Annotated in this window: 112 protein-coding genes and 1 tRNA gene (2 of these 113 cut by a window edge); 50 read left to right on the forward strand and 63 right to left on the reverse strand. The window is 58.1% G+C overall.

Going from position 1 to position 115,343, the window contains the following annotated elements:
- The 3 genes in view from J7382_RS11955 to J7382_RS11965 are tightly spaced (each overlapping or abutting the next) and all read left to right on the forward strand, a layout consistent with a single transcriptional unit that may run on beyond the window.
- Positions 1–356, forward strand: partial view of a hypothetical protein gene (locus J7382_RS11955; RefSeq protein ID WP_209069258.1) — the 3' portion only. The gene continues 715 nt to the left of window position 1, outside the view; only the last 356 of its 1,071 coding nucleotides appear in the window; its start codon lies beyond the left edge, outside the window; its stop codon occupies positions 354–356.
- Positions 353–733 (forward strand): hypothetical protein, encoded by a 381-nt coding sequence (locus J7382_RS11960; RefSeq protein ID WP_209069259.1) that lies wholly within the window; start codon positions 353–355, stop codon positions 731–733. The genes J7382_RS11955 and J7382_RS11960 overlap by 4 nt, the downstream gene beginning before the upstream one ends.
- Positions 730–969 (forward strand): hypothetical protein, encoded by a 240-nt coding sequence (locus J7382_RS11965; protein ID WP_209069260.1) that lies wholly within the window; start codon positions 730–732, stop codon positions 967–969. The genes J7382_RS11960 and J7382_RS11965 overlap by 4 nt, the downstream gene beginning before the upstream one ends.
- A gap of 44 nt (positions 970–1,013) precedes the next feature.
- On the opposite strand, the gene J7382_RS11970 is transcribed toward J7382_RS11965, so the two are convergent.
- The 5 genes from J7382_RS11970 to pdxH all read right to left on the reverse strand — a co-directional run bounded on the left by J7382_RS11970 (position 1,014) and on the right by pdxH (position 3,383).
- Positions 1,014–1,322 (reverse strand): hypothetical protein, encoded by a 309-nt coding sequence (locus tag J7382_RS11970; protein ID WP_209069261.1) that lies wholly within the window; start codon positions 1,320–1,322, stop codon positions 1,014–1,016.
- Between the two features lie 188 nt (positions 1,323–1,510).
- Positions 1,511–1,587 (reverse strand) — tRNA-Pro (locus J7382_RS11975).
- Between the two features lie 45 nt (positions 1,588–1,632).
- Positions 1,633–2,154 (reverse strand): DUF192 domain-containing protein, encoded by a 522-nt coding sequence (locus J7382_RS11980; protein WP_348540025.1) that lies wholly within the window; start codon positions 2,152–2,154, stop codon positions 1,633–1,635.
- Positions 2,124–2,681 (reverse strand): cold shock domain-containing protein, encoded by a 558-nt coding sequence (locus tag J7382_RS11985; protein ID WP_058241581.1) that lies wholly within the window; start codon positions 2,679–2,681, stop codon positions 2,124–2,126. The genes J7382_RS11980 and J7382_RS11985 overlap by 31 nt, the downstream gene beginning before the upstream one ends.
- Before the next feature lie 96 nt (positions 2,682–2,777).
- A complete protein-coding gene (gene pdxH / locus J7382_RS11990) occupies positions 2,778–3,383 on the reverse strand; it encodes a pyridoxamine 5'-phosphate oxidase (RefSeq protein WP_209069262.1) in 606 nt (201 codons plus the stop codon).
- A 125-nt stretch (positions 3,384–3,508) separates the two neighbouring features.
- Between pdxH and fabI the strand changes: the two genes are divergently transcribed.
- The 8 genes from fabI (at position 3,509) to J7382_RS12030 (ending at position 11,572) form a co-directional block, all read left to right on the forward strand.
- A complete protein-coding gene (gene fabI / locus J7382_RS11995) occupies positions 3,509–4,327 on the forward strand; it encodes an enoyl-ACP reductase FabI (protein ID WP_209069263.1) in 819 nt (272 codons plus the stop codon).
- Positions 4,324–4,938 carry a LysE family translocator gene (locus J7382_RS12000; protein ID WP_209069264.1) on the forward strand — a complete coding sequence of 205 codons (615 nt, stop codon included), beginning with the start codon at positions 4,324–4,326 and terminating at the stop codon, positions 4,936–4,938. The genes fabI and J7382_RS12000 overlap by 4 nt, the downstream gene beginning before the upstream one ends.
- The gene (locus J7382_RS12005; RefSeq protein WP_247744981.1) at positions 4,938–5,681 is read left to right on the forward strand and encodes a murein L,D-transpeptidase family protein; all 744 of its coding nucleotides are present in this window, start codon (positions 4,938–4,940) and stop codon (positions 5,679–5,681) included. The genes J7382_RS12000 and J7382_RS12005 overlap by 1 nt, the downstream gene beginning before the upstream one ends.
- 79 nt (positions 5,682–5,760) lie before the next feature.
- Positions 5,761–6,279, forward strand: coding sequence for a xanthine phosphoribosyltransferase (gene gpt, locus J7382_RS12010; protein WP_209069265.1), 519 nt, complete (start codon positions 5,761–5,763; stop codon positions 6,277–6,279).
- A gap of 248 nt (positions 6,280–6,527) precedes the next feature.
- Positions 6,528–7,715, forward strand: coding sequence for an aminotransferase (locus J7382_RS12015; RefSeq protein ID WP_209069266.1), 1,188 nt, complete (start codon positions 6,528–6,530; stop codon positions 7,713–7,715).
- A gap of 106 nt (positions 7,716–7,821) precedes the next feature.
- The gene (locus tag J7382_RS12020) at positions 7,822–9,663 is read left to right on the forward strand and encodes a peptidyl-prolyl cis-trans isomerase (RefSeq protein WP_209069267.1); all 1,842 of its coding nucleotides are present in this window, start codon (positions 7,822–7,824) and stop codon (positions 9,661–9,663) included.
- Between the two features lie 14 nt (positions 9,664–9,677).
- Positions 9,678–11,189: an anthranilate synthase component I gene (trpE, locus tag J7382_RS12025; protein WP_209069268.1), complete on the forward strand. Its 1,512-nt coding sequence runs from the start codon at positions 9,678–9,680 to the stop codon at positions 11,187–11,189.
- The gene (locus J7382_RS12030) at positions 11,186–11,572 is read left to right on the forward strand and encodes a VOC family protein (protein ID WP_209069269.1); all 387 of its coding nucleotides are present in this window, start codon (positions 11,186–11,188) and stop codon (positions 11,570–11,572) included. Before trpE ends, J7382_RS12030 begins: the two co-directional genes overlap by 4 nt.
- A 268-nt stretch (positions 11,573–11,840) precedes the next feature.
- On the opposite strand, the gene J7382_RS12035 is transcribed toward J7382_RS12030, so the two are convergent.
- From J7382_RS12035 to rlmJ, 18 genes are all read right to left on the reverse strand, one after another.
- Entirely contained in the window at positions 11,841–14,978 is a 3,138-nt protein-coding gene (locus J7382_RS12035; RefSeq protein WP_209069270.1) for a multidrug efflux RND transporter permease subunit, read from the reverse strand.
- A 3-nt stretch (positions 14,979–14,981) separates the two neighbouring features.
- Positions 14,982–16,118, reverse strand: a complete 1,137-nt coding sequence (locus tag J7382_RS12040) for an efflux RND transporter periplasmic adaptor subunit (RefSeq protein ID WP_247744982.1) — start codon at positions 16,116–16,118, stop codon at positions 14,982–14,984.
- A 206-nt stretch (positions 16,119–16,324) separates the two neighbouring features.
- Positions 16,325–16,699: a Na+/H+ antiporter subunit G gene (locus J7382_RS12045; protein ID WP_209069271.1), complete on the reverse strand. Its 375-nt coding sequence runs from the start codon at positions 16,697–16,699 to the stop codon at positions 16,325–16,327.
- A 6-nt stretch (positions 16,700–16,705) separates the two neighbouring features.
- Positions 16,706–16,975, reverse strand: coding sequence for a K+/H+ antiporter subunit F (locus J7382_RS12050; protein WP_058241497.1), 270 nt, complete (start codon positions 16,973–16,975; stop codon positions 16,706–16,708).
- Positions 16,972–17,463: a Na+/H+ antiporter subunit E gene (locus J7382_RS12055; protein ID WP_209069272.1), complete on the reverse strand. Its 492-nt coding sequence runs from the start codon at positions 17,461–17,463 to the stop codon at positions 16,972–16,974. Before J7382_RS12055 ends, J7382_RS12050 begins: the two co-directional genes overlap by 4 nt.
- Positions 17,460–19,013, reverse strand: a complete 1,554-nt coding sequence (locus J7382_RS12060; protein WP_209069273.1) for a monovalent cation/H+ antiporter subunit D — start codon at positions 19,011–19,013, stop codon at positions 17,460–17,462. The genes J7382_RS12055 and J7382_RS12060 overlap by 4 nt, the downstream gene beginning before the upstream one ends.
- Complete coding sequence (locus J7382_RS12065) at positions 19,010–19,378, reverse strand: Na+/H+ antiporter subunit C (RefSeq protein ID WP_209069274.1); 369 nt, start codon at positions 19,376–19,378, stop codon at positions 19,010–19,012. The genes J7382_RS12060 and J7382_RS12065 overlap by 4 nt, the downstream gene beginning before the upstream one ends.
- 1 nt (position 19,379) lies before the next feature.
- A complete protein-coding gene (locus J7382_RS12070) occupies positions 19,380–22,259 on the reverse strand; it encodes a monovalent cation/H+ antiporter subunit A (protein ID WP_209069275.1) in 2,880 nt (959 codons plus the stop codon).
- Positions 22,260–22,383: 124 nt separating this feature from the next.
- Entirely contained in the window at positions 22,384–24,342 is a 1,959-nt protein-coding gene (locus J7382_RS12075) for a multiheme c-type cytochrome (RefSeq protein WP_209069276.1), read from the reverse strand.
- A gap of 10 nt (positions 24,343–24,352) precedes the next feature.
- Positions 24,353–25,675 (reverse strand): BatD family protein, encoded by a 1,323-nt coding sequence (locus tag J7382_RS12080; RefSeq protein WP_209069277.1) that lies wholly within the window; start codon positions 25,673–25,675, stop codon positions 24,353–24,355.
- Positions 25,672–27,300: a VWA domain-containing protein gene (locus tag J7382_RS12085; protein ID WP_247744983.1), complete on the reverse strand. Its 1,629-nt coding sequence runs from the start codon at positions 27,298–27,300 to the stop codon at positions 25,672–25,674. The genes J7382_RS12080 and J7382_RS12085 overlap by 4 nt, the downstream gene beginning before the upstream one ends.
- Positions 27,297–28,280, reverse strand: coding sequence for a VWA domain-containing protein (locus tag J7382_RS12090; protein WP_209069278.1), 984 nt, complete (start codon positions 28,278–28,280; stop codon positions 27,297–27,299). Before J7382_RS12090 ends, J7382_RS12085 begins: the two co-directional genes overlap by 4 nt.
- Positions 28,273–28,815, reverse strand: a complete 543-nt coding sequence (locus J7382_RS12095; protein WP_209069279.1) for a DUF4381 domain-containing protein — start codon at positions 28,813–28,815, stop codon at positions 28,273–28,275. Before J7382_RS12095 ends, J7382_RS12090 begins: the two co-directional genes overlap by 8 nt.
- The gene (locus J7382_RS12100; RefSeq protein WP_247744984.1) at positions 28,812–29,798 is read right to left on the reverse strand and encodes a DUF58 domain-containing protein; all 987 of its coding nucleotides are present in this window, start codon (positions 29,796–29,798) and stop codon (positions 28,812–28,814) included. Before J7382_RS12100 ends, J7382_RS12095 begins: the two co-directional genes overlap by 4 nt.
- A gap of 36 nt (positions 29,799–29,834) precedes the next feature.
- Positions 29,835–30,827: a MoxR family ATPase gene (locus tag J7382_RS12105; protein WP_209069280.1), complete on the reverse strand. Its 993-nt coding sequence runs from the start codon at positions 30,825–30,827 to the stop codon at positions 29,835–29,837.
- A gap of 2 nt (positions 30,828–30,829) precedes the next feature.
- Positions 30,830–31,810, reverse strand: a complete 981-nt coding sequence (locus J7382_RS12110; RefSeq protein WP_209069281.1) for an HAD family hydrolase — start codon at positions 31,808–31,810, stop codon at positions 30,830–30,832.
- An 84-nt stretch (positions 31,811–31,894) separates the two neighbouring features.
- A complete protein-coding gene (locus J7382_RS12115) occupies positions 31,895–33,484 on the reverse strand; it encodes an arylsulfatase (protein ID WP_209069282.1) in 1,590 nt (529 codons plus the stop codon).
- Between the two features lie 192 nt (positions 33,485–33,676).
- Positions 33,677–34,471, reverse strand: coding sequence for a 23S rRNA (adenine(2030)-N(6))-methyltransferase RlmJ (gene rlmJ / locus J7382_RS12120; protein WP_209069283.1), 795 nt, complete (start codon positions 34,469–34,471; stop codon positions 33,677–33,679).
- A gap of 232 nt (positions 34,472–34,703) precedes the next feature.
- Between rlmJ and J7382_RS12125 the strand changes: the two genes are divergently transcribed.
- From J7382_RS12125 to rodA, 5 genes are all read left to right on the forward strand, one after another.
- The gene (locus J7382_RS12125; RefSeq protein WP_058241485.1) at positions 34,704–35,744 is read left to right on the forward strand and encodes a rod shape-determining protein; all 1,041 of its coding nucleotides are present in this window, start codon (positions 34,704–34,706) and stop codon (positions 35,742–35,744) included.
- 79 nt (positions 35,745–35,823) lie between these two features.
- Positions 35,824–36,717: a rod shape-determining protein MreC gene (mreC, locus tag J7382_RS12130; protein WP_058241484.1), complete on the forward strand. Its 894-nt coding sequence runs from the start codon at positions 35,824–35,826 to the stop codon at positions 36,715–36,717.
- Positions 36,710–37,243, forward strand: a complete 534-nt coding sequence (locus tag J7382_RS12135) for a rod shape-determining protein MreD (protein ID WP_209069284.1) — start codon at positions 36,710–36,712, stop codon at positions 37,241–37,243. Before mreC ends, J7382_RS12135 begins: the two co-directional genes overlap by 8 nt.
- On the forward strand, positions 37,243–39,183 hold the full coding sequence (mrdA, locus tag J7382_RS12140) for a penicillin-binding protein 2 (protein WP_209069285.1): 1,941 nt from the start codon (positions 37,243–37,245) through the stop codon (positions 39,181–39,183). The genes J7382_RS12135 and mrdA overlap by 1 nt, the downstream gene beginning before the upstream one ends.
- 9 nt (positions 39,184–39,192) lie before the next feature.
- Positions 39,193–40,332 (forward strand): rod shape-determining protein RodA, encoded by a 1,140-nt coding sequence (gene rodA, locus J7382_RS12145; RefSeq protein ID WP_209069286.1) that lies wholly within the window; start codon positions 39,193–39,195, stop codon positions 40,330–40,332.
- Between the two features lie 192 nt (positions 40,333–40,524).
- On the opposite strand, the gene J7382_RS12150 is transcribed toward rodA, so the two are convergent.
- Positions 40,525–41,388 carry a LysR family transcriptional regulator gene (locus tag J7382_RS12150; RefSeq protein WP_209069287.1) on the reverse strand — a complete coding sequence of 288 codons (864 nt, stop codon included), beginning with the start codon at positions 41,386–41,388 and terminating at the stop codon, positions 40,525–40,527.
- Between the two features lie 103 nt (positions 41,389–41,491).
- On the opposite strand from J7382_RS12150, the gene J7382_RS12155 reads away from it, so the two are divergent.
- Positions 41,492–41,902, forward strand: a complete 411-nt coding sequence (locus J7382_RS12155) for a VOC family protein (protein ID WP_209069288.1) — start codon at positions 41,492–41,494, stop codon at positions 41,900–41,902.
- Positions 41,899–42,828: a glyoxylate/hydroxypyruvate reductase A gene (locus J7382_RS12160; RefSeq protein ID WP_209069289.1), complete on the forward strand. Its 930-nt coding sequence runs from the start codon at positions 41,899–41,901 to the stop codon at positions 42,826–42,828. Before J7382_RS12155 ends, J7382_RS12160 begins: the two co-directional genes overlap by 4 nt.
- 113 nt (positions 42,829–42,941) lie before the next feature.
- Here J7382_RS12160 and J7382_RS12165 read toward each other — a convergent pair whose 3' ends face one another.
- Positions 42,942–43,733: an SseB family protein gene (locus J7382_RS12165; RefSeq protein WP_209069290.1), complete on the reverse strand. Its 792-nt coding sequence runs from the start codon at positions 43,731–43,733 to the stop codon at positions 42,942–42,944.
- Positions 43,730–44,311 (reverse strand): uracil-DNA glycosylase family protein, encoded by a 582-nt coding sequence (locus tag J7382_RS12170; RefSeq protein WP_209069291.1) that lies wholly within the window; start codon positions 44,309–44,311, stop codon positions 43,730–43,732. Before J7382_RS12170 ends, J7382_RS12165 begins: the two co-directional genes overlap by 4 nt.
- Before the next feature lie 86 nt (positions 44,312–44,397).
- Between J7382_RS12170 and J7382_RS12175 the strand changes: the two genes are divergently transcribed.
- The 6 genes from J7382_RS12175 (at position 44,398) to J7382_RS12200 (ending at position 50,806) form a co-directional block, all read left to right on the forward strand.
- A complete protein-coding gene (locus J7382_RS12175; RefSeq protein WP_209069292.1) occupies positions 44,398–44,742 on the forward strand; it encodes a metalloregulator ArsR/SmtB family transcription factor in 345 nt (114 codons plus the stop codon).
- Positions 44,735–45,775: a permease gene (locus J7382_RS12180; protein WP_209069293.1), complete on the forward strand. Its 1,041-nt coding sequence runs from the start codon at positions 44,735–44,737 to the stop codon at positions 45,773–45,775. Before J7382_RS12175 ends, J7382_RS12180 begins: the two co-directional genes overlap by 8 nt.
- 305 nt (positions 45,776–46,080) lie before the next feature.
- Positions 46,081–46,740 (forward strand): ATP-binding cassette domain-containing protein, encoded by a 660-nt coding sequence (locus tag J7382_RS12185; RefSeq protein WP_209069294.1) that lies wholly within the window; start codon positions 46,081–46,083, stop codon positions 46,738–46,740.
- Positions 46,718–48,412 (forward strand): capsule biosynthesis protein, encoded by a 1,695-nt coding sequence (locus J7382_RS12190; protein WP_209069295.1) that lies wholly within the window; start codon positions 46,718–46,720, stop codon positions 48,410–48,412. The genes J7382_RS12185 and J7382_RS12190 overlap by 23 nt, the downstream gene beginning before the upstream one ends.
- On the forward strand, positions 48,412–49,245 hold the full coding sequence (kdsA, locus tag J7382_RS12195; RefSeq protein ID WP_058241472.1) for a 3-deoxy-8-phosphooctulonate synthase: 834 nt from the start codon (positions 48,412–48,414) through the stop codon (positions 49,243–49,245). Before J7382_RS12190 ends, kdsA begins: the two co-directional genes overlap by 1 nt.
- Before the next feature lie 64 nt (positions 49,246–49,309).
- Entirely contained in the window at positions 49,310–50,806 is a 1,497-nt protein-coding gene (locus J7382_RS12200) for a phosphomannomutase/phosphoglucomutase (RefSeq protein WP_209069296.1), read from the forward strand.
- Between the two features lie 194 nt (positions 50,807–51,000).
- Here the strand turns inward: J7382_RS12200 and J7382_RS12205 are convergent, their stop codons facing one another.
- Entirely contained in the window at positions 51,001–51,213 is a 213-nt protein-coding gene (locus J7382_RS12205; RefSeq protein ID WP_058241470.1) for a helix-turn-helix transcriptional regulator, read from the reverse strand.
- An 8-nt stretch (positions 51,214–51,221) separates the two neighbouring features.
- Positions 51,222–51,731 (reverse strand): hypothetical protein, encoded by a 510-nt coding sequence (locus J7382_RS12210; RefSeq protein WP_209069297.1) that lies wholly within the window; start codon positions 51,729–51,731, stop codon positions 51,222–51,224.
- A gap of 152 nt (positions 51,732–51,883) precedes the next feature.
- Here J7382_RS12210 and J7382_RS12215 point away from each other — a divergent pair, with 152 nt between their 5' ends.
- Positions 51,884–52,252, forward strand: a complete 369-nt coding sequence (locus tag J7382_RS12215; RefSeq protein WP_209069298.1) for a glycine zipper family protein — start codon at positions 51,884–51,886, stop codon at positions 52,250–52,252.
- A gap of 163 nt (positions 52,253–52,415) precedes the next feature.
- On the opposite strand, the gene J7382_RS12220 is transcribed toward J7382_RS12215, so the two are convergent.
- From J7382_RS12220 to J7382_RS12240, 5 genes are all read right to left on the reverse strand, one after another.
- Positions 52,416–54,431, reverse strand: coding sequence for a M3 family metallopeptidase (locus J7382_RS12220; protein ID WP_209069299.1), 2,016 nt, complete (start codon positions 54,429–54,431; stop codon positions 52,416–52,418).
- A 98-nt stretch (positions 54,432–54,529) separates the two neighbouring features.
- Positions 54,530–55,585: a HesA/MoeB/ThiF family protein gene (locus J7382_RS12225; protein ID WP_209069300.1), complete on the reverse strand. Its 1,056-nt coding sequence runs from the start codon at positions 55,583–55,585 to the stop codon at positions 54,530–54,532.
- Complete coding sequence (gene dut / locus J7382_RS12230; protein ID WP_209069301.1) at positions 55,585–56,052, reverse strand: dUTP diphosphatase; 468 nt, start codon at positions 56,050–56,052, stop codon at positions 55,585–55,587. The genes J7382_RS12225 and dut overlap by 1 nt, the downstream gene beginning before the upstream one ends.
- Positions 56,053–56,115: 63 nt before the next feature.
- Positions 56,116–57,312 (reverse strand): bifunctional phosphopantothenoylcysteine decarboxylase/phosphopantothenate--cysteine ligase CoaBC, encoded by a 1,197-nt coding sequence (gene coaBC, locus J7382_RS12235; protein ID WP_209069302.1) that lies wholly within the window; start codon positions 57,310–57,312, stop codon positions 56,116–56,118.
- 72 nt (positions 57,313–57,384) lie between these two features.
- Positions 57,385–58,182 carry a ChaN family lipoprotein gene (locus tag J7382_RS12240; RefSeq protein ID WP_209069303.1) on the reverse strand — a complete coding sequence of 266 codons (798 nt, stop codon included), beginning with the start codon at positions 58,180–58,182 and terminating at the stop codon, positions 57,385–57,387.
- Between the two features lie 123 nt (positions 58,183–58,305).
- Between J7382_RS12240 and cobU the strand changes: the two genes are divergently transcribed.
- The 4 genes from cobU to J7382_RS12260 all read left to right on the forward strand — a co-directional run bounded on the left by cobU (position 58,306) and on the right by J7382_RS12260 (position 61,926).
- Positions 58,306–58,827, forward strand: coding sequence for a bifunctional adenosylcobinamide kinase/adenosylcobinamide-phosphate guanylyltransferase (gene cobU, locus J7382_RS12245; protein WP_209069304.1), 522 nt, complete (start codon positions 58,306–58,308; stop codon positions 58,825–58,827).
- Positions 58,824–59,402 carry a histidine phosphatase family protein gene (locus J7382_RS12250; protein ID WP_058241463.1) on the forward strand — a complete coding sequence of 193 codons (579 nt, stop codon included), beginning with the start codon at positions 58,824–58,826 and terminating at the stop codon, positions 59,400–59,402. The genes cobU and J7382_RS12250 overlap by 4 nt, the downstream gene beginning before the upstream one ends.
- Positions 59,403–59,460: 58 nt before the next feature.
- Positions 59,461–60,333, forward strand: a complete 873-nt coding sequence (locus J7382_RS12255; RefSeq protein WP_209069305.1) for a glutathione S-transferase — start codon at positions 59,461–59,463, stop codon at positions 60,331–60,333.
- A 78-nt stretch (positions 60,334–60,411) separates the two neighbouring features.
- Positions 60,412–61,926 carry a YifB family Mg chelatase-like AAA ATPase gene (locus J7382_RS12260; protein WP_209069306.1) on the forward strand — a complete coding sequence of 505 codons (1,515 nt, stop codon included), beginning with the start codon at positions 60,412–60,414 and terminating at the stop codon, positions 61,924–61,926.
- 103 nt (positions 61,927–62,029) lie between these two features.
- On the opposite strand, the gene gshB is transcribed toward J7382_RS12260, so the two are convergent.
- The 3 genes from gshB to rsmI all read right to left on the reverse strand — a co-directional run bounded on the left by gshB (position 62,030) and on the right by rsmI (position 64,309).
- Complete coding sequence (gene gshB / locus J7382_RS12265; protein WP_209069307.1) at positions 62,030–62,971, reverse strand: glutathione synthase; 942 nt, start codon at positions 62,969–62,971, stop codon at positions 62,030–62,032.
- A gap of 68 nt (positions 62,972–63,039) precedes the next feature.
- The gene (locus tag J7382_RS12270; protein ID WP_209069308.1) at positions 63,040–63,414 is read right to left on the reverse strand and encodes a YraN family protein; all 375 of its coding nucleotides are present in this window, start codon (positions 63,412–63,414) and stop codon (positions 63,040–63,042) included.
- A gap of 34 nt (positions 63,415–63,448) precedes the next feature.
- Positions 63,449–64,309, reverse strand: a complete 861-nt coding sequence (gene rsmI, locus J7382_RS12275; protein ID WP_209069309.1) for a 16S rRNA (cytidine(1402)-2'-O)-methyltransferase — start codon at positions 64,307–64,309, stop codon at positions 63,449–63,451.
- A 122-nt stretch (positions 64,310–64,431) separates the two neighbouring features.
- Here rsmI and J7382_RS12280 point away from each other — a divergent pair, with 122 nt between their 5' ends.
- From J7382_RS12280 to J7382_RS12295, 4 genes are all read left to right on the forward strand, one after another.
- Positions 64,432–65,601, forward strand: a complete 1,170-nt coding sequence (locus J7382_RS12280) for a penicillin-binding protein activator (protein WP_209069478.1) — start codon at positions 64,432–64,434, stop codon at positions 65,599–65,601.
- Positions 65,582–68,371, forward strand: coding sequence for a [protein-PII] uridylyltransferase (locus J7382_RS12285; RefSeq protein ID WP_247745003.1), 2,790 nt, complete (start codon positions 65,582–65,584; stop codon positions 68,369–68,371). The genes J7382_RS12280 and J7382_RS12285 overlap by 20 nt, the downstream gene beginning before the upstream one ends.
- Entirely contained in the window at positions 68,368–69,915 is a 1,548-nt protein-coding gene (gene murJ, locus J7382_RS12290) for a murein biosynthesis integral membrane protein MurJ (RefSeq protein ID WP_209069310.1), read from the forward strand. Before J7382_RS12285 ends, murJ begins: the two co-directional genes overlap by 4 nt.
- A 135-nt stretch (positions 69,916–70,050) precedes the next feature.
- Complete coding sequence (locus J7382_RS12295; RefSeq protein ID WP_209069311.1) at positions 70,051–70,596, forward strand: DUF308 domain-containing protein; 546 nt, start codon at positions 70,051–70,053, stop codon at positions 70,594–70,596.
- A gap of 15 nt (positions 70,597–70,611) precedes the next feature.
- Here the strand turns inward: J7382_RS12295 and J7382_RS12300 are convergent, their stop codons facing one another.
- A complete protein-coding gene (locus J7382_RS12300; RefSeq protein WP_209069312.1) occupies positions 70,612–71,298 on the reverse strand; it encodes a rhomboid family intramembrane serine protease in 687 nt (228 codons plus the stop codon).
- Positions 71,299–71,372: 74 nt separating this feature from the next.
- On the opposite strand from J7382_RS12300, the gene trpS reads away from it, so the two are divergent.
- A complete protein-coding gene (gene trpS / locus J7382_RS12305; protein ID WP_058241453.1) occupies positions 71,373–72,413 on the forward strand; it encodes a tryptophan--tRNA ligase in 1,041 nt (346 codons plus the stop codon).
- A 59-nt stretch (positions 72,414–72,472) separates the two neighbouring features.
- Here trpS and J7382_RS12310 read toward each other — a convergent pair whose 3' ends face one another.
- Positions 72,473–73,411, reverse strand: coding sequence for an alpha/beta hydrolase (locus J7382_RS12310; protein ID WP_209069313.1), 939 nt, complete (start codon positions 73,409–73,411; stop codon positions 72,473–72,475).
- 205 nt (positions 73,412–73,616) lie between these two features.
- Between J7382_RS12310 and J7382_RS12315 the strand changes: the two genes are divergently transcribed.
- Positions 73,617–74,102 carry a VOC family protein gene (locus J7382_RS12315; protein ID WP_209069314.1) on the forward strand — a complete coding sequence of 162 codons (486 nt, stop codon included), beginning with the start codon at positions 73,617–73,619 and terminating at the stop codon, positions 74,100–74,102.
- A 299-nt stretch (positions 74,103–74,401) separates the two neighbouring features.
- Positions 74,402–76,315 carry a PhoX family phosphatase gene (locus J7382_RS12320; protein ID WP_209069315.1) on the forward strand — a complete coding sequence of 638 codons (1,914 nt, stop codon included), beginning with the start codon at positions 74,402–74,404 and terminating at the stop codon, positions 76,313–76,315.
- Between the two features lie 222 nt (positions 76,316–76,537).
- On the opposite strand, the gene J7382_RS12325 is transcribed toward J7382_RS12320, so the two are convergent.
- From J7382_RS12325 to J7382_RS12360, 8 genes are all read right to left on the reverse strand, one after another.
- Positions 76,538–77,077: a hypothetical protein gene (locus J7382_RS12325; protein ID WP_209069316.1), complete on the reverse strand. Its 540-nt coding sequence runs from the start codon at positions 77,075–77,077 to the stop codon at positions 76,538–76,540.
- Positions 77,078–77,088: 11 nt separating this feature from the next.
- Positions 77,089–77,823, reverse strand: a complete 735-nt coding sequence (locus J7382_RS12330) for an SDR family oxidoreductase (protein ID WP_209069317.1) — start codon at positions 77,821–77,823, stop codon at positions 77,089–77,091.
- Entirely contained in the window at positions 77,820–79,352 is a 1,533-nt protein-coding gene (locus J7382_RS12335) for an AAA family ATPase (protein WP_209069318.1), read from the reverse strand. Before J7382_RS12335 ends, J7382_RS12330 begins: the two co-directional genes overlap by 4 nt.
- 284 nt (positions 79,353–79,636) lie before the next feature.
- Positions 79,637–80,389, reverse strand: coding sequence for a hypothetical protein (locus J7382_RS12340; protein WP_209069319.1), 753 nt, complete (start codon positions 80,387–80,389; stop codon positions 79,637–79,639).
- Positions 80,390–80,574: 185 nt separating this feature from the next.
- Positions 80,575–81,102 carry a hypothetical protein gene (locus J7382_RS12345; protein ID WP_209069320.1) on the reverse strand — a complete coding sequence of 176 codons (528 nt, stop codon included), beginning with the start codon at positions 81,100–81,102 and terminating at the stop codon, positions 80,575–80,577.
- A 111-nt stretch (positions 81,103–81,213) separates the two neighbouring features.
- Positions 81,214–81,912 (reverse strand): transporter substrate-binding domain-containing protein, encoded by a 699-nt coding sequence (locus J7382_RS12350; protein ID WP_058241445.1) that lies wholly within the window; start codon positions 81,910–81,912, stop codon positions 81,214–81,216.
- A gap of 170 nt (positions 81,913–82,082) precedes the next feature.
- Positions 82,083–83,369: a crotonyl-CoA carboxylase/reductase gene (gene ccrA / locus J7382_RS12355; RefSeq protein ID WP_209069321.1), complete on the reverse strand. Its 1,287-nt coding sequence runs from the start codon at positions 83,367–83,369 to the stop codon at positions 82,083–82,085.
- Positions 83,370–83,519: 150 nt separating this feature from the next.
- Positions 83,520–84,878, reverse strand: a complete 1,359-nt coding sequence (locus J7382_RS12360) for a 1-acyl-sn-glycerol-3-phosphate acyltransferase (RefSeq protein ID WP_209069322.1) — start codon at positions 84,876–84,878, stop codon at positions 83,520–83,522.
- A gap of 190 nt (positions 84,879–85,068) precedes the next feature.
- Here J7382_RS12360 and J7382_RS12365 point away from each other — a divergent pair, with 190 nt between their 5' ends.
- The 6 genes from J7382_RS12365 (at position 85,069) to J7382_RS12390 (ending at position 91,890) form a co-directional block, all read left to right on the forward strand.
- Positions 85,069–87,063 (forward strand): protein meaA, encoded by a 1,995-nt coding sequence (locus tag J7382_RS12365; protein ID WP_209069323.1) that lies wholly within the window; start codon positions 85,069–85,071, stop codon positions 87,061–87,063.
- A 175-nt stretch (positions 87,064–87,238) separates the two neighbouring features.
- Entirely contained in the window at positions 87,239–87,553 is a 315-nt protein-coding gene (locus tag J7382_RS12370; RefSeq protein WP_209069324.1) for an H-NS histone family protein, read from the forward strand.
- Positions 87,554–87,753: 200 nt separating this feature from the next.
- Positions 87,754–88,458 carry a purine-nucleoside phosphorylase gene (gene deoD / locus J7382_RS12375; protein ID WP_209069325.1) on the forward strand — a complete coding sequence of 235 codons (705 nt, stop codon included), beginning with the start codon at positions 87,754–87,756 and terminating at the stop codon, positions 88,456–88,458.
- A gap of 121 nt (positions 88,459–88,579) precedes the next feature.
- Positions 88,580–89,245: an alpha/beta fold hydrolase gene (locus J7382_RS12380; protein ID WP_209069326.1), complete on the forward strand. Its 666-nt coding sequence runs from the start codon at positions 88,580–88,582 to the stop codon at positions 89,243–89,245.
- Positions 89,246–89,357: 112 nt separating this feature from the next.
- Positions 89,358–91,079 carry a DUF1302 family protein gene (locus J7382_RS12385; RefSeq protein WP_209069327.1) on the forward strand — a complete coding sequence of 574 codons (1,722 nt, stop codon included), beginning with the start codon at positions 89,358–89,360 and terminating at the stop codon, positions 91,077–91,079.
- 223 nt (positions 91,080–91,302) lie between these two features.
- A complete protein-coding gene (locus J7382_RS12390) occupies positions 91,303–91,890 on the forward strand; it encodes an HNH endonuclease (protein ID WP_209069328.1) in 588 nt (195 codons plus the stop codon).
- A gap of 189 nt (positions 91,891–92,079) precedes the next feature.
- On the opposite strand, the gene J7382_RS12395 is transcribed toward J7382_RS12390, so the two are convergent.
- From J7382_RS12395 to J7382_RS12465, 15 genes are all read right to left on the reverse strand, one after another.
- A complete protein-coding gene (locus tag J7382_RS12395; protein ID WP_209069329.1) occupies positions 92,080–92,940 on the reverse strand; it encodes a DUF1989 domain-containing protein in 861 nt (286 codons plus the stop codon).
- A gap of 90 nt (positions 92,941–93,030) precedes the next feature.
- Entirely contained in the window at positions 93,031–94,671 is a 1,641-nt protein-coding gene (locus tag J7382_RS12400) for an FAD-binding dehydrogenase (protein WP_247744986.1), read from the reverse strand.
- 134 nt (positions 94,672–94,805) lie between these two features.
- Positions 94,806–94,967 (reverse strand): hypothetical protein, encoded by a 162-nt coding sequence (locus tag J7382_RS12405; protein ID WP_209069331.1) that lies wholly within the window; start codon positions 94,965–94,967, stop codon positions 94,806–94,808.
- Positions 94,968–95,143: 176 nt separating this feature from the next.
- Positions 95,144–95,923 carry a succinate dehydrogenase iron-sulfur subunit gene (locus tag J7382_RS12410; protein ID WP_209069332.1) on the reverse strand — a complete coding sequence of 260 codons (780 nt, stop codon included), beginning with the start codon at positions 95,921–95,923 and terminating at the stop codon, positions 95,144–95,146.
- Positions 95,924–95,976: 53 nt separating this feature from the next.
- Complete coding sequence (locus J7382_RS12415; protein ID WP_209069333.1) at positions 95,977–96,807, reverse strand: hypothetical protein; 831 nt, start codon at positions 96,805–96,807, stop codon at positions 95,977–95,979.
- A gap of 46 nt (positions 96,808–96,853) precedes the next feature.
- Positions 96,854–97,489, reverse strand: a complete 636-nt coding sequence (locus J7382_RS12420; RefSeq protein WP_058241432.1) for a hypothetical protein — start codon at positions 97,487–97,489, stop codon at positions 96,854–96,856.
- The gene (sdhA, locus tag J7382_RS12425) at positions 97,489–99,303 is read right to left on the reverse strand and encodes a succinate dehydrogenase flavoprotein subunit (protein WP_058241431.1); all 1,815 of its coding nucleotides are present in this window, start codon (positions 99,301–99,303) and stop codon (positions 97,489–97,491) included. Before sdhA ends, J7382_RS12420 begins: the two co-directional genes overlap by 1 nt.
- A gap of 21 nt (positions 99,304–99,324) precedes the next feature.
- Positions 99,325–99,696, reverse strand: coding sequence for a succinate dehydrogenase, hydrophobic membrane anchor protein (gene sdhD / locus J7382_RS12430; RefSeq protein WP_058241430.1), 372 nt, complete (start codon positions 99,694–99,696; stop codon positions 99,325–99,327).
- A gap of 12 nt (positions 99,697–99,708) precedes the next feature.
- Positions 99,709–100,092 (reverse strand): succinate dehydrogenase, cytochrome b556 subunit, encoded by a 384-nt coding sequence (sdhC, locus tag J7382_RS12435; RefSeq protein ID WP_209069334.1) that lies wholly within the window; start codon positions 100,090–100,092, stop codon positions 99,709–99,711.
- A gap of 256 nt (positions 100,093–100,348) precedes the next feature.
- Positions 100,349–100,993, reverse strand: a complete 645-nt coding sequence (locus J7382_RS12440) for a DUF1194 domain-containing protein (protein ID WP_247744987.1) — start codon at positions 100,991–100,993, stop codon at positions 100,349–100,351.
- Between the two features lie 77 nt (positions 100,994–101,070).
- Positions 101,071–101,823 (reverse strand): DUF4344 domain-containing metallopeptidase, encoded by a 753-nt coding sequence (locus J7382_RS12445; RefSeq protein ID WP_209069336.1) that lies wholly within the window; start codon positions 101,821–101,823, stop codon positions 101,071–101,073.
- A 7-nt stretch (positions 101,824–101,830) separates the two neighbouring features.
- A complete protein-coding gene (locus J7382_RS12450; RefSeq protein WP_209069337.1) occupies positions 101,831–102,862 on the reverse strand; it encodes a MaoC family dehydratase in 1,032 nt (343 codons plus the stop codon).
- Positions 102,862–103,065: a DUF1737 domain-containing protein gene (locus tag J7382_RS12455; protein ID WP_058241425.1), complete on the reverse strand. Its 204-nt coding sequence runs from the start codon at positions 103,063–103,065 to the stop codon at positions 102,862–102,864. The genes J7382_RS12450 and J7382_RS12455 overlap by 1 nt, the downstream gene beginning before the upstream one ends.
- A 4-nt stretch (positions 103,066–103,069) precedes the next feature.
- Positions 103,070–103,621, reverse strand: coding sequence for an NnrU family protein (locus tag J7382_RS12460; RefSeq protein WP_209069338.1), 552 nt, complete (start codon positions 103,619–103,621; stop codon positions 103,070–103,072).
- Between the two features lie 78 nt (positions 103,622–103,699).
- Positions 103,700–104,554 carry a CoA ester lyase gene (locus tag J7382_RS12465; protein ID WP_209069339.1) on the reverse strand — a complete coding sequence of 285 codons (855 nt, stop codon included), beginning with the start codon at positions 104,552–104,554 and terminating at the stop codon, positions 103,700–103,702.
- Positions 104,555–104,862: 308 nt separating this feature from the next.
- Here J7382_RS12465 and J7382_RS12470 point away from each other — a divergent pair, with 308 nt between their 5' ends.
- Positions 104,863–105,180, forward strand: coding sequence for a hypothetical protein (locus tag J7382_RS12470; RefSeq protein WP_209069340.1), 318 nt, complete (start codon positions 104,863–104,865; stop codon positions 105,178–105,180).
- Positions 105,181–105,189: 9 nt separating this feature from the next.
- Here J7382_RS12470 and J7382_RS12475 read toward each other — a convergent pair whose 3' ends face one another.
- Together J7382_RS12475 and J7382_RS12480 are read right to left on the reverse strand one after the other, a co-directional pair.
- Entirely contained in the window at positions 105,190–105,885 is a 696-nt protein-coding gene (locus J7382_RS12475) for a sulfite exporter TauE/SafE family protein (protein WP_058241570.1), read from the reverse strand.
- Positions 105,886–105,969: 84 nt separating this feature from the next.
- Entirely contained in the window at positions 105,970–106,176 is a 207-nt protein-coding gene (locus tag J7382_RS12480) for an SHOCT domain-containing protein (RefSeq protein ID WP_058241422.1), read from the reverse strand.
- Between the two features lie 221 nt (positions 106,177–106,397).
- Between J7382_RS12480 and mdh the strand changes: the two genes are divergently transcribed.
- From mdh to odhB, 7 genes are all read left to right on the forward strand, one after another.
- On the forward strand, positions 106,398–107,360 hold the full coding sequence (mdh, locus tag J7382_RS12485; RefSeq protein WP_058241421.1) for a malate dehydrogenase: 963 nt from the start codon (positions 106,398–106,400) through the stop codon (positions 107,358–107,360).
- A gap of 167 nt (positions 107,361–107,527) precedes the next feature.
- Entirely contained in the window at positions 107,528–108,184 is a 657-nt protein-coding gene (locus J7382_RS12490; RefSeq protein WP_209069341.1) for a hypothetical protein, read from the forward strand.
- Between the two features lie 343 nt (positions 108,185–108,527).
- Positions 108,528–109,721, forward strand: coding sequence for an ADP-forming succinate--CoA ligase subunit beta (gene sucC, locus J7382_RS12495; protein WP_209069342.1), 1,194 nt, complete (start codon positions 108,528–108,530; stop codon positions 109,719–109,721).
- A gap of 5 nt (positions 109,722–109,726) precedes the next feature.
- On the forward strand, positions 109,727–110,260 hold the full coding sequence (locus tag J7382_RS12500; protein WP_209069343.1) for a hypothetical protein: 534 nt from the start codon (positions 109,727–109,729) through the stop codon (positions 110,258–110,260).
- A gap of 13 nt (positions 110,261–110,273) precedes the next feature.
- Entirely contained in the window at positions 110,274–111,161 is an 888-nt protein-coding gene (gene sucD, locus J7382_RS12505; RefSeq protein WP_209069344.1) for a succinate--CoA ligase subunit alpha, read from the forward strand.
- 230 nt (positions 111,162–111,391) lie between these two features.
- Positions 111,392–114,352, forward strand: a complete 2,961-nt coding sequence (locus J7382_RS12510) for a 2-oxoglutarate dehydrogenase E1 component (protein ID WP_209069345.1) — start codon at positions 111,392–111,394, stop codon at positions 114,350–114,352.
- A 3-nt stretch (positions 114,353–114,355) separates the two neighbouring features.
- Positions 114,356–115,343, forward strand: the 5' portion of a protein-coding gene (odhB, locus tag J7382_RS12515) for a 2-oxoglutarate dehydrogenase complex dihydrolipoyllysine-residue succinyltransferase (RefSeq protein ID WP_209069346.1). The gene runs 506 nt beyond the window's last position; 988 of the gene's 1,494 nt are visible here — the first part of the coding sequence; it begins with the start codon at positions 114,356–114,358; its stop codon lies beyond the right edge, outside the window.

Below are 115,343 nucleotides of genomic sequence, written 5' to 3' on the forward strand. Positions count from 1 at the left end.
ACAGCTTGCACAATCGCGTTCTGAGTGCTTGCGGCATTCCCCCGGCTCTGGCGACAGCATCGGGCAACGCTGGGGCCATGCGGGAAGCTTACCGCCTGTTTGCGATCCAGACCTTGGAACCGCTGGGGCGTCAGCTACTGCCAGAACTCAAAACCAAGCTGAACGTGGCCACCCTGAACAGCGATGACATGATGAGCGCGGACACAGCGGGCCGTGCTCGATCTGTCGGCACACTGGTCAAAGCTGGTGTTCCTGTTCAGACCGCTATGGAACTTGTGGGCTGGAAGGGCGTGAACATCCCCGAGGCAAGGCCGCAACCTGAACCCAAGCCCCAAGAGCAAGGCGCAGAAAAATGAGCTACGCCGCCACCCTGAAACGCGCCGTCAAGCATAACCCCACGTGGGTGAATGCCCGCATCTACGAATATGCTTTGGACGATGAGAGCCACCCGCTGCTGGCCAATGGCGAATATCGCTTTGACTTGAGAGAAATCACATACGGTTTCCGCGACTTGAGACCCGAGACAAACTTTACCATCTCGCAAGCGTATCAGGGCAGCACCGTGGTGACAGTGATCACCGAAAACCCGCCTGACACTTCGCACCTGATCCAGATGGGCGCGACATGGTATTCGCTACAAGAGGTGCGGGCCTCTGACGCCTTAGGGGCAACCGTGTCCTATATTGCCGGAGCAATGGACATCATCCCGGACATTCGGAACGACACGCTATGACCCCTGATCTCCAGATGCCTCCAACGCCCCACGCCACCGCCACAGATGCCGAATGGCGAGCTTATCTGGGCGAACTGCTCGAACTTGTGAGCAAACAAGGGGTGCCGGCCTTGAAACTTCAAGGCTTTACAGAACCCGAACTATTCCAACTTCGTAGACTGGCCAGCGTGTTTCGCAACGGCCAAGGTACTGCAAAAGACCTCAGGCTGTTGCGCGCCATCGCTGAAAAGCTGTGAGCCAAGTTCAGAACTCACTCTCAAACTTCTTCAAGGCACAGCTTCTAGTCGTAGCAATACATTGGTGGGCACAAACCACTGCCGCTTTCGAACCCTAAGAAACTGAGTACAGCCCCAAAACAAAGCAGAGCGACCAATATGTAAAAGCCTGTGAGTACTTTGTTGAGCACACCAACCCGAGCTGACTTTTTGGCGAACTGATTGTTCTTCCTTTGCCATTCAATGAGTAAAGAACGCTCTTCTTCACTCAATGCTGCCCTCCACTCTTCATAGCTTTGTGTGCTGTCTGCATCCGGAAAATCTGGAACACCTTCAGGGTGCCGAGGAGGTTTCGCCGGACGTGAAAAAAACATGCCTGCCCCTAAATCAGAAGAACACCCAGGTAAAACTTACGCCAACTGCCATCCAACTCACAAAGCAAATCATTAGGTTTCAGAAGCAACTGCGACAAAAACTTGCCTACTATGTGGATGCTAGAAAAAAATCAGGGGTGAAGCGACAAAACTGTCAATCTTCACCCCATTGATTTACTTGGGTAATTTGGTCGGGACGGCAAGATTCGAACTTGCGACCCCCTGTACCCAAAACAGGTGCGCTACCAGACTGCGCTACGCCCCGATCCGTGGAGCACCGTTTACCCCCACTGTTCGGGAATGAAAACCCCTAACATGGCCAATTTGCAATTTCTTGCAAAAAACTTGGATGGCGCATGGCGCTACCCTCAGTAATTCCTAGGGATTTTGCCATTCCACCATTGATCTCAAGAACATAGCGGATGGCGTCACCACCTGGAATCGGGGTCTCATCAAGGGGAATCGCCTCATGATGAATGCGCTGAATCACCCCATGTTCGTCTGCAAACAGCATATCGAGGGGAATCAACGTATTGCGCATCCAGAAAGACACGGGACCCGTACGTTCATAAACAAAGATCATCCCAGCGCTCGCCGGCATGGCGCTGCGATGCATCAGCCCCTCAGCCCGCGCGCTGCGTGTGTCAGCCACTTCTACGGTGAATCGCGCCTGCCCCCAGTCCCCTTTAAGCCAAAGGGTGTCTTCCCGACAGGCGCCCTGTGCGTGCCCCGCACGCGGCAACGCGCCAATCAGCGCAGCTGCCAGAATGACGCCGATCCCACGACCGGCGCCGCCAAATTTTAGGAGTTGTCCAAAACTGCGTTTTCCCACGCCAATACCTCAGTTGCCATGCGACCACGTTTACCGTCGATCACACGCAGCGCCAAGGCTTCGCCGGGTTGAAGGTCGCTCAGGCCAGAGCGACGCAGCACTTCAATATGCAGGAAAATGTCTTCCGGGCGACCAAACACGTTGGCAAAGCCAAAACCCTTGCCCTTGTCAAACCACTTCACCCGTGCAGGCTCCAGAGGCGTGGCACGGATGTCATCCAGATCCATACCTTCAAAATCGGACAGGGCCACCGGGCTCTCTGTCTCAGGCGCATCAATGCGGTGCACTTCAACGGCCTGCGAGCCTCGATCCGTCACCTGAACCGACACATCAATCGCGGATCCATCCGCAACAGAGCTCTGACCGAAATTGCGCAGCACGTTGGCATGCAAAAGAATGTCCGGCCCACCTGCATCCGAAACAATGAATCCGAAACCTTTGACCGGATCGAACCACTTCACCACGCCTGCAACGCGGGTGGTGTCTTTCTCTAGAGTACTCAATGCCTCAACCTTAGTTTGTATCATCCCCATGATGAACTAAACTGTGCGGCATTCCGCACAAATCAGCAAGCGCAAAAATTCCATGCATTTCATGCGCTTGCTCGTTGATTTCTGCCCCACTCAGGGGTTAAGGCGAAGGATTTCCCACTGTTTTTCAGGTGTTTCGCGGGTCCAGCGGAACCGATCATGCAAGCGAAACGCCCCATCGGCCCAGAACTCAATCTCCGTAGGAATTATACGAAATCCGCCCCAAAAATCAGGGCGTTTGGGGTGAGTGCCGTGCTGTGTTGTCATTTTTGCCACTTTTGCCATCAATTCCGCCCGAGAATTGAGCGGTTTTGATTGCTCAGAGGCCCAAGCGCCCAATTTGCTCTTAAGACTGCGCGACTCAAAATAGGCATCGGCCTGCGGCCCCTCTTCGCGCATAACGTGTCCGCGCACCCGGATCTGACGCCGCAGTGACTTCCAGTGCATTACAAAGGCCGCCGCCCCGCTGGCATCGATTTCCTGCGCCTTCACGCTGCCGTAATTCGTATAGAAAACAAAGGCCGCCTCCTCGATATCCTTGAGCAGCACCATGCGCGCATTGGGCATGCCCGCTCTGTCCACCGTCGAAAGCGCGATGGCATTGGGATCATTCGGTTCGCTTTTCTCCGCCTCTTTCAGCCAAGCACGCGCAATTTCAAAAGGATCATCGCCCGCAAATATACCGCCGCGTTCAGTCATTTCTGCCTCCGGAATTCTGAATCACGGGCCACCCTTGCCCGTCTCCTCACCAATGTGAAGCCCTTGATGCGTCAAGAGCAATCGCCTAAACGTCTGCCATAACGAAGTGGGACGGAGTGGACCGGATGTCAAATCACCTCATGACCGGCAAACGCGGCGTGATCATGGGCCTTGCCAACGACAAGTCTATCGCTTGGGGCATCGCCAAAGCCTGTGCCGATGCTGGCGCCGAACTGGCCTTCACCTACATGGGCGATGCGTTCAAAAAGCGCGTGGTTCCGCTTGCCGAAAAACTGGGTGTCGACACGTTGATTGACTGCGACGTATCCGACCCGGCCTCAATTGATGCGGCCTTTGCCGCAATCGAAGCCAAATGGGGCAAAATTGACTTCATCGTTCATGCCATTGGCTTCTCTGACAAAAACGAGCTACGCGGCCGTTATGTCGATACTTCCAAAGACAACTTCCTGATGACCATGGACGTCTCTGTATATTCCTTCACCGCCGTGATGCAGCGCGCGGAAAAGCTTATGAAAGACGGCGGCTCTGCCCTGACACTCACCTACTATGGGGCTGAGCAGGTCATGCCGCACTACAACGTGATGGGCGTCGCCAAAGCCGCGCTGGAAGCCTCCGTGAAATACCTCGCCGAAGATCTCGGCAAAGACGGCATCCGCGTCAACGCGATTTCCGCAGGCCCGATCAAAACCCTCGCCGCCGCAGGCATTGGCGACTTCCGCTATATTCTGAAATGGAATGAGCTGAACTCGCCCCTACGCCGCAACGTCACCATTGATGACGTGGGCAACTCTGCCCTTTACCTGCTGTCCGATCTGAGCAGCGGCGTCACTGGCGAAAACCTGCATGTGGATTCCGGCTATCATATTGTCGGCATGAAGGCGGTGGATGCACCGGACATCGACACAGAAGTGGGTCGCAAATGAGCGTCGCAGCTTTTGTTGCGACCGTCTCGCTCTGCCTCATGGCCGCCATCAGCCCCGGCCCCGCCGTCTTGATGGCGGCGCGCGTGGGTCTGCGCGACGGGCTCAAAACGGGCGCAGCACTGGCCGCAGGCATCGGTTTGGGGGCCGTTTTCTGGGCCGGTGCCGCACTCTTTGGTCTGGCGCTTCTGTTTGAATACGCCCCCTTCCTCCTGACGGCGCTGAAAATTGGCGGCGCAGGCTTCCTGATCTGGACCGCCATCAAAATGTGGCGCGCCGCAGATGTGCCGCTGGAAGACGGTGAAGACGCCGCCGCCCTGCCCTCGCTCTGGTCTGCCTTGCGTCTTGGCATCTGGACACAGCTCGCCAATCCCAAACCAGCAGTTTTCTTTGGTGCGGTTTTTGTGGGCACCGTCCCCACAGATGCAACACCTCTGGCTCTGGTCCTGGTGCTCCTGTGCATTTTTCTGGGTGAGTTCCTCTGGAACACGGCCGTGGCGCGTCTGTTCTCACTCAGCAAAACCCGCGAAGTCTACATTGGTCTCAAACACTGGATTGACCGCATCTTCGGCGGGCTGCTCGCAGCCCTTGGCGTGAAAATCGCCGCGCTGTGATGCGCCGCCTTCTCGCACTCTTTGTGGCATGCGGCGCATTTGCGTGGCTTGCACTCCAATACCCTCCTCAGATCCCGGCTCCAAAGCCTGATCTGCGCTCCCCGCGCACAGGCATCGGTGAGATCCGCGCCTATCAAACGCCCAAGCTCCGCGCAGCCATGGCCGAGGCCGATCTCCACCTGGGGGCTCCAACCTACATCCGCATCTTCAAAGAAGAGAAAATCCTCGAACTTTGGCTGCAATCAGAGGCAGGGCCTTATGAGCTGTTCAGGACCTATCCGATCTGCAACCACTCCGGTGCGCTCGGTCCCAAACTGAAGGAAGGCGATCGCCAGTCGCCCGAAGGCTTCTACCGCGTGGACAAAGCCGCGCTCAATCCAAACAGCAGCTATCACCTGTCCTTCAATCTGGGCTTCCCCAATGCCTACGACCGCGCGAAGGGGCGCACCGGCAGCTACCTGATGGTGCACGGCGATTGTGTCTCTGTGGGGTGCTACGCCATGACCGATCCGATGATCGAAGAGATCTATGTCACTGTTGAGTCCGCGCTGAACGCCGGGCAATCCTTTGTGCCGGTCCACGCCTTCCCTTTTCGCCCCACCGAGGCGCGCATGGCCCGTGCAGCTGGGCACCCATGGGAAAGCTACTGGCAAAACCTCGCCCCCGCCTACCACAGCTTTGCTTCCAACCATCAACCACCAGCCATTTCTATGCAAGATGGCCGCTATGTCGCCACGCCATAACCCGAGAAATCAAACGGTTTGCGCAACAATGTGCTTCTGATAGAAGAGCCAAAATCTGCCACAAAGGGGTGAGTCCACCATGAGCGAGCGTCTGCCACACGAAAAAGGCTTCCACATCAGTTGGGATCAAATCCACCGCGATAGCCGGGCTTTGGCGTGGCGTCTGGACGGCAAAGGCCCGGACGATGGCGCATGGCGCGCGATTGTTGCCATCACCCGCGGCGGCATGGCGCCTGCGATGATCGTGGCCCGCGAGCTCGACATCCGCGTGGTCGACACCATTTCCGTGAAATCCTACCACTCCGGCGGCGGCAAGGCCGATCAGCGTCGCGAAGCGCAGATCCTCAAAGCACCTGATGCCGATCTGATGGGCGACGGCGAAGGCGTGCTGATCATCGACGATCTGGTGGATTCCGGCAAAACCCTGGAGCTGGTGCGCGACACCTACCCGAAGGCGCATTTTGCAACGGTCTATGCCAAACCACAGGGCGAGCCGCAGGTGGACACATTCATCACCGGCGTCAGCCAAGACACATGGATTTTCTTCCCATGGGACATGGCCCTGCAATATGTCGAGCCCTACCGCGGCAACGACTGATCCTTGGCGATCTTGAGGTGAGCGCACTCTATTTCGGCTCAGGCTGTCTTAGGGGCGCTGCCCCTGCCGCATCTGCGATGCGGCCACCCCGGGATATTTCTTTCAAGAGGAAGACCGGGAGATATAGACGCAAGAGCAAACAATCGCTTGCACATCACTGAATTGGCGGCTTTTCTGCGCGAAAGCCGCTGACCATCGCGCAACCCGCGCATAGGGGGCGGCCCAACCTCAGACGCCAGGAAGCCGCCATGACCCTCTCTCGCACCAACGCCACATTCGCGCCACCTGTGATGGAGGCCCGTCGCTGGCTTGAAGGGGTGCGTTTCACCGCCGAAAAACCTCTGATCAATGTCAGCCAGGCCGCTCCAGTGGCCCCACCCCCAGAAGGGCTGCGCCGCCACATTGCTGAGATTGCGGTGAGCAATCCTGAAACACATCTCTATGGTCCGGTGCTTGGGCTGCCCGAGCTGCGCGCGGAAGTTGCAGATCACTGGTGCGCCGCTTATGGCGGCAGGATCACGGCGGCGCAGGTTGGCATCACCTCCGGCTGCAATCAGGCCTTTAGCGCAGCTCTTGCCGCCATCGCTAGTGAGGGAGATGAGGTTATCCTCCCAACACCTTGGTACTTCAATCATAAAATGTGGCTGGACATGCAAGGTGTCACCGCTGTTCCCTTGTCCACCGGCGCGGATCTTTTGCCTGATCCAGACCAGATCCTGCGCCTGATGACGCACCGCACCCGCGCCATTGTGCTGGTCACCCCCAACAACCCGGGCGGTGTCGAATACCCGGCAGAGCTGGTGCGCGCCATCTATTCCCATGCCCGGAGCAAAGGCGTCAAACTGATCGTGGATGAAACCTACCGCGATTTTGATTCTCGCAGCGGCGCGCCCCATGATCTCTTCAGCGATCCCGATTGGGACCAAACCCTGATCCAGCTCTACTCTTTTTCCAAAGCCTACCGCCTCACCGGTCACCGTGTCGGCGCCATGGTCTGCAACACAGAGACGCTGGCTGAGGCCGAAAAGTTTCTGGACACCGTCGCCATCTGCCCCAATCAACTGGGCCAGCACGCCGCGCTCTGGGGCATGAAAAACCTGTCCGACTGGCTCGCTCAGGAGCGATTGGAGATACTGGATCGCCGTCAGGCCATCACAGACAACCTTCACAAAATCGACAAGAATGGCTGGAAACTGCTTGGCGCAGGCGCCTATTTTGCCTATTTCGAACACCCCTTCGAAATGGACAGCGATGCGCTGGCCAAAATGCTGGTGCGCGAGCACGCGGTGCTCACTTTGCCCGGCACAATGTTTACACCAGATGAAGATCCCTTGGGAAAACGCTCCCTGCGCATCGCCTTTGCCAATGTGGATCGCGAAGAAATTAGCGTTCTCTTTGATCGCCTCGCAGCGGTGGATGCCCCGCACGCAAAATAACGCCACTGCGCAGATCGGGGGCACGGCAATCACGCTTGCCCCCCTTGCCCCAACCGCGTAGACCTTCTGCCGAGAAACTCGAACAAACACAGGGCGGAACGCAGAGATGGCGCAGGGCAAAACCTCAAAAACGATGGTCTGGATCCTCATGGCCTTGCTCATTCTTGGGCTTGGCGGCTTTGGCGTGACCAATTTGTCCGGCACCATCCATTCGGTGGGCTCCGTTGGCGAAAAAGATATATCTGTCAATGACTACAGCCGCGCTCTTCAAGAAGAGCTGCGTGCTCTGGAAGCCCAAACAGGCCAGTCTCTGCCCTTTGCACAGGCGCAGGCCTTCGGCATCGACCGCCTCGTGCTGGCCCGCCTGACCACCACCCGTTCGATGGATGCGGAAAACGCGCGCCTCGGCATTTCCATTGGCGATGAAAACCTGCGTCAGGAACTGATGGCCATCCCCTCCTTTCAGGGGCTGGATGGCTCCTTTGATCGCGACGCTTACAGCTTTGCCATTGAGCAGGCGGGCATGAGCGAAGCCGATTTTGAAGACACCGTCCGCGAAGATACCGCCCGCAGCCTGCTGCAAGGCGCCGTAATTTCCGGTCTGCAAATGCCAGCCGCCTATGCGGATACGGTCATCACCTATGTGGGCGAAGAGCGGGATTTCACATGGGCCCCCCTCACTGCAGAGAACCTGATCCGCCCGGTCACCGCACCAAGCGAAGAGGACATCGCCGCTTTCTATGAGGACAATCAAGCCCGCTTCATGCTGCCCGCCAGCCGTCAGATCACCTACGTCTGGCTGAGCCCGGACATGATCCTTGACCAGGTAGAGATCGACGAAACCGCGCTGGAACAGCTCTACAAAGATCGTGATGCCGAATTCAACCGCGCAGAACGCCGTCTGGTTGAGCGTCTGGCCTTTGCCGACGAAGCCGCTGCGCAAAAGGCGCTGGATGACATTGCCGCTGGCACCACAACCTTCGAAGCGCTGGTAGAGGCCCGTGGTCTGGCGCTCTCGGATGTGGATCTGGGCGATGTGACCGAGGCCGAACTGGGCGCCGCAGGCCCCGCTGTCTTCCTCACCCCAGCAGGCGCCGTCGCAGGCCCGGCTGAAACCTCTCTTGGCCCGGCCATCTTCCGCGTGAACGGCATTTTGCCTGCACAAAACACTTCTTTTGAAGAGGCGCGCGACCTGCTGCGCGAAGAGCTTGCCGCTGATCGCGCCCGTCGCCTGATCGACACACAGATTGGCGATATTGACGATCTGCTGGCCGGTGGTGCCACGCTTGAGGAAGTGGCCGATGAAACCGACATGACCCTTGGCACACTGGAGTGGCATCCCACCGCGACCCATCCGCTGGCAGGCTATGAAGGCTTCCGCGCGGTCGCTGCGGCGGTCACCGAAGAGGACTTCCCGCAGGTGGACGTGCTGGATGATGGCGGCATCTTTGCGCTGCGTCTGGAAGGCGAGACAGAGGCCCGCCCGGCCCCCTTGGAGGATGTGCGCGAAGAGGCGATCGCTGCGATCACCGCAGAGCGCGCCACCGAAGCCCTTGAAAAAATGGTGGAAAGCCTGCGCCCGCGCCTGAACGATGGCACCAGCTTCACCTCCTTTGGTTTCACCGCCAATGAGGAAACCGGCATCGACCGCGGCGCTTTCATTCCAAGCACGCCACGCGCCCTGCTCACCACGGTCTTTGAAATGACCCCCGGGGAGCTGCGCACCGTGCCCAGCGCCGAGGGTCTGATCCTTGTGCGTCTGAATGCCATCTCTGCACCAGACACCGAAGATCCTGAAGTGGCCCGCCTCAAAGAGGGCATCACCGCGCAACTGTCTTCCAGCATCGCGCAGGATGTGTTTCAGGCCTATGCCGAAGCGCTGCAGGCCATGTATCCGGCAGAAATCAATCAGCAGGCACTCAACGCAGTGCATGCGCAGTTCCAATAAGAAAGGCCGCCAAGGTGGACCTGACCCCGTCATATGAAGATTTTGCCAAAGCCTATGAGGCTGGCCAAAATCAGGTTGTCTACACCCGGCTTGCCGCCGATCTCGACACACCTGTGTCACTCATGCTCAAGCTGACAGGCGCCCATAAGGACGCCTTCATGCTGGAGTCTGTCACCGGCGGCGAAGTGCGCGGGCGCTATTCCATCATTGGCATGAAGCCTGACCTGATCTGGCAAACCCATGGCACAGAAAGCCGCATCAACCGCTCTGCGCGGTTTGATCCCGATGGCTTCACCCCACAGGAGGGTGACCCGCTCACCAACCTGCGCGCCCTGATCGCCGAAAGCCGCATCGACCTGCCCGAAGACCTGCCACAGGCTTCTGCCGGTCTCTTTGGCTATCTCGGCTATGATATGATCCGTCTGGTAGAGCATCTGCCCAACATCAATCCAGATCCCCTTGGCTTGCCCGACGCCTGCATGCTGCGCCCCTCTGTGGTTGCCGTGCTGGATGGTGTGAAAGGTGAGGTCACCGTGGTCTCCCCCGCTTGGGTAAGCGACGGCCAATCCGCAAAAGCCGCCTACGCGCAGGCCGCCGAGCGTGTGATGGATGCGGTGCGTGACCTGGAACGCGCCATGCCACAGGCTGCGCGTGATCTGGGCGACGCCCGTGAGGTGTCTCCACCGGTCTCCAACTTCACCAAAGAGGGCTACATGGCCGCGGTGGAGAAGGCCAAAGAGTACATCAAGGCAGGCGACATCTTTCAGGTGGTCCCGGCACAGCGCTGGACACAGGAATTTCCACAGCCGCCCTTTGCGCTCTATCGCTCTCTGCGCCGCACAAACCCCTCGCCGTTCATGTTCTATTTCAACTTCGGTGGCTTTCAGGTGGTCGGCGCAAGCCCGGAAATCCTCGTGCGGGTGTTTGGCGACGAAGTCACCATCCGCCCCATCGCAGGCACCCGCCCCCGTGGCGCAACACTCGAAGAGGACAAGGCGCTGGAGGAAGATCTGCTGGCGGATCAGAAAGAGCTGGCCGAGCACCTCATGCTGCTCGATCTGGGCCGCAACGACACCGGCCGCGTGGCCAAGGTCGGCACCGTACGCCCCACCGAGAAATTCATCATCGAGCGCTACAGCCACGTGATGCACATCGTCTCCAACGTCGTCGGTGAACTGGCCGATGACAAAGACGCGCTTGATGCCTTCTTTGCTGGCATGCCCGCGGGCACTGTTTCCGGCGCGCCCAAAGTGCGCGCCATGGAAATCATCGACGAGCTGGAGCCAGAGAAACGCGGCATCTATGGCGGCGGCGTGGGCTACTTCAGCTCCGGCGGCGACATGGACATCTGTATCGCGCTGCGCACCGCGATTGTAAAAGATCAGAAGCTCTACATTCAGGCCGGTGGCGGCGTTGTCTATGACAGCGACCCGGAGGCCGAATATATGGAGACCGTCCACAAATCCAACGCCATCCGCCGCGCCGCCGCAGACGCCGCGCGCTTCACCGGCAATGGCAATACGTGAGCAACCCGACGAACCCATCCCAAGGTCTTAGCACCGTGACCCCCTATTTCACGGTGCCAGACGCGGATGGGTTTATCACTTTCCTACGTGATCTCTTTGACGCAGAGCTGATCAAAGAAACCCGCTATGGCGATGGCACGGTCCAACACGCCCGCCTGCGGATCGGCACTTCGGTTCTAATGCTCAATCAAGCCACCCCGGACTCCCCCGCAAACATCTCCCAGATGCACATTCAGGTGTCTGATGCGGCGGAGGCCCATGCCAAGGCTCTGGAACTGGGGGCCATCTCTCTGATGCCTCCAAACCTGCGCCCACACGGAGAGCATATGGCCGGGATCGCCGATCCCTTTGGCAACATCTGGTGGCTCGCCAGCCGGGCATAAAACCACCGCGCCGCAGGCCCCTCAAGCGCCTTGAAAGCTCATAAGCTGTTGCGTATGGCCCATATGCACCGCGCGCCTGATCAACCCTGTCTGTCACCAAAATGCACTGCCACTTTACGGATGCGATACCGACGCAATACCGACGGTGTTTCAGACCTCTCAGCAAAGATTAATCCGGCAACATCCGCAGTGTATCTCCTCGCCAGCAAAACGAGGTCGGGAAAATGGGGGATGGAGGCCAACACTCAGGTCAGCCTCCAATAGAAGTTTATCCAGCTTCTGTGGACGTTGTCGTCTTGTGGATTCCCTTAATCCGTTCACGCATCCCTTGCAGGAGCACATAGAGGATCGGGACCAGCACCACACCAATGACAGTCGCCGCCAGCATGCCACCAAACACGGCAATACCGATGGCTTTCTGGCTCGCCGCACCTGCACCATTGGCCGCCAGCAGAGGCACAACGCCCAGCAGGAAGGACAGGGCCGTCATCATCACCGCACGGAAACGCTGAGTGGCTGCCTCGATGGCTGCCTCCTTGATCGACAATCCAGCAGCGCGGCGCTCCATCGCGAACTCCACGATCAGAATGGCGTTTTTGGACGCCAGTCCAATCAGCATGATCATCCCGATCTGCGTGTAGAGATTCACATCTCCGCCAGAGACCGCCACAGCTGCCAACGCCCCAAAGAGCGCCACTGTAACAGACAACAGAATCCCCACCGGCATGGTCCAGCTTTCATATTGCGCCACAAGGAACAGATAGCCGAAGATCACCGCCATGATCAGAATGATCACCACAAGCCCCCCGGCTGCCTGCTGCTGCTGTGCGGTTCCGGTCCACTCAAAGGCATAGCCCGGTGGCAGCGCCGTCGCGGCCTCCTCCTCAAGCACACGGATCGCATCCCCGGTTGAGAGCCCTTCTTTTGGCACCCCCGTCACGGTGGCAGAACGGAACATGTTGTAGCGGTTCAGCGCCACGGGCCCCAGCTCATTCTTGATATCCACCAAAGTGCCCATCGGCACCATCTCACCGTCCTTGGAACGGACATAGAGCCCATTGATGTCTTCCACCTGAGAGCGATAGTCGCCATCCGCTTGGATCATCACGCGATACACCCGACCAAAGAGGTTGAAATCATTGACGTAAATTGACCCCATATAGCCCTGAAGCGTTGTGAAAATATCCGCGATAGAAACGTTAAGAGATTTGGCTTTTTCACGATCCAGATCCACATAAACCTTGGGAACATTGGCCCGGAAAGTCGAGTAGCTCTGCGCCATCTCCTCACGCTGATTGGCGGCATACACAAGAGAGCCCACAGCCGCGGCGAGATCTTGCGCGGTGCCGCCTCCGGTCTGCTGCACCTTCATTTCCACACCTGCACTCAGACCAAGGCCCGAAATCGGCGGCGGGTTGAAGGCGATCACACTGGCAGAAATCTCCTGATTGGCGATGCCATAGACTTTGGCCAGAATGCCATCGGCGCTGAGTTCATCGGTTGTGCGATCATCCCAAGGCTCAAGGTTCAGAATGATCAGCGCCACGTTGGAGCCCGCCCCATTGAGCAGGCTGAAGCCATTCACCTGAACGGAGCCAGCGACGCCCGGAATTTCCGCCAATTGTGCATTCAACCGCTCTGTCACGGTCTCGGTGCGTTCCAGCGAGGCCGCATCCGGCAGCTGCACATCGACAAACAGCGTGCCGTTGTCTTCCAGCGGGATAAAGCCGGCAGGCAGAGATTTCAGCAGCGTCCCGGAGCCCAGCATCAGAGCCCCCAGAATGACCAGCGCCAGAATAGGCACACGCACCATGCGCTTAACAATGCCCACATAGCCAGAACGCGCACCGTCCACGCCCTTTTCAAACACCGCCATCAGCCCCTTGGGCCCAGCTGGATCACGGGGTTTAAGGATCAGAGAGCACAGGGCTGGAGACAGGGTCAACGCGTTTATCGAAGAAATAACAACCGCGGTCGAAATGGTCACGGCAAACTGCGTATAAAGCCGTCCCGTGATCCCCGGCATGAAGGTAACGGGGACAAACACTGCCAACAGAACCAACGTCGTGGCGATCACCGGCCCGGTGATCTGCCCCATCGCCTTCCGGGTCGCCTCCGCCGCCGGAAGCCCTTCTTCTGCGATAATCCGCTCCACGTTTTCAACAACAACAATGGCGTCATCCACCACGATCCCAATCGCCAGAACCAGCGCAAACAGCGAGATGGTGTTCAGCGACATGCCAAACAGCAGCAGGAAGGCAAATGCCCCAATCAGCGAGACAGGAATGGCCACAGCCGGAATGGCTGTTGCACGCAGGTTGCCCAAGAAAATAAACACCACAGAAATCACAAGAATGAAGGTCAGGATCAGTGTCGAGACCACATCATTGAGAGACTGTTCCACAAACAACGTGCTGTCATAGGGAATTGCATAGGTCACATCATCGGGAAAGGCACGCGACAGACGCTCCATCTCCGACTTGACCTTTTCCGCCACCGCAAGCGCGTTCTCTCCCGGTGCCTGATAGATCGCCAGAACCGTCGCAGGGTTGCCATCCGCCCGACCAGAAGCGTTGTAGTAGTTTGCCCCCAGTTCAACACGGGCGACGTCTTTCATGCGCACAATGCTGCCGGCTTCTCCGGTGCGCAAAACGATGTTTTCAAACTCATCCACCGTGGTCAAACGACCTTTGGATTTGATGGTATATTGAAACTGCTGACCGGATTTGATCGGCGGGGTCCCAATCTGACCTGCTGAAACCTCAAGGTTCTGCTCGCGGATCGCCGCCACCAGATCAGCCGGGGTCAGACCCAAACTCGCCATGCGATCCGGATCCATCCACATCCGCATGGAGTACTCAAAATTGGTCATGACGTCGGCTTTGCCAACGCCCTTCACCCGCGCCAGAGCATCCCGAATATTGATCGAGGCATAGTTGGACAGGAACACTTCGTCATAGGTGCCATTGGGAGACGCTAGGGTCACGATCAACAACATGTTGGTCGAGGATTTTTGCGTCACAACACCATTGTTGGTCACCTCGGTCGGCAACTGTGAGGTCGCCTGTGCCACACGGTTCTGCACGTTCACCGAGGCAATATCCGGATCCGTACCAACCTCAAAGGTCACAGACAGGCTGTATGAGCCCGTGTCGGTGCTGTCAGAGGACATGTAAATCATGTCATCCACACCGTTCACCTGGGCCTCAATCGGTGCCGCAACCGTGTTTTCCACGGTTTCCGAGCTAGCGCCTGTGTAGTTCGTCGAGACTGTCACAACCGGTGGCGTGATGTCAGGGAACTGTTCCACAGGCAGTGCGTTGTATCCGATGAACCCCATGATGGAGAGCACCAGTGAAATCACAAACGCCGTTTTCGGGCGTCGGATAAAGATCGCTGAAAACACGGCTTATTGCTCCTCTGTCGGCTGGCCGGCCAGAACCGCATCCACAGTCACACCGGGGCGCACCCGCTGCAGCCCCTCAACAATCACCGTCTCCCCTTCGCGCATGCCATCTTCGACAACCACAGCAGTCTCCACCTGACGGCCCAGCGTAACATACCGCTGTTCCACCGTCTGTTGCTGACCTACGACCAAAACAAAATCACCGCGCTGGTCCCGTTGCACCGCAGCCTGAGGGATCATCAGAACCTTGGAGGGCTCTGCGCTGGCAATCCGCAGATTCAGGAAGGCGCCGTCCAACAACAGCCCGCGTTCATTCGCAAATTCCGCACGCAGTGTGATGGTACCCGTCGCAGGGTTGATGCGGTTGTCGGCAAACACAACTTGCCCCGCCTCTTCCAGTTCTTCGCCATTTGGCAAAATCGCAAAGACCTCTGGCGCGGCACCTCGTTTCGTCAAATCGTCAATTGAGGCCTCATACTGCTCCATCACATTCACCAGTTGGCGCTCGGTGAGCGAAAACTCGGCATAGATCGGCGCGGTGCTGACAATGTTGATCAGCGTGGCGCTGTTGGGGCCAACCAATTCGCCAACGCTCACATTGGCGCGCCCCACCCTGCCATCAAAAGGAGCATGCACATGTGTGTAGTCCAGATCGAGCTGCGCCTGCTCAATGGCGGCTTTGGCCATTGCAACCTGCGCCTTGGCCACCTCATTATTAGCCAGCGCCACATCCCGATCGGCCTCAGTGCCGACATCACGCTCAAACAGCTCTGTCTTGCGCACAAGTTCCACTTCGCTCAGCCGCAGATTGGCTTCCGCCTGCGCCAAATCGGCCTGACGCGCTGTCAATGTAGCCTGATAAACCTCAGGCTCAATTTCAAACAGCAGATCCCCAGCGGATACGTCATCGCCATCCTGCACGAGGATATCTTCCACAAAGCCGCTGACCCGCGCCACAAGGTCAACCTTATTCACCGCCTCGCCTTTGCCGATGAAAATCGCTTCATCCACCAATTCATCTGTATAGGCCGCAGCCACAGACACTTTGGGGGCCGGCACATCCTGTGCGAGAGCGATTGGTGCAGTCAAACTCGCCGAAATCAAAGCGGCTGCAAAAGGGGTGAAATGAACAAGTTTCATGGTATTTGTTCCCACATTCTCTAGGTGCCGATGCCATGAGTGCTCCACTTGGGGACTCAACTCGGGTAACAATCGCTTTATAGAAACACGCGGTGCGCCATGCGGCAAGCTTGAACGCCACTCGAAAGCGATTTGGGAAAAAAATAACGCACGCAAAATAGCTTGCGTGCGTTTCTTAAGGCAAAAACTGACCCAAGGTCACCCATTCAGTCCCTGTCGTAGTAGGTTGGCGGATCATCATAAATTGCCCAGCCATAGTCGCTTTCTGATCCCGGCAACTCCTCTGGCTTCATCTTGGCCTGAATGAAGGTCTTGGCGATGAAATGAGCACTTACAGGCGCCGTCAGGAACAAAAACAGGGTGATCAGCAGTTCATGAAACGACAGGGTTCCCTTAACGAGAAGGAAATACACCATCGAAGCAATCAACACCCCACCAACGCCCACTGTTGTCGCCTTGGTTGGCGCATGGAGCCGCTGCATGGTGTCCTTTAACTTGACCATGCCAAAGCTGCCGACAAGCCCAAAGATACCTGCCACCACAAGGAAGAAAGAAATGACAATCTCTACAAACATGTTCATACGCCTTCACTCAATGATGTCGCCGCGCAGCACAAAGCGGCAGTAGGCAACCGTAGAAACAAAGCCAACCATCGCCACCAGCATGGAAGCCTCATAGTAAATCGCCGTGCCTTTGAGGATGCCATATAGGATCAAGAGCGCGATGACGTTGATGACCATCGTGTCCAACGCCAGAATGCGATCCGCAGCTGTTGGCCCCATGGCGATACGATAGACACACAGCAAAAGCCCCAAACCAAAACAGGCAAATGCGAAAAACAAGGCGACGCTGATCATGGGAAAATCTCCTTCAAACGGCGCTCGTAGCGGGTCTTGATCTCTTCAATGATCGCATCCGGATCATCATCATGCAGATAATGCACCAGAATGCTTGTGCCATCGGCCGACAACATGGCCGAAACCGTGCCCGGCGTCATCGTGATGGTTCCCGCCAACAGCGTGATGGCTTCTGGTGAGGTGATCTCAAGCGGCACGCAGACCCAGCCGGACTGAATATCTTCATTGCGTTTGAACAGAATGATGCGCGCAACCTGAAAGTTGGCGACCACAATGTCCCAAATCACCACAAGAACATATTCCACCACTTTGAACGGCTTTTTGATATGTGGTTGCCCCGGCCAATAAGGTGCCGTCAACATCGGCACAAACACCCCAAGGATTGCTCCCAAAAGGACATTGCCCGGCGTGACCTTATTCACAAGCATCAGCCAAACCACGAGAAGTGACAGGCTGAAAAGCGGGTGTGGCAGCAAACGACGCCTCATTTCAACACCTCCCCATTGCCGCCCAGAACGGCAGATACATAATGCTCAACATCGAACAACTGCGCCGCTGCGCCGTCGAAATAGCCCACCAACGGCCCCGCCAACGCGGCCAGAAGCCCCAGCAATACCAATGACAGTGCCACAGGCGCAAATTGCAACACCGTCGCTGGTGCAGCCTCCTGCGCCTTGGGGGGAACCATGTCAGAGCTACCATCCTCGGCGACAACCAGCGAGGTCGCCTTCCAGAACAAAACGCTGCCGCCCCGCGCAAAACCAACAATCGTGATCAATGACCCAATCAGAATGGCGCTCCAAGCCGCTGTCATCCAGCTCATGCCCTGCGCGGCATCCAGAACCAACAGCTTGCCCAGAAACCCGCTCAAAGGCGGCATGCCTGTCATTGCGATAGCCGCCACAAAGAACAGCGCTGCGAACTGCCCATTCTGCACAACCGGTGGCTGTTGATGCAATGCGTCATCCCGCCGTCGGCTGACCACCAAATCCGCCAACAGAAACAGCGCCGCTGCGGCAAAGGTGGAATGCACAAGATAATAGATCGCTGTGGCAATGGCCTCCGGCGTGAAGGCCGCCACAGCCAGCATCAACGTACCCATTGAGCCTACAACAGCAAAAGACAGCATCGGCATAAGTCGCTTTGCCGCCAGAACCCCAAAGGCCCCTACCGCCAGTGTTATAATCGCGCCCGGCACCAGCCAGCTGCCCGCAAGCCCCTGTGTGGCCACCACATCCGGCCCAAATACCAACGTGTAAAAGCGGATGATGGCATAGGCACCGACCTTGGTCATGATGGCAAAAAGCGCCGCCACCGGCGCTGGCGCATTGGCATAGGTGCCCGGCAACCAGAATTGCACCGGAAACAGCGCGGCTTTGATGGCAAACACCATCAGCAAAAGCACCGCCGCCACACGCAAAAGCGCCGCATCCTCAACGGGCAACAGGCGCACTTTTTCCGCCAGGTCGGCAAGGTTGAGCGTTCCGGTCGCCGCATAAAGCGTCCCAAGCGCAAACAAAAACAGCGTGGAGCCGGCAAGGTTCATCACAACATACTGCAGACCAGCCTTCAGCCGCACCTTGCCGCCGCCATGGATCATCAGACCATAAGAGGCAATCAAAAGCACTTCGAAGAACACAAACAGGTTGAACGCATCCCCGGTCAAAAAGGCCCCGCAGACGCCCATCAGCTGAAACTGAAACAACGCGTGGAAATGCCGCCCACGATTGTCCCATCCCGTGGCCATCGCATGCCAGAGCACAATCAACGCAAGCACAGAGGTCAGCAACACCATGATCGCCGACAGCTGGTCCAACACAAGCACAATCCCGAATGGAGCAGTCCAATTGCCAAGATAGTAGACATGGGTGGCCCCATCAGAGGCCAGCACAGCAAGGCCAAGCGCAATGGCCGCGAGGGCAACAGTGCCCGCTGTCGAAGCCCAGCGCGCCAAGACAATGTCGTGGCGCATCACATAGGCAATGATCGGCGCGAGAAGCGCCGGAAGCACAACCGGTGCAATAATCCAGTGGTTCATGCGCCCCGCCCTTTCTGCTCCGACGCATTTTCAGGCGCATCGTCTGTCATATCGATCTTGTCATTGTCTGCTTCGAGATAGGCGCCCAGCGCAATCATCACCAAAACCGCCGTCATGCCAAAACTGATCACAATCGCTGTCAGAACCAGCGCTTGTGGCAGAGGGTCGGAATAGGCCACATCCGCGTATTTGTTGAGGATCGGTGGCGCATTGACAGCCAGCCGCCCTGTCGCAAACAGAAAGACGTTCACGGCATAAGACAGCATCGCCATTCCAAGGATCACCGGGAAGGCCCGCAAGCGCAGGATCAGGTAGATCCCGCTGGCGGTCAAAACACCAATGGCACTGGCCACAATCATTTCCATGTCACTGGCCCTCCTTCTGTGTCTGCGGCGCCTCTGACGCCTCCTCTGCTTGCGTGGACGGATCATAATCCATCGGCTCCACGTTCACCGTCTCCCCCGCAAACCGAGCAATCCGCGACAGACTGTAAAGCATCAGCATCACCGCCCCCAGAACCGCAAGGAACACACCCAGATCAAAGGCAATCGCCGTGGCCCATTCAAATTCCTCGATAGGCGGGAAGTGCAGATATCCAAACGCGCTTGTCAGGAAAGGCTTGCCTGCCAGCCAGGCCCCCACACCGGTCAGCCCGGCAATCAAAACGCCCCAGCCAATCATCGTGTGATACTCCATACGCTGGCGCAGCTGTGTCCAGGCAAAACCAGAAGCCATATACTGCATCAACAGTGCAATAGAGACCACGAGACCAGCCACAAAGCCACCGCCGGGCTGATTGTGACCGCGCAGGAAGATATAGACCCCAACCATCAGCGCAATCGGCAGCATGGCACGTGTGGCCACCACCATCATCAACGGGTGGCGATCCCGCGAACGGTCAGGTGAGAAGGTTCTGTCGCGCAGCCGTTTGGCCGCAGGTCCACGCAACAGCGCGTCCATCAGCGCATAAATGGTCAGACCCGCGATACCCAAAACGATGATCTCGCCATAGGTGTCATAGCCCCGGAAATCCACCAAGATGACGTTGACCACATTGGTGCCCCCGCCCCCTTTGTAGGAATTGGCAAGGTGATAAGCCGAAATGCTCTCGCCATCGCGCAATAGAAACGCCATCGCCAAAGCTGCCACAGCCACGCCCGCTGTCACGGCAATCGCCCCATCACGCAGCCGCTTGCTTGTGCTGCTTTCCGCGGGTGTTTCCTTGGGCAAGAAGTAAAGCGCCAACAGCAAAAGCAGAATGGTCACGGTTTCCACGGAGATTTGCGTGAGCGCCAGATCGGGCGCAGATAGATAGACAAAGCCACCGGAAATCATCAAACCGATAATGGAAATAAAGATCAGGGAGCGGAAGCGATTGCGATGCTGGCTCACCACAAGCCAGGCCGCCGCAATCATCGCCACCCATCCGACCCAGACAAGAGGCGGCACAGGCAGAAGCGCGCGTGTCACAGGCCCAAGTCCACCGGTTGCATAGGCGTGGTAGCCTAGCCCAACGGTAAACACCACAAAGACAGCGAGATAGCGGCTCATCACCCCATTGTGGGTGCCCTCCGTGATCCTGCGCGCCGTCGCAAGCGCCGCCGTCATGACGCGGTCAAACATGTCTTTGGCTTCTGGGCGGGGCATGCGATTCCAGATCTTGTCCAAGCCGCCATGCAGCAACAAGAGCACAGCACCCAAAACCACGGCCACAGCAGACATGAACAGCGCTGTGTTCAGACCATGCCAAATTTTCAGGTACGGCTTGGTTTCCGCCCCTACCACGGCACTGGAGGCCACCTTCACCAAAGGTTCCGCGAGATGTGGCAACAGACCAATCACCACAACCAGAACGCTCAAAATCGCAGGCGCGGCGTAAAGACCAAAGGGCGGATCATGCGGCTTGGCCGGGTAATCATCGCGCACCGGGCCGCCAAACACATGGAAAATGAACCGGAAGGAGTAAGCTACAGAAAAGCTCGCCCCCAGCGTCGCCAGAACCGGCACAAGCCAGGGGTTATGATACCATGTGGTATGCAGCGTCTCTTCCAGCATCATCTCTTTGGAAATAAAGCCATTGAGCGGAATAATCCCCGCCATGGACAAGGCCGTGATCGTGCCAATGATGGCGGTGATCGGCATCAGCTTTGCCAGACCGCCCAAACGCTTGATGTCGCGTGTGTGCGCCTCGTGATCAACAATCCCTGCCGTCATAAACAACGCGGCTTTGAAGGTCAGATGGTTGATGATGTGAAACACAGCTGCAATCGCCGCAGCTTTGGTGCCAAAGCCCAGCAACATGGTCAGCAAACCCAAGTGGCTGACCGTTGAGAACGCCAGAAGCCCCTTCAAGTCATCCTTGAACAAAGCGATCACAGCGCCCAGCACCATCGTGATCAGACCTATGGTTGCCACGAGATAAAACCACGCGTCGGTGCCAGCGAGGGCGGGCCACATCCGAGCCATCAGGAAGACACCGGCTTTCACCATCGTCGCACTGTGCAGATAGGCCGAAACCGGCGTCGGCGCGGCCATGGCATGTGGCAACCAGAAATGGAAAGGGAACTGCGCAGATTTCGTGAACGCCCCCAACAGGATCAGAATGAGCGCAGGCAGATACCACTCACTCGCCTTGATCACATCGCCCTGTGCCAGAATGTCAGTGAGATTGTAGCTGCCCACAATATTGCCAAGGATCAGCATGCCCCCGATCATCGCGAGCCCCCCGGCCCCCGTCACTGTCAGCGCCATGCGTGCGCCTTGCCGCCCTTCCGGCAGATGTTTCCAATAGCCAATCAGGAGGAAAGAGGAAAGAGAGGTCATCTCCCAGAAGATAAGCAAAAGCAGGATGTTGTCAGACAGGACAATGCCCAGCATCGCGCCCTGGAACAGCAACAGATACGTGTAAAACTGCCCCATCGGATCTTTGGCGGATAGGTAGAAACGCGCGTAAAGGATGACCAAAAGCCCAACGCCGAGGATCATCCCCGCAAACAAGAGCCCCAAACCATCCAGAAAGAAACTCGCAGACAGGCCAAGTTGCGGCAGCCAGTCGATTGTTGTGGACAGGACTTCGCCGCGCATCACCGCAGGCGCCTGTGTCAGCAACAAGAGTAAGGCAAGCACCGTAGGCACGGCCGTGAACGATGCACAGGCATTGCGCCCCGCCCGTATCATGATCCCCGGCATCAAAGCACCCAAAAAGGGCAATATGGCAATGAATGCCAGAATACTGCCGTCGCGCATCAACGCTCTCCCCCTATTTGTTTTCCGATAGATAGACTTGCAACCTAGCTAAAACAACCGACTCCGTCGAAAGGTTGTAGCAAAACCTAAGGGTTAAGCGGCTCAGGGGTGCCTGTGCTGCTACCTATAGCTGATCTGCCATTTGCTGCAACACCTGATCTTCCGGGTTGTAGCGCAATGCTCTTCGCAGATGACGCGCAGCGGCGGCCCGCCCCTCAGTTTGCGCAGAAAGGCGCACAAGTGACTGCCATGCCTGAACATTTTGAGGGTTGATACGGACAGCTTCCCTCAAAGAGGCAATGGCTGCCGGGATATTGCCAGCCACCATCGAATAGCCCGCCACCTGCAAATGCGCCTCTGCGAAGTCCAACTGGTTGCGCACCATGGCGCCAAATTCCTGATAGGCCTGCCCAACATATGGGCGCAGGCTGTCTGGCATCCGCGAGGCAGGTTGCCCCATGATCGCCCGCGCTGCGGCGATCCGCACCGCACGCACTTCATCATTGAGCCCTTTGATCAGATAGGGAGCCGAGGCCACGGCGGCCCGTTCCTTCAAAGCATCCAGCGCGCCAACCCGCACCTGTGGGTCAGGATCCTCTAAAAAGGCCCCCAGCTCTGCCAAATCCAGCGCATTGGCGCCCGGCCCCAACAGCCAAAGCGCTGTCGCTCTGACCATATCCGCCTGACTGGCGTCCTGCGCAAGCGCCATCAGCTCACCAGCTGCGGCTTGCGAGTTGCCGCGCCCTCGCGCCAGAACATCCCCATAATGCGGGGTGCGCCAGCGTCCTTGAGGAAACCATGCCGCCACCTGCGCCGCCGCCCAGTCACTGTCCTCATCGCTGTGACATCGGGTGCAGGCATCCGGAGTATTCAATCTTGCGGAGACATCCGGGCGCGGCACGCGGAAATTGTGATCGCGACGCCAATCGTTGCCCATATAGACCTGATCCATCATGTGGCAGCTCACGCATTGCCCACCTTCGCTGTCTTCCGCGTGTTTCGTGTGGGCAACACTGTCATATTCTGCCAGTCGCAACGTGGGAAAATCAGGATTTCCAGCCTCAGAGTGACACTGTGTGCAGATCGCATTGCCCTCTGCGACCAGGGCGCTGCTGTGGGGTTCGTGGCAATTGGCACAGGTGACACCTGCATCGTGCATTTTGGATTGTTTGAACGACCCATAAACATAGACTTCATCAAGGATCTGGCCATCCGCGTGATACAAACCCGGCCGCAGCATTGCGAGGTTATACGCCTCCGCAAAAGCTGTCCCCGGCAGCGGATTGCCCTCTCCAAAGGCTTCGCGCCGGGAATGGCAGCCCGCACATTGCTCCATGGCCTTTTGCGGGTCTCCCATCTCCGCCGAAAAGCCCCAGTCATTTAAGGCAATCGCATAGCGCCCCGGCGGTGTCGTCCCCTCTTGTACGATTTCCAGATGCGCAGCCCCCGGTCCATGACAGGCCTCGCAGCCCACGCCAATCTCCACCTGCGTGGAGGCGTAGCGTTTGGTGCGAAAATCGTAGTTTTTCTCAAACCCCGTAGCATGGCATTCCGCGCAGCGCGCGTTCCAGTTCTTATAAGCTCCACTCCAGTGATAGGCGTCCTGCGGTGGCAGGTCCTGATCGGGATACAGATGGAACCACGCCTTCTGCTCAACATCCCAGACCACATCAAAACTCTGCATCCGGCCTTTGCCAGTCTCAAGGATCAGATGTTCAAGTGGCGTCACCCCACCAACAGAATGCACGGTATAGCGGCGCTCGATGCCGTCTTTTTCCAACACGGTGACAATCCGCGCATCGCCCTCTGTGGTGAAGGTCGCCTGCATCCCATCATGTTCAAAGACCTCCCCTTCAAACGCCCCCACCAACATGTCTGGCCCCGGCATCCGCCAGGCCTGTGCATGATGGGACATCTCCCAGTTTTCTGCGGCATCTTCGTGACAGGACACACAGGCCTGAGAGCCAACATACTCCGGCACCTCCTGCGCGGCTTGCGATGTATCTTGCGCAGATGCAGAGGTGGCGGCGGCAACAGCGGCAAAAGCCCCCGCGCACAGCAGGCTACCGATCATTCGGAACATTCGGGGTCTTTCACTTTAGCTGTGTCGCCACAGGGTTTAGAGCCATCAAAGCGGCTGTCTCATTTCTTAAAGGATAGCGCGCCGTTCCGTGCAGTCCATGTAATTTCTGCGCCAAAGCCTTCCAATCCGCGACGACCTGCGATGATGTCTCTCGCCCATAGCGACCACGCCCAAGGGCAAAAAACGCCTCCGTGACTGCGGCCTCCGCTGCCGGGTCTACCCCCACAACACGCGCACGCCAGAGCGCAAAGGCCTCCTGCGTCTGCAGCAGGTCCTGCTGTTTCACAGCGCCTTGCAAACGTTTCCACGCATAGCGCGCGCTTGCCACATGTCTTTGGCGGCGCGCAGTCAGATAGGCCGCCAAAGGCTCCGCCAGCCAAATCCGCGCCGCAAAGGCCAGCACAATAAGCAAAGCCGCCACGCCAACCAAAGGTATCAGACGTGTGTAGTCTCTCCCCTCAGGCCCAACCGCAACCAAAGGTGCCGACGCTTTGACAGCGATCTCAGGCAGGGTGGCCTCCTCAAGGCTTTGGGTCTTCAGGTTGTACCACCTCAGCGTGATCTCAGGCAGAACCCCATCCACGCCCCCTTCGGCAACATAGACAACGGTTTCTGTGCGCAGCCCTGTCAGAAGACCACGATCTTCTTTCTCCTCCACCTGCGGTGTCTCAGGATAGGCACGCAGCCCACCGGGTACTTCCTCAGATACCAAAGATGGCAAAAACATCGGCGTTACGCCGTCAATCTCTGCCGTCACAACTCGCGTAAAACTGTCCCCAGCCTTCAGATCTTCGGGCGTGCCTTCCACCTTTTGAGACAGCTTCAAATCATTGGCCGCAATAAAGGGATCAAGGCCTTCGGCCCCTTCGGGCATCACCCCAGTGAGTGTGATCTCAGGCACCGCAAGGCTTTCTTCGATCACATCGCTGCCGCTTTCGGCCTGATAACGCACCTGAACATCGCTGGCAGGCAAGGTAAACGTCCCCGGCACCAAAGGGGTGATCTGATAGCGCCGCGTGATCCCGGACCAGGTCTCACCGCCCACCGTTTTGCTTGTGGCCGTGCTGGCTTTTTTCGGCAATTGCACCAAGAGGTTCGCACTCTCAAAATCAGGCCAAATCGGCGGATCCGGCATGAATGTGGGCACAAAAACAGTCAACCGCAGAGTCAGGGGCTGCCCCGGCACGGTTTCCGTCTTCTCAAACTGCACCTCGATTTGCGCCTGTGCCGCCTGCCCTGCAGCAGCATTCGCCTCTGGGTCAGGTTGCTCTTGGGCAAAAACTGCGCCGCTCACCAACACAAGGCACGCGAGGCATCTCAAAATCCACGTCATTGCTCTGCCTCCTGCGCACCCGCAGTCTCAGCACTCTTGCGTTGCGCCGCTTCAAGCCGAAAACGCTGCTTCAGAAAATCTTCGGTACGCGTGTCCACTGTGCGCATCCACTGATCTGTGGACAAATGCGCCTCTGGGCTGTCCTCTTCAGACGCCTCAATCTGCGTCTCCACGCCCTTACCGGATTCATTGTCAAACACCACGTCATCCGCGCCGATGCCGCGATCCTCACCGGTGTCGGATTGCTCCCGCGTGGTTTCCACATAGGTCACGATCTCTTTGGACACGGGCAGGTTCTGCGCCGCCGCCTCATGTGCCGGATCAAGCGCAAGCGCACGCTCAAACGCGCGCACACCGTCTCGGTAGCCACGGGATTTCAAATGCGCCATGCCTTCAATAAAGGCGGCATCCGCAGTCTCCAGCCGGGACATTTCCTCAGCCGCGACCTCATATTGCCCCCCCCGATAAAGCGCGACGCCCCGCAGATACGGATCCGCAAAAGCTTCTGCGGCGCGCGCATAGTCTTTGTTCTGATAGGCAATCCAGCCTTGCTGATCGGGCGTCAAAAACCAGTCTCGCCAGCCATCCGCATGCGCCACCTGTGGCTGTAAGACCCACAGAACAAAAGCCATTTGCGCCGCCCACCGCACGGCCATGCCGCGCCGAAACCACAGCAGCAATAAAAGCAATGCAGGCCAAACCAGCCAAGCGCCGCGATCTTCCCAAGGCTGGGCTTCGTTGTCCAACTGCGCCCGTTGATAGGCTGAGGCCAGCGACCGCTCCACAGCCGCCACATCCCGCCCATCCGACGTCACGATATGGGCCGTACTGCCGGTTGGACCAGACGGCAGGGCAGCGTCCTCCGGCAAGAGATACAGAAAGCTCAAAGAGGCCACCTGTCCGTTCTCCGCAGGCGGGGCGTCTTCCGCCGCGCCTTCCTGTGACACAGACGCGCTAGTGGCGCTTGTGTCTTCGAGTGCGGCCACATCCGCTGCCGCCAGCTCATCAAGCAGGAAAACAATCCCACCCGCACTGGCTTCCCGCGCCAGCAAACTCTGCGCCAGCGCAAAGCCCTGTGCCACGTCCCGCCCCTCAATGGGCATCACATCCGGAGACAGCCCCTCAAGATAGGGCTGCATCACGCCGGGGTCTTCGCTCATCGGCACCACCACATGCGCCGACCCTGCGTAGCCCACAAGCGCCGTACGCGCGCCTGCGCGCAACTCCAACAGATCCATCGCCTTCTGTTTGGCTCGCGCCAGTCGGCTGGGTGCCACATCCGTGCCCTCCATCGACGGCGTGACCTGCATCACAATTACCAAAGGCGCGGTCTGCGCTGCAAAAGGCGCCGGCGCACGGCTCCATGTGGGACCCGCAGCAGCGCTGATCAACAACAGCAAGACAAGCGCAATCACATCAATGGGCTGCACGCCTCTTGAACTGTTTCCCGGCACGGTCAGGGCCGCTGCCAGATGCGGTGCGATCCAGTCACTGCGCAGCCCAGCGGCAGAGGATTTCCGTCGCGTCTGCCACCAGATCACAACAACCGGTATCGCCGCCAAAAACAGCCAGCCTCGCAAAAAATGAAACGCCTCAAGATACACCATTGCCGTCTCACCCGTCATCGCACCGGCCTCCGCATGCCACGCCCCCAGAAAGCCAGCATCAGCACCATCCCCAACGCAACCGCCCCCATCAGCGCATAATGACCCAGCGGTTCTCGTGGGCGCCAGCTCAGCGTGTCTTGATCGCGCGGTGTCTGGGCATCAATTTCATTGTAAATTGCCTCAAGCGCCGCACTATCAGCGGCAAAAAAACCTTCTCCGCCCGTACGTTGCGCCAAATCACTCAATGCATCCATATCAAGACGGTCTTCTCCAGTGCCCTCCGGATCCCCCACACCAATGGCAAACATGGTCACCCCTTTGTCACTGGCAATCTCCGCTGCATTCACAGGGCTCATCCGGCTGGCGGTATCATTGCCATCTGACAATAAGATCAACAGCCGCTCTTCGATTTCGCTAGCCTCAAAGCTATGGATCGCAAGGCCAATCGCATCGCCCAACGCGGTGTGTGGCCCGGCCATGCCCACCTGCGTCTGTCCCAACAGCGCTTCGACGGTGTCCAGATCTTCGGTCAGAGGGGCCTGCACATAGGCACGGGATCCAAAAACAATCAGAGAAACCCGATCCCCCTGCCTTTTCTCCAGAAACTCCGCCACCACGTCCTGAACAGCCGCAAGACGCTGCTGCGGCGCGCCATCTGCCCCGGGGAAATCCACCGCATCCATGGAGCCGGAGATATCAATCGCCAAAATCACATCGCGCGTCGCTTTGGTGATTTCTTGCGGCGGCCCCAAACGCACTGGCTCCGCCAAAGCCAAAAGCCCAAGCGCCCAGATCACGGCTCCAACCAACAAAGCCCGCCGTTTATGGGCAACAACCGTCGCCCCATCGCGCACAACCGCGCCGGTGCGTTCTGTCAGCGCAGCGAAAAACGGCAATCTCAGCGCATCATCACGTTGTCGAAACGCAGGTGCCAGAAGCCGCACAAGCCATGGCAGGGGCAGCAAAACAAAAACCCAGGGATGCGTCAGTTCAAACATCTCCAGCCTCCGCCAATAGGTCTTGCAGGGGATGGGCTGGATCATGTGTTTTGATCCATTTGCGTGCAAGCTGCGCCACCTCAGCCCCTCCGCTCACAGGCCCCGCCACATAGGCCGCCGTTGCAAGCACCCGTCCTGCCCCGGTCTCAAAAGCCGCTTCCTGACCAGTTTGCGCCAAAAACCGCAACCACGCCGTACCACTCAGAGAGGCCACAGCCTCACGCCCATAAGCCGTCAGCGCAGTGCGTTTGAGGACTGTGGAGATCATTACCACATCTTCCCCTGCTCCACTCAACGCCTGCAGAGCTTCTCGACGATAGGCATTGGCCTGATATCTTTTCCAGCGCACCCAGCCACGCCAAACCGCAACCAAAAGCAAAACAGCCGCCAGAACCGCCCAACCGGCGGTCTGTGGCATCATAGAAACAGCCGCCGGGTCAGGCACCTCCGCAAGCTGGTTCATCAGGCCGACGAGGCTGTCTGTGTCCCCCTGCGCCTGCGTCCCTGCTGCCTGCTGCGTTTGGGTCTCATTCATCGCCTCACGCCTCCCAGCGCCTGAACCACCTGCGGCAAAGTCTCTTCCGCTGTGCTGAGCGACAGAACAGACAGGCCAATACGATTTTGCCATGTACGGACCTGCGCCAGACGATCCGCAGACAGCGCCAGAACATCAGAGCGCATCTGCGCATCTGACATGTTCAGCTCCGCCTGTTTTGCGCCATCTGTCCCGGTAATCGTGCCCGCTTCCGGCAACTGCGCCGATGCCGGGTCCCGCACCACTGCCAAAACCAAATCATTGTGTTGCGCAATGGTGCCCAGATGGCGCTCTGTCGCCGCATCAGCCGCATCAAAATCACTGATCAAGATGACGAGATGATCCCGTGTGGCAAGCTTGCGCACAGATTTCAGAACGTCATTCAGCGCCATGGGTGTGACCGTTGGCGCTGTAGCACTCAGCCTGGCATTGGCGGTGGCAACCGCCGTTAACATACGCGTCAGTGCGGCCTGCCCGCGTCCGGGACGCAGCTCCACCATATCCTGATCGCCAAAGACAATGCCGCCCACGCGATCCCCCTGCGCCGTCACCCGATGGGCGGCAATGGCCGCACATTCTGCGGCCGTCACAGCCTTGGTGTTGCGCACGGAGCCAAAAAACATGGACATGCGCTGATCCACCACAATCAATGTGGGGCGATCACGCTCCTCGGAGTAGACCCGCACATAGGGTTTGCCCGCCCGCGCCGTGACCTTCCAGTCAATCGCGCGCACATCATCCCCCGGCAGATAGTCGCGCAGCTCTTCAAAATCCAACCCACGTCCGCGAATGCGCGAACGGTGCCGCCCCTGCAATGCGGAGGTCGCTGGCTGACGCGGCAGGAAAGAAATCGCCCGCGCCGCCGGGGCCAGGCCGCGCAAATGTGACAGGCTCACGTGAATGCGCGGGTCTGTCGCGCTCGTCTTCTCCGACGCAGGCGCGCCAAGCCCCATGCGCGACAGAGCAGCTCGGTGTTTCCCCATGGAAAATCGCATTGTCTCTTGCCTCCGCAAACCCGCTTAGGGCAAGGCCACCTGCGCAAGCACCTCTGCCACCACTTGATCCGCAGACACGCCCGTGCCCTGCGCCTCATAGCTGAGCGCCAACCGATGACGCAGCACATCCGGCGCAATCGCGCGCACATCTTCCGGATCCACATAGTCGCGACCCGCCAGCCAGGCATGGGTGCGCGCGCAGCGATCCAAGGCCAGCGAGGCACGCGGGCTGGCACCAATCTCAATCCATTTGGCAAGGGTGTCGCCAAACTCCGCCGGGGTGCGTGTGGCCTGCACGATGGTGGCCATATAGGTTTCCATCGCCTCAGCGCAGTGCAAAGCCGCGATCTCGCGCCGCGCGTCAAACACCACATCCTGCGCAATCGGTGGACGCGGCGCTTCTGCCCCGCCCTCCTGGGTCTGCGCCATCAGCGCCGCCTGCTCTTCGCGGCGCACAAGACGGATCACTTCGATCTCATCCGCCAGAGGGGGATACTCAATGCGCACATGCATCAGGAACCGGTCCATCTGCGCTTCGGGCAGCGGATAAGTGCCTTCCTGCTCCACCGGGTTCTGCGTGGCCAAAACCATAAACAGCGGCGCCATTTTATGCGTGGTGCCCGCAACAGTTACCTGCCGCTCTTCCATCGCTTCGAGCAACGCCGCCTGCACTTTCGCAGGCGCGCGGTTGATCTCATCGGCCAGCACGATATTGGCAAAAATCGGGCCCGGCTGAAATTTGAACTGACCACCAGCGTCACTCTGAAAGTACATCTCTGTGCCGGTCACATCTGCCGGCAAAAGATCCGGGGTGAACTGGATGCGAGAGTAATCACACTCCATATTTTTGGCCAGGGCCTTCACGGCACGGGTCTTGGCGAGGCCAGGCAGCCCCTCCAGCAAAAGGTTGCCATTGGCCAACAGCCCGACCAGCAGGCGGTCAATCACCGCCTCCTGACCAATAATTGATTGCTGCATGCGCTCTTTTAACGCTTGGATCTGCTCCATCGTGCCCATGATTATTCTGCACCCTCGCCCGTGAAAATCCGGCTCCAGTCCTCTTTCATGTCAATCAGAACCCAGCCCCGCGCATCCGCCTCGTCAAGACCGCGGTTCAAGACACCGATATGGCCTTCCCGATCATAGGCCCACTCACGCTCCGCATCGGTGTGATGCACATAAACGCCCAGCCGCGCCCCTTCGCCGGTGGTGGTGAATTCCAGCATCTCAAAATCGCCATCGGAGTTGCCCCCGGCCAGAATGGGCTGTTTGCCAATGTGGTGCATGATGCCCACAGGCTTGCCAGCCTTGTCATCATTGAAGAACAGTTCTGCACCTTTCATGATCACCGGCACGCCATCGATCATTTCATAGCTTGAGGTGATGGAGCTGCCGATCACCTGCTGTGGAGGAATGCCATAGGCGTCCTCTGCAAAAACCCGCATGAACTGAATGCCGCCGCCGGAAACAATGTAGGTTTGAAACCCCTCATCGCGCAGATAGCGCAGCAGTTCGACCATCGGCTGATAGGTCATCTCATCATAGCGCAGGCCAGTTTTGGGGTGGCGCGCCTCTTCCAGCCAGGCCGCAACGTCCTGCTGGAACTGATAAAGCGACACTTCTGTATGGGAGGCCGCGAGCACCTCAAGCAAGCCTTCCTTACCCGTCGCTGCCAGCGCCTCATAGTCGCCCGCCGCAGCAGCCTTCAGAGCATCGCTGGTCAGGATCGAGGGATCTTGCGCGGCCAGCTTGGCCACCTGATCCACCGCAAAAATCAATTGAAAATAGACCGGTTGTTCCGCCCAGAGCGTCCCGTCATTGTCAAACACGGCAACACGGTCGGCGGGCGTCACATAGTCCGCGCCCCCCACTTCAGAAACGGCTTCCACAAAGGAAATGATCTTCTCTTTGGACTCGCCCTGCCAAGAAGGCAGTGGATCCGCCATCACAGGTCCCATCCAAGCAGCCGCCAACAGGCCAGCACCAACAAAAAGCCGCATCAAAAGTCTCCGATTTTCGAAATCAAACAGTGATAGAAGCGAAGGACGCACCCTTGGGCGCGTCCCTCCATATTTTATCAAAGATCAGTCACCCACAGGGGCCGCCATCTTTTCGATCACCTGATCGAGGCTGAAGCTTGCCGCTTTCTGGCGTGGTGGGAACTCCTGGAAGGTCTCAAGGAAGTTGGCCACATACTGCTGTGCAGGCACCAGGAAGTACGCGCGATCGAGCCACCAGTCATAGTAGGTGTTGGAAGTGCGGTAAGACCGCTCATAAGGATCGCGGCGCAGGTTGAAGATCAGTGGCGCACGCAGTTCGGTCCAGGGCTCAAGCCATGCACGCAGCGTGCCCCAGGCTTTCTGCTCCATGAACATCAGTTTCCAATCCTGGAACCGCAGCGCGGTCAGATCCCCTTCGTCAGAGAAGTAGAAAATCTCTTTACGTGGCCCAACTTCGGCTTCACCGGTCAGCACTGGCAGGAAGTTGTAGCCGTCCAAGTGGACTTTGTATTCACGCCCAATCGCCTGAACACCGCCCGCTTTCAGCTCTTCCTTGATGTTGTCACGTCCAGCTGCGGCCAGAATGGTTGGCAGCCAGTCCATATGGTGCATGATCTCGTTGGAGACAGAGCCCGCTTCGATCTTACCCGGCCAGCGCACCATGGATGGCACGCGGAAAGCGCCTTCCCAGTTGGTGTTCTTTTCGCCCCAGAATGGGGTCATGCCCGCATCCGGCCATGTGTTCATGTGAGGGCCGTTGTCGGTGGAGTAGTGCACGATGGTATTGTCTGCGATGCCCAGCTCATCCAGCACATCCAGCAGTTGGCCAACCTGAATATCGTGCTCGATCATACCAGCGCTGTATTCATCCAGCTGACGACCCGCCAGATCGTTGGCCTTGCCGCGCATCTCTTCCTTCACGTGTGTGCGGAAGTGCATACGTGTACCGTTCCACCAAACGTAGAAAGGCTTGCCCTGTTCATTGGCACGTTTGATGAAATCGATGGCCGCATTGACGGTTTCCTCGTCAACGGTTTCCATGCGCTTCTTGGTCAGCGGGCCGGTATCTTCGATTTCGCCATCAGCGGAAGACTTGATCACACCACGTGGGCCAAAAGCCTCACGGAACGAACGGCCATCAGGCAGGGTCGCGTCGCCTGGATAGTCTTCGTTCTCGGGCTCTTCTTCTGCGTTCAGGTGGTAAAGGTTACCAAAAAATTCGTCAAAACCATGGTTTGTTGGCAGGTGCTCATCCTTGTCACCAAGGTGGTTTTTGCCAAACTGACCGGTCATATAGCCTTCTGCCTTCAAAAGACCTGCGATGGTTGGATCTTCTTCCTGCATACCCAGCTCTGCGCCGGGCAGGCCCACTTTGGACAGGCCGGTGCGGAACACCGATTGCCCCATGATGTAGGACGAGCGTCCTGCAGTACAGGATTGCTCACCATAGTAGTCGGTGAAGATCATGCCTTCATTGGCCACGCGGTCGATGTTTGGCGTGCGATAGCCCATCAGACCCATCGTGTAGGCGGAGATATTGGATTGACCAATGTCATCCCCCCAGATCACGAGCACATTTGGTTTCTCCTGCGCCGTCAGAACGGTCGCAAAGGACGCCAGAACAGCAGCAGCGGCCGTGACATTTCTGACGGCCTTAAGTGGGGTCAAACCCATAACAAAACTCCCTTAAGAAAAGCGCACCTGAAAATATCTTTTGGCTATATATCGGCATAAAAACACTCACAGGCACCACGCGTAAAAAATCGCGAAGGCTCACGCTTATGTCAATTGAATTTACTGGATAATTTTTGAATTTCAGAAAGTGAAACCGAACCAGAGAAACACTGAAAACATACCCGCAAACGACTAACGCTTGGGGGCGCGAAGAGCGGCAAATCTCTTCGTCAGACGCTGCGCCTCTTCATGCAAACCAAAAGGCGCATTGATGATAAACATGCCTGATCCTACCATACGATGCCCCTCTCGTGCAGGGGGGAAAACCACCTCATGATGCAGGACCTTAGGGAAGCCCTGCGCCACAAGCGCTGCAATCATCGGTTTGTGCAGCCCATCTGTAAGAATGGGATACCAGAGGGCAATCACGCCAACATTCCACTTGCGATGCAGCTTCCCAATCCACCCTGGCAGCGTTTTATAGTCGTCTTTGATCTCATAGCTCGGATCAATCAGCAGCGCCCCGCGCCGCGGTGTCGGCGGGCAAATCCCCATTACAGTCTCAAAACCATCCTTCTGATGAATTTTCGCCCCGGTTGTGCGCATCGCCTGTCGCAATGCCCCAGCCTCCTGTGGGTGCAATTCACAGAGCTGCACAGAATCCTCCGGGCGCAAAAGCGCGCCCGCTACCGCTGGTGAGCCCGGATAGGATGCCGCCCCATGTACGGCCCGCACCTGTTCAAGCGCTCGCATGTAAGGGTGATCCGCTGCAAACCAATCCTGCGCACGCCCAATCCCGGCCTCTGCTTCTCCGGTTTTCAACGCAGCAGCATCATCAAGCTGATACACACCACGCGCCGCATGGGTTTCCAGATAACTCAGGGGTTTGGACTTCTGGGTCATATAGTCCAGCATCACCGCCATCAGCGCGTGTTTTTGAACATCCGCCAGATTTCCGGCGTGGTAGATATGTTGATAAGACAGCATATGCCGTCTTTAGACGACTGCACCGCCCTTGCCCAGACGAGAAGCAGACGATCATAGCGCGGCCTCTTGCCTGGATCCTTTTGCTGCAAAAGTTCACACGGGCGACGCTGTCATGGCAGAATGTTGCCTCTGCGCCAACCGAGGCCTTTCACAAAGCGCAGGCTCTTCCTATAAGAAAGCGCCTGCGCTTGAGAGAGTCGCGGGCCAAGGGATTCTTTGGGGACAAAATCATATGCTGGGAAATTTGGGCGGCCTGTTTACTTCTGACATGGCCATCGACCTCGGGACTGCGAACACGCTGGTCTATGTAAAAGGTAAAGGCGTTATTCTCAGCGAACCCTCCGTGGTGGCCTACCATGTGAAAGATGGTGTGAAAAAAGTGCTCGCCGTCGGCGAAGACGCCAAACTCATGCTGGGACGCACCCCGGGAAGCATCGAAGCCATCCGCCCGATGCGTGATGGGGTGATTGCCGATTTTGACACCGCCGAAGAGATGATCAAGCATTTCATCCGCAAGGTGCACCGCCGCTCAACCTTCTCCAAACCCAAAATTATTGTCTGCGTGCCCCATGGGGCAACCCCTGTCGAGAAACGCGCAATTCGCCAATCCGTGCTCTCTGCCGGCGCGCGCCGTGCGGGGCTGATTGCCGAACCCATCGCCGCCGCCATCGGTGCAGGCATGCCAATCACCGATCCCACCGGCAACATGGTTGTGGACATTGGTGGCGGCACCACAGAAGTGGCGGTTCTGTCGCTGGGCGATATCGTCTATGCGCGATCTGTACGCGTGGGCGGCGACCGTATGGATGAAGCCATTATCAACTATCTGCGCCGCCAGCAGAACCTGCTGGTCGGTGAATCCACAGCAGAGCGCATCAAAACCTCCATTGGCACGGCCCGTATGCCCGACGACGGCCGCGGTGCCTCGATGCAAATTCGCGGCCGCGATCTGTTGAATGGTGTGCCCAAAGAGACCGAAATCAGTCAAGCTCAGGTTGCTGAAGCGCTGGCTGAACCGGTGCAACAGATCTGCGAGGCCGTGATGACCGCTCTCGAAGCCACCCCGCCAGATCTCGCCGCAGATATTGTGGATCGTGGCGTGATGCTGACCGGAGGCGGTGCGCTTCTAGGCGACCTCGATCTGGCACTGCGCGAACAGACCGGCTTGGCCGTCTCCATTGCTGACGAAAGCCTGAACTGTGTGGCAATGGGCACCGGCAAGGCACTGGAGTATGAAAAACAACTCCGCCACGCCATCGACTACGACAGCTGAACCGGCCACCATACGCCGGATTGGCGTAGGCCGACCGGCAGTGTAAACTGGCCCCCATCACAGACCACCCGGAGGCACCTTGGCGAGAGACCGCAACCAGGGCGAAGATTACGCGGCACCGCTGAGGCGGTTGTTTCTGGGTGTGCTGCTGTTGAGCCTGCTGGGACTTTTTCTGATCTGGCGTATCGACAGTCCCCGGGTAGAGCGGTTCCGCGCTCAGATCACCAATGCTGTTGTGCCCAATTTTGACTGGGCCATGGCACCAGTGACCGGCACAATCAATCTTCTGCGCGATTTTCAAAGCTATCAACGCATCGTCGAACAAAACCGCGAGCTGCGCCGTGAGTTACAGAAGATGAAGGCCTGGAAAGAGGCCGCCAGCCAATTGAGCGAAGAGAACGCGCGCCTGTTGGATCTCAACAATGTGCGCCTTGATCCGGAACTGACCTATGTCACCGGCGTGGTCCTCGCCGACAGCGGCTCTCCTTTCCGGCAATCTGTGCTGCTCAACATTGGCGCGCGCGACGGCATTCTTGATGGCTGGGCCGCGATGGACGGGATCGGACTGGTTGGGCGCATATCTGGCGTTGGGCAATCTTCGTCACGCGTGATGCTTCTGACCGACAGCTCCAGCCGCATTCCAGCCCGCATTCAGGGATCCGGTCAAACAGCGCTGATTGTCGGCGACAACTCCAGCGCCCCGCATGTGGATTTTCTGGAAACCCCTGATCTGGTGCGCCCCGGCGATCGCGTGGTCACCTCTGGGGATGGCGGCGTCTTCCCCGGCGGCCTGTTGATTGGGCATGTGGCCACAGACCCGGCTGGACGTCTGCGGGTCCGTCTCTCGGCGGATTACGAGCGCTTGGAATTCCTGCGTGTGCTGCGCCATCATGGCCGCGAAACCGTTGGCACGCCGGGTTCCATTGTGGCTCCAGACGGTCCCGAAGCCTTCCTGGAGGGGCGCGATGGCTAAGGCTGCGCTTTCCAGCAAGTGGTTGATGCGCCTGCTCTTTGCAGGGCTCTGTCTGACGCTTATTTTTGTACAGCTCCTGCCTCTGGAAACCACACCACGCCGCTGGGCGGGACCGGACTTCATGCTGCTCGTCACTTTGGCCTGGGCTGGGCGGCGCCCGGACATCCCCTCGGCCCCGCTGGTCGCAGGGCTTTTCCTTTTGGCGGATTTCCTGCTGCTGCGTCCACCGGGGCTTGTGGCGGCAATTGTGGTGCTTGCCACCGAAATTCAGCGCAACCGCGCGCCGCGCATGCGCGACGCCACTTTTGCAAGTGAATGGCTCAATGCCGCGGTCCTGATGATCGGGATCTCCATCTGCTACCGCATCATCTCCGCCCTTGTGCTCTTGCCAACGCCCTCTCTGGGCCTCATGCTGATGCAGGTGATGATGAATATTGCAGTCTATCCGCTGGTTGTCTTCATATCTCACATCCTATTTGGTGTGCGCCGCGCCAATGTGCATGACTCTGCTGTGGGGGCCAATTGATGCGCAAAACCCCAACGGAAATCACCGAAGTTCACAGCCGCATGTCCCGGCGCACCCTCTTTCTGGGCGGCTCCATGCTGGCCTTCATGACAGGGCTCGGCTTTCGCATGCGCCATCTTCAACTGGATCAAGCGGATCAATACCGCCTGCTGGCAGAAGAAAACCGCATCAATATTCGTCTGATCCCGCCTGCCCGCGGGGAAATTTTTGACCGCAACGGCATTGTGCTGGCCCGAAATGAGCCGTCCTATCGCATCACCCTGGTGCCCGAAGATGCCGGGGATGTGGATAAGGTCATCGAAAAACTTGCCACTTTGGTCGAGCTCGATCCAAATGAGCTGGATCGCGCCGTCACAGAGATGCGGCGCTCCCCTCCCTTTCTGCCCGTCACCATCGCAGATCGCGTCAGTTGGGATGAGCTCTCCCGCGTGGCTGTGAACACCCCCGCGCTTCCCGGCATAACGCCAGAGGTGGGCCTCTCAAGATACTATCCGCTGCGCGGCGACTTGGCGCATGTTCTGGGCTACGTGGGGCCTGTGTCAGACTATGACCTCTCCAAGATCGACAACCCTGATCAACTTCTGCGCATTCCGCGCTTTCAAATCGGCAAGGTCGGCCTGGAAGGCCGTATGGAAGACGATCTGCGCGGTGTGGCGGGCACCAAACGGGTGGAAGTCAATGCCGTTGGCCGCGTCATGCGCGAGCTGGATCGCCGCGAAGGCCAACAGGGCGATGACGTACAGCTGACCATCGATCAACAATTGCAATCCTATGCGCAGGCCCGCCTTGGGGATGAAAGCGCGGCCGCCGTGGTGATGGACTGTGTAACAGGGGATTTGCTGGCCGTGGCCTCTGCGCCCAGCTTTGATCCAAACCTGTTTGTGCAGGGTATCTCCGTGGCCGACTATGGCACATTGACAAGCGACAATCACCGCCCGCTGGCCGCAAAATCGGTGCAGGGAGCCTACCCGCCCGGCTCCACCTTCAAGATGATCACTGCCCTTGCGGCGCTAGAGGCTGGCATCGTCGGCTATGCTGACACGGTCTACTGCCCCGGCCACATGAAGGTGTCCAACCGGCGCTTTCATTGCTGGAAACGGGGCGGGCACGGACATATGGATCTCGCCGGGGCGCTGCGTGAAAGCTGCGATGTCTATTTCTATGATCTCGCTATTCAGGTCGGCATCGACAAGATAGCAGAAGTGGCCACCAAACTGGGGCTTGGGCAACGCTATGATCTTCCGCTTTCCGGCATGGCGCGGGGACTGAACCCCAACCGCGCCTGGAAGGCAGATGTGCGTGGCGCGGACTGGGTGGTTGGGGATACGGCCAATGCCTCCATTGGGCAGGGCTTCGTGCTCGCCTCCCCCCTGCAACTCGCCGTGATGACCGCGCGTCTGGCCAGCGGCAAGGCGCTGGACCCGCGTATTGTGAAATCCGTCAATGGCGTCGAAGAACCCCTGCCCATTGTTCCAGATCTGGAGGTAAACGCCGCCCATCTCGCCGAAGTGCAACGCGGCATGTTTCAGGTGTCTAACCACCGGCGCGGCACCGCCTACAGCCAGCGCATCATCGACGATGAGTTTCGCATGGCGGGCAAGACCGGAACCTCACAGGTGCGTAACATCACCGCCGCCGAACGCGCCCGCGGCGTGACGCGCAATGAAGACCTGCCTTGGGAGCGGCGCGATCACGGCCTGTTTGTGAACTACGCCCCCTACGACAATCCCCGCATCGCCGTCGCGGTGGTGGTGGAACATGGCGGTGGCTCCAAATCAGCCACCCCTATTGGGCGCGATATTACCTTGCAGGCGCTTTATGGCGGCACGCCGCCGCTGTCGGCCTATCCGGCCAAGGACCGCGAGAAGATCAAAAAACAACAGGAAGAGATGCAGAAACTGGTGCCGGGGCGCGAGATCACCCGACGCAACCGGGCATAGGACGATCCCATGAGCTATCTGGAATATAACGTCAAACATGTGCCCACGGGCCTGCGCAAACTGCTCTATCTCAACTGGCCCATCCTGCTTTTGGTCTCCGCCGTGGCCGGGGTTGGGTTTCTGATGCTCTATTCCGTGGCTGGCGGGTCTTTCCGACCCTGGTCAGAGCCGCAAATGAAACGCTATGCCATGGGCCTGTCGGTCATGGTGTTTGTGGCTATGGTGCCCATCTGGTTCTGGCGTTCTGTGTCTGGTTTTGCCTATCTGGTCAGCCTCATTCTTCTGGTGGCGGTGGAAGTGATGGGCAGCGTCGGCATGGGTGCCCAGCGCTGGATAGACCTTGGGTTCATGCGGCTGCAGCCCTCCGAACTGATGAAAATCACCCTCGTGATGTGCCTTGCGGCCTATTACGACTGGCTACCAACCCACAAAACCTCCCGCCCGCTCTGGGTGGCTCTGCCCGTGATCCTGATCCTGCTGCCCACTTTTCTGGTATTGAAGCAGCCTGATCTCGGCACCTCCATCCTGCTGATGACCGGGGGCGCGATTGTGATGTTTCTGGCAGGCGTACACTGGGGCTATTTTGCCGCTGTGATCGGCATGGGGGTTGGGCTCGTGGCGGCCGTGTTTCAATCCCGCGGCACAGAGTGGCAACTGCTCAACAACTACCAATATCGCCGCATCGACACCTTTCTGGATCCTTCCTCAGACCCGCTGGGGGCGGGTTATCACATCACCCAGTCCAAAATCGCCCTGGGCTCGGGCGGTTGGACCGGGCGTGGCTTCATGCAGGGCACCCAGAGCCGTCTGAACTTCCTGCCGGAAAAACACACGGATTTCATCTTCACCACGCTGGCCGAAGAGTTTGGCTACATCGGTGCCGTATCTCTGCTGTCGATCTACGGGCTGATCATTCTGTTCTGCATTGCGGCCGCTCTGGCCAATAAAGACCGCTTTTCCTCGTTGCTCACACTTGGCATCGCCAGCGCGTTTTTCCTGTTTTTCGCCGTCAATATGTCGATGGTCATGGGGCTCGCCCCGGTTGTGGGCGTGCCGCTGCCTTTGGTGAGCTACGGTGGCTCGGCCATGCTGGTGCTGATGGTGGGGTTTGGCCTCATCCAAAGCGCCCATGTCCACCGCCCCCGCTAATGGCCCCGCTGACAGAACAACCCGCTTATGGCATAAGCAAAGGCTCCCGCATCCCGCGGCCCCCTATCGGGGACAGCGAGATTTTGGGCCCGGCTCAGCAAAACTGAGCCTAAAGCGTTTCGAAGTTTACCTAAATCGTCTCACGACACGCATGTCCCGAGAGTGCTGTAGGTATGGCAGGGTATTGCTGTCTCAAGTTGAGTCCGAAACGCTATATGCGCCACGCCCCTGCGTGAGCGCGGCAAATAAAACCTGCATCAGTGAGCTGCTGTGAGCGCGACGCCATGTGAGCACACCGACCTGTCGCACCGCACCTGAGATCGGCGAGAATGTGAGAGTCGGATGATGTCGGCTCAGCCCGCCCCAGCGCGGCAGCACCGCTTGCCCCAGCCCATCCGCCACCATCTGCGCAAGAATCTCGACTGCATCCATTTCGCACAGCACCTGTAGGGTGTCCCGCTGTGCCGCAAGTGCCTCCCAACAGGTTGCACCGCCCCAAGCCGTCCGACTGTAGAGCAGCAATGGCAGATCTGCGGCGGCCGCAGGCGGGCGCACCCAGCCAATCTCTTGCTGTTCCAGCAGATCAAACTGCATGGTCTTGGGCAAAGGAAAGGGCGGCGCGACCACCAACGCCGCGTCCAAATGCCCCGCTTCAAACTGTTCATAAAGCTGTGCGGAGCTGCCCGGCACAAGGCTGAGCGCCACATCCGGCGCCGCGGCCCCCAGATGCTGCACCAGCTTGGCACCATAGTCGCCAAGCACCGTGGAGATCGCCCCAAGCCGCAGCGTGCCACTCAAACGATCCTGAGCCAACCGCCCCGCCAGCCCCCCCTCAAGCGCCACCATCTGGCGCAGATCCGCCAACAGCACCTCACACTCAGGCGTTGGGGCCATGCGCCGCCCATCCCGCACCAGAAGCGGCACCCTCAACTGCGCCTCAAGCGCGCCAACCCGCTGTGCGGCAGCGGCCGGCGTGATGCCCTGCAGCCGCGCCGCAGCCGCCAAAGATCCGGCATCAATCGCCGCCACAAGCGTTCTGACAAATCTCACATCCATAGTTTTTCTTACGTCTGAATCCACAAAAATAACATAGCCTATTTTCTATGGACCCATTAGTCAGAATACTGATAACCGCTGCATGACCGAAGGAGCCCCTGACATGAGTATTTTCCATCTGGCCTATAACGTGCGCGACCTCGCACAGGCCCGTGCCTTCTATGGAGAGCTGCTAGGTTGCCAGGAAGGACGCAGCACCGACACCTGGGTGGACTACAACTTCTTTGGTCACCAGCTGTCCCTGCATCTCGGCGAACCTTTCGCCACCGCAGCCACGGGTCATGTAGGCGAACATCTGGTGCCCATGCCCCATCTTGGGGTGATCCTGCCCAAAGCAGATTGGGAGGCTCTGGCCGAACGCCTCCTGCAATCGGATCTGGAATTTGTGCTTGCCCCCTTCACCCGCTTTGCAGGAGAACCGGGCGAACAGAGCACCATGTTCTTCAATGACCCTTTTGGAAATCCAATTGAAATCAAAGGTTTTGCCGATATGGAAGGCGTGTTTGCCACATGATCAATGTTCTCTTCGCCGCCAAGGCCGAACGCTGGCCGGAATATGAAGCCCCCCTCAAAGCAGCTTTTAAAGCGGCAGACCTCATAGTGGATCTGCGGATGGATTTCCCCCCAGAGGAGGTCGATTACATCGTCTATGCCCCCAACAGCCCAGTGCAGGATTTTAGCCCCTACACGCGCTGCAAAGCCGTGCTGAACCTCTGGGCCGGTGTGGAAAACGTGGTGGGCAACACAACGTTGACAATGCCTCTGGCACGGATGGTCGATCCGGGCATGACACAGGGCATGATGGAATGGGTTGTGGGCCATGTGATGCGCCATCATCTAGGCATGGATCGCAACATTCTTGGACAAAACGGGGATTGGACCGCGCATGTCCCACCGCTGGCGCAAGATCGCCGCGTAACCATACTTGGGCTTGGCGAACTCGGCAGCACCTGCGCACAGGCCTTAGCGCAGCTGGGCTTTGACGTCACAGGATGGAGCCGCAGCCCCAAAAACCTTTCAGATGTCACTTGTCTCTCGGGAGAGGCGGGGCTGACAGAGGCGCTTTCACGGGCGGACATCCTCGTTCTGCTGCTGCCCAAGACAGCCGCCACAGAGAACCTTCTGAATGCGGAGCGTCTGGCGCGGATGCCGCAGGGGGCAATGATCGTCAATCCCGGGCGCGGGCCGCTGATTGATGATGATGCCTTGCTGGCCGCACTCGATCGCGGACAGATCGCACATGCCACATTGGATGTCTTCCGCATCGAGCCACTGCCTCTCGATCACCCCTATTGGGCACATCCCAAAGTAACGGTGACCCCGCATATCGCCTCAGAAACGCGCGTGAAAACCGCCAGTCAGGTGATCGCAGAAAATGTGCAGCGTGGCGAAAGTGGCTTGCCCTTCTTGCATCTGGTCGATCGCAGCGCAGGCTACTGATCAAGCGCCACTCCCATCTGCGGTGCAGACAGGCTCACCGTCAGGTGAGCCGGGCCCAAGGGGATCGGCGCGCGTCAGAGCGCGCGCATCCGCGCGGGAACCTGCCCCTCCGATCAGCGCAGCATTGGCGGCTTATCGGGGTCACTGCCCGGGGCAACAGGTTTGTATTCCTGCGCTTCGGGTGGACTTGGCAGATCAAAGCGCAGACCCGCCCGCGCCAATTGCCCCGCCACCGGATCGCTGGCGGCAAAAAAACCGACATCCAGCGCGCCCGCCTCAATGCCCGAAAAGGTCAGCGCTTCATTCACCGCCTTCGCCAGCGCCCCTTCTGCGCCGGGCACAACCTCCACAAACCCCAACATATGAGAGCACATGCCATTCTCATATGTGGTGCCCACCAGATAGGCCATCTTGGCCAAACCCGCCGTGGTCGACAGTTTGGCATCCAGCGCCGTGATCAGCGCTTCTGGCAGACCCGCAGGTGCCTCAAAACGCGCAATCTTGGCCTCAACCTCATCAGGCGCATGGGTCAGTGTCTCCGCAAGCCAGCCCAGCGCTTCATGAGGGATCAGAATGGCCGATGGGGCCACATCTGGATTGACCGCAAGGCCAATGGCCTGCTCTGAGAGCATATTGGCAATCACACGCCCCGAAAGCGCGGCATAAGGCGCAACCCGGCCAACAAATTGCGCCAGCCGCTCTTCGGTATCAAACACCAGCACAAAGCGCGCATCAGACGTGTCAAAGATCTCCGGCGTGATCCGGTCATTCTCAGGCTCTTTTTCCAACAGCAGAAACAGCTCCGCATCCGCCAGACGTTCATAAAACCGCAACCGGGCCGCATCATCCTGCGGGGCCGCTTCCATGGCCGCATGGGCCTGATCCAATGGGGTCATGTCGCTCACGCCAGAGCCTCCTTGATTCGGGTTTGCAACGCCGGCAGCAGCTCAGCTTCAAACCAGGGATGTTTCTTAAGCCATGCCGTATTGCGCCAGGACGGATGAGGCAAGGGAAAGACGTCGGGCGCATGGTCGCGCCAGCCCGCAACCGCCTCGCTCACACCGGCCTTGGTGCGCAGATGCCACTTCTGCGCATAGCCCCCAATCACCAATGTCAGCGGCACCTCTCCAAGCGCTTCCATCACCGCGCCGCGCCATGTTTTTGCACAAAGCGCCGGAGGCGGCAGATCGCTGCCCTTGGCGTTATACCCCGGAAAGCAAAAGGCCATCGGCACAATCGCAACGCGGGTTTTGTCATAAAAAACATCGCTCTGTATACCCATCCAGTCACGCAGCCGGTCCCCGCTGGGATCGGTGAAGGGGCGTCCGCTTTCATGCACGCGCGCTCCGGGGGCTTGCCCCACCACAAGAATTTTCACCCCCGGCTGAAACCAGACAACAGGGCGCGGCCTATGCCGTGTCGCGGTTTTGGCAAACCTGTCCGCACAAAGCTGACAGGCGGCGATTTCCTCACTCAAAGACATGATCCCTGTGATATCTTCCCCCACTTATTTCGACAACATTCGAAATAACTCTTGCACGAAGGTTTTATTTCGATATTTCTAGAATCATGAAACATACAGCATATCCAGATATCTCTCTTGAGGTGGCCGCCTCCACCTTTGCGGCCCTTGGATCGGAACAGCGCCTGTCCGTGCTGCGCTGCCTCGTGCGCGCGGGCAATCAGGGGCTCTCTATCGGCGAGCTGGGCAAACGCACCGGCGTCACAGGCTCGACACTGACACATCACATGAAAATCCTCGCCCAGGCTGGTCTGGTGACGCAGGAAAAACAGGGACGTTCCATCATTTGCGCCGCCGTCGCCTATGACGCGGTGCGCGACCTCTCCGCCTTCCTACTGAGAGAATGCTGCGCCGATGAGGTGCACAACTGTAAGGACCATGATCATGGCTGACACCACACAGTCCTCTTACCCTTCCCCATTTCGCGCCCGGCTCGCAAAACTCGACAAGGCCTGGTTGGCCTTCCTGCTGATTTTGCTCTGCGTCGCTGCACTGGATACACCGCAGTTTGGGCCCACGGTGCAATTCACCACCAACGCCCTGCTGCACACGGCGCCGTTTATCCTGTTTGCGGTTTTCGCAATTGGCTACCTCAAGGCCACCGGGGCGGAGAATCTTCTGGCGAAAGCTTTTGAAGGGCGCGAGACCCGCATGATTTTCTTTGCCGCCGCTCTGGGTGGGCTCTCGCCCTTCTGTTCCTGCGAAGTCATCCCTTTCATCGCGGCACTTCTGGCAGTGGGCGCGCCCCTCTCGGCGGTCATGGCCTTCTGGCTGGCCTCTCCGCTGATGGATCCCGCGATGTTTGCCATCACCTCCGGCACGCTGGGCTTTGAATTTGCCATTGCCAAAGCCCTGTCCGCCATTGGCCTTGGACTGCTGGGCGGCTTTGGCACGATGCTGCTGAAATCCACATCTGTCTTTGCCGATCCTCTGCGCGAGAAACCGCAGGTTGGCGGCTGCTGCGGGGTGAAAACGCCCTTTGGTGCCAAACCCCAATGGGCGTTCTGGAAGGACGCAGACCGACGCAGCCTCTTTCGCAACACCACATGGGAAAACGGCCTGTTCCTGTTGAAATGGCTGGCCCTGGCCTATGTGATCGAAGCCCTGATGATCCACTATGTGCCCGCAGCTTGGATCGCGCAGATCTTAGGCGGCGATGGCTTCCAGCCGATCCTGCTGGGCGCCTTGGTTGGTGCCCCGGCCTATCTCAATGGCTATGCGGCGGTGCCTCTGGTCGGCGGGCTTCTGGAGCAGGGCATGTCCAATGGGGCGGCCATGTCCTTCATGATTGCAGGCGGCGTGAGCTGCATCCCCGCCGCCATCGCCGTCTGGGCTCTGGTCAAACCCCGTGTGTTTGCCGCCTATTTTGGTTACGCCATGCTCGGAGCCCTGATTGCCGGATCCCTCTGGCAGGCCGTTGCCTGATCACGCCCACCATTAACGCCCTGACGGACCGGTGCAGCCTCCTGCGCCGGTCTTTTCCATTGCAAAATCATGGGACGCAAACATACAATCTGCGCTGCGACGAAAAGACCAACTTCCTTCACAAGTGTAGGAAACCGCAGAATTTCCCCTGTTTTTCCTCTCTTCTCCCTGCAAACCGCAGGGAGAGAGTTGCGCATCCCCCTCCTGATCACACATAATATTGAAAACGCCGACAGAGCGTTAACCATCGTGTCGTACAGTTTCGTGGTATAAGCGACACGCGAGAGCAGTATTGGGAGCAGTCGATGCTCGAATTCGACAACGTGAGTAAGTCCTTCTGGACCGGCACACAGCGCAAGGTGATCCTTGAACGTGTGTCTTTCCGTGTGGAACTGGGCAACTCCCTGGGCATCCTCGCGCCCAACGGCACCGGTAAAACCACCCTTATCAATATGATGGCTGGTCTGGAAAAGCCGGACGAAGGCGTCATTCGCCGGGATTGCCGTATTTCTTTTCCTCTGGGTTTCATGGGCGGCGTGGTCAACAAGCACACTGCGGTGGAAAACAGTCGCTATATCGCGCGCCTTTACGGTCTTGATCCGGATTATGTCGAAGCCTTCTGCCGCTGGCTGTGCAATCTCGGCGAATATTTTGATCAGCCGCTCGGCACCTATTCCTCCGGCATGCGATCACGATTTACCTTTGCGCTGATGCTGGCGCTCGATTTTGACATGTATCTGATCGATGAAGGCATGCCGTCTTCGACAGACGTAGAATTCAACAAGAAGGCAGGCGAAGTGCTGCGCGAGCGCCTGCGCACAACCACCATTATCATTGTGTCACACCAGCCCAACGTGCTGGAAAAATTTGCCAGATCTGCGGCCGTGCTGCTCAATGGCAAACTCTATATGTTCGACACCTTGGAAGAGGCCAAACAGCTCTATGACTACCAAACCCAAGGCTAAGAAGTTCCGCATCCGCCGCTCCTCCCAAGGGGCTGAGACGCAAGCCGCCGGCGCCGTAGACGCGCCTATCACCGAGGACACAGCGGCAGTGGCCACTGACGTCGAAACACAGCCAGCAGGCAAGACCGCGCGCGCCGTGCGTCTGCCAAGCGCGGCAGGCAAAGCAGGCGGCAAAGCGGGCCGCGCGCAAGCGACGGCTGCACCGACACAGCAAAACAGTGACCAACCCACGCCACAAGGGGCGGAGGCGGCCATTGACGCCATTAAACGCGAAGGCCTGACCGGTCGCCAGCTGCGCATGGCGCGCCGTATGGCACAGAAAAACGGCCTAGCAGCGACCTCCGATTATGATGCCGTGCGGCTTCTGCGGGAGGCGGGCATTGACCCTTTCCAACGCACCAACATGCTTGATCTGGTGCCCTCTGACAAAGAAACCCAACCGGCCAAGACTGGGCGCGTGCAGCTGCCGCAGACCATGGAATTGGGCAAGACCACCCTGCCCTCCACCGAAACCATGTCCCCCTCTGAAATGCGCGCCATCGAGATTGGGGAAATCCAAAAGGACATCGCCCGGCGCCGACGCAAGCGTCTCTTGCTGCTGTTTGCGCGCCTGTCCGCCTTTGTGTTTTTGCCCACGCTCTTTGCTGGCTGGTACTTCTACTCCGTCGCCACGCCGATGTATTCGTCCAAATCCTCCTTCATGGTGGAACAGGCCGACGGCAACAGTGGCACAGGGCTCGGCTCCCTGCTGCCCTCCCAGCTCAATGCCAATGGAGATGCCATCGCGGTGCAGGATTACCTGACATCCAAAGTGGCTATGATCCGTCTGGATCAGGATGTGGGATTCAAATCGCACTTCGCCAGCCCTGACATTGACCCGATACAACGACTGGATCCCAATCCCACGAACGAAGAAGCGTACAAGCTCTACAAGAAATTCGTGAAAATTGGCTATGACCCGACCGAAGGTTCCATCCGCATGGAAGTCGTCGCCGCCGATCCACAGATTGCCGCCGACTTCTCTGTGGCGCTGGTCAATTATGCTGAGGAAATCGCGGATGATCTCTCCCGGCGCAAACGCGAAGACCACGTGCGCGACGCACGCACCAGTCTGGACAGAGCCGCGCAGGAACGCCGCGATGCACAGGCGGCTCTCGTTGCGCTTCAGGAAACCAGCGTGCTGGATCCAGAAGGCCTGATCGCCTCCTTGCGTCAGCAGATCTCCAATGTGCAGATCCAGCTTCAGGAAAAAGAGCTGCAACTGGCTGCGCTGCAAGACAATGCCCGCCCGAACCCCGCCCGCGTCGAAGGGGTGCAGGGCGATGTCCGCCGTTTGCAGAATTTGCTGACCCGTCTGGAAAGCAAAATGACCGAGGCCACCGAGGGCGAGAGCTCCCTTGCGCAAAAAACCGCGCAAATTCAAATGGCTCAGGCCGATCTCGCCACGGCGGATCTGATCATGCAATCGGCGCTGCAAACCTTGAAGCAAACCGAACTCGAAGCCAGCCGTCAGGTGCGTTATCTGACCACATCTGTGCGCCCTGTGGCCTCCGAAGACCCCTCTTATCCACGCAGCTTTGAGAACACGGTCTTGGCCTTCCTGATATTTTCAGGCATCTATCTGATGATCTCGCTCACCGCGTCCATCCTCAGAGAACAGGTATCCTCGTAATGAAAAAAGTGTCCATTGGCGACCTGACGGTTGCAAACGATGCTCCGCTCACAGTGATTGCGGGCCCCTGCCAGCTGGAAAGTGCAGATCATGCACAAATGATTGCGGGCACCTTGAAAGAGGCCTGCGCCGCCGCCGGTGCGCAATATATCTTCAAAGGATCTTTTGATAAGGCCAACCGCACTTCTCTCAACGCAGCCCCTGCCTTGGGCCTCGACGAAGGCCTGAAAGTTCTGCAATCGGTCAAAGAGGCGCTGGATGTGCCTGTTCTGACCGACATCCATGAACCAGAGCAATGCGCCCCGGTGGCCGAAGTCTGCGATGTGATGCAGATCCCGGCCTTTCTCTGCCGCCAGACATCGCTCCTGCTGGCCGCTGGCCGCAGCGGTGCTGTCATCAATGTGAAAAAGGGGCAGTTTCTGGCCCCATGGGACATGCCCAATGTCGTGGCCAAGATTGAGAGCACCGGCAATGACCGCATTCTGCTCACAGAACGTGGTGCCTCATTTGGCTACAACCGTCTCGTGGTGGATATGCAGTCCCTGCCCGAAATGGCCAAAACCGGTTATCCGGTTGTGATGGATGCCACCCATGCCGTGGCCCAGCCCGGCGGATTGGGCGGTGCATCCGGGGGACAGCGCGAATTTGCACCGGTGCTTGCCCGTGCGGCAGTTGCCACTGGAATCGGCGCGGTTTTCACCGAAACCCATCAGGATCCGGACAATGCACCCTGTGATGGGCCCAATATGATTTACCTTGATCACATGCCTCATCTAATTGACACATTGATGCAGTTTGATGCGCTTGCCAAAGCCAATCCGATTGTGCTGTGAGCCCGCACCTCATTAAACCGACCTTTTTGACGACAAGACCATTGTACGAAGTGAGTTTATTAAAATGAAAAAACCTTTGCCTGACGTGCGCCCGAACACTTGGGAATTTCTGCGTGATCCTATGATCAAACCGACGGGCTTTCGCGAATATGACGCCCGCTGGCAATTCCCAGAAGAGATCAACCTGCCGGGCATGACCGCGCTTGGCTTTGGTCTGGGCACCCAGATGCAGCGCCGTGGCATCGAGCCGGTGATTGCCGTTGGCAATGATTACCGCGACTATTCCGTGGCCATCAAAATGGCGCTGATCATTGGCCTGATGAAGGCCGGCATCCACGTGAAGGATATTGGCCCGGCCCTCTCCCCGATGGCCTATTTTTCTCAGTTTCATCTGAATGCCCCTGCGGTCGCCATGGTCACCGCGTCGCACAACCCCAATGGCTGGACCGGCGTGAAGATGGGCTTTGAAAAGCCACTGACCCACGGCCCTGATGAAATGGCCGAGCTGCGTGACATCGTGCTCAATGGCGATTTTGACGCCCATGAAGGCGGCAAACATGAGGTCGTGGATGGGGTCCGCGAAGCCTATATCGAAGATCTTGTGGGCGATTTCAAAATGTCCCGCCCGCTGAAAGTCGTCTGCGCCACCGGCAATGGCACCGCGGCGGCCTTTGCGCCGGAAATCTTCAAGCGCATGGGCGTTGACGTGGTCGAAAGCCACTGTGAACTCGATTACACCTTCCCCAACTACAACCCCAATCCCGAAGCCATGCTGATGCTGCATGACATGGCGGATTCCGTGAAAGCCTCCGGCGCGGATCTGGCTCTGGGGTTTGACGGCGACGGCGATCGCTGCGGCGTGGTGGACGATGAAGGCGAGGAGATCTTTGCCGATAAGGTCGGCGTGATCATGGCCAAGGATCTGGGCAAGATCTATCCAAATGCCACCTTTGTTGCTGATGTGAAGTCCACAGGGCTTTATGCCGCTGACCCCGATCTGCTCGCCACAGGCGCCAAAACCGATTACTGGAAAACCGGTCACAGCCACATGAAACGCCGCGTGCATGAGCTCAAGGCGCTGGCGGGCTTTGAGAAATCCGGCCACTACTTCTTGGCGGAGCCGATCGGACGCGGCTATGACTGCGGCATGCGCGTGGCTGTCGAAGTCTGCAAAATGCTGGACCGCAACCCGGATATGAAAATGTCTGATCTGCGCAAGGCCCTGCCTAAGACCTGGTCAACCCCAACCATGTCGCCCTATGCGTCGGACACCGAAAAATACGATATTCTGGAGCGTCTGGTCGCCAAATTGGTGGCCAAGAAAGATGCAGGCGAAACCATCGCTGGGCGCGCCATTACCGAGGTGGTCACTGTCAACGGGGCCCGCGTTATCCTCGACAACGGCAGCTGGGGCTTGGTGCGTGCATCCTCCAATACACCGAACCTGGTGGTGGTGATTGAAAGCGCACAGAGCGAAGAAGAAATGCGCCAGATCTTTGCCGAGATTGACGCCGTCATCCAAACCGAGCCAGGCGTCGGCGAGTACGACCAAAAAATCTAACAAAACGACGGGCGGCGGGGGAAATGCTCCCGCCCGCTTCGGGGCCTTCGGCCCCTACCAGCGGTTGGGCATGGCTCAAGCTCTTGGCTTGAGCCTAGGCTCACCTTGGGTGAGCCGGGCCCAACGGGGCGATCAGCCCACCGGCTGATCCGGCCCGGCGGGAGCACACCCACCTGCCACACCGTCAAAGCGCCCTACTCCTCCTCCGGCACATACTCCAGAATATCACCTGGCTGGCAGCCAAGATGCGCGCAAATCGCCTCAAGCGTATTAAAGCGTATCCCTTTGACTTTACCTGATTTCAGCAGGCTCAGATTGGTTTCCGTCAAACCAATCGCCTGCGCCAGCTCGCGCGAGGTCATCTTGCGTTTCACCAGTTCCAGATCGAGGTTGATGCGTATGGGCATAAGGCCTCCTACAGAAACTGGCTGTTCTCGTCAGCAATATCTTGTGCCTGTTTCAGCGATCGGCTGATCGCCATAAAAACCGCTGCCAAAGCCAGAAACACCACATCAATGTCAATGTCGATATACGTCACCTCCGGACGCAGCTCTGGCGGCAAATGCGCGCTCAACACCACCGGTTGCAAGGCTACATTCATCGCATTGAGCACCCAGAAGCCAAAAAACGCATAGGCGCAGCGGCGCAGATGCGCCCCCATCCGGGCGAAATCCTGAGGATCGCGCAGCATCAGAATTCGGTCCAACTCCCAGAAGCCAAGGCCCAGACTGATCAACGCAGGCCACATCATGGCCATCCCAAAACAGATCGCCATGGCCGGCGGCACCGCCATGTCCAAGGGCAAGTCAAACGTATCTGCAAGCATCTCCGCCTCTCCCAGAAAGGCAAAGATCCACAAAAGCGCCCAGCCAAAGGTGAAATACACCAGTGTGATCAGCATAGCGAGACGGGCCACAAGCGTCATTTTTCTCTCCAAATCTGTTGCTTCTCAATAATTGAATTACGATTAGCATGCAATGTTTTACGTAAAACAATAATTTTTTACCTTGAAATGAAAAATAACAGCGCTTAGGTAGCCGCCATCCAAGACAAACCCATTTCCAAAAGGACTGTAAAATGACCCACAATGCCCTGACCCTCAGCCTGATTGCCGCCATCACTTTGGGCGCCTGCACCGCTCCGGTGGACCGCCCCCTGACGGTGGACGGCACGCGCAATGCAAATTTTGATCATGATTACACAACATGCCACGCACAGGCCGCCAGCTTCACCAATGGCGCGGGTGCAGAGACAGCCGCCACCGGGGCGCTTGTCGGAGCCGCGATTGGGGCTATCGATGCGGATGATGAGCTGGAAGGCGCCTTGGCCGGTGCGGCCATTGGCGGCCTCGTCGGCGCAGCAGAAAACGCCTCCTCTGTGGAGGAGGAGCGGCGCAATGTTCTGATCCGCTGCATGCAGAACCGCGGCCATGATGTGATCGGCTAACGCTCTCTGACGCAGCAGAGCAACAAATCCCCAGACCCAACGCAAAACACCCGCCGGGACCAATGCCCGGCGGGTGTTGTTTTTTGAAACCTAGAAACGCTTTGAAATGCGCACTCTACAGCCTGCTGCAATGTAGGGTGCGCGGTCCCCGCGCACCGCCTATCTATCCAGCGACCAAACCACGGCCCTTCAACAGCGCTTCGACGCCTGGCAGACGCCCTCGAAAACGGGTGTACAACGCATCCGCCTCCACCGATCCTCCGGTCGACAGGATATGTTCCTCCAGCGCCTTGGCCGTCTTTGGATCAAAGGCATCCCCCGCCTCTTCAAAGGCCTCAAACGCATCCGCATCCATCACCTCCGACCACATGTAGCTGTAGTAACCAGAGCTGTAGCCATCACCGGCAAAAACATGGGCAAAATGCGGCGTGGCATGGCGCATGGTGATCGCCGCTGGCATGCCAAGCTCGGCCAGCACCTCTGCCTGTTTTGCCATAGGATCACCCGGCGCAGCCCCCTCATGGAAGGCCAGATCAACCAAAGCGGAGGCCACATATTCGACTGTGGCAAACCCCTGATCAAAATTCGCCGCCCCGAGCACTTTTTCCAGCATCTCCTGCGGCATGGGCGCGCCCGTTTCCGCATGGGTGGCATATTCTGCAAGCACCTCTGGCACCTCCAGCCAATGCTCATAAAGCTGGCTGGGCAGCTCCACAAAATCACGCGCCACCGAGGTGCCCGAAATGCTCTCATAGGTCACATTGGACAGCATCTGATGCAGCGCATGGCCAAACTCATGGAACAGGGTACGTGCGTCATCATAGGAGAGCAAAGCAGGCTCACCCTTTGCAAAATTGCAGACATTGATCACCACAGGACCCTGCACTTCAGGGAATTTCGCCTGCCCGCGCATGGCCGAGCACCAAGCCCCAGAGCGTTTGCCCCCGCGTGCAAAGTAATCTCCGATGAACACGGCCACATGATCGCCCCCGCGTGTCACCTCCCACGCCCGGCAATCCTCATGATAAAGCGGCACGTCCAGCTCTTTGAACTCCAAGCCAAACAGCTTGGTAGCACAGGCAAAACTCGCCGCGATCATACGCTCCAGCTGCAGGTAAGGCTTGAGCGCTGCCTCATCCAGATCATGCTCCGCCTTGCGCCGTTTCTCCGCATAGTAGCGCCAGTCCCACGGGGCCAGATCGCCGTTCACCCCATCCGCATGCATCATCTCAGTGAGGACAGCCGCATCGGCCTCCGCCTGCGCCTTGGCCGGGGCCCAAACCTCCATCAACAGGCTGCGGACAGCCTCCGGAGTCTTGGCCATCTCGGTTTCCAGCTTGTAGTCGGCAAAGCAGCCATAGCCCAAAAGCTTGGCGCGCTCTTCCCGCAACGCCAGAATTTCTGCCGCAATCTCCCGATTATCCGTCTCCCCGCCATTGGCACCCCGCGCGGCCCAAGCTGCAAAAGCTTTCTCCCGCAAATCCCGGCGCGGCGAAAACTGCAAAAACGGTACGATGATCGAGCGTGACAGCGTGACAACCGGCCCCTCGGCACCCTTCTCTGCCCCAGCCGCCCGCGCCGCATCCACAGCAAACCCCGGCAGGCCTTCCAGGTCTTCCTCCGCCAAAGGCATGAACCAGTCCCGCTCATCCGCCAAAAGGTTTTGCGTGAACTCCGTGCCCAACACGGCCAACCGGCCTTTTATCTCTTTCATGCGGGCATCCGCATCCCCTTCCAGCGCCGCACCGCCGCGCACAAAGCCGCGATGGGTCAGCATCAAAACCCGCCGTTGCTCCGCATTCAGAGCAAGGCTTTCCCGTGCCTCCCAAAGTGTTTTGATCCGCGCAAACAGCGCCTTATTGGCGGAAATCTCCGCCGAATGCGCTGCCAGTTTGGGGGAGAAGTCCCGCTGCAACGCCTCACGCGCCGGATTGCTATCCGCACCCGCCACGCTGAAGAAAACCGAAAGCACCTTGTCCAAAGCCGCCCCAGCACGTTCCAGCGCCTCAATGGTATTGGCAAAGCTTGGCGCATCCGCATGATCGGCAATCGCGGCAATTTCGGCTTTATGCGCCGCCAGTGCCTGCTCAAAGGCAGGGGCAAAATCATCGTCTGAAATCGTGTCAAAGGGCGCCAGCTTGAAGGGCGTGTCCCAGTCGGCCAAAAGCGGATTAGTCATCAGATATATCTCCTTTGACGCCACCCTACGCAGCCCAAAGAAGAGGTGCAATCCGCCTCACATCCCTGTGCACTCACCAAGGCTCAGGGGACCTTAAATTATGATTTGCCCGTGCCACAGACCGGACAGGCCGCGCGCGGTTTCAACCCGATCTTGCGGGTCTCCCCCCAAAGCGCATCATAGATCATCATCTCCCCACGCAGCGCCGCGCCCGCGCCGGTGATCACCTTGATCGCCTCTGCCGCCATCATCGTGCCCACAACGCCGGGCAAAGGTCCAATCACCCCGGCTTCCGCACAGCTTGGTGCCATCCCCGGTGCCGGGGCCTGCGGGAAAATACATTGATAACAGGGCGCGCCATTGGCGGGGTCAAACACGCTCAACTGCCCCTCCCATTGAGACAAAGCCCCCGAAATAAGCGGCTTGCCCTGTGCCACACAAATCTCATTCACCAGATAACGGGTGTCAAAATTATCTGTGCCATCCAGCACCAGATCATATTCCCCGATAATTCCCTCCGCATCCTCAACCGTCAGCCGACGCGGATAGGGCACCACCTCAACATAGGGGTTCTGCGCCACCATGGCCTCCGCCGCAGAGAGCACCTTGGGCGTGCCAATCGCCGCGTCTTTGTGGATCACCTGCCGCTGCAGATTGGAATTGTCCACAACGTCATCATCCACCACCCCAATACGCCCGACACCTGCCGCCGCCAAATAGAGCAACACAGGTGAGCCCAAACCGCCTGCGCCCACCACGAGCACCTTGGCATCTTTGAGCTTCTTCTGTCCCAATCCGCCCACTTCACGCAGCACAATATGGCGCGCATAGCGGTTGAGCTCCGTATCACTGAAAAGCGCCTGCGCATTGTCTTCTTGGGCCTGCGCCGCCTGATTGGCATCCGCCCGCCGCCGCAACCGCTGCAACATGGACGAATAGGCCAAAACCAGCGCCACCGCGCCGCCCAGTAGCAACCACATCGCAAGGCTGCCCCCGGTGGCGATCACCAGCGGATGCTCCACCGGAAAGCCAATCTGCACCCCCACCACAGCCACATACAGCAAAGCAATCATCGCCCAGCGCGCCGATTTGGGCGCACCCATGATCCAGCCAACCGCCCAGAGCCCGGCTGCCATGGCCAGCACCAACAGCATTACGCGGTCCCTGTGGAGCCAAAGCCGCCCGTACCCCGCTCGGTTGCGCTCAGATCTTCCTGCACGTCAAACGCCGCCAGCACCACCGGTGCCACCACCATCTGCGCAATGCGCATACCATGGCTGATCACAATTTCTTCCTGACCGGCGTTCAGCACGATCACCCCCAAAGGGCCGCGATAATCGCTGTCAATCGTGCCCGGACTATTGGCCAGCGTCAGCCCTTGCTTGAGGGCCAGCCCAGAGCGCGGGCGCATCTGCACCTCATAGCCCTGCGGGATTTCCAGCGACAGCCCCGTAGGCACCAGCGCACGCGCACCCGGAGCCAGAACCACGCCCTCGCGCTGATCTGCAGGGAAATTCGCGCGCACATCCGCCCCCGCCGCTCCGGCGCTCTCATAAGATGGCAGCGCCACCTCCCGGTCGGCCTCTGCCAACCACTTCAGTTTAATGGAAACTGCTGCCATCTTCCCCTTACTCCAAATATCCCCGCCGGAGGCTGCGCGTCAGCGCATCTTGCCCCGCCCGCGTCACGCCTCCAGCGCTTCGGCCACACGCTCTGCCAGTTTTTCGGCCACGGCCACTTTATCCATCCGCTCCCAAGCCTCTGATCCAGCATCAGAAATCAAGGTTACAGCATTTTCTGTTCCGCCCATGATACCCGTCGCCGGGCTCACATCGTTGGCGACAATCCAATCACATCCCTTCCGGATACGTTTGGCCGTGGCATTTTCGATCACATCATCTGTTTCTGCGGCAAATCCCACCACCAGCGCCGGACGTCCCTCTGGCATCTGGCTCACCGTGGCCAAAATGTCGGGGTTCTCGGCAAACGCCATCACCGGCAGCCCACCTTTGGTCTTCTTGATCTTGCTGTCTGACGCACTGGACACGCGCCAATCTGCCACCGCCGCACAAAAGACCGCCGCCTCCACCGGCAGGCTTCCCTGCACCGCGCGCAGCATCTCCTGCGCCGTCTCCACTTCGACCAGCGTGACCCCTTCTGGCCGTGCCGCATCTGCAGGCCCGGTCACAAAAATCACATCCGCGCCCAGCTTTACCAGCGCTTCGGCAATCGCACTGCCCTGCGCCCCAGACGACCGGTTGGCGATATAGCGCACCGGGTCAATCGGCTCATGAGTCGGACCAGAGGTCACCAATATGCGCCGCCCCTGCAAAGGCCCCTCTGACAGCGCCCCCTGAATGGCATGCACAATTTCCATGGGCTCACTCATCCGGCCGGGGCCAAACTCACCACAGGCCATATCGCCCTCATTGGGGCCAACAAAGCCAATGCCATCCTGCTTGAGCAGGGCCAGATTGCGCTGCGTCGCCGGATGCTCCCACATGCGCACGTTCATCGCTGGCGCCACCAACACAGGGGTGTCCGTCGCCAAAAGCAGGGTAGAGGCCAGATCATTGGCCTGCCCATGCGCCATCTTCGCCATCAAATCCGCCGTGGCAGGGGCCACAACAATCAGATCCGCAGAGCGCGACAGCTGAATATGCCCCATCTCCGCCTCATCGGTCAGGTCAAACAAATCCCGATAGACTTTCTCGCCTGCCAGCGAAGACACTGACAAAGGGGTAACAAACTCCTCAGCCGCCCGTGTCAAAACCGGCGTCACCCAGGCCCCGCGCTCCCGCAACCGCCGGATCAACTCCAGCGATTTATAGGCTGCGATTCCCCCCGCGATGATCAGAAGAATGCGTTTGTCCGTCAGCATTTAGCTGTCCCCTTATGCCAAGTTGCCCAAAGTTAGGCCCCTCAGCAAAGAGAAACAACCAAAGAAACCGCCTCACTGAAAGGCGGCGCAGGGATCCTCACGGTCCGCAGGCGCGGTCACCACCCAGATATCATAGGGCTGCGTCCCTTCAGGGTCGGCCTCAAGCTGTCCCAATGAAACCGATGAAAGCATATCCGGCAAAAGGCTGGGTGCGCCCCAATCTGTGCGCGCATGGCCATTGCCAGTGATCACCACAACCGGACCGCCGCTCTCCGCCCAGGCCTGCACCGTGGCCTGCGCCAGCCGCGCATCCCGCAAACGCTGCGCCGCGACCATCCCCGGCAACATCGCTTCAGGCAGCGCATTGCAATGCGCTTCCATCTGCATTTGTTCACGTGTGGCCTGCTGCTCTGCCGGCAAAGCCTCGGTCAGCCCATAAAGCGCGGCCTCTCCATTGAGCGTACCGCTCAAATCTCCGTTGCGCACCGCATCCCGCGCCGCACCACGCGGCACCTGTGCCCCATAGATATTTGCCCGCCCAGCGGCAGCAAAAATCGGATAGTAAATCGCAAAATCCGGCCATCCGCTGTCGTTCCAGCCCAAGGCTGCCTCAAGCGCCACAGGATCCTGCAAAAGGGCCTCGGTGATCTTCGCAGCCTGTTCTGGCACCAGCATTTCAAAAACAATCGCGCCCGGCTCGATCTCCCGCACCGCCTGCGCCTGTGTCTCATGATGCGTCGGATTGTCATGCACTTCGCCGAGGAAGAACACATCCGCAGACGGGTACGCGGTAAAATCGACGGTCTGCGCTCCCGCCGCTGCAACGCTCAACACCAAAGATGACACAAATGGTAGGATATAATTTTTCATGGGCACAGACATACGCCGTTGACTTCAGGATGCAAGCCTCTGCATTGCCACTCCGCCCTTTGTGTCTTGCGCCCGCCCCCGCTTTGGACCACCTTGCCCGCCAACACGCGCAAAGGACATGTGATGCTGCCCAAGCTCAGTCTCATTCTCGGGGGCGCCGCCTCCGGCAAATCGGTTTTCGCAGAAACGCTGGTGATGGCGCAGCAGGCCCCACGCATCTACATTGCCACCGCGCAGGCCTTTGATGCGGAAATGACGGCCAAAGTGGACAAACACAAGGTCCAGCGCGGCCCGGACTGGCACACCATCGAGGCCCCCCTGAAGGCGGCCGACACGCTTGCAGATCTGCCCGCCGATGCGGTGGTGCTCTTGGATTGTGCCACCATGTGGTTGTCCAATCAGATGTTTGCTGAAACCGATCTGGCCACAGAACAGGCGCATCTGCTGGCCGCGCTGGCCGCCTGCCCGGCACGGGTGGTTGTGGTCTCAAACGAAGTGGGTCTCGATGTGGTGCCGGAAAATGCCCTTGCCCGGCGGTTCCGAAACCTGCAAGGCACCCTCAATCAGGCGCTCGCGGCACAGGCCGATCTTGCGGTGCTTGTGGTCGCTGGCCTGCCGATGGTTTTGAAAGGACAATTGCCATGACAGAAATCCATCTCGTGCGTCACGGCCCGACCCATGCAAAAACCATGGTGGGCTGGTCCGATCTGCCCGCCGATCTGTCCGACACCGCCGCGCTGGCGCGCCTGTCTGACCATCTGCCACAAGACGGTCTGGTGATCAGTTCGGATCTGCAACGCTGCGTAGCCACCGCAGATGCCATTCAAGGCAACCGTCTGCGCCTGCCTCATGACCCTCACCTGCGCGAGATCAACTTTGGCGACTGGGAGCTGCGCAGCTTCAAAGAAATCGAAGCTGAGGATCCCGAGCGCATTCGCGCCTATTGGGAAACGCCCGGAGATGTGCGACCGCCCAATGGCGAAAGTTGGAATGAGGTCGCCCAGCGCGTGGATGCGGCCATGGACCGCTTGATTGACACCCACCGCGGTGGCAAACTGATCGTTGTGGTGCACTTTGGAGTGATCCTGACCCAAATCCAGCGTGCAGAGCGCCTGACAACGGAAGAAGTCTTTGGCCACCGCATCGACAACCTGTCACTGACCTCCCTCACACGGCACGACACCGGCTGGAGCACACAGACAATAAATCATATTTTGTGATCAAATCTATCAAATAAATTCGATATGGTGATGATTTTACGCATGCTACAGTGCTGGCATGACCTATGATTTGTATCTCGGCGATTACGCCTATTCCTCCTGGTCGCTACGCGGCTGGCTTTTGTTTGAAAAATTCGGCATTTCCCGCAGCACCACAATGGTGGACTTTGCCGACAGCTCCGTCGGCGCACAACTGGCCAAAATTGCCCCCGCGCGCACGGTGCCCGCAGTGCGCACGCCAGAGGGCGCGCTGTTGTCAGACAGCCTCGCCATCGCAGAAGAGTTGGCCAGCCGCCATCCAGATGCAGGCCTCTGGCCACAGCCCCCAATCGCGCGCGCCACGGCCCGCAACCTTGCGGCCGAAATGCATTCGGGCTTTATGGCCCTGCGCAGCGAATGCCCCATGAACCTGCGCCTTTCTTATGTGGACACCGCCCCCTCTGACGCGGTGAAGCAAGACCTGCAACGCCTTGAAGTTATTTGGGAACACGCACGTGGCGTCACAGATGCGCAAGAGCATGGCCCTTGGCTCTGCGGCCCCTATAGCGTTGCCGATGCCTTCTATGCTCCAGTGGCGGCGCGGATCGCAGGCTACAACCTTCCCGTCGGCCCCACCGCGCAGACTTACGTGCAGGCCCATCTGGCGGATCCGGCCTTCCGCCGCTGGCGCGCCATGGGCATGGTGCATGGCGCCACCCTGCCTTGGTATGCAAAAGACTTCCAAACACAAGACTGGCCCGGCCCCAAATCCCATGCCGCCAAAGCCGTGGACAGCGGCACGCCAGAAAACACGCTCTGCCCCTATTCCGGCACACCCGTCACCCATCTGATGGAAATCGACGGGCGCATCTTTGGCATGTGCAATGCGTTCTGCCGCGACAAAACCGTGGCAGATCCCGAAGCCTGGCCCGCCTTCATGGCGCTGCTCTAACGCATATTAACCTTTCGCTAACCTCCCCCCGCCATCATGGTTAACGTTTGTTAAGCATGTTTCTGGCGGGGTTTTGCCATGGTCGCACGCGCCTATACGGTGGCCTTTGAAGGGGTTGAGGCCCATCAGGTTGAGGTGCAATGCGCGCTCACGCCCGGCCTGCCCGCCTTCTCAATTGTCGGCCTGCCGGACAAAGCCGTCTCTGAGGCGCGCGATCGTGTGCGCTCTGCTCTGGCCGCCATGGCCATTGCCCTGCCCTCCAAACGCATCACCATCAACCTCTCCCCCGCTGATCTGCCCAAAGAAGGCAGCCATTTTGACCTGCCCATCGCCATGGCCCTGCTGGCAGCGATTGGCATCATTCCCGAAGACGCCTCTGAAAGCACCGTCAGTCTGGGCGAGCTGTCGCTGGATGGCTCTCTGGTGGGGGTGACAGGGGCCCTGCCCGCCGCGATGAGCGCCGCAGAAGAAGACCGCAGCCTGCTGTGCCCGCGTGTGTCCAGCCCCGAAGCCGCCTGGGTCACCGCAACGCAGGTGATCGGCGCGGCCACACTGGCAGATGTGGTGCGCCACTATACCGGCCAGTCGCCGCTCCCACCGTCCAAGCCCGGCGAAGTGCTCAGCCCGCCAAACCACAAGGATCTGCGCGATGTAAAAGGACAGGAACGCGCCAAACGCGCACTCGAAATTGCCGCCGCAGGGCGCCATCACCTCTTTATGGTTGGCCCGCCCGGCTCTGGGAAATCCATGCTGGCCGCCCGCCTGCCCTCCATCCTGCCGCCGCTCACCCCGACAGAGGCGCTGGAAACCTCCATGATTCACTCCATCGCGGGCCTGCTGGATCAGGGCGGCATCTCCCGCACACGCCCCTTTCGCGAACCCCATCACACCGCCTCCATGGCCGCCATCGTGGGCGGCGGTCGCCGCGCCAGCCCCGGCGAAATCTCTCTGGCCCACAATGGTGTGTTGTTCATGGATGAACTGCCAGAGTTTGCCCGCCCGGTGCTGGAAACCCTGCGCCAACCAATTGAAACCGGACAGGTGATGATCGCACGCGCCAATGCCCATGTGACCTACCCGTGCAAATTCATGCTGGTGGCCGCAGCCAACCCCTGTCGCTGTGGCCATATGTTTGACCCTGCACAGGCCTGCGCCCGCGTGCCAGACTGTGGCAATGACTATCTCGGGCGGCTCTCAGGCCCCTTGCTGGACCGGCTCGATCTGCGCATCGAAGTGCCGCCAGTAGCCTATCAGGATCTCGCCCTGCCCAATGATTGCGACAGCTCTGCACAGGTTGCAGCCCGTGTGGCCACGGCGCGCCTGCGCCAGACAGAGCGCTTTGGCACAGACAGTGCGCTACGCGCCAATGCGGATATGCAGGGGCGGATGCTGGAAGATATCTGTGAACTGGACGAAGACAGTCGCGCCCTGCTGACTCAGGTGGCCACACGCTTTGGGCTTTCGGCACGGGGCTATCACCGGGTGTTGCGCGTCGCACGCACCATTGCAGATCTGAGTGACAGCGCCGAGATCCGCCGCCCCCATCTGGCCGAAGCCATCAGCTTCCGCCTGAGCACCACCGAAGAGATTTAATGCTCCCGCCCCCAAGACAACGCCCCAAGGGCGCCGCTTGGCGTTGGGCCCGGCTCAGCTCACGCCGAGCCTGCCCGCGCCTGCCGCAGAGGTTTGCCCCAGATCAGAGCGCGGCACGTTTGGCTTCGATCGCTTCCCAGATTTTCTCCGCGATATTGACCCCGTCAAACCGCTCCAGCTCCTGAATGCCGGTCGGCGAAGTCACATTGATCTCCGTGAGGTAATCCCCAATCACATCAATGCCGACAAAGATCTGGCCTTTCTCACGCAACAACGGCCCGATTTTGGCGCAGATCTCCAGATCCCGCTCGGTCAGCCCCACCTTCTCTGGGCGCCCCCCCACATGCATGTTGGAGCGTGTCTCCCCCTTGGCGGGCACGCGATTGATCGCGCCCACGGCCTCACCATTCACCAAGATCACCCGCTTGTCGCCATTGGACACATCCGGCAGGAACTTCTGCACAATCAGCGGCTCGCGGCTGAACCCTGTGAACAGTTCATGCAGCGAGGTCAGATTGCGATCCGTGGCATCGAGCCGGAACACGCCTGCGCCGCCATTGCCGTAAAGCGGCTTGAGGATCACATCGCTGTGCTTTTCCTTGAAGGCCTTGATGGTCTCCAGATCCCGCGCAATCGTCGTGGGCGGGGTCAGTTCAGGGAAATCCAGCACCAGCAGTTTTTCCGGATAGTTGCGCACCCAGAAGGGATCATTCACCACCAGAACCTCTGGTGCCAGCCGATCCAGCAAATGCGTGCTGGTGATATAATGCATGTCAAACGGCGGATCCTGCCGCAGCCAGACCACATCAAAATCCTTGAGCCTCACATGTTCCAGCGGGCCAAGATCCACATGGTTGCCCTGTTCGCGACGCACCACCATGCTGTGGCCCTTCGCGGTGATCTCACCTTCTTCATAGGCCAGATGATCGGGCGAATAGTAAAACAGTTCATGCCCACGGGCCTGTGCCTCTTCGGCAAGCCGGAAGGAACTGTCGGCGTTGATATCCACCGAGGTGATCGGATCCATTTGAAAGGCGATTTTCATGTGCGCACCCTGAATAAAAGTCCCTACCTACATGGCCCATGCCATGCGCGCTTGCAATGGGGCAGCACTTATTCCCAAAGCGCATTCTCAAGGATGTGAACCGCGCCCTGCCCATTCACCAAGGCCACATCAAAGCGCATCGGCGTGAGCAACCCCAAAGGCGCATCGGCTACATATTCCTGCGCCGCCGCCTGCAGACGCGCCACCTGTCTGGGCAAAAGCCGCGCGGCAGCACCCGCAAAACTCTGGCTCTTTTTGACCTCAACAAAGACAAACCCGTCACCGGCGTGCAAAATCAGATCAATCTCGCCAGCATGGCCGCGCCAGCGTTGTGCGGCAAGGGTCAGCCCCTGCGCCATGTAGTGGCGCAAAACGATCTCCTCTGCCGCAAGCCCGGCATGATAATTGCCCTGCCCCTGTGCCCGCTTACCCGGTTTACGCATCACCAAACACCAAATACCGCAACTTTGAGGCGGCCTACTCCGCCTTTTGCAGCTTCAACGCCAATTGATACACTTTGCGCCTGTTGATGCCATAGGCCTTGGCCACCGCATCAGAGGCATCGCGCACCGACAGTGTCTCCAAAGCCTCTTTCAAGGCAGCTTCCACATCGGCCTCACTGGCCGCTTCACCACGCTGACGATCAATCAGCACAACAATCTCGCCTTTGATCTGCCGCTCCGGCAAATCACGCGCCAGTTCGTCCAATGTGCCGCGCAACACCTCTTCGAACTTCTTGGTCAACTCGCGCGCCACCGCTGCTTTGCGCGCGCCGCCCAGAACAGCCGCCGCATCCGCCACCATGGCCGTAACCCGCTTTGGGGATTCGTAAAACACCAAGGTACCCGGCACGTCCCGCACGGCCTCCAACGCGGTTTGGCGCGCCTTCTTGGCATTGGGCAAAAACCCCGCAAAGAAAAACGAATCTGTTGGCAAGCCCGCCAGCGACAAGGCGGTGATAATGGCACTGGGTCCGGGGGCACTGGTCACAAGATGCCCAGCTTCTGCCGCCGCCACAGACAGGTGATAGCCCGGATCCGCAATCAACGGCGTGCCTGCTTCAGAGGCATAGGCCACACTGCGACCAGCCTCCAGATGCGCCAAAAGCTTGGCGCGCGCGCCCTCGCCGGAATGATCATGATACGACAGCACAGGCCGCCCCTCCAAAGCCACTCCGTGAATTTCAAGCAATTTTTTCATCGAACGGGTATCTTCTGCGGCGATCACATCCGCAGACGCCAAAATGTCCAATGCTCTCAAGGTGATATCACGTGCCGTACCGATAGGTGTGGCGACAAAGTATAATCCCGGCTGTAATTTCACTTTCTGAAAATTCATATCTGGACCCGCCTTTCCACTCGTTTATTATCTGCGCCAATGCGACTGGCATTGACTTGTCGTTACAATCACGTCGTTACCATCACAGGCGCAATCCAACGGGAGTGGAACTTTTGTCTCTTTTGTCTTTTCTTAAACCTGCCCGGCGCTTTGTGAAAGGGGCGGTCCTCGGGGCCACGACCCTGGCTCTGGCAAGCTGTGATCTGCCAACAGGCAACACCGGCCAGACCATTTCGACATCCGCACCCGTACCCGTGGCGCTTCTGGTGCCCGCGGGCTCCAACAACGCAGGCGACGCCCTTCTGGCCCAAAGCCTTGAAAACGCCGCCCGGCTGGCGATTGCCGATCTGGATGGAGTGCAGATTGATCTGCGCGTCTATGCCACGGCGGGCGATCCTGCCACCGCGCAGGCTTCGGCGATCAAAGCGGTGGATGAAGGTGCAAAAATCATTCTCGGCCCGGTCTTTGGCGAAGCCGCCAATGCGGCGGCTACAGCGGTCGCGGCCCGCAATGTGAACGTGCTGTCCTTCTCCAACAACACCACCATTGCCGGCGGTAACCTCTTTGTACTTGGCCCCACATTTGGCAACACCGCGGAACGTCTGGTGGCCTATGCGCGCGCCAATGACAAAACCAACATCATGTCGGTCTATTCTGAAAACAGCTCAGGCCAGCTTGGCAATCAGGCCATTGGTGCGGCCATCGCAGCCAAAGGCGCAGACAATGCCGGTGCGGTTGGCTACCAGTTCTCACAAGAAGGCGTGATTGCAGCCGTCAGCCAGATCAAACTCTCTGCCGAGCAAAGCGGCGCAGATGCCTTGTTCTTCACCTCCAACACCTCAGGCGCCCTGCCTTTGCTGACACAACTGCTGCCAGAATCGGGGCTTGGGCCTGACACCATCCAATATATGGGCCTGACACGCTGGGACATCCCGGCACAGACATTGGAACTGCCCGGCGTACAGGGCAGCTGGTTCGCCATGCCAGATCCAGCCCTCACGCAACAGTTTCAAAACCGCTATGCTCAGACCTATGGGGGCCTGCCACACCCTATTGGTGGTCTGGCCTATGACGGGATCGCCGCCATCGGCGCATTGGTCAAAGCGGGCAAAAAGGACGCTCTAACCAGCAACGCATTGACACAGGGCGCAGGCTTTCAAGGTGTGAACGGCATCTTCCGCCTGCTCTCAGACGGAACGAACGAACGCGGCATGGCTGTGGCCACAATCCGCGACAAGAAGGTAGTAATCATTGACCCTGCCCCAACGAGATTTGGAGGCGCTGGCTTCTAAAGCCGGTGACATCTTTCCAGCCCCGCCCACAGCGGGGCTGATCTGCGCCGCAGATGACATTTTCAACCGTGCCGAAGTGGCACAGGCCATTGCCGAAATTCTTAAGCAGGACGGCAAGGAAAACGTGCTGCGCAAAGAGCTTGTGACGCTGCTTTTGGCCCAGCGCAAAGTCGCCATGGCTCAAATCGCCAGCGCCTTTCAGGAGAACCCACGCGCGGCACGCGCCATGACCCGCTCCTATACATGGTTGACCGATTGTCTGGTCAGCTGCGCGTTTTTTGCTGCCACCCGCCGCTTCTACCCGCTCTCCACACCAACCGAAGCAGAACGGATCGCGCTCTTCGCTGTTGGCGGCTATGGCCGTGGAGAAATGGCCCCGCAGTCAGATGTCGACCTGCTGTTCCTGACGCCCTATAAAATAACGCCATGGGCAGAGAGCGTGATTGAATCCATGCTCTACATCCTCTGGGATCTGCGCCTTAAGGTCGGCCACAGCTCCCGCACTGTGAAAGACTGCATCCGCCTGGGACGTGAGGATTTCACCATCCGCACCGCCCTGCTGGAGAACCGTTTCCTGCGCGGCTACGCCCCCCTCGCCGAAGAACTCGACAAACGGCTTGAGGCGGAGCTGTTTAAGGGCACAGAGCGCGAGTTCATCGAGGCCAAACTCGGAGAACGTGACAGCCGCCATCAGAAACAGGGCCAGCGCTATGTGGTGGAGCCCAACGTCAAAGAGGGCAAAGGCGGTCTGCGCGATCTGCAATCCCTCTTCTGGATTGCCAAATACGTCTATCACGTCTCAGATGTCTCCGAACTCGTGGCCATGGGCGTGCTGCATCAGGATGAGCTCGAACGCTTCATTGCCGCCGAAGATTTCCTCTGGGCCGTGCGCGGCCACCTGCACCTGATCGCGGGTCGGCCGGTCGAACAGCTCACCTTTGATGTGCAGATCGAAGTTGCGGATCGTATGGGCTATGCCGACAAAGGCGGCCGCCGCGGTGTCGAACATTTCATGCAGGACTATTTCCGCCACGCCACATCGGTGGGCGATCTGACCCGCATCCTGCTCACCAAACTAGAAGCAGACCACGCCAAAGCGGCCCCTCTGCTGGATCGCATCTTCCGCCGCCGCCCGCGCATGAAACCCGGCTACAAGGTCACGCACAATCGCTTGAACGTCAGCGATGAGGCGGCGTTTCTGGAAAACCCGCTCAACCTGCTGCGCGTTTTTGAGGAAGGCCTGCGCACCGGCATGCTGATCCACCCAGATGCCATGCGTCTGGTCACCGCAAACCTGCATCTGATTGATGACACGTTCCGCGCAAACCGCGAAGCACAGCGCATCTTTCTAGATCTGTTGCTCAAACACGGCAACCCCAAACGCGCCCTGCGCCGCATGAATGAGCTGGGCGTGCTCGCGGCCTTCATCCCGGAATTTGAACACATCGTCGCCATGATGCAGTTCAACATGTACCACTCCTACACGGTGGACGAACACACCATTCAGGTGATTTCAAACTACGCCAAGATTGAACGCGAAGAGCTGGAGGAAGAGCTGCCGCTGTCCTCTGAGATCCTCAAGAAAGGTATCAACCGCAAGGTGCTGATGGTGGCCATGCTGCTGCATGACATCGGCAAGGGCCGCGACATCGACCATTCCGTACTGGGCGCACAGATCGCGCGCAAAGTGGCGCCGCGTCTGGGTCTGAACAAAGCGGACAGCGAAACGGTGGAATGGCTTGTGCGCTATCACCTGCTGATGTCAGATATGGCGCAGAAACGCGACATCGCCGATCCCCGCACCGTGCGCGACTTTGCCAAAGCCGTGAAAACTGTAGAACGCCTCAACCTGCTGACCGTGCTCACGGTCTGCGACATTCGGGGCGTGGGACCAAACACCTGGAACAATTGGAAAGCCGTGCTGATCCGCTCGCTCTATCGCCAGACAAAGCTGGTGCTGGAAGACGGCATGGAGGCGATCACCCGCGAAAACCGCGGCACCAAGGCCAAAAAATTGCTGCGCGAAGAGCTCTCTGACTGGCCTGCCAAGGATCTCAAAAAAGAGACCGCGCGCCACTATGAACCCTACTGGCAGGGGCTACACATCACCGCCCACAAGGTCTTTGCAGAGCTGCTGCGTGATATTCCGGATGATGAAATCCGCATCGACCTGCACCCGGACGATGACCGCGATGCCACCCGCGTCTGCTTTGCCATGGCCGACCACCCCGGTATTTTCTCGCGCATGTGCGGCGCGCTGGCGCTGGTGGGGGCCAATATCGTCGATGCCCGTACCTTCACCTCCAAAGACGGCTATGCCACTGCCGCCTTCTGGGTACAGGATGGTGAGGACAAACCCTATGAAGCGTCCCGCCTGCCGCGCCTGCGCACCATGATCGAACGCACGCTTGCGGGCGAGGTTGTGACCACCGAAGCTATCAAATCCCGTGATGTTCTGAAAAAACGCGAACGTGCCTTCAACGTGCCAACCACCATCACCTTTGATAACGAAGGCTCTGAAATTTATACAATTATCGAGGTCGACAGCCGCGATCGTCCGGGCCTTCTCAATGATCTGACCCGCGCACTGGCAAGCTCCAACGTCTACATCGCCTCCGCCGTGATCGCGACCTTCGGCGAACAGGTGGTCGACACGTTCTACGTCAAGGACATGTTCGGCCTGAAATTCCACGCTGACAGTAAACAGCGCGCGCTGGAAAAGAAGCTGCGTGATGCCATCAAACAGGGTGCGGAAAGGGCCAATTCATGAAGCCCATCCGCCTGATGCGCGGCTTTCTCACGGTGGGGTTCTGGACATTGGCAAGCCGCGTGCTTGGCTTTGTCCGGGAAATCCTCCTGCTCAGCCTGATTGGCCCCGGCCCCGTGCTGGACGCCTTTGTTGCCGCCTTCCGCCTGCCCAATATGTTCCGCCGCCTCTTTGCCGAGGGGGCGTTTAACGCGGCCTTCGTGCCCATGTTTTCCAAGCGGCTGGAGGGCGATGAAAACCCCGAGGGCTTTGCCAGCGACGCGCTCAGCCTGCTGTCCACCGCCGTGGTCCTGCTCACAGCACTTGGCATGATCTTCATGCCTGCGCTGGTCTGGCTCACCGCCGAGGGCTTTGCCGCAGACGAACGGTTTGATCTGACAGTGGGTTTTGGCCGCATTGTCTTCCCTTATATTTTCTTCATGTCGCTGGCCGCGCTTTTCTCGGGCGTGCTCAATGCCACCGGCCGCTTTGCCGCCGCCGCCGCCGCGCCGGTGCTGCTCAACATCCTGATCATCCCCGCCCTGCTGATTGGCCATGCCGTGGGCGGCGATGTCGTGCTCTGGCTGGTCTGGACCGTGCCCGTGGCAGGGATTGCACAGCTGCTGCTGGTCTGGAGCGCCACCCGCGCCACGGGCCTGCGCATTCGTCTCAAAGCCCCGCGCCTCTCGCCAGAGATGCGCCAGATGGTGCGCATCGCCCTGCCCGCCGCCTTTGCCAGCGGCGTCTCACAGATCAACCTTGTGGTCGGACAGATCGTGGCCTCCGCCACCCCCGGCGCGGTCAGTTGGCTGTATGCGGCTGACCGGCTCTATCAATTGCCGCTGGGCGTGATTGGCATCGCCGTGGGCATTGTGCTGCTGCCCGATCTGTCCCGCCGCCTGAAAGCAGGCGATGCCGAAGGCGCGCGCTATGCCTTTTCCCGCGCCGGGGAATTCTCCATGTTCCTCACCATCCCCGCGGCTGTGGCCTTTCTGGTCATCCCGCTGCCCCTGGTCTCCGTGCTGTTTGAACGCGGTGCCACCAGCGGCGATGACAGCGCGGCAATTGCCGTGGCGCTGGCGATCTACGCGGTCGGGCTGCCTGCCTTTGTGTTGCAAAAACTGCTACAGCCCCTGTACTTCGCCCGCGAAGACACCAAACGCCCCTTCCGCTATGCGGTCTGGGCCATGCTGGTCAACGCCGGTCTCGCCTTTGGTCTGCAGCCCCTGATCGGCTGGATGGCTCCGGCAGTTGCCGCCACCACCTCGGCCTGGCTGATGGTGCTGCAACTGGCCATTGGCGCCCGTCAGTTTGGCGACACCGCCAAATTTGACGCCCGCCTGCGCCGCCGCCTGTGGCGCATCTGCATCGCCGCTGCGGTGATGGGCGGAGCAGTCTGGAGCGCGTGGGTTGTGCTGATCCCATGGTTTGGCACCCCCGGCTGGCGCTATTTGGCGCTCTTGGCATTGATCAGCTTCGGCATGGCAGTCTATTTTGGCACAGGCCGATTGATTGGAGCCTTTGACCCTGCCGATCTGAAAGCCGCAGCCCGCCGCAGCAAGCCATAGGTTCAAGACCCTCTCGTGTTTCTGCACCAGTGTGGAACATTCATGGGACTTGATCCTGACACCACATAAAAAACGGTTGCTTCACTGCCTAAACGGGTTTTAGTGACCTCACACCTGTATCTCTAGGAGAGCAAAATGCGTAATTGGATAGTACTTTTGGTTGTGGGCATTCTTGCCTTGATTTTGGGGCTCATCGCCTTGGCGAACCCTTTCGCCGCCTCCGTCACCGCCACCTTGTTTGTGGGATGGAGCTTCATCTTCATGGGCGGCTTTCAGATCTTCGCCTCCTTTGGATCCGCCTCGACCGGAGCCAAAATCGCCGGCGTGCTGATCGGCCTGCTGGCCATGATCATCGGCGTGCACATCGTGGCTGAACCGCTTCAGGGCCTGCTGTCGCTGACCCTGGTCTCCGGCATTCTGTTTCTGGTATCTGGTGCCTTCAAGGCAAGCTTCGGCCTGTTCAACTTCAAAGGCACCGCACGTCTGGCAATGCTGCTCTCCGCTGTGGTCTCCATTGTCTTGGGCGCGATGGTGCTCAGCAACTTCCCACAATCTGCCGCGGTGCTCTTGGGCGTCTTGCTGGCCGTGGAGCTGCTGTCCAACGGCATCAGCGCCATCGCACTGGCCTTTGCCGTGCGCGATCTGTCCAAAACAGACGACGGCGCTGCAAGCGCCGCCTAAGCCGATTTGACAACACTACTGGCGGCGGATCTTTTCGCGGATCCGCTGCCATCCGCCCGGTGTCAGGGCAAAAGACAGGCAAAACCCGGTGCCAAAACCGATCACATCGGCCACCCAATCCGGGTTCCCCCCAAAGATCAGACCAAACAGAAGCTGAATGCCCACCAGCATACCAATCAGCGAGAAGGCCCGCGCCTGCGGGGCTCCTACGGCCCCAAGCCGTGTCCACAGCAGGAAAGTGAAGGCCCCGATCAGCCCATAGACCCCGGGATAGCTCCCCAGAAGCGGCACGGCGCTGTTCAAAACAACCGCATAGCCCAGCGCGCCCACGGCCCCAGAGCACAGAAAAATCGCCAAAGTGGCCGCACCGGAGAAGACCTCTCCCACCATTTTCCCCATCGCCAGCAACAGCACACCGCCAAACAGCGCATGGGTGAAATTGGCATGCACAAACAGATAGCTGACAAAACGGATCACATGCTCCATCGGCCATTGGCCGGTCGCAACCATCCAGTCAAAAATATCAGCGGAAAACGCATAGCGCTGGATCGCTTCGAGCCGCCAGCCCACAGACGTGGGCCCGCCCACAATCCCTTGGGATCCCAGCCACAAAGCCGCTTCCACCCCCGCCAGCAACAGGAAAAGCGCCGTCACCACCGGGGGCAACGGGTTCACGGGACTTTGATCATCGGGGTGGGACATGCCTGCGCTCCTTGACGGGGTTTGGCCCCGTAGGTAAGCCAAGCGCGTTAACAAATCCAGACGGAGTATTTCCAATGACAGAGGCGGTCCAAACGTCCTCCACATTTACCCCACGCGTCTTTTCCGGGATTCAACCCTCGGGTGGCCTGACGCTGGGCAATTACCTCGGTGCCATGAAGCGCTTTGTCGATATGCAGGACGCAGGCTCTCATGAGACCGTCTACTGCATGGTCGATCAGCACGCGATCACCGCAAAATTCCTTGAGCCTGCCACATTGGCGGCCAACACCCGCGAACTCTGCGCCGGTTTCATTGCGGCGGGCATCGATCCTGCAAAATCGATCCTGTTCAACCAAAGTCAGGTTGCCGAACATGCGCAGCTGGCTTGGATCTTCAACTGCGTCGCCCGCATGGGCTGGATGCAGCGCATGACCCAATGGAAAGACAAAGCTGGTAAAAATTCTCAGAATGCTTCGCTGGGTCTGTTTGCCTACCCGGCCCTGATGGCAGCGGATATTCTGGTCTACCACGCCACCCATGTGCCCGTGGGCGAGGACCAGAAACAGCACCTTGAGCTGACCCGCGACATCGCCATCAAGTTCAACCATGACTATGGCGTGGACTTCTTCCCCATCACCGAACCGGTGATTGAGGGCGCGGCCACCCGCGTGATGTCCTTCCGCGATGGCACCAAGAAAATGTCCAAGTCTGACCCCTCTGATGCCTCCCGCATCAACCTGACCGATGACGCGGACGCCATCGCCAAGAAAATCCGCAAAGCCAAAACCGATCCAGAGGCCCTGCCCTCTGAGAAAGACGGCCTTGAGGATCGCCCAGAGGCACGCAATCTGGTCAACATCTACGCGGGCCTGTCAGAGCAGACTGTGGCGCAGGTGCTCGCAGAGGTCGGTGGTAAGCAGTTCTCCGAATTCAAGCCCATGCTGGCCGATCTGGCGGTGGCAAAACTCGCGCCGATTTCCACCGAAATGGCGCGCCTCATGCAGCATCAGGATGAGATCGACAAAATTCTCGCCCATGGCGCAAATCAGGCCCGCGAGATCGCAGCACCGATCCTGAAGAAAACCTACGAGATTGTCGGTATGGTCGGCGCTTAACTGCGCCTTTCAGCCCAGATAAGAAAGCCCCGCTCCTCCGGCGGGGCTTTTTGTTGTGGTCACAGGGCCTTCAAGAACTCTGCATACTCCTTGCCACTGGCGCGTTTGCGATCCAGCATCGGCAGATGGCCACAGCCCTCCGGCATGATCACAGTGCTGTCAGGCAAGGCCTGCGCCAGAACGGCAGCCCCGGAGGGGTGAAAAATCCGGTCCTGCTGACACCAGAGGATCAGAACAGGCTGGGAAACATCCGGGGCCATCTCTTCCAGGTTTGGCACCTCTGACCGGCCCACCGCCTGCCAGATCTCCCGATTGATCTCTGCATGCGCCACCTCTTCGGCCAGCCATTTGTCCATGATGGGTTTAGGCAAATACGGCGGTTTATCGGGAAACAGCCATGCCATCCGCGCCTCATACCCCTCCTGAGAGGTCACCACCAAAGGGGCCTGTCCAGCCTCTATGGCCTTCTGCATATCGCTCAGTTCTGGTGCGGCCACATTGATCGGACTGCCAATCAGCGCAACGCTTTGCACCCGCTCCGGTGCCTGCTGCGCCATCACCATCGCCATATGTGCGCCCATGGAGTTGGCCGCCACATGAAACCGCTCCACCCCAATCGCATCCAGCACCATCTGCACATTCTTGGTCTGCTGGTTCAGATCATAGGCTTCTGGTGACAGACGCGGATTTTCCCCAAAGCCCGGCAAATCCAGCAAGATCACGCGATGGCTGCCGGAAATCTGCCGGGACATATCCACCCAATGCTCTTTGAGGGCAAAGATACCATGCAAAAACACAACGGTTTCGCCCTCCCCGCCCTGGAGATAATGCACCGGCCCCAAAGGGGTCTCCACCACATGACGCGACAGGCCTGCTGAGGCCACAAAGCCTTTGAGCATCACCTCAGCCGTCTTCTGCGGCCACAAAAAACTGGCTGCAAACCCCGCCCCCATGAGCGCTGCAAAGCCCAGCGCCACATACTTCAAACTCTTAATCACATCCGCTCTCCTCACCAACGCGCCCCGATTGCCGCGGCCCCTGACAGCAGAAAGCCAGAGCACCTGTATCATTGCAATCCTGCGACACAGGCGACGTTGGGGGAGCCTATGCGCGCTCACGCACAGCCGCCGCGCGCTCCTGAGGGTTTCGCAATGCCCCAAGGCCCCTAACATTACGGATCATCGCAACAATCAGGAGCCAACTATGACCGCGCCCTACGCCCCCTCCGCCCGTATCGGGCATGTCCACCTGAAGGTCGCCGATCTAGACCGCGCGATTGCTTTTTACGGAGATGTGCTCGGCTTTGAAGTGCAAACCCGCCTTGGCACAGAGGCAGCCTTTTTAGGGGCCGATGGCTATCACCACCACATTGGCCTCAACACCTGGCGCTCCAAAGATGGCATCCCAGCCCCGGAAGGCCACACCGGGCTGTTTCATACCGCGATCCTCTATCCCAGCCGCGCGGATCTGGCCACGGCGGTCAAACGGGTGCTGGCGGCGGGCTATCCGGTGCTGGGATCCTCTGATCACGGGGTGTCGGAAGCAGTCTATTTTAACGACCCGGACGGCAATGGCGTGGAACTCTACCGAGACCGCGACCCGGCCGAATGGCCCCGCCACAGCGATGGCAGCCTGCAGATGTACAGCCGTCCGCTCTCCGTCCAAAACCTTTTATCAGAACACTCCTGACCGCAGCGCAGAGCATAAACCACACAGAGCTCCCGCCATCTTCGAGCCCCCAAAGGGGCCTCTGCCAGATGTTGGGCCCAGCGCCCCCAAGGGGGCGCGGGCGGCATCAGAGCCCGGCCTCTTGCCCAGATCCAGAGCATCGGCAAATCCACACCCGTCACAAAATTGAAATCCTCTTGTCATCTGTCTGATTCACCGGCTTCCTAATATTTCCTTAACGCAACCGGCCCAGATGCCTGCAGAGCCCCCCAACCTTCTCGGGGCTTTCTCTGGGCCTCTCCAAGCCTTAGGAGCCAGGAATGCCTCACGACACGCACACAAGACCCCAGATCGATGATCTCTCCTTTGATGAGATTGACGAGGTGATCTCCCCCCGCGCGGAGGAGACCGATTTTGATCGAGTGGTCGATCAGGCCCTGTCCCGGCGCGGGTTTCTTGGCGGGGTGATGACGTTTGGTCTGGGCAGCTTTCTGGCGGGCACCACTCTGCTCAGCCGTGAGGGCAAGGCCGCACCGGCAGATCGCTTCGGCTTTGCACAGGTGGCGGCCAACACAGAGGATACCATCACCCTGCCTGACGGCTTTGAATGGCAGCCACTGATCACCTGGGGCGATCCGCTCTTCTCTGACACCCCCGCCTTTGATGAGGCCAGCCGCGGCACCGCCGCCAGTCAGGCCCGCGCCTTTGGCGACAATAATGACGGCATGTCGATCTTCACCAAAGACGGGCGCACCGTCATGGCGATCAACAATGAATACACCAACCGCAAAATCCTCTGGGGCAACAATCCGGACGGCACATGGGTCTCTGAGGATGACATCGCCAAAGGCATGATGGCCCATGGGGTTTCTCTCTTTGAAGTGGACCGCGATGATCAGGGCCAGTGGCAAGTGGTGATCGACAGCGATCTCAACCGCCGCATCACGCCACAAACCGAGATGGATCTCACCGGCCCCGCCGCAGGCCATGACCTGCTAAAAACCGCCGATGATCCCTCCGGGCGCAAGAGCAAGGGCACCTGGAACAACTGCGGCAATGGGGAGACCCCCTGGGGCACCTATTTGACCTGCGAAGAAAACTTCAACGGTTATTTCTCTGCCGAAGACGAAAATCACGACGTCTCCGCTGAGCTGAAACGCTATGGTGTCTCCGCCAAAGACTGGGGCTATGGCTGGGCCAAGATCGACCCGCGTTTTGATGTGGCTCAGACCCCCAATGAGCCAAACCGTGCGGGATATATTGTGGAAATCGACCCGTTTGATCCCACATCCACTCCGAAAAAACGCACCGCCCTCGGTCGCTTCAAACATGAAAACGCCGCCGTGGTTCTCGCCCCCAATGGCAAAGCCGTGGTCTATCTGGGCGATGATGAACGTGGGGAATTCCTCTATCGGTTTGTCTCCCATGGCACCTACACAGCCGGCGGGAGCAATGCCGATCTGCTGGAAAATGGCGATCTCTTTGTGGCCAAATTCCACGATGACATGCGCGGGGAATGGCTGGCGCTGACGCCGGAAACCACCGGCATGTCAGATGCCGAAATCCGCATCCACACCCGTCAGGCCGCCTCCGCCGTCGGCGCCACCACAATGGATCGCCCCGAATGGGTCGCCGTGAACCCCACCAAGGCAGAGGCCTATGTGGCGCTCACCAATAATAAAAACCGGGGCAAAAAACCAAACGCCGGTGGCGATGACACCTCTGTCAATGGCCCCAATCCCCGCGTGGAAAACCACTACGGTCAAATCGCCCGCTGGATGCCAGATGAAGACGATCACAGCTCTAACGGGTTTAGCTGGAACCTCTACGCGCTTGCCGGGAACCCCGATATCCACAGTGACGCATATGCAGGCAGCGAGAACATCAATGCCGGAAATATGTTCAATGCCCCGGATGGCATGGCCTTTGACAGCACTGGCCTGTTGTGGATCCAGACCGACGGGAAGTATTCTGATGAAGGAGATTTCGCGGGCATGGGCAACAATCAGATGCTCGCAGGGGATACAGTGACCGGTGAAATTCGCCGCTTTCTGGTGGGCCCCAAAGAATGTGAAGTCACCGGTGTCTGCTGGTCTCCGGATCGCCGCACCATGTTTGTGGGCATTCAGCACCCCGGTGAAAAAGGCAATTCGCACTTCCCGGATGGCGGCACCTCCGTTCCGCGCTCCGGCGTCTTCGCCATCCGTCGCAGCGACGGCGGGTTGATTGGCTAAAGACCCTATTACCCATGTCGCGCGGTGCCCCCGCGCCGCGCGGCAACTGACCAAAATATTCTGACGACCAAAGACCTTTTCCATAAGCGCTTTTCAGCACCAAACCTTTGGCCCCCGACCTTCCCCGGTCGGGGGTTTTTCGTGGGCGTTGCTTTCTGGAAATTTGCCGAAACATGGTGTTTCGCAGCGACAGTGCAAACGTTCTAAAACAAGAGGTAAAACTTAAAGCGCAGGGAACATCTTTTCCCACAGGTTAACCCCATTGGCCCAATTCTCAAGCCAGTCAGCCAATGACATCCCCGTGGAGTGGATCGCTCCTTCAGGCGACGTCCCCTCCTCCCACGCATTCGGATCCCATGTCTTTACCAATGCATCCGCGCTAACGCAGTCAATGCAAGAATAGATCGCACAGCCCCAGTGACAAACCGGAAGCAAACCTTGCGGCCATTTCCATGTCAGCTCGTCAGGATCACCTTCCGCAAAACACTTGTATAAATCTACGGCCGTTTGTCCCTGATCATCAGTTGCACCGCCCACAAGCCCCATCAGACCATATCCAGGGCCAAAGCCCCCATTGCCGATGCTTTGCAGCATGGCAACGTAAAGAGCAGGAGGCTCAAACCCAAGCTCCAAAACGCTGTCTGACAGATCTTTCGCAGATAATCTAGGGAACACTGAGCTTGATAAAACGTCAGAGAAATCAGTCCGTTTAGAGGCAATTTGTGCGCGAAGAAGAACCTTATTGAGAATGTCTTGAGACACGACTGCGCTCCTCACCCCCGCCCGATGAAGGGCATCTTGGTGGCCATCACCGTCATGAACTGCACATTGGCCGAGAGCGGCAGCTCCGCCATATGCAGCACCGATTTTGCGGCGTCCTCAACCGCCATAGATGGGTTGGGCGCTTTACCCTCAGCCACCAGTCGCTCGTTGATACCGGCGACCATATCCGTGGCCGCATTGCCGATGTCGATCTGCCCGCAAGCAATGTCAAACGCCCGCCCATCCAGTGACAGAGACCGTGTCAGCCCCGTGATCGCATGTTTGCTCAGCGTGTAACACACCGCTCCTTCGCGCGGCACATGCGCCGCCAGAGAGCCATTGTTGATGATCCGCCCGCCCTGTGGATCCTGCCGTCGCATCTGCGCAAAGGCCAGCTGCGCCGCAATGAACATGCCGCGCACATTCACATTCAGCACCTGATCAAACCCGCTCAGATCTATCTCATCAATGGTTCCCGCAGGGCCAAAAATCCCCGCATTGTTAAACAAGACATCCAGCCGCCCGCAGCGCGCAACAAAGTGGTCAAAGGCGCGCTCCATCTGCGCAGCATCCGTCACATCCGCTTCCAAGGCGATGGCATGCTCATATGTCTCAGCCAGCGCCGCAAGCTTATCCGCACTGCGCGCCAGCACCCCCACACGCCAGCCCGCCTGCAAAAACGCTTCTGCGGTGGCTTTGCCAATGCCCTGGCTTGCGCCGGTCACAATCACACTCTTCAGGCTCATGCGCTCTCCTCCTGCGCCTGCAACGTCAACGGGGCGGGTGCCGCGATCAGATCATCCACCACCAAAGGCCCCGTGGGTTTGGCCAAACGATTGCGCACAACCCAATGCAGCCGCTCACTGGCCCGGGTGATGGCCACATAGGCCAGTCGCTTCCACAGCGGCTGGCCCGCCTCCTGCCGGTTCATCCGCGCCGCCACATAAAGATCGGGCGCAAACACCTGCACATCCTTCCACTGGCTCCCCTGTGCCTTGTGAATGGTCACCGCCGCCCCATGCAGAAACGTCGCCCCCATACGCGCGGCAAAAGGAATAAACGGCTCTTCTTCCTCCGGCGCTTCAATCTTCACAATCGAGGCCGCAGACACACGCGGGTCTTCCGCCCCCATCACATGCAACCGCGAAAATCCCGGCTTGCGCCCGGGGCCAAGGTAGATCACCTGCGCCCCTTTAATGAGCCCCCGCGCCTCCAGATCCAACCGCTTCTTGCGATGTTTCATCGGCAGCTCAATCCCGTCACAGATCAGCGGCTCCCCTTCAAGCAGCGCGTCTTCGGGGGCATCATGCACATGGCGGAAGGCATGGATCAGCCGGATGCGCGTCGCATTGCGCCACACCAGAACCGGCGAGCGCGCCATCAGATCCACCTCCACCCGCTGGGCATATTGCACCCGATCATCGCGCCGGGCGGTCTCCTCCACCATGCGCTCAAAATCCTGAAACCCCAGCTGCGGATCCGCCAGCGCATGAGCCAGATCCAAAATCGGATTGTCCGCTTCCTGCCGGTGAATGCGCTCCAGATTGTAAACCGCAGGGGCCGGCAGCTTATCAAACACCATCGCCCCCGACTGGTTCACCGGGGCCAGCTGCGCCGGGTCCCCAAACAGCACAAGCGTGCTGAAAATGTCTTTCAAATCATCAAACTGCTTGTCATCCAGCATCGAGCTTTCATCAATAAAGCCAATGTCTAGCGGATCATCCCGCCGCTTCCAGCCAGTGATAAAATCACTGCCCCGCAGCCCCGCCGCTGCCAGAGCGCCGGGAATGGATTTATGCAGCTTGTAAAACTCCAGCGCCCGATCCAGCGCCTCATCGGTCAGCCCTTCAATCTCCGGCCGCTCCCCATTTTCGGCCAGCCACTCGGCAATCTTCTCATATTCCGGGTCATAAACCGGCGTATAAATGATGCGGTGAATTGTGGTTGCGGGCACGCCGCGCATCCGCAGCACGCTCGCCGCCTTGTTGGTGGGCGCCAGAATGGCCAGCGTGCGCTGATCCTTCTTCTTTTTGCCCTCATAATCGCCAGAGACAATCTCCACGCCCGCCTCTTCAAGCGTCTTCACAAGTTCGGACAAGAGCATGGTCTTCCCAGACCCCGCCTTCCCCGTCACCGCCGCAATGGCCTGTTTGCCTTCCACTGGCGGAGTCAGAAGGCTCTGCTCCAGATCCACCCCCAGCCCCTTGAGAAGGAGAGAGATATTGTCAAAGGCCTCGGCCTGATCGTGGCTGAATGTGATGGAGGTACTGCTCATGGCGCGACCCTACAGGGCGCGCCCCCAAGGCACCAGACGCATTCTGCCCTCCCCCCGCCCCGGTCGTGAACCGGGGCCTCGCCGCCTCGGCCCCGTCACACCAATCCCCCGTAGGGTGCGCATTCACTGCGCACCTTCCCTGCGGGAGCGCAACTTTGCAATGTCTCGACCGCCATACAGGCCCGTGAATTTGGCAGATCACCCGGCAATTCGAAACAAACATCGCCCACCCGACGTCGGGCGCTGCCCGCATTGCAATGCCTCAGAAACAAAAAAACGGATAACTATTTTTCTTGGATCTGTTCGTACAATCCGGCGACCAATGGCAAGTCCATGTCATCGCTGGGGAACATCCTGTACCTGAATATGTTTTCCTGCCACTCGTTAGAAACCCAATGCTGAAAATAGGTGTGCAGGAATGCACCTGGGCGCGTGCATTTAATGTCAGACAACTCATTCACAAGCCAATCTGGCAGAGACGCAAGAACGGCTTCCACTTCGGTTTTTGGCGCAGGTTCGAATTCAAGCAAATCCCATTCCCCATTCCAAACCATCCAAGGTCCAAACCGGTCGTGCCATTCATACTTTCCTCTACAAAAGCGCTCCATATAGCCGCAATCGCACAATGCTTCACACAAAACCAAAAGAGTTTCAGTCTTAGGAGCTACAGGTTCATAGAAGCGAAAGAGTTCAGAAACATATGGGGCTTGTTTTACAAGCGCATCCAACAATTGATCGAGGTGTTCGCGACCGACCTTCTCAGGAAGAATAATATCTGCGCCTAACGGACACTTAATCCGCCATATGCACAGCTCGACAAATTCAAGCACGCCGATTGCAGAAAGAGCATCACATCCCCACTCGTAGTTACTTTGCCCGATATCATACAAAGTGTCCGGATCAAATCCCAACTCAGGATCCAATAAGCTGTTAATCATTTCTTCACGCAGCCACGTTGCCAAGGCCACCGTCAAAACTCTTTCTTGTGCTGTCAGCGGTTGATGCACTTTGAATACCTCGGATTGGTGATGCGACATGCCCCATTTTAGGTTTATGCGCCCCTACAAACAAAAGCCTCCTGCACCATAGCTGGCACGAGGGCCTGTGCATACGCAGATCGTCACATGCGCATCCCACGCATCGCGCATCTCGCCCCCTCATCGCCCCGGTCACACCAATCCCCCGTAGGGTGCGCATTCACTGCGCACCTTCCCTGCGCGCATCAATCCGCCTTCTGCTGCGCTTCATAAGCCGTCAAAAGCGCCCGCAACCGCCCCATCTCCGCCTCCGTCAAAACCGATTGAGACAGATCCATGTCCAGCTCCCGCAGCGCATAGAACTCCTGCTCCCGTACAATGCAGCCACGCCTCAACACCTTCCGCGCCAGCTTTTTCAGATACCCGCTTTCCTCCCAGAAGCTGCAACCCTGTGCTTCCCGAAAAGCCGTCAGAAACGCCTCAACATCGCCATCTGTGTAAAGCCCGCCAGAGACGCGCCACTGCTGCAAATCGCTTGCCGTGTGGGCATACCATTTTTGCACCTCTTTGAGCACAGCCCGCCGCGCAGCCCCTTTGGAGCGCTCAAATATGTCCATGAAGACTGACGCAGGCATCACAATCTGATTGAGATCCTCCTGTGTCACCTCCCCCTTGGTCGCACGCAGTCGAGAAAGGCGCCAATTGCGATAGAACTCCAGCCCATCAAGCAGCCGCAGCAACTCTCGCCGCAAATCATGATCCATCTCAGACATCTCAAACACTCCATGTCCCCAAAGAGGCTCGCAAAATTCTCCATCTTTTCCAATAAAAAACCCCCGCAACCATCACTGGCGCGGGGGCGTGTTCAAATGCAGATCTGCGTCTTACTTCGCATGCGCATCCCAGGCATCGCGCATCGCCGCACCGTCGGGGTGGGCCTTTGAAAACAACACATAGACCGGCGCTGCGCGCACCTCAGCAGCCACGGCAATATCACCTGCCGCATCACCCAGCACCTCCTGCACGGAAAGCTCCCCGACAACCCGGTTTTCAATCAATACATCCACCCGGCCAGAGTTCAACAGTTTCCAAGCGCTTTCTGGCGTGGTCACCGTACGCATCTCCATACCGCGCTTATTGTACTCGGCCTCATACCAATAGCCGGAGTAGCCGATCACCGAGAGCCCCTGCGCCTGAATGTCATCAATAGAGGCCACATTCAGCCCATCGGGATATTTGCTTTTGCTGTAGAAAATCACATCCGTCTGATCATCTACGGCCACTTCAGGATAGTGGAAATCCGCCAGACGCTCGTCTGTGCGCGACCAGGAGAACGTGGCGACATAATCGCCTTTCTTGGTCAGCTCAAAAGAGCGTTTCCAGGGCATATATTCCAGCGCAATGTCATAGCCCGCCGCCTTCATCACCTCTCGCACACGCTCAGAATGCAGGCCATTGTTTGGGAGTTCCGCGCCGATGTAAGGGGCCCATTCTCCCGCAGCAAAGGTAATGGTCTCCGCCTGTGCGCTCCCCCAAGTGCTCACTGAAAGGGCCACTGCGGCCATCATGCTGGTCAATTTCATCAGGTATCTCCGCTTTTTAATCTCTCACGGCCTACAACGCAGGCCTTAAGAAACCCAAAACCGCATCTACCCCGATCGACACTCAGGATCCGGAACAGAAAAACCCCCGAAGCCTTGCGGCTCCGAGGGCTGGAGGAAAACGGGAAACCCGTTTGACCGATCCGTGAGTGTTACTTGCCAGCCTCAAGCACATCTTCCAGCGTGCGCAGGCCGGTTTTGGGAGCCTGCACCAGAACCGACATATTGCCCGGCTTGTGCTCGTTGCGCAGCATTTTCATATGCGCATCAGGCAGCTCGGCCCATGGGAAGACTTCGGACATGCAAGGGTCCAGACGACGCTCCACCATCAACTGGTTCGCCGCAGAAGCCTGCTTGAGGTGCGCAAAGTGAGAGCCCTGCAGACGCTTCTGGTGCATCCACATGTAACGCACGTCAAAGGTACAGTTGAAGCCGGATGTGCCCGCGCAGATCACAACCATACCGCCCTTTTTCACCACAAAGGTGGAGACAGGGAAGGTGCTCTCGCCGGGGTGTTCAAACACCATGTCAACGTTCACGCCCTTGCCGGTGATGTCCCAGATGGCTTTGCCGAACTTACGCGCCTCTTTGAACCACTCCGCATATTCCGGGGTGTTCACGGTCGGAAGCTGCCCCCAGCAGTTGAAGTCTTTGCGGTTCAGAACGCCCTTGGCGCCCAGCCCCATCACAAAGTCCCGCTTGGTTTCATCGGAAATCACACCAATCGCATTGGCACCGGCGGTGTTGATCAACTGGATCGCATAAGAACCCAGACCACCGGACGCGCCCCAAACCAGAACGTTCTGGCCCGGTTTCAGATCATGTGGCTCATGGCCAAACAACATGCGGTACGCCGTCGCCAGCGTCAGCGTGTAGCACGCGCTCTCTTCCCAGCTCAGGTGCTTGGGACGCGGCATCAGCTGCTGTGCCTGCACGCGGGTGAACTGAGAGAAAGACCCGTCCGGTGTCTCATAACCCCAGATGCGCTGGCTGTCGGAATACATCGGGTCGCCACCGTTGCAGTGCTCGTCGTCGCCGTCATCCTGGTTGCAGTGGATCACAACTTCGTCGCCCACTTTCCAGCGCTTCACCTTGTCACCCACGGCCCAAACGATGCCAGAGGCATCAGAACCGGCAATGTGATAAGGCTGCTTGTGCACATCGAACATGGAAACCGGCACGCCAAGACCCGCCCAGACGCCGTTGTAGTTCACACCAGCGGCCATCACCAGAACCAGCACTTCATGGCTGTCCAGCGTCGGCACATCCACAACTTCCTGCAGCATCGCCTTATCAGGTTCACCCTGACGCTCCCGGCGGATCGCCCAAGCATACATCTGCTTTGGCACATGCCCCATCGGAGGCATTTCACCTACTTCATAGAGATCTTTCTTGGGCGCATCATAGGTTGCAATGCTGTTTTCAGTGTCCAGAGCCATCTTCGCCTCCTGTTACCTTGTTTGCCGCGATGCAGAATCGCGTTCCTGCCACCGAGATATCGGCGAGAGGGTAACATTGCAACCTTCAAGAGGTTCATTTTGTAATTTTATGACCTCGCAATCGCAGCATTTTTCGCTGCACACGCACAATCACTTCAGCAAATGCCTAATAGAATTGGCATAAAAGCCGACAATGTCGCTCTGTTTGGGGTCCACAAAGAACGTTCCGTCACTTTCCTGCAGCACCCGACGCCCCAGCAATGTCTGCAAAGCACTCTCAAGAACCTCTTGAGGCGCCGCGCGCATAAACTGGGCCCTGTTTTCCGGCAAACCCGCCAAAAGCCCCTCAAACGTTTCAGAGATTTGTGCCCGCGTCATCGGCTCCTCAGCCCCCTCCAGCACATTGGCCAAAAGCGGCACCGGCAAGATCGGCACCACCGCATTGATGCGCCGCATCAGCTCCACTCCAAGCGGTTTCGCCACATCGCCCTCCACCGCATGGGCAAAGCCCCGCAGCGACACAGGCTGCCCAAACCGCACCGTCGCGTTGCCAAAGCGATGCACCTTGCCACGCAGGCGAAACAGGAGCTGCTTGAAGAAGAACCCGACAATCACACTGATGCGCGCCCGAAATCCCTTGCCCCCGCGCGCCTTGGCCTCCAGCAGAATGCGATCCTCCAGCACCCGGTCATAATTGATCGCTACTGGCACAAACACCACATCCCGCCCCTCCGGCTCATAGGAATCGGTGATGTATTTCAAAAGCCCCAGCTTGGGATCCTGCGGGGCCCCATCCAGCGAGAGCCGCCCTTCCGGGAAAATCGCCTGCGTCACCCCCGCTTCGGTGGCCAGACGCACATAGGCCGCAAGCACCTTGCGATACAGATCACTGCGGGAGCGACGTCGAATGAAGTAGGCGCCCATGCCCCGGATCAGGCGGCTGAGCGGCCAGACCCGCCCCCACTCGCCCACCGCATAAGACAAAGCCGACCGCTGCGCCGCCAGATAGGTCACAAGCACATAATCCATATTGCTCTTGTGATTCATCACAAACACAACGGTGCTGTCCTGCGGAATGTCCTTAAGTGCGGCCTCATCCACATGGGTCAGCCGCACGCGATAAAATGCCCGGCTCAGAAACCGCGCAATGCGGATCGCCACACCAAAATACATGGTCGCCGAAAAGGAGGGCACAATCTCACGCGCATAGCGTTTGGCCTCTTCAAAGGCCACCGCATCCGGTATGCCTTCCTGCGCAGCATGTTCTGCTACGGCCTTTGTGACGTCCGGTTGATAAATCAGGCGCTGAATCATGTCATGGCGCTGTGCCAGCTTGAAAGGCTCGATCGGCCGCTCCAAGCGGTCATTCACCTTGGCCACAACACGCTCCATCCTCCGCCGGAAAAACCAGCGCACTGAGGGAAACAAGAGATGGCTCGCCGCAGTCACAATCGCAAACAGCAGGATCAGGACAAACAGCCAGATAGGAAGTTCAACAGTCGACGTCATGGCGGGACTCTGTCAATTGCGCCGGGGGAGGTAAACATCAAACTCAAATGCCCCTCTCATCAATCTCGCTATGACGGAACGTATTTGCCGCGATGCAGCGAATTGACTTGCATATGATCTTTCGCATACATACCCTTCAACGCAAGATTATTACCAAGCCAGCCAGGCCCCTCCAGAAAAGGGACGATCCATGTCGCAAACGCAGCAAATCCAGTCCGATGCCCGCCCTCAAAAGGACCGCCCATGGTTGATTCGAACCTACGCGGGCCACTCAACGGCCAAAGCCTCCAACGCGCTGTACCGCTCCAATCTGCAAAAAGGTCAGACCGGCCTCTCCGTGGCTTTCGACCTGCCCACCCAGACCGGCTATGACAGCGATCACATTCTGGCACGTGGCGAAGTGGGCAAAGTCGGCGTGCCTGTGTGCCACTTGGGCGACATGCGCACCCTGTTTGATCAGATCCCGCTGGAACAGATGAACACCTCCATGACGATCAACGCCACCGCGCCGTGGCTGTTGTCGCTCTATATCGCCGTCGCCGAAGAGCAAGGCGCAGACGTCACCAAGCTGCAGGGCACGGTGCAAAATGATCTCATCAAGGAATACCTGTCGCGCGGTACCTACATCTGCCCGCCAGAGCCCAGCCTGAAGATGATCGCGGATGTGGCAGAATACTGCTACACCAACGTGCCCAAATGGAACCCGATGAACGTCTGTTCCTACCACCTGCAAGAGGCAGGTGCGACACCGGAACAGGAGCTGGCCTTCGCACTGGCCACCGCCATCGCGGTTCTGGATGCGCTGCGCCCCCGCGTCGATGAAGAAGACTTCCCACGTCTCTGCGGCCGGATCTCTTTCTTTGTGAACGCCGGTATCCGCTTTGTCACTGAGATGTGCAAAATGCGCGCCTTCGTGGATCTCTGGGATGAAATTCTGGTGGAACGCTACGGGGTAACAGATGTGAAATCCCGCCGCTTCCGCTACGGGGTGCAGGTGAACTCCCTTGGCCTGACCGAACAGCAGCCGGAAAACAACGTCTACCGCATCCTGATTGAAATGCTGGCCGTGACCCTCTCCAAAAAAGCCCGCGCCCGTGCGGTCCAGCTCCCAGCCTGGAACGAAGCCCTCGGCCTGCCCCGCCCATGGGATCAGCAATGGTCCATGCGCATGCAACAGATCATGGCGTTTGAAACCGATCTTCTGGAATATGACGATCTGTTTGATGGCAACCCGGCGGTGGATGCCAAAGTCGAAGAGCTCAAGGCGGGTGCGCGCAGCGAACTGTCCAACCTCGACAGCATGGGCGGCGCAATCGGTGCCATCGACTATATGAAATCCCGCCTTGTGGACAGCAATGCTGACCGTCTCAACCGGATTGAGGCCGGCGAGACAATTGTCGTGGGTGTGAACAAGTTTCAGAAGGGCGAACCCTCCCCACTGATGACCGGCGACGGTGGCATCATGGTTGTGGATCCCGCCGTGGAACAGGAACAGATTGGCCGCCTGCAAGAATGGCGCGCCAGCCGCGATAGCAAAGCCGTTGAACGTGCCCTCGCAGATCTGCGCGCAGCCGCAGCTTCTGGCAAAAACGTCATGCCTGCCTCCATCGCCGCCGCCAAGGCGGGTGTCACCACCGGCGAGTGGGCTGCACAGATGCGGGTGGTTCACGGCGAATATCGCGGCCCAACCGGCGTGTCCGGGGCCCCTTCCAACAAGACCGAAGGGCTTGATGACATTCGCGATGCGGTCAATGCAGTCTCAGACAAGCTCGGACGCCGCCTGAAATTTGTCATTGGCAAGCCCGGTCTGGATGGGCATTCCAATGGCGCAGAGCAAATTGCCTTCCGGGCGCGCGACTGCGGCATGGACATCACCTATGACGGTATTCGCCTGACCCCCGAGGAAATTGTGAACAAAGCCCTCGAAGACAGCGCGCATGTGGTCGGACTTTCTATTCTGTCCGGCTCGCATATCCCACTGGTTGAAGACCTGATGGAGCGCATGTCCAAAGCGGGCCTGCAGGAAACACCTGTGATTGTCGGCGGCATTATTCCTGATGAAGATGCCCAGAAATTGACAGCCATGGGCGTGGCCCGCGTTTACACGCCAAAGGACTTCGAATTGAACACGATCATGTCGGATATCGTGACCTTGGCAGACCCAAAACCGGAAGCGGCTGAATAAAATTCAGCCACAGAATCATGCACTTACATCACATTATGGGGGTAAGGTATTCCCTACCCTCAACTCCTCCGTGTGTAAAGCTAAAAATTTTACCAAATTGTCCAAAATTACCTTGCAGAAAAGCGAATTCCTCTGCCACATCAAATGGTACTAGGTAAACTCGTAGGACTTTGGGATGAAATTGGACGAAATGAACCGCGACGAGCTTTTGGACTTGCGCGCGCAAATCGACATTCAGATCGAGAAAAAAGAAGCGCAGCGCAAATCAGATGCTCTGAAGGCCATTGAAGAAGCCGCAGAAAAATACGGATTCTCACTGGATGAATTGGCAAATGTCAGCGGTAAGAAGAAAGGCGGCCTGATGAAAGGCGTGCCAAAATATGCACACCCCAATGACAAAAGCAAAACTTGGACCGGCAAAGGCCGCAAGCCAAAATGGTTTGACGAAGCCCTCGCCGCAGGGGTGACACCAGATCAAATGGAAATTTGAAATCTGGTCAATTGAAAGTTAGACCATCACGACTTTCAAAGCCGGAGCGCCGATGCCCACTGTGGCAGTCGCCTCCGGCTTTCACATTTTTGGAGGTCGCCCCGGACGTTTTTCTCTTGCAGGGCACGGGCAAAGGCGGTCATGTGAACCCCTCTTTTTCACGGCCAAGGGCCGTCCCCTTCTGAGCGAAAGGAAACCTCATGACCGTCCACATCGGTGCCAAACCCGGTGATATCGCCGAAACCGTCTTGCTGCCCGGCGACCCCTATCGCGCCAAATGGGCGGCCGAGACCTTTTTGACCGACGTGAAACTGATCAATGAAGTGCGCGGCATGCTTGGTTTCACCGGCATGTGGAACGGCAACCGCGTCACCATCCACGGCTCCGGCATGGGCATGCCCTCCCTGTCGATCTACGCCAACGAACTGATGAAAGACTATGGCGCGCAAACCCTGATCCGCATCGGCTCCTGTGGCGGCATGCAGGAAAGCGTGAAAGTGCGCGATGTGATCATCGCCATGACCGCAACCTCCCTCTCCACCCCGTCGCGCGGTATCTTCAAAGAGATCAACTTTGCCCCCTGCGCCGATTACGGCCTGCTGCGCGCCGCCGCAGATGCCGCCGCCGCCAAAGGCACCCCCACCCATGTGGGCGGCATCTATAGCTCGGATGTGTTCTATGACGAGCGCCCGGATCTGAACGAACAGATGACCCGCCACGGCATCCTTGGCGTCGAAATGGAAGCGGCAGAGCTCTACAATCTCGCCGCCCGCCATGGCCGCCGCGCGCTGGCGGTGCTCACCGTGTCTGACCACCTGCTCACCGGCGAAGCCCTGCCTTCTGAGGATCGTGAGAAGAGCTTTGGCGATATGGTCGAGATCGCGCTTCAGGCCGCCTTCGCCTGACCCCTTCACCTCACCAATGCAGGGGCGACGCCATCGTTGCGTCGCCTCCCACCGCCACGCTTGCGATGCGCCCCGCGACGTGCCACACACGCTCTGACCACAGCTTACAAAAGGCCAGATCATGACGCGTGTATTGCAAACCCTCCGCAAAGAGCCCGCCTCGGGCGAAACCCGTTCCGCAGTGATCTTCCTGCATGGCTATGGCGCCAATGGTGCCGATCTACTGGGGCTGGCCGATCCGCTGGCCGAGCACCTGCCTGACACGCTGTTTCTGTCACCAGATGCCCCAGAGGAAATCCCCGGCATGCCCATGGGCCGTCAGTGGTTCCCAATCCCCTGGATCGATGGCTCCTCTGAGGAAGAGAGCGAACGCGGCCTGATGGCCGCCGTGGATGATCTCAATGCCTTTCTGGATGCGGTCATGGTGGATGAAGATCTTCTGCCCGAACAGGTTGTGCTGCTCGGCTTTTCCCAAGGCACCATGATGAGCCTGCATGTCGCCCCACGCCGCGAAGATCCTGTCGCTGGTGTTGTCGCCTTCTCCGGCCGTCTCCTGCAACCTGAGCTGCTCAAAGACGAAGCAGTCAGCAAGCCCCCCATCCTGCTGATCCATGGGGATCAGGATGATGTGGTGCCCCCGCAGTCCCTTCCCGAAGCCGCCGAAGCGCTGCAAGAAGCCGGGTTCACAGATGTCTACGCCCACATCATGAAGGGCACCGCCCATGGAATCGCCCCCGACGGTCTCGGTGTTGCCCTCGCCTTCATGCGCGACAAATTGGGCCTTTGACGCAACGGCAGCTCTAAAAAGCAGCATCCTCACACAGCGCGGCCAAGTTTTGTTTTGGCCCGCTGCCATCCTGCGTTAAACTTTCGTTAGTTATTACGCATTGGAATTTACTGTGAGCGATTTTGTAAGCGATTTCACGCCCCCCGTCCGTCTCCGCCTGTCTCCCTCTTCTTGGGCGCAGCACACTTCCCCAAGTCCACAAGGCGCTCTGCTCGGCCTTTCCGGCCTTGCGCTGGCAACAAGCCTGATGCTGAGCACCTCCGCCATGGCCCAAAGCGTCAATCCGCTGGATGCCATGCCCGGCCGTGTCGCCGCATTTGAGACTGGCAATATCAATCCCGCCGGCACCTTTGAGTTGAACGTTGGTGCCCGCCAGACCAGCCCGGACAACCGCGCAGGCACCGGCAATCAGGTCTATCACGGCGGTGGCAGCTACGCCTTCACCGACAGGTTCACGCTTGGCCTGCAATTGCAGAACTACGTCGATCCCATCGGCGGCCCCATTGAGGGCGTCCCCGGCGTCGGTCCGGACCGCATCCCTCAGTTGGAAACCAACGAACTGGCGCTTTGGGGCAAGTATCAGCTCTATCAGGATGAGCGTTGGGCCATTTCCGCACTGGCCTCCGCCGAAGCCTTCCTGACCATGCAATCCGACATCTGGGGCGGCTTCTTCAACAAGCAGACCGGCATCACACTGGGTGCGGTAAAGGCCCCGATCACCTATAAGGCCTCTTCCAAGCTACAGTTGCACCTCACCCCCAGCCTGACCCTTGCACCCAATGACATCGCCGGGGATCGCTTCTATGGCACCATCTTCTCTTTGGGAGCTGGGCTGACCTTCAAACCCAACAACCGCGTGGCGCTTTTCGGAACGCTGGATGCGCCGATCAGCAACGACAACACCATCAACAGTCAAGGCGAGTGGGAAAAACTGCCGGTCTGGACGGTGGGCGGACGCTACAATGTGACCCCGCGCGTGGCTCTGGAAGGCTATGTCACCAATGGCTGGGGCGTCACCCCGGCCACAAGCATTATGACCTTCTGGCCGGACGGAGACCATATTCTGGTGGGCGGGCGTCTGGTTTACACGCCGGGTTCCAAATACGATGAAAGCTACCGGGATCTGTCCCTGCCGCCCACGCAGGCACAGTTGAACGCACAGCAAGACGGCTTCACGCTCGGCACGGCGGCCACGCTGGAGCCAGGCCATATGCGCACCGAAATCTGGGGCGGATCTGACAGCAACGCCGGTATCTCTCTGAACTTCAGCACAGACCGCGACACGGAAATTCAGGTGCATTTTGAACAGTTCTCTGACAGTGATACCGCTCCTGATGACATCCGCCCCTCCACCGATGTGCACTACATGATCGGGCCCAAGCTGCGCTTCATGGATCAGGACAACGGCAATGCCTTCTCGCTGGCCGGGCGCATGATGTATGGCCGCCAGATCACCTCAAATTCTGTGAAAATCGGCGTCTTCTATACGGACCTGATCGCCAACTACGAAATGCCCAACCGCCTCTCTTTCACCGCCAGCCCCAAAATCGCCGCTTGGGGGTCTGTTGAGCTGGTCGGCCTGGGATTGGGGCTGGATTATACCTTTGACAATGGTCTGGCGCTGATCGCCGAAGTCACCCCAATCGGGCGCGACAACGACGAGGCCACATGGGCCGCCGGCGCCCGCTATCATTTTGGCAAATCTGGGTTTTCTGTGGATGCCATGGCCACCAATGCCATTGGCCGTCAGGGCATCGGCAGCATGATCGCACAGGACGACACCCGTTTTGCCGTGACCCTGTCCAAAAGCTTTGATCCGGGCAGTCTTTTCTAAGGCGCCTGTCCGCATATTTGCGCCCTGCCTCCTCCAGAGGCGGGGCGCCTTGTTTTTGAGCCTCCACCTGTCATCAAACCGTCATCCCGCGATGGCACCCTGCACATGCCTCATCATCCGCACCAATTGCGCATATCGTGAGGCTTGCCAGAATTAGAACACGAGATATAGTATTAATATGTGAGGCCATCCTCCGCGCCTCGCGCTTAAAGGGAGAGCCATCATGGACGGCGATTTCAGGACAGAATTCACACGAAGTCCCAGCGGGTTGAAACATCACCCCGCTCTTGTACTCAACGCCGACTATCGCCCGCTCTCTTATTATCCGCTCTCTCTCTGGCCTTGGCAGGACGCCATCAAAGCCGCTTATATGGACCGTGTCGATATTGTTGCCGAATACGACCATGTGGTGCGCAGCCCCTCAACTGAAATACGCATCCCTTCCGTCGTGGTCCTGAAAGACTATGTAAAACTGCAAAAGCGCGTGGCCTTCACGCGCTTTAATTTATTTTTGCGGGATGAATTCTGTTGTCAGTATTGTGGTGCCAAGGGGGATCTGACCTTTGACCATGTCGTGCCCCGTGCCGCGGGCGGCGTGACCAGCTGGGAGAATGTGGTTGCGGCCTGCTCTCCCTGCAATTTGAGGAAAGGCTCCAAAAGCCTCAAACAGGCCCGCATGGCACTGCGCAAACCTCCACGACAACCCGGCTCGGAAGAGCTGCGCAACGTGGGGCGTAAATTCCCGCCCAACTTTCTTCATGAAAGTTGGATGGACTACCTGTATTGGGACGCGGAACTGGATGCGGTCTGAACCTGACGGAGCGCCCTGAAGGGCGCGCTGTTTGTCTCACCAGAGCCCTCCGGGCTTCCTCCTCGCAGAGGGGAAATGTCGCGCAATATTACAGCCCGTGAGAAATATTAACGTTGCTTCGGGCAGATGCCGGCACACCTCTGTGTTACCGACGCATTACCGACGCGATACAGACAGCGCGAAAAAAGGTTAATCCCCACGTCCATGGCTGCGATCATAGCCATTTGGGGTCGGGCTGTCCCACCCTTCCAGCGCGCCTTGTTGAGGCGCAAAGACCTCCACCAGAAGCGGATAGCAGGCGGCCGTATCCGAACTGTGCTCCGCCGAACAATCCCCCCCCGGACAGGCGCTCAACGCCCCCAGAAGAGGGATCTCGGCAAAGGCCTCAAGATAGTCCCCCGGGCGGACAGGGCTGGCTTTCATGAAGTACTGCCCGGTGTCACGCGTGAACCCTGTGCACATGAAAACATTAAGCACATCATGCACATAGGGCTCCGCCTCGGCAAGTGACATGCCACTATGATCGGCCAGCGCACGGGTCAGGTTGGAATGACAGCAATAGTGATACTGATCCCCCTTCAGCAGATTGCCCGTGTAAGGATCGCAGCGCGTGCCAATGACATCATGCACAGAGCCACCATATGCATCGATGCCATACCAGCCTAGCGTATCCGCCGTCAGCGTGGCCATGGGGCGCAGGGTTGGAAAACTGCTCCACATCCGCTCTCCCGCTGTGATGTGTGTCCCATGCAAAGCTCTTGTTTTACCTGAATAAAACCTCTCATTCAGATCATCCCGATGCCACAGATTCAGATCCCCAACCTGAGGACCTTCCACCGAAGAAATACGAAAAAAATGACCTGCTGGGACTTCAAAACACCGCGCATCCCGCGCAGGCACAAGCACCTCATCCACCTTCACAGCCCCCTCCCGCGCCGCGCGGTAAAGCGCCAAAGGTGGGGGTGGCAGCGTCTCATTAGGATAGCAGATCACCGGAGCAATGGCGCGGCGGTCTTCAGCATCAGCGGGGGGCAAAGGCAGATCAGTCATCCACCGATCCTGCCCGCAAGCACGTTGATTTGGCAATGGGCAAAAGGGCTTAGACCCCCCTTGCCTCACGCCGCTGTGATGCCATTTTGTTTAGACGGCGCGTCCAGCTGCCCGACCGGAGAAGATGCAACCGCCAAGAAACGTACCTTCCAGCGCATTGTAGCCATGATAGCCTCCCCCGCCAAAACCGGCCACCTCTCCCGCGGCGAAAAGACCTTCAAAAACAGAGCCATCCGCGCGCAGCACCTGCCCCGTTTCATCCGTGTGTAACCCACCCAAAGATTTTCGTGTCAGAATATTGAGGCGCACCGCTATCAACGGCCCGTTTGAGGCGTCCAAAATGCGATGTGGCTTCGCCGTTCGGATCAATCGATCCCCACGATAATTGCGCGCCCCCCGGATCGCCGTCACCTGCGCATCTTTGCAATAAGGACTGTCAATCTGGGCATCTCGCGCCAAGATCTGATCCCGTATTCTTTCAAATGAAACAGGTGTTTGAGGTGTGATCTTATTCATGCCCGCCACGAGGTCTTCCAAGCGATCCGCGACAACAAAATCTTCACCATGCGCCTTGAAAGCCTCCACCGGTGCCGGCGCCCCTTTAGACATCAGACGCCCCTTAAGCACCTCACGCCATTTGCCAGATGTCAGATCCGGATTTTGCTCAGAGCCGGACAGGGCAAACTCCTTCTCGATGATCTTCTGCGTCAGCACAAACCAGCTGTGCTCATATCCTGTGGAGAGAATGCGCTTGAGCGTGCCAAGGCTGTCAAAACCCGGCATATAAGGGGCCTCCATCCGTGTGCCCAATGCGTCAAACCACATGGAACTGGGACCAGGCAGAATGCGAATGCCGTGGTTGGGCCAAATCGGATCCCAATTGGCCACCCCTTCGGTGTAATGCCACATCCGGTCACCGTTGATGATCCCTGCGCCTGCTGCTTCTGCAACACGCTGCATCTGGCCATCGACATAATCCGGCACCCCCGACACCATGCGCTTTGGCGCCTTGCCCAATCGGTCTTCCGGCCAATAGTGACGCACCCTCTCATGATCCCCCCCAATGCCGCCAGAGGTCACAACAATGGCCTCTGCACGATGTTCAAAATCACCCACAACCTCACGGCTGGTAGATTTCCCCCGATCTGCTTGATCTTCTGCGAGAATTTCGCCCCGAACCCCTTTGGCCACGCCATTCTCGACAATGAGATGGGTCACACGATGACGAAATCCAAAGCGGATGCGCCCAGCATCTTCCTGTGCCCGCACCAACCTTTCAAAAGGTGCCACAACCCCCGGTCCTGTCCCCCAGGTCACATGAAACCGCGGCACCGAATTGCCATGCCCATGCGCCATCTCGCCGCCACGTTCAGCCCAGCCAACCACAGGAAACCAACGCATGCCGATGCTGTGCAACCATGGCCGCATTTCTCCTGCGGCAAAGGCGAGATAAGCCTCGGCCACCCTACGTGGATTGGCATCTTCGGGCCGATCAAACTGGGCGGACCCCATCCAATCTGAGGTTGCGAGCGCATGGGTGTCTCGAATGCCCATGCGCCGCTGCTCTGGCGTGTCCACCATAAAAAGCCCGCCAAGGCTCCAGAACGCTTGTCCGCCAAGGCTCTGACTGCCCTCCTGATCCAAGAGCAACACACGCTTGTCCCGGCTTGCAGCCTCCTGTGCCGCGACCAAACCGGCAAGGCCACCGCCCACGACGATCACATCCTGCATCAAATCTCCTCCCATTTGCCAAGAAGGCTATCCGCAGGTCAAAGATGCCGCCAAGACTAACCATACGTCACCCCAAAAACAGCAAAAGCGCCTCTCCTGTGGAGAAGCGCTTTTGAAAGCCATGTCGGAAGCGATCAGGCCGCTTTGACATATTCGTAGTAGGTTTCGCTCTGCTGTCTATTTTCCACAACTCGAACCGGCTGAGAGTAATACTCATAGGATTGCTCAAGCAATTCCAGCGCGCGCGCCGCGAAGTCTTCTGTGGTCTCGGCAACTTTGGTGTTTGAGGCAGACATCGTCATCTCCAAATTCTGTCAACCTCCTCCTTGGGCCGCAATATATGGCGCTATTTCAAAGGCATAAAGCTCTTGATTTGCAAGGTCGCCATGCAATCTACGCAAGCCCTCTGCGCGTCACATGAAAAGCAAAAGCCCCGCGCTGCGGGGCTTTCACGACGTCATCTAAAGCGCGATCAAACGTGACGCTCAACCAGCATCTTTTTGATCTCTGCAATCGCCTTGGCCGGGTTCAGGCCTTTGGGGCAGGTTTTTGCGCAGTTCATAATGGTGTGACAGCGGTAGAGTTTGAAGGGATCTTCCAGCTCATCCAGACGCTCCCCAGTCGCCTCATCACGGCTGTCAATGATCCAGCGATAAGCATGCAACAGCGCCGCTGGGCCGAGGTATTTGTCGCCGTTCCACCAGTAACTTGGGCAAGACGTGGAGCAGGATGCGCACATCACGCATTCATACAGACCATCAAGTTTCTTGCGGTCTTCAATCGACTGCCGCCATTCCTTGGCAGGGCGGTTGGTCTTGGTTTCCAGCCACGGCATGATCGAAGCATGCTGGGCATAGAAGTGTGTCAGATCCGGGATCAGGTCTTTCACCACAGGCATGTGTGGCAGCGGGTAAATTTTCACGTCACCCTTGATCTCATCCAACCCGTAAATACAGGCCAATGTATTGATCCCGTCGATGTTCATCGCACAGGAACCACAAATGCCTTCCCGACAGGAGCGGCGGAAAGTCAGCGTTGGGTCGATCTCGTTTTTGATCTTGATCAGCGCATCCAGAACCATGGGACCACACTTGTCCATGTCGAGGAAATACGTATCCACCTGTGGATTTTTTCCATCATCCGGGTTCCAGCGATAAATCTGGAACTTCCGCACATTGGTGGCACCTTCCGGCTTGGGCCAGGTCTTGCCAGTCACAATCCGGCTGTTCTTGGGGAGGGCAAATTCGACCATGGTCTTTCCTTCCTATCCGTGGGAGCGTGCGATACGCTTACCTTCGTTCCTGTTCAGGCTTCACGCTGAGGCATCGGGCCCGCAGCGAAAAGCGATTGATTGTTCTTGATCAGCTCTGCCACCTGTTTACGGGCAGGCTGCGCCACCGCCAGCATGTTCAACTGGCGCATAAACTCCAAAGCCCCGGGGTTGAGGCTTTGATTAGAACGCGAAGCCAAAGGCTCCAGCGCGTCGATGTCCTCATCAGACAGCCCAGCAAATTTTAGCAACTGCCGTCCGGGGCGCTCCGGTGTGGTCTCATCCTCTAGGGCAAACACACGCACCCGCTCTGCCCCAACACAGGCTTCCAGCGTTTTTGCCACGTCATGCCAGCCACGGCTATCAGCCGTTTCTTTCAAAAACGTCTCCAGCGTGCCGGTGTACCCATCAGACTTAACCGCCTGATTGTGCACGCTGCGCTTCCACCCCGCCATCTCACGTGTATAGAGCACATACTCCGGCACAATGGGTGCCAGATGCTCATCAAACAGGCGCACAATATCAGCAATACGCGGGAAAAGATCCCGCACCGATCCGCGCCCCATCATGGCCCCGGCAATGTTCTCATGACTGACGATGCAAACGGTTTCATTCCCGCTCAGATCCTCTTTCAGAGCCTTGATCAAAGTGATCAGAGTGTCTTCGTGGCGATCAGGCCGCATGCTGTAAAGCGTACAACTGCGCCCAACTTCGCGCGTCAGCGAACCCTTTTCTGGCACACGCACATCAAGGCGCGTCGCCAGCGCCGCGCGATTGCGGCTCAGGAATCTGTGCAGCGATGTGGATCCAGTTTTCTGGGCCCCGATATGCACGATGACACGGCGGTGCGCCTGGGAAAGCGTCATATCCGCCCTCCTTGCACAGCTCTGGCTGAGCGATATGTCGACAAACTTACCGGCAATATCCGCTCCCGGCATAGAGCACGCCTGCGTGGCGCGGACATGCGTTTGCCGCGATGGCAGGCTGGGCCGATACGCTTTCAGTGCTTGCCACTGTGCCAGTTTCAAGCAGGCTGTACTGTACGCTGTATCTGTCTTGCAAACAGTCGTTCACATGACGTGCGCCACGCTCTGTGCCACCAGGCTCTGCCTGCACAACCGGTACGGGGCGGCTCACGAACACACCGTAACTGCCGGGCGCGCGCGTTTGAACCATGCAAGAACGCACCTGTTGCACCACTGCCTGAACTCCAGACGCCCGCACTTCAGATGTCGAGGCATCAGCCGCAACAACGGGGCGATCAGCTTGCACCGTGGCTGTCGCGCTGATCGGCTGTCCAACTTTTGCCGAAACGCAAGCCATATACGCATCAATCACCGGATCATTGCTGGAGCGTCCGGTTTCCTTGTTCTTGACCCGCAGCTTTTCCGTACCATCACGCTTTTGCGTTAGGGTCACATGGATCTGGCTGGAATTGTCCACCTCAAACATACACTGGGTGGTTGCCCGATTGAGCGCGCTTTCCGCCAGAGACATCCCTGGCAGAAGGACACACACAGAAATCAGGGCAACCGAAACCAGCTTCATCAGAACGTCCGTGCTTTCGGCGCGATCTTCTTGAGATTGATACCGCCTTCGTCTTCCCCGGTCAGAGGATCAACAATCACCGGACGATAGCTCAGGTCCACTTTGGTACCGGTTTCGTCAACACGGCTCACAGTGTGAACACGCCAGTTCTCATCATCACGCTCAGGGTAATCCTCATGCGCATGCGCACCACGGCTCTCATGGCGCGCTTCTGCGGACACAATTGTGGAAATCGCAGATGGCATCAGGTTGGTCAGTTCCAATGTCTCCATCAGATCGGAGTTCCACACCAACGAAGTGTCGGTGACATGTAGGTCACCCATCTTGCCAGCGATTTCCGTCATCGCCTCAACACCCTCTTTCATGGTCTTGGCAGTCCGGAACACAGCTGCATCACGCTGCATGGTCTTCTGCATCTCAAGACGCAGATCCGCCGTCGGGATCGCCCCCTTCGCATAGCGCAGACCATCAAAGCGTGCGAAACACTTGTCAATCTGAGCCTGCGGTGGGGTCGGCACCGGTGCATCGCGATCCACAACCTTGCCCGCCCGGATAGCAGCGGCACGTCCAAAGACCACGAGGTCAATCAACGAGTTGGAGCCCAGACGGTTTGCACCATGCACAGAGGCACAACCTGCCTCACCAACGGCCATAAGGCCCGGCACGACACCCGTTGGGTTGTCCTCGGTCGGGTTCAGAACCTCACCCCAATAGTTGGTCGGAATACCGCCCATGTTGTAGTGCACCGTTGGCAACACGGGGATAGGCTCTTTGGTAACATCAACGCCGGCGAAGATTTTCGCAGATTCCGAAATACCCGGCAGACGCTCTGCCAAAGCATCCGCAGGCAGGTGGCTCAGGTTGAGGTGAATATGATCGCCCTCATCTCCCACACCGCGGCCTTCGCGAATTTCCATCGTCATTGAGCGCGACACATAATCGCGTGGCGCCAGATCTTTATACTGCGGCGCATAGCGTTCCATAAAGCGTTCACCTTCGGAGTTGGTCAGGTAGCCCCCCTCACCACGTGCGCCTTCGGTGATCAAACAGCCGGAGCCATAGATGCCGGTTGGGTGGAACTGCACAAACTCAAGATCCTGCATTGGCAGGCCTGCGCGCATGACCATACCGCCACCATCACCGGTGCAGGTGTGCGCCGAGGTCGCAGAGAAATAGGCACGCCCGTAGCCACCGGTGGCCAGAACAACCATTTTGGCATGGAATACATGGAAGGTACCATCATCCAGCTTCCAACAGACAACGCCCTGACATTCACCGTCATCCGACATCAGCAGGTCAATCGCGAAATACTCGATATAGAATTCCGCGTTGTTTTTCACAGACTGACCATAGAGCGTGTGCAGGATCGCGTGGCCTGTCCGGTCCGCCGCAGCACAGGTTCGCTGCACCGCAGGGCCTTCGCCAAACTCGGTAGTGTGGCCGCCAAAGGGACGCTGGTAGATTTTGCCTTCTTCCGTCCGGGAGAATGGCACACCGTAGTGGTCCAGTTCATAAACAGCCTTCGGCGCTTCGCGGGCGAGGTATTCCATCGCATCCGTGTCACCCAACCAGTCGGACCCCTTCACAGTGTCATACATGTGCCACTGCCAGTTGTCGGGGCCCATGTTGGCCAAAGAGGCGGCGATACCGCCCTGTGCGGCAACGGTATGAGAACGGGTTGGGAAAACCTTGGTCACACAGGCGGTGCGCAACCCCTGCTCTGCCATGCCCAGCGTCGCGCGCAGACCCGCTCCACCTGCGCCTACAACAACGACGTCGTATTCGTGGGTTTCATATTCGTATGCAGCAGTCATTATCTTATCCTTGTCGCAACATCACAGGGCGAGTTTGACGAGAGCAAACAAGCCCACGGCGATCATTGTGTAGCAAAGCGCACCTACGGCGATGTAAGTGAGCTTCTCTGCCAAGCCATGCATATAATCTTCAATCGCCATCTGCGCTTCACGCATGATGTGCACAACGCCAACGATCAAAGTCAGTGCAGAAATAATGGCGGGAACAGGTTTGGCATAGAAGGCCAGAACCTCTTCATAGGTGCCACCCAGGCTAAGGCCGAAGGTGATGACAAACGCCGGGATCAGAACGACCAACAACGTAGAGCTCACCATCATCTGCCAGTGGTGATGCGTGCCTTGGCCAGAAGCACCCATGCCTTGGGCGCGCTTACGGTCAGTAAGAAAGTTCATCAATCCAGCTCCTTACACGATCAGTGCGGTCAGAATGGTCAGCACAGTGGCGCCAATGAACATGCCAGCGCCCAGTTTCAACGCAACGTTGATTTCAAGGCAATAGCCGAAGTCCCAGATCACATGGCGCAGGCGGCCAAGCATGTGATAATACGCCGCCCAGCTTGCAGCGATCAAAAACAGATCTCCCAGCCAGCTGCGCATAAGACCATCGATAAACGCAAAAGCCGTTTCAGAGATCGCAGCCGCAAGAAGCCACCACACGACAATCGCCGTGATCGGAATAAGGGCAATTCCGGTGATACGCACCATGATGGAAGACACAGATGTCATCTGTGGGCGATAGATCGACAGGTGCGGCGAGAGCGGTCGCTCGATCCTTTTCACGTCAGCCATTTTGAATCCTTTCCGGTTCTCTTGCGTTCTTCTACCGCATTTTTGCCGACTGTCACCGTTACGATCACCTAAATGCCGCGGTTTTTTGGCGCAATCCTGCGGATTTTCTTAATTTTGTGATCACGCATTTTTATTCGTGATCACAAATATCAAACAGAGTCTTTTTGTCAGAAAAACATAGTGATTAACGGCACCCCATAGGCAAATGGCGACCCCCATGAAGTGTTTGCGCTCACAGTTTATATACATCACACCATCAATTCCTCAACTCGGCCAGTTGCTTCGCGACTTCGCGCACCAGCTTTTGACGTATGCGCTCCGGGTATTCCTCAAACCCGTTTGACGTAACCACAAAAGCACCCGGTCCTGTGATCACATTTTCCCAGAAATAGCCCGTCAGGTCACTGTCGTCTGTTTCGATTACCAAAGCATTGACCGTGGCACCCCGCGCTCTGAGCGCGCGCCGCCCCTCCTGTATCACCGTGCCTTCGTTGGAAATGCCATCGCTGGAGACGTCCACAACACGCCGCCTACACTCTGGCCCATTTTCAAAGACATGATCCGCAGCCACCAACGCGTCACCAATCGCTGTGGAATACTGGTGCCACTGGCGGGGCATTGCCGTTACCTGATCTGCAAAATCCTTGGCCTGTTCAGAAGATGCGATAGAGGTCCATGGCACGCCGATATATTGCCGCCCCGCCCCTGTCCACTGCATGAGCGCAACAGCTGCGCGCTGCTCCACCAGCGCTTCTACAACAATCCCGTCCCGCAAGGCCAAAGCCAACCCATCCATCTGCAACCTGTATTCTGCCGCATCAATGCTCCCCGATACATCCACCGCGAGCAACAAAGCCAACTCACAGGCCCGCCCAGCACAGGGCAAAGCGGCAAAAGCCATTCCCAAAGATATCCAAGGTCGCATAAGCCTCAACCTAGCGGAGGACCGCAGGATGCGTGATCAACTCCCTGTGTGCGTCAAAAATCCGGAGCCATATTCGCGAGCACATCGGCAAACTCAGTGCACATGACGATTTCAACCGCTTCCGGATCATAGTAGGCGTTCGCCTCCCCACAGGGGATTACTGAAACGGTGAGCGTTTGCGGCAATTTGAACTCACCATTCAACGCTGCAATTTCTTGCGCAACCACATCCTTGGTCAACCGCCCGCCATCGGTTTCCACGGTAACTTCGCCAAGCACAAAGGTCTCAGCACCGCTAGAATCCATGATCTCGTCTAATACACCGCCCCAGCTCTGCGCCGCTTGATCATATTCATCCGGGCAATAGGCCGCACGCTCCTCTGGCAGACCCAAATCTGCAGCCACGTCCTCCCGCTCCTCCGGATTGGCTCCGTAGAAAAGACAAACCGTATTGAAATATCGCTGCATATCTGGGCCATGCACATCCCAGAACGCAATTTCTTCGACGGCGTCCGCCTCACCGAGAAACCCAAAGGCAGCATCATAGGCGAGCTGCACGGCGCTCTCTTCCTCATAAAAGGCGTCAATCAGGAAAATTGAGAGCACATCGGCTGCGTCCTCTTCCTGACCGAAAATGGGCAACCCCATCACATCGATCAGCGCGTGACCCAGCTCGTGATAAAAAATCCCCAGCACATTGCCTTCGACAAACGCCAGCGTCTCTTCATCTGAGTGTTCAAAAGAAATCTCGGCCTGCGCGGGGCAGGCCAAAGATAAGGTTATTGCGGTGAGTAAAGATCTTATCATGCACCGATCAGATCGGCATCAAGGCCCAATAGTCAAGATCAAGCAGAACCTCGGGTTGGTACTTCCCATCGTCACCTTTCAACTCAAATGGCGCGCCGCCTTTGGTCGCCACAAGGCGCAGACGGATGGCCCCAACGCCCGGCGCAGAGGTTTCTGCCTTATCCAAGACCTCAGACCACGCTTTGACCGTCAGCCCAGAGAAGGCAGGATTGGCATGCGCGCCGCCATTCAATCCCACAATCATCTGTGCATTGGCCAAACCGTTGAAGCTCAATGCACGGGCCAGCGAGATGATATGGCCGCCATAGATCAAGCGCTGCCCATCGGGGCGGAACGTGGCATCAAAATGCACCTTGGCCGTGTTCTGCCACAGGCGCGTCGCCATCATATGTTCTGCCTCTTCAAGCGTCACACCGTCCACGTGATCAATGGTCTCGCCGATCTCATAATCGCCCCAGCGATGCGTCTCGCCAGCCTGCGCGAAATCGTAGTTGGCAAAGGTGAGCCCCTCAGGGATCACAAGATCCGCAGGAGCAATCACCTTGGACAGCTCCGGCACCACTGTTTCAGGCGCCGGCGCATCCACATCGCGTTTGCGCACCATCACCCAACGCACATACTCCATGACCACGTCGTCACGTTGGTTCATGCCGCGGGTGCGCACATAGACCACCCCGGTCTTACCGTTGGAGTTCTGTTTCAGACCAATCACTTCAGAGGTGGACCGCAACGTGTCGCCAGCATAAACCGGCTTGAGCCAGCGGCCTTCAGCATAGCCAAGGTTTGCCACCGCGTTCAGCGACACATCCGGAACCGTTTTCCCAAAAACCACATGGAACGCGGCCAGATCATCCAGGGGCGCGCCAGGCAAGCCAGAGGCCCGCGCAAACTCATCACTTGAATACAACGCATGACGCGCGGGGTAGAGCGCGTGATACAATGCCCGCTCCCCTGCCCCAACAGTGCGTGGCACCGCGTGCTCGATCACCTGACCCAGCGTGTAGTCTTCAAAAAACCGGCCCGGATTGGTCTTGGCCATCAGTGTTCTCCCAGTTTGGTCTCCGGGGTGTAGGTGCCGTCCACCTCTTTCACCACCGCCTGACCGCAGCGCATAACGCCTGTGGCCTGACAGAAAGTCTGTGTTGGCGAGCCGTAAAGCTCCCACCCCTTGTTAAGCGCATCTGTCACTTTGTGACAGAATGCCGATGTGTCTTCCTCAGAAAGAAAACGGTAAAGTTTCATGTGTTTAGCCTCCAAATGGGTTTGGACCGATCAGACCATGAATATATCCGATCACCCCCATGAGGAGTATCGAAGCCACAAAGAACATGCCATCCTTTGCGATCGTCCCTGTTTCTGATGGAGACCAGGCGCCTTCGGCTTTGTTGATCACCTGCATTTCCACCAACGCCCAGAGCAGCAGCCCCCCAAACAGGATCAACGAAGGCATATCTCCGTTCACCCAAAGATGCGCTGCCGCCCAAAGGGCAAAGCCTGTCAGCATGGGATGGCGCATCTTGTTGAGAAGCCTGCCTTTGCGCGGTGCCGGGCTCATCATGAAGATCGCAATCAAAACCAAAAGATTGTTCACATGGTAGGCAAAGCTTGGCGCGATCCACAGCACATCTTCGACTTCTGCCATGCGATAGCCGATCACCATCAAAACAATCGACACAGCAATCGCCAAAGCCACAAGAGCTTTGCCCTTGTCTCCCATACCTGCGCGCACATCTGGCAGTGCCCGCTTGAACAGATGGGCCGCCGCCCACAACAATACCCCAAGAACCAATAGTGTCATCTCGCTCTCCGCTGGATTTGGAGGTTTGGCCCGACACGATTGCAGAGCCAAATTCTCCGGTTGGTCTTGGGTCAGAAACTACCCCTCCAGAGCGGCAATTGCATCCGCCTTTGCAAGTATTTCACGTGCGGTCACCACATGGAGGTTCTCAACGATTTTACCATCTACCACGGCCACCCCCTGACCACTGGCTTCACAGTCTTCAAAGGCCGCAATCTGACGCTGCGCCAAATCGATTTCCGCCTCAGATGGGGCAAAGGCCGCATTCGCAACATCTACCTGCGCGGGATGGATCAGAGTTTTGCCATCAAAGCCCATATCCCGGCCCTGATCACATTCAACCTTGAGCCCTTCGGCGTCTTTGAAGGCGTTATACACCCCGTCCACCACGACAATTCCCTCAGCCTTGGCTGCCAGCAGACACAGGCCAAGCCCCGCCATCATCGGCAAACGGTCGGGCCGGAAACGCGTTTGCAGCTCTTTGGCGAGGTCATTGGTGCCCATCACAAAGCCGCTCAACTGCGGATGCGCCGCAATCTCTGCCGCATTGAGCATGCCACGAGGTGTTTCCATCATGGCCCAGATCGGTTTGTCACCAATCAAGGCAACCAGCGCATCAAGCTGCGCCGTCGTTTCCACCTTTGGCAACAACACAGCATCGCAATCCATACTTGCGGCCGCCTTGGCATCCGCCTCGCCCCATTGCGTATCCAGCCCATTGATGCGCACGATGCGCATCCGGTTGCCATACCCGCCCTGCTCCAGCGCCGCTGCCAAAGTCGCGCGTGCGTTGACTTTTTCATCCGGCGCCACGGCATCTTCCAGATCAAAGATAATGGCATCCACCGGCAATCCGCGTGCTTTTTCGAGGGCCCGATCCTTAGAACCCGGAATATACAGAACCGAACGATAGGGGCGTGCGCGCTGATCCATGAAACTCTTCTCCGTAATATTGTTGCGCAGAGAGGTGCATTTTTCTCAGATAACTTCAAGGACAATCTTGCCGCATTGCAGAAAAAACGCTCCGTCAGCGCGCCCTAAATGCAGCCATTTTGGTTTTGCACGCCGCGTTAACCATTTTTTCGGCCCCATCAGCGCAGACTGTTCTCATCGCTTCCTATGGGAGGAAGACCTGGCCAGAGGGCCAAATACAACAAGAAGAGGCGAAGCACCGGACACATATGGCGCGCATCACAGGCAAAGCTCGTGAGCGTGACAAGAATTTCCTGAAAGGAAACCAGATGAAAAAGACGCTTCTAACCCTGACTTCCAGCCTGAGCATCCTCGCTCTGAGCGCCACTCTCACCCATGCGCAATCTCTGCGCCACTGCGCCAAGCGTGACACCGTTGTCGAACGACTTGCGGAGAAATACGGAGAATCGCGACAGGCATTGGGGTTGGGCACACAAGGTGCCGTTGTCGAGATTTTTGCATCCGAAAGCTCAGGCAGCTGGACAATCACTGTGACGATGCCTAACGGCTCCACTTGCTTGATGGCGACCGGCCAAGCTTATGAAGAGCTTGCGGAAGTGCTTCCTAAAGAAGGTGATGACGCCTGAACCGGTAAGTCACGTCAAAGCATCAAAAATCAGCTTCGCACCTGTGGCTGTCAACAGAACGTAGGTCAACGCAAAGAAGAGCTTTTCTGGCACTGCGTGATGGAGCTTCACGCCCAGATAAGCCCCCAACAGGGCAAAGGGTGCAAGAAGAGCCCCTGCCTGCAAGGTGTCATAGGCAAATATCCCCATAAAGGCGTAGGGGATCGCTTTGGCAAAGTTGATCGCCCAGAACACCAACACGGTGGTCGCCTGATAGGTTGTCTTATCCAAGCCACGCGAAAGAAGATACACCGCTGCAGGTGGCCCTCCCGCATGGCTCACAAAGCTCGTAAACCCAGTCACAGTGCCCGCCACAATACCGGCTTGGAACGGTAATGCCCCGCGCGCGCCTTTGCGCGGCCAGAGCTGCCAAATCACGAAGGCAAGCGAGATCACGCCTATGAACAGCCGCAGAGCGTCATCGTTGGCGATCCGAAACAGGGCCACCCCGGCCAGTACGCCCGGAATCCCGCCAAGAATTAAAACCCAGGCATCCTGCACACTCCAGCGCCGCCAATAAGGGCGCAGAGTTACAAGATCGATCAACATCAACAAGGGCAACATCAATCCGAGGGCTTGCGCTGGCGGCAAAATGACCGCCAGCAATGCTGCACTTGCAAAAGCGGCTCCAGAGCCGAAGCCGGCTTTGGAGATGCCTGCAAACATCACCGCAATCGGTGCAAGTAAGAAAAACGAGACAGAATCAGTCACTGAAACACATCAAAAACTGGCTCCGAACACGTCTTATCTTCAGCTTTCATCCAGAATTTTCTTACGCTGTTGTTTGTATTCTTTTTCCGTCACCAGACCTTCAGAGTAAGCCTTTTCCAACGAAGCGAGCTGATCGCCGATCGCCACAGTCTGCACAGTCGTGGTGCTGTTCCCGCCGCCACCACAGGCCGATACGGTCATGCCCACGAGAGCCAGTGCCATCAGGGTTTTTGTCGCAGAAGTCATCGCTTTGCATCCTTAGTAAGAGTGTCATTTCTTGCCCCATCTACCCATAGCGACACCGGCAAATCAAGCGCACCTACGTCGCGCCCCAACACTCGCCCGAAGATTGATTGAATCTTGGTCGCCCTGCGTCAGTTGGCCGTTCTGCAGGTGCAAACACTTGCGTCAAAGCCATTTTCGACTTAAGCCAGCCGCGATATTCAACCGGACCGGAGATTGATCCAATGGCAAGACCTAAGATCGCCCTCATCGGCGCAGGTAACATCGGCGGCACGCTCGCCCACCTCGCTGCAATCAAAGAACTTGGTGACGTTGTTCTTTTCGACATCGCAGACGGCCTGCCTCAGGGCAAAGCACTCGACATCGCAGAATCCGGCCCTGTTGAGAAAATCGACGCCGCCATGTCCGGCACATCCGACTACTCCGCGATCGCTGGCGCAGACGTCTGCATCGTGACCGCAGGTGTGGCACGTAAGCCAGGCATGAGCCGCGATGACCTTCTGGGCATCAACCTGAAAGTCATGAAATCCGTTGGCGAAGGCATCCGCGACAACGCACCAGACGCATTCGTGATCTGCATCACCAACCCGCTGGACGCGATGGTTTGGGCGCTGCAGAAATTCTCCGGCCTACCAACCCACAAAGTCTGCGGCATGGCGGGTGTTCTGGACTCCGCACGCTTCCGTCACTTCCTCGCCGAAGAGTTCAACGTCTCCATGCGTGACGTGACAGCCTTTGTTCTGGGCGGACACGGCGACACCATGGTGCCTTCCGTGCGCTACTCCACCGTTGCCGGTATCCCTCTGCCAGACCTGATCGAAATGGGCTGGACCACACAAGAGAAGCTGGACGCCATGGTACAGCGCACTCGTGACGGTGGCGCAGAAATCGTTGGCCTGCTGAAAACCGGCTCTGCCTTCTACGCACCAGCGGCCTCCGCCATCGAAATGGCCGAAGCTTACCTGAAAGATCAGAAGCGCGTTCTGCCATGTGCCGCTTACTGTGACGGCGATCTGGGCGTGAAAGACATGTATGTTGGCGTGCCAACCGTGATCGGCGCTGGCGGCGTAGAGAAAGTTGTGAACATCAAGCTCAACAAAGAAGAGCAAGAGATGTTTGACACTTCTGTAAACGCCGTCAAAGGCCTCGTGGACGCTTGCAAAGGCATCGACAGCTCGCTGGCATAAGGCCCACCGACAGCCGATAGAACATTCCAAAGGTCCGCGAAACTCGCGGGCCTTTTTCTATCTTTAAGGAAAAAGATCCGCCATCATCTCTTCTTTTGATTGCATAGAGCGCACCAACCTAAGAAGATCACAGATATATCATACTATTCCGGCACAGGATTTTCTGCATGGCCACCTTTTTACGCGCCTCTCTCTGCACCGTTCTCATTGCCACCCTCGCATCCTGTGGCTCAAGCACTGCGCCCAACATCCGCAGTGGGCCTCAGTCTCAACTGCCCTATACGCCAGGTCCAAACACCGGCTATGCAACACCCGGCCTGCTTGCGGCAAATGCCCAGAACATTGGCGAAAATCTTGAGGCGCTTGGCATTTCCCCGACCGAAGTGATTGACGTTGTCGCCCCCGGCGCAAGCTCCAACACCGATCTGAGCGGGGCCGTCGCCTTGTTTCAGGCCACCTGCTTGCGCCATACCCCGAATGTCGATTCCATCGCCAAAGCGGCAGCCCAACAGAACATGGATGTCGAGCGCCCCGGCCCGGATCAGATCTTTGCCACAAATACCGAGTTCAGCCCGTCTGGCGGCAACTCCGTTCAGGTGAACATCGCGAGCCAATACGCCTATGAATGCGCCGTCACGGCCATCACTCAGGACAGCGTGAGCAAGGCCAACGCGCAGGAGGCGCTCTTTGGCACGCTGGGCATCAGCCATGCAAACGGCACAAGCGTCACCACAATCAATGGCAAAGCCTATTCCCTGCGCCATATCCAGCTGCCCGGTGCCTTTGGCTTGATCGAACACGCCTTCGTGCTTCAGGCGGACTGAGTTCATGCCTGCGGATTGACGCCTCCAGAGGCAATGATGGGTGGCGCCTGCGACGCTGCCCTTATCTCATCCAGTCTCATCCAGCCAATCCTCTGCCCCAACAGAAATGACGGCTAGGGCGCATTTCAAAATGCACGCCGCCCGCTGACATAGAATCCCATAGGAATAAGACTTTTCCGCTAACGCTTCTCTGTGTGCGTTAAGAATTTATCAATTTGTGATCACGCTTTTTCACCCTGTGATCACAAATTAGAAAAAATCCACCTTCTTGGTCGAATTTACTTATCCCACGCTCAGAGCTGTGTCAGAACTCCTCCAATCGCAGCAATATGGGACCAGTTCTATGAACATCCATGAATATCAGGCGAAAGCCCTGCTTCGCTCCTACGGCGCTCCGGTGTCCGAAGGCCGCGTTGTTCTGAAAGCAGAAGATGCCAAAACCGCCGCTGGTGAGCTTGATGGCCCGCTCTGGGTTGTAAAAGCACAAATCCACGCCGGTGGCCGTGGCAAAGGCTCCTTTGTGGAAGCGGATGCAGGCGAAAAAGGCGGTGTCCGTCTTGCCAAATCCGTCGAAGAAGCCGCTGAAGAAGCGAAGAAAATGCTGGGCCGCACCCTTGTGACTCACCAGTCCGGCCCTGCTGGCAAGCAAGTGAACCGCATCTACATCGAAGATGGGTCCGACATTGAGCGCGAGCTCTATCTGGCTCTGCTCGTGGATCGCCAGACCTCCCGCGTGTCTTTCGTTTGCTCCACCGAGGGCGGCATGGACATCGAGGAAGTGGCCGAAGCCACTCCAGAGAAAATCCTGTCCTTCTCCGTTGACCCGGCCACCGGCTACCAAGCCTACCACGGCCGCCGCGTTGCCTTTGCTCTGGGCCTTGAGGGCGCACAGGTCAAAGAATGCGTGAAGCTGATGGGCATTCTCTACAAAGCCTTCATGGAAAAAGACATGGAGCAGCTGGAGATCAACCCTCTGATCGTCATGCCAGGTGGCAAACTCAAAGTGCTCGACGCCAAAGTCGGCTTTGACGGCAACGCCGTGTACCGCCACCCAGACGTGGCCGAGCTGCGCGACGAAACCGAAGAAGATCCAAAAGAACTTGAGGCCTCCAAATATGACCTCAACTACATCGCTCTGGACGGTGAAATCGGCTGCATGGTGAACGGTGCGGGCCTCGCGATGGCCACCATGGACATTATCAAACTCTACGGTGCAGAACCTGCCAACTTCCTCGACGTAGGTGGCGGTGCGACCAAAGAGAAAGTGACCGAAGCGTTTAAGATCATCACCTCTGATCCAAACGTCAAAGGCATCCTCGTGAACATCTTCGGCGGCATCATGCGCTGTGATGTGATCGCAGAAGGCGTTGTGGCGGCTGTGAAAGAGGTTGGCCTGAAGGTTCCTCTGGTTGTGCGCCTTGAGGGCACCAACGTGGAAGCTGGCAAAGAGATCATCAACACCTCCGGTCTTGATGTGATCGCTGCTGACAACCTGTCTGACGGTGCCGAGAAGATCGTGAAAGCGGTTAAGGGATAATCGTCATGAGACGACTTTCACTTCTTTTGTGCGCTCTCCCCTTGGCGGCATGCCAAACGTCTGTTGAGCCAATGGAAGACTCAAAAGCTGCGAAGGTCGCTTCGGCGTCAACTATCCAGTCTGTGACTATGGCTGAGGGTTTTTCTTTCTTTGAAAAGTACTGCGTTGCCTCCTTCCCCGAGTTTGAGGCAGCGAAAGCCAAAGTCGCAGAGCTACGCGCAAAATCCGGTAAATCACCAGAGAGCAATGCGCGACGCGTCTCAGGATATGTAAGCGGCAAACACCTCTATCTCGATGTTGAGCAAGTCAGCGAAACCCGCTCAACCTGTGCAGTTCGTTGGGGCACCCAAGACAGCCTCGACGAAATGCTCGCCGAAGAAACGGCATCTATCGGCAAGCCGATAAACGCCTTTGGCAACGATTTCCGAGGTACAGGAATACCCGTTGATTATTCAGGTTGGTCAACTCCCAGACTGAGCGAAAAGGCGCCCGGCGTCGATTTTCTCATTCTCGAAGTGACCGCTATCTCAAAAAATTAAAGGAGCCAATCACATGGCAATCCTCATCGACGAAAACACTAAGGTCATCTGTCAGGGCTTCACCGGCTCTCAGGGCACCTTCCACTCTGAACAAGCCATCGCATATGGCACCAAAATGGTCGGCGGCGTGACCCCGGGCAAAGGTGGCATGGAGCATCTGGGCCTGCCGGTCTTTGACTCCGTACATGACGCAAAGGCAAAAACCGAAGCCAATGCTTCCGTGATCTATGTTCCGCCCCCCTTCGCGGCAGACTCGATCCTCGAAGCGATTGATGCGGAAATGGAACTGATCATCTGCATCACCGAAGGCATTCCTGTTCTTGACATGATGAAGGTACAGCGCGCGCTGGAAGGTTCCGCGTCTCGCCTGATCGGTCCAAACTGCCCAGGTGTGATCACGCCTGATGCCTGCAAAATCGGCATCATGCCGGGCCACATCCACAAGCGTGGCTCCGTGGGCGTTGTGTCCCGCTCCGGCACCCTGACTTATGAAGCGGTTAAACAGACCGCAGACATCGGTCTGGGCCAGTCCACTGCTGTGGGCATCGGCGGCGACCCGATCAAAGGCACCGAGCACATCGACGTGCTGGACATGTTCCTGTCTGACGATGAAACTCAGTCCATCATCATGATCGGTGAGATCGGTGGGTCCGCGGAAGAAGAAGCCGCAGAGTTCCTTGCCAATGAGCGCAAAAAAGGCCGCTGGAAGCCAACCGCGGGCTTCATCGCAGGCCGTACAGCGCCTCCCGGCCGCCGCATGGGCCACGCCGGTGCGATTGTTGCCGGTGGCAAAGGTGGCGCAGAAGACAAGATCGCGGCAATGCAGGAAGCTGGCATCGTCGTAGCAGACAGCCCAGCCGGCCTCGGCGAAGCTGTGCTCAAAGCGATCGAGCTGGGCTAACTTGGCCCTTTGCGCACCATATCTTTCCAAGCGTCAGCGTTCGCACCCAATCGGTGCGGGCGCTTCGCCTGTTAAGCAGTGCGCCCATAACCAAAAGGTGAACGCCCCCCTCTGAGCGTTAAATACATTACACGCTAAGTGTTTTGAAACGTTCCCGCGTTCATCTACCCCCACCCCGCTCTCTCTGGGGTCAAAATCAAAACCGGTCCCAGTCTCCATGAGGTGCCATCATGACCGAACAGTCGCCAAACGACATCTTCCACGCCTCCTCCTTTATGCAGGGGCACAATGCGGAATACCTCGAGCAGATGTATGCCCGCTATGCCACCGACCCTAACGCGGTTGACGAAGTCTGGCAGGAGTTCTTCCGCCAACTTGGTGATGCGGAACTGGATGTCAAAGCCGAAGCCGCCGGCCCGTCTTGGGCGCGCGCTGACTGGCCTCCGCAGCCAAATGACGACTGGACCCAGAGCCTGACCGGCGAATGGGCCGAACCCGCCGAGGCCAAGGCCGCCGGTAAAAAGATCAAAGAGAAAGCCGCCGAAAAAGGCGTTGAGGTCTCTGATGAAGCGATCAAACGCGCAGTGCTGGACAGCATCCGCGCCCTGATGATCATCCGCGCCTATCGTATTCGCGGTCACCTGATTGCCGACATCGACCCGCTGGGCATGCGCGATCAAACCCCCCATCCAGAGCTGGATCCAAAGTCCTACGGCTTCTCTGACGCCGACATGGATCGCCCGATCTTCATCGACAAGGTGCTGGGGCTGGATATTGCCACCATGCGCCAGATCATGGACATCGTGAAGCGCACCTACTGCGGCACCTTTGCGATGCAGTACATGCACATCTCCAACCCCGAAGAGGCGAGCTGGCTGAAAGAGCGCATTGAAGGCTATGACAAAGAGATCACCTTCACCCGCGAAGGCCGTAAGGCGATCCTCAACAAGCTGGTTGAGGCCGAAGGCTTTGAGAAATTCCTGCATGTGAAATACATGGGCACCAAACGCTTTGGTCTGGACGGGGGCGAAAGCCTGATCCCAGCCATGGAACAGGTGATCAAACGCGGCGGCAACCTTGGCGTCAAAGAGATCGTCATCGGCATGCCCCACCGGGGGCGTCTGTCCGTTCTGGCAAATGTGATGGCCAAACCCTACCGCGCCATCTTCAACGAATTTCAGGGCGGCAGCTTCAAACCAGAAGATGTGGATGGCTCCGGCGACGTGAAATATCACCTCGGTGCCTCCTCAGACCGTGAGTTTGATGGCAATTCCGTCCACCTGTCGCTGACGGCAAACCCGTCTCACCTTGAAGCGGTGAACCCGGTTGTGCTGGGCAAGGTGCGCGCCAAGCAGGACCAGCTGAACGATGACAACCGCACGGCTGTCATGCCGATCCTTCTGCACGGCGACGCCGCATTTGCGGGTCAGGGTGTTGTGGCAGAATGCTTTGCCCTGTCTGGCCTGAAGGGTCACAAGACCGGCGGCACCATGCACATCGTGGTGAACAACCAGATCGGTTTCACCACCGCGCCGCACTTCTCTCGCTCCTCCCCGTATCCAACCGACAACGCACTGGTTGTGGAAGCGCCGATCTTCCACGTGAACGGCGACGACCCAGAAGCGGTTGTGCATGCGGCGAAAGTGGCGACGGAATTCCGTCAGAAGTTCCAGAAAGATGTCGTCATCGACATGTTCTGCTACCGCCGCTTTGGTCACAACGAGGGCGACGAGCCCATGTTCACCAACCCGGTGATGTACAAGCGCATCAAAAAGCACAAAACCACGCTAACGCTCTACACGGAGCGCCTGGTGAAAGACGGCCTGATCCCCGAAGGCGAAATCGAGGATATGAAGGCCACCTTCCAAGCGCATCTGAACACTGAGTTTGAGATCGGCAAAGACTACAAACCCAACAAAGCCGACTGGCTCGATGGGCGCTGGTCACATCTGGACAAACGTGGCGAAGACTATGAGCGCGGCCAGACCTCGATCAAATCTGAAACCATGCAGGATGTCGGCAAGGCACTGTCCTCTGTCCCTGAGGGTTTCCCGGTGCATAAGACCGTTGGGCGCCTTCTGGACACGCGTGGCAAGATGTTTGAAACCGGAAAAGGCTTTGACTGGGCCACCGCAGAAGCACTGGCGTTCGGCTCTCTCATGACCGAAGGCTACCCTGTGCGTCTGGCCGGTCAGGACGCCACCCGCGGCACCTTCTCTCAGCGCCACTCCGGCATCATCAATCAGGACACCGAAGAGCGCTACTACCCGCTCAACAACATCCGTGCAGGCCAAAGCCAGTATGAGGTGATCGACTCCGCGCTATCTGAGTATGCGGTGCTGGGTTTTGAATATGGCTACTCACTGGCAGAGCCCAACGCGCTGACCCTCTGGGAAGCGCAGTTTGGCGACTTTGCCAACGGCGCACAGATCATGTTTGATCAGTTCATCAGCTCCGGTGAAAGCAAATGGCTGCGCATGTCCGGTCTGACCGTCCTGCTGCCACATGGCTTTGAGGGTCAGGGGCCAGAGCACAGCTCGGCGCGTCTGGAGCGCTTCCTGCAGATGTGTGGCGGCGACAACTGGATTGTGGCCAACTGCTCCACGCCAGCGAACTACTTCCACATCCTGCGCCGTCAGCTGCACCGCACCTTCCGCAAGCCGCTGATCCTGATGACGCCAAAGTCCCTGCTGCGCCACAAGCTCTGCATCTCCGATGTTGAGGACTTCACCGACGGCTCTTCCTTCCACCGCGTGCTCTGGGATGACGCCGAAAAAGGCCATTCTGACACCAAACTGAAGGCAGACAAAGACATCAAGCGCGTCGTGATGTGTTCCGGCAAGGTCTACTATGACCTGCTGGAAGAGCGCGATGCACGCGGCATTGACGACATCTATCTGCTGCGCATTGAGCAATATTATCCGTTCCCGGCGCATTCGCTGATCAAGGAACTGGATCGCTTCAAAGATGCCGAGATGGTCTGGTGTCAGGAAGAGCCCAAGAACCAGGGCGCATGGTCCTTCATCGAACCCAACATTGAGTGGGCCCTGACCCGCATCAAAGCCAAACACACCCGTCCGACCTATGCCGGTCGCGCCGCATCTGCGTCGCCCGCCACAGGTCTGGCAAGCCAACACAAAGCACAACAAGCCGCGCTGGTGAATGCCGCGCTCTCCATGGAAGGAAACTGATCCATGACCGAAGTTCGAGTCCCCACCCTTGGTGAAAGCGTCACCGAAGCCACCGTTGCCACCTGGTTCAAAAAACCGGGTGATGCGGTTGCCGTGGATGAAATGCTCTGCGAGCTGGAAACCGATAAAGTGACCGTCGAAGTGCCCGCCCCTGCGGCAGGTGTGCTCGGTGAGATCGTGGCCGCAGAAGGCGACACCGTGGGTGTTGATGCGCTGCTCGCAACCCTCGTGGCGGGTGATGGCGCAGCCCCTGCCCCTGCGGCTGAGGCCGCTCCGGCGGCCGCTCCAGCCGCCAACGGTGGCGGCGAGGCCGTTGACGTGATGGTGCCAACTCTGGGCGAGTCCGTCACCGAAGCGACCGTCTCCACATGGTTCAAGGCTGTTGGCGACACCGTGGCGCAGGATGAAATGCTCTGCGAACTGGAAACCGACAAAGTGTCTGTGGAAGTCCCAGCCCCTGCCGCAGGTGTGCTGAGCGAAATCATCGCTCCCGAAGGCACAACCGTCGACGCCACTGCAAAACTCGCCGTCATCGGCGGTGCCAGCGGATCCGCAAGCGCCGCCCCGGCTGCTGCGCCTGCCGCTGCTGCTGCACCTGCGGCGTCCGCAGATGTGGAGAATGCGCCCTCCGCCAACAAACTGATGGCCGAAAAAGGCATCAATCCGGCCTCCGTCACCGGCACAGGCCGAGATGGACGAATTATGAAAGAAGACGTCATGAAAGCCGCACTGGCCCCCGCCGCACCAGCTCCTGCTGTGGCAGCGGCCCCCCGCGCACCGGTTGCCGCAGATGATGCCGCACGCGAAGAGCGCGTGAAAATGACCAAGATGCGCCAGACCATCGCGCGCCGTCTGAAAGACAGCCAGAACACCGCCGCGATGCTCACCACCTACAATGAGGTCGACATGACCGAGGTGATGGCGCTGCGCAACCAGTACAAAGGCGACTTTGAGAAGAAGCACGGCGTGCGTCTGGGCTTCATGTCCTTCT

Origin of the sequence: Shimia sp. R11_0 (assembly GCF_017744035.1) — a bacterium.
GTDB classification, from domain to species: domain Bacteria; phylum Pseudomonadota; class Alphaproteobacteria; order Rhodobacterales; family Rhodobacteraceae; genus Shimia; species Shimia marina.

Coding starts and splice junctions, on each gene's coding strand:
- J7382_RS12420 (WP_058241432.1), bottom strand. CDS start 97,489: ATGAAGCTGGTTTCGGTTGCCCTGATTTCTGTGTGTGTCCTTCTGCCA.
- J7382_RS12200 (WP_209069296.1), top strand. CDS start 49,310: ATGAAAAAACCTTTGCCTGACGTGCGCCCGAACACTTGGGAATTTCTG.
- J7382_RS12175 (WP_209069292.1), top strand. CDS start 44,398: ATGAAACATACAGCATATCCAGATATCTCTCTTGAGGTGGCCGCCTCC.
- J7382_RS12440 (WP_247744987.1), bottom strand. CDS start 100,993: ATGGCTTTTGCCGCTTTGCCCTGTGCTGGGCGGGCCTGTGAGTTGGCT.
- J7382_RS12045 (WP_209069271.1), bottom strand. CDS start 16,699: ATGAACATGTTTGTAGAGATTGTCATTTCTTTCTTCCTTGTGGTGGCA.
- J7382_RS12095 (WP_209069279.1), bottom strand. CDS start 28,815: ATGAATGAGACCCAAACGCAGCAGGCAGCAGGGACGCAGGCGCAGGGG.
- J7382_RS12080 (WP_209069277.1), bottom strand. CDS start 25,675: ATGACGTGGATTTTGAGATGCCTCGCGTGCCTTGTGTTGGTGAGCGGC.
- J7382_RS12005 (WP_247744981.1), top strand. CDS start 4,938: ATGCGCCGCCTTCTCGCACTCTTTGTGGCATGCGGCGCATTTGCGTGG.
- gpt (WP_209069265.1), top strand. CDS start 5,761: ATGAGCGAGCGTCTGCCACACGAAAAAGGCTTCCACATCAGTTGGGAT.
- J7382_RS12015 (WP_209069266.1), top strand. CDS start 6,528: ATGACCCTCTCTCGCACCAACGCCACATTCGCGCCACCTGTGATGGAG.
- J7382_RS12215 (WP_209069298.1), top strand. CDS start 51,884: ATGACCCACAATGCCCTGACCCTCAGCCTGATTGCCGCCATCACTTTG.
- J7382_RS12225 (WP_209069300.1), bottom strand. CDS start 55,585: ATGCTGTTGGTGCTGGCCATGGCAGCCGGGCTCTGGGCGGTTGGCTGG.
- J7382_RS12255 (WP_209069305.1), top strand. CDS start 59,461: ATGACCTATGATTTGTATCTCGGCGATTACGCCTATTCCTCCTGGTCG.
- J7382_RS12060 (WP_209069273.1), bottom strand. CDS start 19,013: ATGAACCACTGGATTATTGCACCGGTTGTGCTTCCGGCGCTTCTCGCG.
- J7382_RS12365 (WP_209069323.1), top strand. CDS start 85,069: ATGTCGCAAACGCAGCAAATCCAGTCCGATGCCCGCCCTCAAAAGGAC.
- coaBC (WP_209069302.1), bottom strand. CDS start 57,312: ATGCTGACGGACAAACGCATTCTTCTGATCATCGCGGGGGGAATCGCA.
- sdhC (WP_209069334.1), bottom strand. CDS start 100,092: ATGGCTGACGTGAAAAGGATCGAGCGACCGCTCTCGCCGCACCTGTCG.
- J7382_RS12460 (WP_209069338.1), bottom strand. CDS start 103,621: ATGACACTATTGGTTCTTGGGGTATTGTTGTGGGCGGCGGCCCATCTG.
- J7382_RS12180 (WP_209069293.1), top strand. CDS start 44,735: ATGGCTGACACCACACAGTCCTCTTACCCTTCCCCATTTCGCGCCCGG.
- J7382_RS12090 (WP_209069278.1), bottom strand. CDS start 28,280: ATGTTTGAACTGACGCATCCCTGGGTTTTTGTTTTGCTGCCCCTGCCA.
- J7382_RS12100 (WP_247744984.1), bottom strand. CDS start 29,798: ATGGGGAAACACCGAGCTGCTCTGTCGCGCATGGGGCTTGGCGCGCCT.
- J7382_RS12110 (WP_209069281.1), bottom strand. CDS start 31,810: ATGCGGCTTTTTGTTGGTGCTGGCCTGTTGGCGGCTGCTTGGATGGGA.
- J7382_RS12260 (WP_209069306.1), top strand. CDS start 60,412: ATGGTCGCACGCGCCTATACGGTGGCCTTTGAAGGGGTTGAGGCCCAT.
- J7382_RS12250 (WP_058241463.1), top strand. CDS start 58,824: ATGACAGAAATCCATCTCGTGCGTCACGGCCCGACCCATGCAAAAACC.
- mdh (WP_058241421.1), top strand. CDS start 106,398: ATGGCAAGACCTAAGATCGCCCTCATCGGCGCAGGTAACATCGGCGGC.
- dut (WP_209069301.1), bottom strand. CDS start 56,052: ATGGCAGCAGTTTCCATTAAACTGAAGTGGTTGGCAGAGGCCGACCGG.
- J7382_RS11965 (WP_209069260.1), top strand. CDS start 730: ATGACCCCTGATCTCCAGATGCCTCCAACGCCCCACGCCACCGCCACA.
- J7382_RS12360 (WP_209069322.1), bottom strand. CDS start 84,878: ATGACGTCGACTGTTGAACTTCCTATCTGGCTGTTTGTCCTGATCCTG.
- J7382_RS12040 (WP_247744982.1), bottom strand. CDS start 16,118: ATGAAACTTGTTCATTTCACCCCTTTTGCAGCCGCTTTGATTTCGGCG.
- J7382_RS12070 (WP_209069275.1), bottom strand. CDS start 22,259: ATGCGCGACGGCAGTATTCTGGCATTCATTGCCATATTGCCCTTTTTG.
- J7382_RS12445 (WP_209069336.1), bottom strand. CDS start 101,823: ATGATAAGATCTTTACTCACCGCAATAACCTTATCTTTGGCCTGCCCC.
- J7382_RS11985 (WP_058241581.1), bottom strand. CDS start 2,681: ATGATACAAACTAAGGTTGAGGCATTGAGTACTCTAGAGAAAGACACC.
- J7382_RS12500 (WP_209069343.1), top strand. CDS start 109,727: ATGAGACGACTTTCACTTCTTTTGTGCGCTCTCCCCTTGGCGGCATGC.
- J7382_RS12020 (WP_209069267.1), top strand. CDS start 7,822: ATGGCGCAGGGCAAAACCTCAAAAACGATGGTCTGGATCCTCATGGCC.
- J7382_RS12125 (WP_058241485.1), top strand. CDS start 34,704: ATGCTGGGAAATTTGGGCGGCCTGTTTACTTCTGACATGGCCATCGAC.
- J7382_RS12150 (WP_209069287.1), bottom strand. CDS start 41,388: ATGGATGTGAGATTTGTCAGAACGCTTGTGGCGGCGATTGATGCCGGA.
- J7382_RS12210 (WP_209069297.1), bottom strand. CDS start 51,731: ATGACGCTTGTGGCCCGTCTCGCTATGCTGATCACACTGGTGTATTTC.
- J7382_RS12395 (WP_209069329.1), bottom strand. CDS start 92,940: ATGACTGATCTGCCTTTGCCCCCCGCTGATGCTGAAGACCGCCGCGCC.
- J7382_RS12380 (WP_209069326.1), top strand. CDS start 88,580: ATGACGCGTGTATTGCAAACCCTCCGCAAAGAGCCCGCCTCGGGCGAA.
- rlmJ (WP_209069283.1), bottom strand. CDS start 34,471: ATGCTGTCTTATCAACATATCTACCACGCCGGAAATCTGGCGGATGTT.
- J7382_RS12135 (WP_209069284.1), top strand. CDS start 36,710: ATGGCTAAGGCTGCGCTTTCCAGCAAGTGGTTGATGCGCCTGCTCTTT.
- J7382_RS12340 (WP_209069319.1), bottom strand. CDS start 80,389: ATGTCGCATCACCAATCCGAGGTATTCAAAGTGCATCAACCGCTGACA.
- J7382_RS12480 (WP_058241422.1), bottom strand. CDS start 106,176: ATGACTTCTGCGACAAAAACCCTGATGGCACTGGCTCTCGTGGGCATG.
- rodA (WP_209069286.1), top strand. CDS start 39,193: ATGAGCTATCTGGAATATAACGTCAAACATGTGCCCACGGGCCTGCGC.
- J7382_RS12410 (WP_209069332.1), bottom strand. CDS start 95,923: ATGGTCGAATTTGCCCTCCCCAAGAACAGCCGGATTGTGACTGGCAAG.
- J7382_RS12335 (WP_209069318.1), bottom strand. CDS start 79,352: ATGAGCAGTACCTCCATCACATTCAGCCACGATCAGGCCGAGGCCTTT.
- J7382_RS12050 (WP_058241497.1), bottom strand. CDS start 16,975: ATGATCAGCGTCGCCTTGTTTTTCGCATTTGCCTGTTTTGGTTTGGGG.
- J7382_RS12490 (WP_209069341.1), top strand. CDS start 107,528: ATGGCCACCTTTTTACGCGCCTCTCTCTGCACCGTTCTCATTGCCACC.
- J7382_RS12085 (WP_247744983.1), bottom strand. CDS start 27,300: ATGACGGGTGAGACGGCAATGGTGTATCTTGAGGCGTTTCATTTTTTG.
- J7382_RS12510 (WP_209069345.1), top strand. CDS start 111,392: ATGACCGAACAGTCGCCAAACGACATCTTCCACGCCTCCTCCTTTATG.
- J7382_RS12370 (WP_209069324.1), top strand. CDS start 87,239: ATGAAATTGGACGAAATGAACCGCGACGAGCTTTTGGACTTGCGCGCG.
- sucD (WP_209069344.1), top strand. CDS start 110,274: ATGGCAATCCTCATCGACGAAAACACTAAGGTCATCTGTCAGGGCTTC.
- J7382_RS12450 (WP_209069337.1), bottom strand. CDS start 102,862: ATGGCCAAGACCAATCCGGGCCGGTTTTTTGAAGACTACACGCTGGGT.
- J7382_RS12220 (WP_209069299.1), bottom strand. CDS start 54,431: ATGACTAATCCGCTTTTGGCCGACTGGGACACGCCCTTCAAGCTGGCG.
- sdhD (WP_058241430.1), bottom strand. CDS start 99,696: ATGAACTTTCTTACTGACCGTAAGCGCGCCCAAGGCATGGGTGCTTCT.
- J7382_RS12055 (WP_209069272.1), bottom strand. CDS start 17,463: ATGAGGCGTCGTTTGCTGCCACACCCGCTTTTCAGCCTGTCACTTCTC.
- J7382_RS11960 (WP_209069259.1), top strand. CDS start 353: ATGAGCTACGCCGCCACCCTGAAACGCGCCGTCAAGCATAACCCCACG.
- J7382_RS12405 (WP_209069331.1), bottom strand. CDS start 94,967: ATGTCTGCCTCAAACACCAAAGTTGCCGAGACCACAGAAGACTTCGCG.
- J7382_RS12315 (WP_209069314.1), top strand. CDS start 73,617: ATGACCGCGCCCTACGCCCCCTCCGCCCGTATCGGGCATGTCCACCTG.
- pdxH (WP_209069262.1), bottom strand. CDS start 3,383: ATGACTGAACGCGGCGGTATATTTGCGGGCGATGATCCTTTTGAAATT.
- J7382_RS12300 (WP_209069312.1), bottom strand. CDS start 71,298: ATGTCCCACCCCGATGATCAAAGTCCCGTGAACCCGTTGCCCCCGGTG.
- J7382_RS12465 (WP_209069339.1), bottom strand. CDS start 104,554: ATGGATCAGCGCGCACGCCCCTATCGTTCGGTTCTGTATATTCCGGGT.
- J7382_RS12240 (WP_209069303.1), bottom strand. CDS start 58,182: ATGAAAAATTATATCCTACCATTTGTGTCATCTTTGGTGTTGAGCGTT.
- mrdA (WP_209069285.1), top strand. CDS start 37,243: ATGCGCAAAACCCCAACGGAAATCACCGAAGTTCACAGCCGCATGTCC.
- J7382_RS12320 (WP_209069315.1), top strand. CDS start 74,402: ATGCCTCACGACACGCACACAAGACCCCAGATCGATGATCTCTCCTTT.
- J7382_RS12190 (WP_209069295.1), top strand. CDS start 46,718: ATGACTACCAAACCCAAGGCTAAGAAGTTCCGCATCCGCCGCTCCTCC.
- J7382_RS12170 (WP_209069291.1), bottom strand. CDS start 44,311: ATGTCTTTGAGTGAGGAAATCGCCGCCTGTCAGCTTTGTGCGGACAGG.
- J7382_RS12105 (WP_209069280.1), bottom strand. CDS start 30,827: ATGGGCACGATGGAGCAGATCCAAGCGTTAAAAGAGCGCATGCAGCAA.
- J7382_RS12185 (WP_209069294.1), top strand. CDS start 46,081: ATGCTCGAATTCGACAACGTGAGTAAGTCCTTCTGGACCGGCACACAG.
- J7382_RS12415 (WP_209069333.1), bottom strand. CDS start 96,807: ATGACGCTTTCCCAGGCGCACCGCCGTGTCATCGTGCATATCGGGGCC.
- deoD (WP_209069325.1), top strand. CDS start 87,754: ATGACCGTCCACATCGGTGCCAAACCCGGTGATATCGCCGAAACCGTC.
- murJ (WP_209069310.1), top strand. CDS start 68,368: ATGAAGCCCATCCGCCTGATGCGCGGCTTTCTCACGGTGGGGTTCTGG.
- J7382_RS12205 (WP_058241470.1), bottom strand. CDS start 51,213: ATGCCCATACGCATCAACCTCGATCTGGAACTGGTGAAACGCAAGATG.
- J7382_RS12295 (WP_209069311.1), top strand. CDS start 70,051: ATGCGTAATTGGATAGTACTTTTGGTTGTGGGCATTCTTGCCTTGATT.
- J7382_RS12455 (WP_058241425.1), bottom strand. CDS start 103,065: ATGAAACTTTACCGTTTTCTTTCTGAGGAAGACACATCGGCATTCTGT.
- sucC (WP_209069342.1), top strand. CDS start 108,528: ATGAACATCCATGAATATCAGGCGAAAGCCCTGCTTCGCTCCTACGGC.
- fabI (WP_209069263.1), top strand. CDS start 3,509: ATGTCAAATCACCTCATGACCGGCAAACGCGGCGTGATCATGGGCCTT.
- rsmI (WP_209069309.1), bottom strand. CDS start 64,309: ATGAATTTTCAGAAAGTGAAATTACAGCCGGGATTATACTTTGTCGCC.
- J7382_RS11970 (WP_209069261.1), bottom strand. CDS start 1,322: ATGTTTTTTTCACGTCCGGCGAAACCTCCTCGGCACCCTGAAGGTGTT.
- J7382_RS12065 (WP_209069274.1), bottom strand. CDS start 19,378: ATGGAAATGATTGTGGCCAGTGCCATTGGTGTTTTGACCGCCAGCGGG.
- kdsA (WP_058241472.1), top strand. CDS start 48,412: ATGAAAAAAGTGTCCATTGGCGACCTGACGGTTGCAAACGATGCTCCG.
- J7382_RS12075 (WP_209069276.1), bottom strand. CDS start 24,342: ATGTTCCGAATGATCGGTAGCCTGCTGTGCGCGGGGGCTTTTGCCGCT.
- J7382_RS12475 (WP_058241570.1), bottom strand. CDS start 105,885: ATGTTTGCAGGCATCTCCAAAGCCGGCTTCGGCTCTGGAGCCGCTTTT.
- J7382_RS12000 (WP_209069264.1), top strand. CDS start 4,324: ATGAGCGTCGCAGCTTTTGTTGCGACCGTCTCGCTCTGCCTCATGGCC.
- J7382_RS12390 (WP_209069328.1), top strand. CDS start 91,303: ATGGACGGCGATTTCAGGACAGAATTCACACGAAGTCCCAGCGGGTTG.
- gshB (WP_209069307.1), bottom strand. CDS start 62,971: ATGAAAATCGCCTTTCAAATGGATCCGATCACCTCGGTGGATATCAAC.
- J7382_RS12350 (WP_058241445.1), bottom strand. CDS start 81,912: ATGAAATTGACCAGCATGATGGCCGCAGTGGCCCTTTCAGTGAGCACT.
- J7382_RS12270 (WP_209069308.1), bottom strand. CDS start 63,414: ATGCGTAAACCGGGTAAGCGGGCACAGGGGCAGGGCAATTATCATGCC.
- sdhA (WP_058241431.1), bottom strand. CDS start 99,303: ATGACTGCTGCATACGAATATGAAACCCACGAATACGACGTCGTTGTT.
- J7382_RS12160 (WP_209069289.1), top strand. CDS start 41,899: ATGATCAATGTTCTCTTCGCCGCCAAGGCCGAACGCTGGCCGGAATAT.
- J7382_RS12345 (WP_209069320.1), bottom strand. CDS start 81,102: ATGTCTGAGATGGATCATGATTTGCGGCGAGAGTTGCTGCGGCTGCTT.
- trpS (WP_058241453.1), top strand. CDS start 71,373: ATGACAGAGGCGGTCCAAACGTCCTCCACATTTACCCCACGCGTCTTT.
- J7382_RS12115 (WP_209069282.1), bottom strand. CDS start 33,484: ATGGGTTTGACCCCACTTAAGGCCGTCAGAAATGTCACGGCCGCTGCT.
- J7382_RS12470 (WP_209069340.1), top strand. CDS start 104,863: ATGAAAAAGACGCTTCTAACCCTGACTTCCAGCCTGAGCATCCTCGCT.
- cobU (WP_209069304.1), top strand. CDS start 58,306: ATGCTGCCCAAGCTCAGTCTCATTCTCGGGGGCGCCGCCTCCGGCAAA.
- ccrA (WP_209069321.1), bottom strand. CDS start 83,369: ATGGCTCTGGACACTGAAAACAGCATTGCAACCTATGATGCGCCCAAG.
- J7382_RS12400 (WP_247744986.1), bottom strand. CDS start 94,671: ATGCAGGATGTGATCGTCGTGGGCGGTGGCCTTGCCGGTTTGGTCGCG.
- J7382_RS12330 (WP_209069317.1), bottom strand. CDS start 77,823: ATGAGCCTGAAGAGTGTGATTGTGACCGGCGCAAGCCAGGGCATTGGC.
- J7382_RS12155 (WP_209069288.1), top strand. CDS start 41,492: ATGAGTATTTTCCATCTGGCCTATAACGTGCGCGACCTCGCACAGGCC.